Raw genomic sequence first — 107,523 nt, 5'->3', positions numbered from 1 at the left:
CGATGGTACTGCATGGGGGACTGTGTGGGAGAGTAGGACGCCGCCGGACTTACACAAAGTGTGGGGTTGCCTTTTTAAGGCAACCCCACACTTGTATTTGGGGACCTTGTAGCCGCTGCCTGCCTCCCCCGCCCGACTGCCGCGGTTCACTCGCCCGGGCGGGAGCCCCGTACATCCCCCGCGCGGCCCGCCCGTCCTCCGTCGACCCTGGCCGCAGTGGCACCTGTCGGATGGACGTCCTACTATCGGAAGTCAGAAGGCTGTCGGGCTGGGTGCGCCGGCCCGTCCGTTCTCCCCGGGGAGCCGCTCGATGTCATCCGACGCCCAGCAGGACGACGCCCAGCAGGACACGGCAGACCTCCACGTCCCCGTCCATCCGGTCCGCATCGTCACGGCGGCCGCGTTGTTCGACGGGCATGACGCGGCGATCAACATCATGCGGCGGCTGCTGCAGGCCCAGGGGGCGGAGGTCATCCACCTCGGCCACGACCGTGGCGTCGAGGAGGTGGTGACCGCGGCGATCCAGGAGGACGCCCAGGGCATCGCCCTGTCCTCCTACCAGGGCGGGCATGTCGAGTACTTCAGCTACCTCGTGGAGCGGTTGCGGGAACGCGGCGCGGGTGACATCCGTGTCTTCGGCGGGGGCGGTGGGGTGATCGTGCCGGCGGAGATCGAGCTGTTGCAGTCCCGCGGCGTCGCCCGGATCTTCTCCCCGCAGGACGGTCAGGCGATGGGCCTGGCCCGGATGATCAACACGATCATCGCCGGTTGCGACGTCGACCTCGCCGCGGACGGTCCGAAGCTCGAGGAGATCATCGCCGGCGAGCAGGGTGCGCTCGCTCGGGCGATCACGGTTCTCGAGGCCGATCGGGACGGCGAGCTTGCGGCGGCGCTGCGGGAGGAGGCCGGTCGGCGGCCGGCCGTGCCGGTGCTGGGCATCACGGGCACCGGTGGCTCCGGGAAGTCCTCGCTGACCGATGAACTGCTGCGCCGCTTCCGCCTCGACCAGGGCGACGCGCTGCGCATCGCGGTGCTGGCCGTCGACCCGAGCCGCCGGCGCGGCGGTGGGGCGCTGCTCGGTGACCGGATCCGGATGAACGCCCTGGGCGATTCCGGCGCCGGCGAGGTCTTCTTCCGGTCCCTGGCCACCCGGGCGGCGGGCAGCGAGGTCCCACCCTCGGTGCCGGGGGCGATCGCGGCCTGCAAGGCGGCCGGCTACGACCTGGTCATCGTCGAGACCCCCGGCATCGGGCAGGGCGACGCGGCGATCGTGCCCTACTGCGATGTCTCCCTGTACGTGATGACGCCGGAGTACGGCGCGGCCTCGCAGCTGGAGAAGATCGACATGCTCGACTTCGCCGACGTGGTCGCGGTGAACAAGTTCGAACGCCGCGGCGCCGAGGACGCCCGCCGCGACGTCGCCCGCCAGCTCGTGCGCAACCGGGAGGCGTTCGATCGGTCCTGGGAGGACATGCCGGTCTTCGGCACCTCCGCCGCACGCTTCCAGGACGACGGGGTTACCGCCCTCTACCAGCACCTTCTCGGCCTGCTCTGCGAGGTCGGCCTGGCGGCAAGGCCCGGCGTGCTGCCCGCCGTCGAGGTGCGGGCAGCCACCGGGCTGACGACCATCGTCCCGGCGGCCAGAGTGCGTTATCTGGCCGAGATCGCCGAGACGGTGCGCGACTACCACGCCGAGACTGAACGGCAGGCCCAGCTTGCCCGCCGCCGCGAGCACCTGACCACCGCACTCGACGCGGTGGGCGCCGCCTCGGCGGAGGCCGGCGCCCTGGCCGCCCTGCGCGACGAGGCGGACGCGGCCCTCGCGCCATGGGCGAGGGAGCTGCTCGAGCGGTGGCCGGCGATCGTGGCCGAGCGGCAGGGCGATCAGCTCTCCTACACGGTGCGCGGCACGGAGATCCGCACACCGCTGCGTCGTACGACCCTCGCCGGCACCCAGGTCTCCCGCGTCGCGGTGCCGGCCATCGACGACGACGCCCGACTGGTGCGGTTCCTGCGCCGGGAGAACCTGCCGGGGTACTTCCCGTTCACCGCGGGGGTGTTCCCGTTCAAGCGCGCGGGGGAGGCGCCGGCGCGGATGTTCGCCGGGGAGGGGGACGCGTTCCGGACGAACCGGCGCTTCCACTTCCTGTCCGCCGGGTCGCCGGCGACGCGGCTGTCCACGGCCTTCGACTCGGTCACCCTCTACGGTCGCGACCCGGCCCCCCGACCCGACGTCTACGGCAAGGTCGGCACCTCGGGTGTGTCGATCGCGACCCTCGACGACATGGCGGCCCTGTTCGACGGGTTCGATCTCGGCGCCCCGGCGACCAGCGTCTCCATGACGATCAACGGCCCGGCGCCGGCCATCCTCGCGATGTTCCTGACCACGGCGATCGACCAGCGGCTGGCCGCCTTCATCGACGAGCAGGGCCGCGAGCCGAGCGACGACGAAGCCGCCGAGATCACCGCCGGGGCGCTGGCCACCGTGCGGGGCACGGTTCAGGCGGACATCCTCAAGGAGGACCAGGGGCAGAACACCTGCATCTTCTCCACCGAGTTCGCGCTGCGGGCGATGGCCGACGTGCAGGAATGGTTCATCGAGCACAATGTCCGCAACTTCTACTCCGTCTCGATCTCCGGCTACCACATCGCCGAGGCCGGCGCGAACCCCATCACCCAGCTCGCCTTCACGCTGGCCAACGGATTCACCTACGTCGAGGCGTATCTCGCCCGAGGAATGCGGATCGACGACTTCGCGCCGAACCTGTCGTTCTTCTTCTCCAACGGGATGGACGCGGAGTACACGGTCATCGGGCGGGTGGCGCGGCGGATCTGGGCGGTCGCGATGCGCGAGCGGTACGGCGCCACGCCCCGTTCACAGATGCTCAAATACCACGTGCAGACCTCCGGCCGGTCACTGCATGCCCAGGAGATGGCGTTCAACGACATCCGCACCACCCTCCAGGCGCTGTGCGCGATCTACGACAACTGCAACAGCCTGCACACCAATGCCTACGACGAGGCTGTGACCACGCCCACCGAGAGCTCGGTGCGCCGCGCGCTCGCCATTCAGATGATCATTGATGGGGAATGGGGGCTCGCCGCCAACGAGAACCCCATGCAGGGATCGTTCATCGTCGATGAACTGACCGACCTGGTCGAGGAGGCCGTGCTCGCCGAGTTCGAGCGGATTAGCGATCGTGGTGGCGTGCTGGGCGCGATGGAGACCGGTTATCAGCGGGGCCGGATCCAGGACGAGTCGATGCTGTACGAGCGCCGCAAGCACGACGGCACGCTGCCGATCATAGGGGTCAACACCTTCCTCGCCCCCGACCGCGCCGTCGGCGCCCCGGATCGCGCCGCCGACGCCGCCGGCCCCCTGGAGCTGGCCCGAGCCACCGAGAACGAGAAGCGTTCCCAGCTCACCCGCCTGACCGAGTTCCAGCGCCGGCACGCCGCCGAGGCCGAGGCCGCCCTGACCGAGCTGCGCGCGGTCGCCGCCGGCACCGGAAACACCTTCGCGGCGTTGATGAAGGCGGTCCGGGTCTGCTCGCTTGGTCAGATCACCCAGGCGTTCTTCGACGTAGGTGGCCAGTATCGGCGCAATGTCTGACATTCCCCGACGGGGTGACGCCGCACGGTGCGCTGAGCGTGGCGACCCGTAATCTCCGCGTACGCATGAGTCTTTGCCTGCACGTGGCGTCCTGGGGTGCAATGGACGCCGGCCGTCATCTGGGCGGTCCCCGGCCCGCCGGTCGGGTGGGAGAGATCCCCTGAAGTGCAGGAGCGTCCAAGCCGTGGCCACCCCCAAACCGCTGCCCACCGATCCCATAGCGGAGGCTCACCGGCACTGGACCGCGCACGGCTGGGGCTCGGTGGCGGACGGGATGGCGGCGGTCACGTCGCTGATGCGCGCCCAGCAGATCATGCTGGCCAGGGTCGACGAGGTCCTGCGTCCGCTCGATCTGACCTTCGCCCGGTACGAGCTGCTCATGCTGCTGCTGTTCTCCCGCCGGGGCGCCCTCCCGCTGAACAAGATCGGGAGCCGGCTTCAGGTCCATCCGACCAGCATCACCAGCGCGGTCGACCGGCTGGAGGCCCGCGGCCAGGTCCGCCGCACCCCCCACCCCACCGATCGCCGGGCAATCCTCGCCGAGATCACCCAGGAGGGGCGGGCGACGGCGCTCGCCGCGACGGAGAAGCTCAACGACACCGTCTTCGCCGACCCCGGTCTGGGGGACGGGGGCGTGCGGACGCTCATCGACCTGCTCACCGACCTGCGCCGGGCGGCCGGTGACTTCTGAGCCGGCTCCGATCCCACTGCCGGCTCCGTTCCGGGTGCAGTGCGACCCCGGCCTCACGGTTCTGGCGCCGGCGTCCGCCGCCGCGGCCGCCGGTGGGATCGTGCTGCTCGGCGGGTCGCCGCTGCGGCTGATGGCGCTGTCCGCCCCCGGTGCGCGGGTGTTCGCGGCGCTGCGTGGGGGCGCCACGGTCGGTGCGGCCGGACCCGGCGCGGGGCTGTTGGCACGCCGGCTCGTCGACTCCGGTCTCGTTCATCCGCTGCCGCCGCGCCGCCCGGCGCCGGTGGGCACGGTCCCCGGGGTCCCCGAGGTCCCCGAGGTCACGGCTGTCATTCCGGTCCGAGACGGGGCCGGGCGCATCGGCGCGCTGGTCGGCGCGCTGCGCGGGCAGTGCGCCGAGGTCGTCGTCGTCGACGACGGCTCCCTCGATGAAACCTCGGCCGAGGCCGCCGCGGCCGGCGCCCGGGTGATCCGGCACGATCGGGCCCGCGGCCCCGCCGCGGCGCGCACCAGCGGCGCCCGGTCGGCGCGCACCGAGGTGATCGTCTTCTGCGACTGCGACGTCCGGCCCACCGCCGACTGGCTCGACCGCCTCGTCGCCCACCTCGCGGACCCGGCGGTTGTCGCCGTCGCGCCGCGGGTCGCCTCCCCGGCGCCGCCGGCGTCGCGCGGCAGCCTGCGGGAACGCTACGAGGCGGGCCGTTCCCCGCTCGATCTCGGGCCGTGGCCGGCGGCGGTGCGCCCCGGGGGGCGGGTGTCGTACGTGCCGTCGGCGGCGCTGCTCATCCGGCGGGCGCACGCCGCGTTCGACCCGGCGCTGCGCTTCGGTGAGGACGTCGACCTGGTGTGGCGGCTCGTCGGCGCCGGCCACACCGTCCGTTATGAGCCGGCGGCGGTGGTGCACCACGATCCGCGGCCGTCCTGGCGGGCCTGGGCGCGCCAGCGCCACGGCTACGGCTCGTCGGCGGCGGAGCTTGCCCGGCGGCATCCCGGACCGCTGCGACCGGCCCGCGGGGCGGCGAGCGCGGTGGCGGCGGTGGGCCTGCTGGCGCTGCGCCGGGACCGGGGCGGGGCCGCCGCGGTCGGCGCCCTGGCCGCGGGCTCGGTGGCGCTGACCACCGCCCGTCTCGCCCGCCGGCTGGGCCGCACCGACCGCCCGGGCCGCGCCGCGCTGGCCCTGACCGTCCGGGGGCGGCGCCACGCCCTGCTCGCCGCCGCCGAGACGTCGCGGCGCACCTGGCTGCCCCTGCTGGCCTGCGCCGGCACGCCAGGCCGGCTGGTCCTGGCCGCGGCGACGCTGCCGTTGGTGCACGAGTGGTGGGTGGCGCGCCCGGGGGTCGGCCTCGCACCGTATCTGCTCCTGCGCGTCGCCGACGACGCCGCCTACTGCGCCGGCGTCTGGTCCGGCTGCCTGCTGCGGGGTGACCTCGAACCGCTGATCCCGGCGCTGCCGTCCGTCCCGCGCCGCGGGCGGGCGGGCGGCCGCGGCGCGGGTGTGATCGGCGCGGCGACGCCGCCTGGCCGCGCGCGGCTACCCTCTACCGTGTGACCTATCTCGACCACGCGGCGACGACGCCGATGCGACCGGAAGCGCTCGCCGCGTACGCCGCGGTGCTCGCCGACACCGGCAATGCCTCGTCGTTGCACGCCAGCGGCCGCCGGGCCCGCCGCATCGTCGAGGAGTCGCGCGAGACGCTGGCCGACGTGCTGGGCGCCCGGCCGTCCGATGTGGTGTTCACCGGCGGCGGCACGGAGGGTGACAACCTCGCGCTCAAGGGCCTGTACTGGGCGCGGCGGCGGGCCGAGCCCGCCCGGCGCCGGGTGCTGGTCAGCGCGGTCGAGCACCGGGCGGTGCTGGACACCGTGCAGTGGCTGGGCGCCGAGCAGGGCGCCGAGGTGGAGCTGCTCGACGTCGACGCCGCCGGCATGGTGCACCCGGACACCCTCGCCGTCGCCCTCGAGCGCGATCCCGCCGCGGTGGCCCTGGTCTCGGTGATGTGGGCGAACAGCGAGGTCGGCACGGTCGAGCCGGTCGCGGAGCTCGCCGCCGTCGCGCATCGGCACGGGGTGCCGTTCCACACCGACGCGGTGCAGGCGTTCGGCCAGATCCCCGTCACGGTCGGCGAGGAGGGGCCCGACGCCATCACCGTCAGCGCCCACAAGATCGGCGGGCCGGTCGGGGNCGGCGCACTGGTGGTGCGCCGCGGCCTCGTGCTGGAGCCGTTGACCCATGGCGGCGGCCAGGAACGCGACATCCGCTCCGGGACGTTGAACACCGCCGGGGTGGCGGCGTTCGCGGCCGCGGCGGCGACCGCCTGCGCCCAGGCGCCGCGCGAGGGCGCCCGGCTGGCCGCGTTGCGCGACGACCTTGTCCGTCGGGTCCAGGAGAAGGTGCCGGGAGCGGTGCTCAACGGCGCCCCGCTGGGCGGTCCGCAGCGGCTGCCCGGCAACGCCCATCTCACGTTCCCCGGCTGCGAGGGGGATTCGCTGCTGATGCTGCTCGATGCGCGCGGCATCGAGTGTTCGACCGGTTCGGCCTGCTCGGCGGGAGTAGCCCGGCCCTCGCACGTGTTGCTGGCCATGGGGGCCGGCGAGGAGCATGCGCGGGGATCGCTGCGCTTCTCGCTGGGCCACTCGTCGCGCGCTGCCGACGTGGACGCGCTCGTCGAGGCGATCGGGCCGGTGGTGGAGCGGGCGAGCCGCGCGGGCGCGCTCGCGGGGATGACCGGCGCCTGATCCGCGCCGCGTGCGCGGCGCCGCCGGAGGGTTCTGGGAACCGGATGGTTCCGGGGAGGGGCAGGTCTGATGCGGGTGCTCGCCGCCATGTCCGGCGGGGTCGACTCCGCCGTCGCCGCCGCGCGGGCAGTCGACGCCGGGCACGACGTCACCGGCGTCCATCTCGCCCTGTCCCGTTCGCCCGAGTCGGACCGGACCGGCGCCCGGGGCTGCTGCACGTTGGAGGACGCCCGCGACGCGCGCCGCGCCGCGGACGTGCTGGGCATCCCGTTCTACGTGTGGGATCTGGCCGAGCGGTTCGAGACCGAGGTCATCGACCAGTTCGTGGAGTCCTACGCGGCGGGACGCACCCCCAACCCGTGCGTGCGCTGCAACGAGCGGATCAAGTTTGCCGCGGTGCTGGACCGGGCGCTCGCCCTCGGCTTCGACGCCGTGGTCACCGGCCACCACGCCCGCCTCGACCCGGACGGCACGCTGCGCCGATCCGTCGACCCCGCCAAGGACCAGTCCTACGTGCTCGGCACGCTGCGGCCCGAGCAGCTCGGCGCGGCGCGTTTCCCGCTGGGCGACTCCACCAAGGCGCAGGTGCGCCGCGAGGCGGCCGCGCGCGGGCTGGCCGTCGCCGACAAGCCGGACAGCCACGACATCTGCTTCATCTCCGGCGGGGACACCGGCGGCTGGCTGCGGGAGCGGATCGGCTCGCGGCCCGGGCCCATCGTCGACTCCAAGTCCGGGCAGACGCTCGGCGAGCATGATGGGACCTTCGCCTTCACCGTCGGTCAGCGCCGCGGGCTTCGCCTGGGGCACCCGGCGCCGGACGGGCGCCCCCGCTACGTCCTCGACATCTCCCCGGTGACCTCGACGGTCATCGTCGGCCCGGCGGAGGAGCTCGACATCCGCCGGCTGGTCGCCGACCGGGCGGCCTGGCCGCACGAGGGCGTGGTGACCTGTCAGGCCCAGGTTCGGGCGCACGGCGGGGTCGTGGCCGCCGAGGCCGAGGCGCGCGGCGACGATCTCGTCGTCACCCTCGCCGCCCCGGTGCGCGGGACGGCGGCGGGTCAGGCCGTCGTGCTCTACGACGGCGACCGGGTGCTCGGAGGGGGGCACATCCGCGTCACCGCCGCGTGAGCGGCCGGCGGGGCTGGGTGGGGCGCCGGGTGCCGTCGGCCACAATGGCGGGATGAGTTCCGATGAGCACTGAGGCCGGCCCCGCGCCGCTGTGGCCGGCCGGCGCGGCCACCGGGGTGGGTTCGCTGCCGGGCACCGACCCGGTCGAGGCTACGAAGTCGGTGTTCGACGAGCTGCCGGACCTGCCGCACCTGCCGGAGCTGCCGGCCCGTGGGCCCGGCGCCGCGATGATCGGCCGGTCGGCGGCGATCCTGCTCGACCTGCCCGTCGACCTGCAGCCGGCCGGCTGGCGGTTGGTGCCCCGGCCGGGCCTGGACCTGCGCCGTTCCCGGGATCTGCTCAGGTGGGACCTGGACGCGTTGACCGAGGTCGCCGCCGGTTACTCCGGGCCGCTCAAGGTCGCCGTGGCCGGGCCGTGGACGCTGGCCGCCGAGCTCGAACTGCCCCGCGGGCACAAGGCGCTGTCCGACGCCGGCGCCACCCGGGACCTCGCCGAGGCGCTCGCCGCCGGTCTGGCCGACCATCTCGGCGACATCGCCCGCCGGGTTCCGGACGCGCGGCTGGTCCTCCAGCTCGACGAGCCGTCGCTGCCGCTGGTGCTGGCCGGCCGGGTGCGCACGCCCAGCGGCTTCTCGGTGGTGCCGGCCGTCGAGGAGGGCCTGGTGGTCCAGCGGCTGCGCGCACTCGCCGACGCCACCCGGGCGCTGGCCGGCGTCGCCGGGGTCGGCGTGCACTGCTGTGCGGCGGACGTGCCGCTGGCCGCGCTGCGCGGCGCCGGGATGGACTTCGTCGGGCTCGACGCCGCCCTGCTGACCCGCGCCCAGGACGACGCCGTCGGCGAGCTCGTGGAGGCCGGGGTGCGGCTCATCGCGGGCCTGGTGGCCACCCGCGGCGGAGCGGCGAATCTGTCGGACGTCCGCCGTACCGTCGAACCCGTCACTGCACTGTGGAGCCGGCTCGGATTCCGGCCCGAACAGCTTGGGGAGGTGGTCGCCGTGGCACCCGCGTGCGGCCTTGCGGGATTCGGTGTCGACGAGGCCAGGGCGGTCATGCGGCACTGCCGCCGGGCGGGCCGCGTCCTGGTCGACGCGCCGGCATGAGCGCGCCACTGGGCTCCGGTGACGTGGCGGCCGTCGCGGCCGCGGCTGCGGCGAAACCGACCGTCGCCGCTTCCGTCGCGGACCGGTCCCGCGCCGCCGAGCTCGCCCGCGAGCTGGACGAGCACGCCTACCGGTACTACGTGCTGGACTCGCCGACCGTCTCCGACGCCGAGTACGACCGGCTGATGCGTGAGCTCACCGCGATCGAGGAGCGCCACCCCGATCTGCGCACCCCGGACTCGCCGACGCAGAAGGTGGCCGGGTCGTACTCGACCCTGTTCACCCCGGTCGAGCATCTCGAGCGGCTGCTGTCGCTGGACAACGTTTTCGACGACGACGAGTTCCACCTGTGGGCCGCGCGCGCGGCGCGGGAGACCGAGGTCGACGGCTGGCTGTGCGAGCTGAAGATCGACGGGCTCGCCGTCGATCTCGTCTACGCCGACGGCCGGCTCGTGCGCGCGGCGACCCGCGGCGACGGGCGCACGGGGGAGGACATCACCCCCAACATCCGCACGCTGGCGAGCGTGCCGACCCGGCTGCGCGGGGCGGGCGTGCCGGAGCTGCTGGAGGTCCGCGGCGAGGTCTTCTTCCCCACCGAGAAGTTCGCCGAGCTCAACGCGTCACTGGTGGCCGGCGGCGGCAAGCCGTTCGCCAACCCGCGCAACGCCGCCGCCGGGTCGCTGCGGCAGAAGGATCCCCGGGTCACCGCCACCCGCCCGCTCGACATCATCGTGCATGGGCTGGGGGCGCAGCGCGGGTTCGACGCCCCCTCCCAGTCCGCGGCCTACGCCCGGTTCGCCGAGTTCGGTCTGCCCGTCTCGACCCACTTCGAAGTACTGGCGTCGGTGGCCGACGTGCTGGCGTTCATCCACCGCTGGGGGCGGGGCCGCCACGACGTCGAGCACGAGATCGACGGGGTGGTCGTCAAGGTCGACGCGTTCGCGTTGCAACGGCGGCTGGGGTCGACGTCGAAGGCGCCGCGGTGGGCGGTGGCCTTCAAGTACCCGCCCGAGGAGGTCACGACGAAGCTGCGCGACATCCGGGTGAACGTCGGCCGCACGGGCCGGGTGACCCCGTTCGGCGAGCTCGAACCGGTGCTCGTCGCCGGCTCCACGGTGGGCCTGGCGACCCTGCACAACGTCGACGAGGTCGGCCGCAAGGGCGTCCTGATCGGCGACACGGTCGTGCTGCGCAAGGCCGGCGACGTGATTCCGGAGATCGTCGGCCCGGTCGTCGACCTGCGCGACGGCACCGAGCGTGCCTTCGTCATGCCCACCCACTGCCCCGAGTGCGGCACCGAGCTGGTGCGCCCCGAGGGCGAGGTGGACATCCGCTGCCCGAACACCGTCTCCTGCCCGGCGCAGCTCCGTGAGTCGATCTTCCACATCGCCTCGCGGGGCGCGCTGGACATCGACGGCCTGGGCTACGAGACGGCGATCGCCCTGCTCGAGGCCGACCGGGTCGGCGACATCGGCGACATCTTCCACCTGACGCCGGAGTCGTTCGAGGGGCTGCGCGGCTTCGGCCAGAAGAAGATCGACCAGATCCTGCGCGGCGTCGAGGCGGCCCGCCACCGGCCGCTGTGGCGGCTGCTGGTCGGCCTGTCCATCCGCCACGTCGGGCCGACCGCGGCGCGTGCGCTCGCGCGGGAGCTGCGCTCGCTCGACGCGATCGCCGCCGCCCCCGCCGAGCAGCTCGCCGCCGTCGAGGGCGTCGGTCCGAAGATCGCCAGTGCGGTGGTGGACTGGTTCGCCGACGCCCGCCACCGTGACATCGTCGCCCGCATCGCCGCCGGTGGCGCGTCGCTCGCCGACGCCGGGGCCGAGGAGGGCCCCCGCCCGCTCGACGGCGTCGCGGTGGTCATCACCGGGACGCTCGAGGGCTGGAGCCGGGACTCGGCGACCGAGGCGGTGCAGGGCCGCGGGGGTAAGGTCACCGGTTCGGTGAGCAAGAAGACGGCCTTCGTCGTCGTCGGCGCCGATCCGGGGGCGGCCAAGTACGACAAGGCGCGCAGCCTCGGCGTGCCGGTGCTGGACGAGGCCGGGTTCGCCGTGCTGCTCGAACGGGGCGCGGACGCCGCGCGCGAGCGGGCCGTGCCCACCGACGCACCGAATGCGCAGGATGCCCCGGATGACGTCGGCGCCCGCCAGACGGCGCAGGCGGCGGACGACGCCCTGCCGGGGTGACCCGGGGCGGGGTCGACCCGGGGCGGGGGATGGCGGGCGCGCGGGCCGTCCCGTCAGGGGCGGTCCGTCCTGCTCAGGCTCGCCGCGATGCCGGCGAGGTGAGCCAGCCGCTCGATCTCGGAGGGTCGGAAGACCGGGCCGCCCGGGCGGCCGATGAGAATGACCAGCCGATCGCAGCCGACGGGCGCCGCGGCGAGCTCCATGCTGACCGCCTCCCAGCGAGGCGGGAAGGTGCCCTCGTCCGGCCCGATCCGCCGCGCACGGTCCAGCGGCAGCCAGGGCAGCGGTAACCGGACCCGTTCGGGCACCCCGAGGTCGTCCCCGCCGAGGGTGGGCGCGCCGACCGAGGTCTCCCGCACCCGCACGTCGCCCGCACCGACGTGTTCGAGCAGCACCGCCCAGTCGGCGTTGAACACGCCCGGGGCCAGCTCCGTCAGGGTCGCCGCGGCGTCGATCGGCCGCTCGGTCAGCGCGTCGACGAGGTCGAGGTCGCTGGCCACGCCGCCGCCGTCCGCAAGGAACGGGCGCAGCGACTCGACGACCACCCCCGGCACCGAGTGGGCCGCGCTCATCGCCCGATCCGCGAGTCCGCCCGGCGGCANCATGACGAGCAGGTCGTCCACCGCGCCGGCGGCGGTGCGCTCCACGACGGTGACGCTGACGATGTCGATGNCGGCGGCGCCCAGGGCGGTGGCGACGGCGCCGAGGGTGCCCGGGCGGTCCGGCAACACGACACGCAGCAGGTACGACATGTAGTTGAGCATGCACAAAGAGTGTGTCGTCGGCATGGCCGACCGGTCACGCCGAGATGACGCGCCGCGCCGATGCCTGCCTGGTCAGGGGCCCGGCGGGCGGTGCCGGCCGAGCGGCCGCCGCCACCGCGGGGTCGGCTCGGCCGGCAGGTCGGCGGGCGGGGTCCGTCCCGGTCGTGCCGCGGCCCGTACCATGACATGACGTCGACGCGGCGAAGCGTCCGGTCCGGTTCTCCCCCCGCGGCCAGCCTCCGGGCGGCCCGGAGTCCCCGGCTTTCCCGGCTGCCGCCCGCGGCACGCACGACCAGTCACGGGCCTCGCGCCCACCGCCCACGAAGGGGCCACACGCCATGGGGATCACGCGGGACGAGGTAGCCCACCTCGCCCGGCTGTCGCGGATGTCGGTGACCGACGACGAGCTGGACGCGCTGGCACCGCAGCTCGAGGCGATCCTGTCGGCGGTCGCCCGGGTCTCCGAGGTCGCCGCGGCGGACATCCCGCCGACCAGTCACGCCGTGCCGCTGACGAACGTCTTCCGCCCGGACGTCGCCCGCCCGTCGCTGACCGCCGCCGAGGCCCTGGCCGGCGCCCCCGCCACCGAGGACGGCCGCTTCCGGGTGCCCCGCATCCTTGATCCGGACGAGTGAGGTCGCCGCCCGCATGACGGACCACCCAACACCTTCCCCCACGACCACTCCGGCCGCCGCGGCCGACGTCGTGCACCTGACCGCCGCGGCCACGGCGGCGGCGATCGCCGCCGGCGAGCTGAGCGCCGTCGAGGCGACCCAGGCCGCGCTCGACCGCATCGCCAAGGTCGACGACACCATCCACGCCTTCCTCCACGTCGACCCCGAGGGCGCGCTCGCCGCGGCCCGCTCCGTCGACGAGCGCCGGGCCGCCGGGGAGCGGCTCGGCCCGCTCGCCGGGGTGCCGCTGGCGCTCAAGGATGTCCTGACCGCCCGCGGGATGCCGACCACCTGCGGCAGCCGGATCCTCGAGGGCTGGCACGCGCCCTACGACGCGACCGTGGTCAGCCGGCTGCGCGCGGCGGACGTCGTCCTGCTCGGCAAGGTCAACATGGACGAGTTCGCGATGGGTTCCTCCACGGAGAACTCGGCCTACGGGCCGACGCGCAACCCGTGGGACACCACCCGCATCCCCGGCGGCAGCAGTGGCGGCAGCGCGGCGGCGGTCGCCGCCTTCGAGGCGCCGCTGGCGATCGGCACCGACACCGGCGGCTCCATCCGCCAGCCGGCCGCGGTCTGCGGGCTGGTCGGGGTGAAGCCCACCTACGGCGGCGTGAGCCGCTACGGCCTGGTCGCCTTCTCCAGCTCGCTGGACCAGGCCGGTCCGCTGGCCCGCACCGTCACCGACGCGGCGCTGCTGCACGCCGCGATCGCCGGCCACGACCCGCTCGACTCCACCAGCGTGGATGTGCCGGTGCCCGCGGTGGTCGAGGCGGCGGGCCGGCGCGACATCCGCGGCCTGCGGGTCGGCGTCGTGCGGGAGCTCGCCGGCGAGGGCTACGACCCGGGGGTGCAGGCCGCCTTCGCCGCCGCCGTCGAGACGCTCACCGACCTCGGCGCCGAGGTCGTCGAGGTGAGCTGCCCGCACTTCACCTACGCGCTGGCGGCCTACTACCTGATCGCGCCGAGCGAGTGTTCGTCCAACCTGGCCCGCTTCGACGCGATGCGGTTCGGGCTGCGAGTCGGCGACGACGGCCAGGCCGGCGCCGAGGAGGTCATGAGCCGCACCCGCGAAGCCGGCTTCGGCCCGGAGGTGAAACGGCGGATCATCCTCGGCACCTACGCACTGTCCTCGGGCTACTACGACGCCTACTACGGCCAGGCGCAGAAGGTCCGCACGTTGATCAGCCGGGACTTCGCCGCCGCGTTCGAGCAGGTCGACGTGCTGGTCTCGCCCACCACCCCGACCCCGGCGTTCCCGCTCGGGGCGAAGGTCGACGATCCGGTCGCCATGTACCTGTCGGACCTGTGCACCATCCCGTCGAACCTGGCCGGCGGCCCGGCGATGAGCCTGCCGGCGGGCCTGGCGGACGGGCTGCCCGTGGGCATCCAGATCATGGCGCCGCCGTTCGCCGACGACCGGCTCTACCTGGTCGGTGGGGCGCTGGAGGAGGCGCTGGACGCCCGGCGCGGCCATGCGCTGCTCGACGAGGCCCCGGCACTGTGACCGGCCAGGAGGTGCGGACCGGCCAGGAGGTGCGGACCGGCCAGCAGGTGCGGACCGGGCCGGGGACGGGGCAGCACGGCGGGGGTCTGCGATGGTGAGTCTGCGCAGCGGGCGGCAGGACCGTCTGCTGGTCGTCGTGGTCTGGCTGCTGACCGTCGTGGTGCTGGGCCTCGGCATCGCGACGGTGAACCCGATCCTGCTCGTCTGGGGCGTGCTGGGCCTGCCGGCCGCGGTGTTCCTCAGCTACGTGCACCTGCGCGACACCCGCCCGCCAGCCGGACCCGGTGGATCCGGTGGACCCGGTGGCGCCGAGACCACCTCCGCCGAGCCCGGCTCCGCCGACGATTCGTCGTCATGACCGGCCGACCCGCGCATCCAGCGACCCACGAGGAGTACCCCCGGTGAGCACTGCGGCTCCCGCCAGCGCGCTGCCCTCCTACGCCGACGCGCTCGCCCGTTACGAGCCGGTGATCGGGTTGGAGACGCACGTCGAGCTCGGCACCGTCTCCAAGATGTTCTGCGGCTGCCCCACGGCGTTCGGCGCCGAGCCCAACACCCAGGTCTGCCCGGTCTGCCTCGGCCTGCCCGGCGCCCTGCCGGTGGTCAACGAGGCGGCGGTGCGTTTCGCCGTCATGATCGGCCTCGCGCTGCACTGCGACATCGCGTCCTGGTGCCGGTTCGCCCGCAAGAACTACTTCTACCCGGACATGCCGAAGAACTTCCAGATCAGCCAGTACGACGAGCCGCTGTGCACGGACGGCTGGCTCGACGTCGAGATCGACGGCGAGGTGCACCGGGTCGGGATCACCCGCGTGCACATGGAGGAGGACACCGGCAAGTCACTGCACGTCGGCGGCGCCACCGGGCGCATCCACGGGGCGACCCACTCGCTGGTCGACTACAACCGGGCCGGGATCCCGCTCGTCGAGATCGTCACCGAGCCCGACGTCCGCTCGCCGGAGGTGGCCCGCGCCTACGTCGACGAGCTGCGCGAGCTGATCCGCGCTCTCGACGTGTCCGACGTGCGGATGGAGCAGGGCTCGCTGCGCTGCGACGCGAACGTCTCGCTGCGCCGCCGCCCCGCCCCCGGTGAGCCCGACGCCCCGTTCGGCACCCGCACCGAGACGAAGAACCTCAACTCGTTGCGGTCGGTGGAGCGGGCCGTGCGCTACGAGATCACCCGCCAGGCCGGCCTGCTCGACGACGGCGAGCGGATCCTCCAGGAGACCCGCCACTTCGACGAGGCCTCCGGGCGGACGTCGCCGGGCCGGTCCAAGGAGGAGGCGACCGACTACCGGTACTTCCCGGAGCCGGACCTGACCCCGCTGGCGCTGCCCGCGCAGTACATCGACGAGCTGCGCGTCGGCCTGCCGGAGCTGCCCGCGGCGCGCCGCACCCGGCTCATCGCCGAGCACGGCTACACCGCGCGGGACCTGACCGACATGCGCAACGCCGGGGTGCTGGACCTGGTGGAGCAGACCGTGGCCGCCGGGGCGACCCCGGCGGCGGCGCGCAAGTGGTGGCTCAACGAGCTGGCGCGTCGCGCCGCCGATGCCGGTAGCCAGCCGAGCGACCTCGCGATCAGCGCGGCCGACGTCGCGCGGATCACCGTGCTCGTCGCCGGCGGCGAACTCACCGACGCGCTCGCCCGCAAGGTCATCGACGGCGTGCTGGCGGGGGAGGGCACCCCGGACGAGGTCGTCGCCGGGCGCGGCCTCGCCGTCGTCGCGGACGACGGGGCGCTCACGGCGGCGGTCGACGCCGCCATCGCCGCAGCACCGGACATCGCGGAGAAGGTCCGCGGCGGCAAGGTCAACGCCGTCGGCCCGCTGGTCGGCGCGGTGATGAAGGCGATGAGGGGCCAGGCGGACGCGGCGAGCGTGCGCGGCCTGCTGCTGGAGCGCCTCGGCGCGTCCTGATCGGCGGGGCGTTTCCGGCAGAGCTGGCGGGCACGCATCCCGGGCGGATGGAGCGGCACCGGCGCCCGCCGCGCCTGCACCGGCGCGCCGCCACGCCAGGTCCTGCCCCTCGTCGGCTGACCGCGGTCCGTCCGCCGGGCCGCCTGCGCGCCGATACCCCGGGCTCCGGGGACGCGGTCCAGGGCCGCCCCGGACCGGATCGGGCGCCGGATATGATCGCCATCGCGGTGTTTGCGGAAAACCTGGCCGCTAATCCTCATGCGGGGGATACGGCCTGGTTGGGCGTAGTCATCCGGGTTCGGGGTGTCAGCCGGGGTGCCGAAGGTTGCCCCGGCGTGACCTGGGCCCGGGAAGACCACGTTTTCCTTCCGTGTCGGACCCGCGTGTCGAGTTGCCGACGCCGACCGGCGCGTCGGGTGCGCAGTGCCGGGGGCCTTCGTAGGGTGGGTCTCCGATCGGGCAGTCGTCTGCGAGGGGAGGCGTCTCGTCATGCCCCTCACTCCGTCCGGATTCACCGCGTCGACCTCGCGCCGTCGTGGCCGCGGCCGGCGGCGGGCGATCATCGCCGCCGTGGTGGTCGTCGTCCTGGCCGCCGGCAGCGGGGTCGGCTACGTGCTGAAGAACCGGTCCGACGCGCGGGCGGCCGACCACCGGGCCCAGGCCGCGGCGGCGGCCTACCTCGCCGCCTGGCGAACCCTGACCACCACTGGCGGGACGGCGACCAGCACCCCGGCCGGCGCGGCGCCCCCGGCCAGCGCCGCCCCGGCCAGCGCCGCCCCGGCCAGCGCCGCCCCGGGTGGCGGGAGCGGTGCGGCGGCGACACCGGCCGCGGCCGGGGCGGGGGCCACCGGGTCGGCCGCGGCCAGCGGCCGTGACGGAGCCGGTCGGGCCGCGGTGAGCGCGGTGACCGTGCCCGGCAGCATCGACGTCGCGGCCCTGCTGACCACGATGGCCGACGTGCGGGACCGGCTGCTGGTCACCGGGGCCACCTTCACCCCGGGATCGATCGACCGCAACGGCAAGGCGGCGAGGGCGCCCTACGCGGCCCGGCTCGACCTGTCCGGCCTGCCGGCGCCGCTGGAGTACGCGGGCGTGCTGAACCTCGTCGACACCGGCCGGGGGTGGAAGGTCCGGGCGGAGCCGGCGTCCGTGCATCCCGCCCTGCGCCCCGGGCTGCACCTGGACCGGACCGCCTCGACCGGCCACCGCGGCGACCTGCTCGCCGCCGGCGGCCAGCCGCTGCGCGACTCCGGGGACCTCGCCGGCAACCTCGTCGGCCGGACCGACCCGCTGTCCGGGCTGCAACGCGTCTACGACGACCGGCTGCGCGCCCAGGGCGGTGCCGTCGTCGTGCGCGACGCGCGGGGCGCCACCGTCCAGACGCTGCACACCTACCCGATGACCGACGGCGAGTCGGTCCGGACGACCCTCGACCTGCGGGTCCAGCAGGCCGCCGAGACGGCGCTCGCGACCGCCGCCCGACCCACCGCGGCGATGGTCGCCATCGACACCCGCACCGGCGGCGTGCTGGCGCTGGCGAACCACCCGCCGAGCGGGGCGAGCCGCGCCGTGCGCGGCAAGTACCCGCCGGGCTCCACCTTCAAGATCGTGACGGCCACCGCCGCACTGATGAACGGCAAGGCGGCGAACACCCCGCTGGACTGCACCCAGACGGTCAGCGTGGGCGGGCGGACCTTCCAGAACGCCGAGTCCGAGCAGTTCGGGCCCATCCCGCTGCGGACCGCCTTCGCCAAGAGCTGCAACACCGCCTTCATTCGGCTGGAGGAGTCGCTGCCGTCCGACGCCCTGGAGAAGGCCGCCCAGCTCTACGGCTTCGACGGCCAGGCGCCGCTGGACATCGCCAGCGTCGGGGGGAGCTTCCCGACCCCGCGCGACTCGGTCGAGTCCGCCTCGGCGTCGATCGGACAGGCCCGCATCGAGGTCTCGCCCCTGCAGATGGCGAGCGTGGCGGCGGCCGTCGCCAGCGGCACCTGGCGCCAGCCGTTCGTCGCCGGCCAGCCGGCGCGCAGCAACGCCATCCCGCCCGCGGTGCTCCCGCCGTTGCGGGACTTCATGCGGGCTGTCGTCACCGAGGGCACCGCCGCGAGCGTGCCGATGCCCGGCGAGGTCTACGGCAAGACCGGCACGGCCGAATACGCCGACGGCGACCCGCCGCCCACCCACGCCTGGTTCGTCGGTTACCGGGGTGACGTGGCCTTCGCCGTCGTCGTCGAGGACGGCGGCTTCGGCGCCGAGACGGCGGCCCCGGTCGCGGCCCGCTTCCTGACCGCCCTCGACGGGGGCGCGGTGGCCGCGCCCGGCTCCGGCGGTCGCTGATCCCGCTCCGCCCGCCGGGCGGCCTGGCCGACTCTGCCCGCCCGCCGGGCGGCCTCGCAGACCCCCTGCCGGCATCCCCCGTGATCCGCCGGCAGGGTCGCCGGGTCGGCCACCTGCGGTCGCTGCTTGACGTACGGCCCGATCTCCGGCACGGTATGTCTGTGCACAGTCAGATTCTCGTACGTTCAGAGCGCGCGTAGTCGACGACCTCGACCCCGTGCGCCGCCCCTCAGTGCCCTAGGCACGAGGGGCTTTTTCGTGCCCAGCCCCGCGTTCGTGATCCACCCCCGTGTTCGTGATCCAGCCCCGTCACGTGACCGAGCCCCAGCGCGCGCCCCCGCGTTCCGCCCGCCGAGACCACCCGCTGTCGCAGATTCCCGGCCTGTCAAGGAAGACGCCCAGATGACACGAGAGATCACCGGAGCCCAGTCGCTCGTCCACTCCCTCGAGGCGGTCGGAGCGGATGTGGTCTTCGGCATCCCCGGCGGCGCGATCCTGCCCGCCTACGACCCGTTGTACGACTCCACGCGGGTGCGCCACATCCTCGTCCGGCACGAGCAGGGTGCCGGCCACGCGGCCGAGGGGTACGCGCAGGCCACCGGGCGGGTGGGGGTGTGCATGGCGACGTCCGGTCCGGGGGCGACGAACCTGGTCACCCCGATCGCGGACGCCTACATGGACTCGGTGCCGATGGTCGCGATCACCGGGCAGGTGGCCAGCGCCGCGATCGGGACGGACGCCTTCCAGGAGGCGGACATCTGCGGTATCACCCTGCCCATCACCAAGCACAACTTCCTCGTCCAGTCCGTCGACGACATCCCGCGGACGATCGCCGAGGCGTTCCACCTGGCGGGCACGGGGCGTCCCGGCCCCGTCCTGGTCGACCTGCCCAAGGACATCCTGCAGTCGGTCACGTCGGTGCTGCCGCACGAGATCTGGCCGCCCACACTCGACCTGCCCGGCTACCGCCCGATCACCCGCCCGCACAGCAAGCAGGTGCGGGAGGCGGCGAAGCTGATCAGCGCCTCCCGGCGTCCGGTGCTGTACATCGGCGGCGGTGTGCTCAAGGCGCGCGCCGCCGCGGAGCTGCGCACGCTGGCGGAGATGACCGGCATCCCGGTGGTCACCACGCTGATGGCCCGCGGCGCCTTCCCCGACTCGCACCCCCAGCACCTGGGCATGCCCGGCATGCACGGCTCGGTCGCCGCGGTGACCGCGTTGCAGAAGGCGGACCTGCTCATCACCCTCGGCGCCCGCTTCGACGACCGGGTCACCGGCCGGCTGGCCTCGTTCGCGCCGAAGGCCGCGATCATCCACGCCGACATCGATCCCGCCGAGATCGGCAAGAACCGGACCGCCGACGTGCCCATCGTCGGCGACTGCCGAGAGGTGATCAACGAGCTGATCGCCGCGCTGGCCGCCGAGCCCCGTCCGGAACTCGAGGGCTGGTGGCACACCCTGGACGGCTGGCGGCGCACCTACCCGCTGGGCTACGACACCCCGGCCGACGGGTCGCTGGCGCCGCAGCACGTCATCGAGCGGCTCGGCCGCATCTCGGGCCCGGAGACGATCTTTGCGGCCGGGGTCGGCCAGCATCAGATGTGGGCCGCCCAGTTCATCTCGTACGAGAACCCCTACACCTGGCTGAACTCCGGCGGCGCCGGGACGATGGGCTTCGCCGTGCCGGCGGCGATGGGCGCCAAGGTCGGCCGCCCGGATGCGACCGTGTGGGCGATCGACGGCGACGGCTGCTTCCAGATGACCAACCAGGAGCTCGCCACCTGCGCGCTCGAGGGCATCCCGATCAAGGTCGCGATCATCAACAACGGCTCGCTCGGCATGGTCCGGCAGTGGCAGACCCTGTTCTACGACAAGCGCTACTCGAACACCGAGCTCGGCACGCACCCGGCGTCGCCGCGGACCGGTGTCAAGCGGGTGCCCGACTTCGTCCGCCTCGCCGAGGCGCTGGGCTGCGTCGGCCTGCGCTGCGACTCGGCCGCCGAGGTCGACGCGACGATCGAGAAGGCGATGGCGATCGACGACGCCCCCGTGGTCGTGGACTTCGTCGTCCACCCCGACGCCATGGTCTGGCCGATGGTCGCCGCCGGCGCGAGCAACGACGACATCCGGGTCGCCCGCGACCTCGCGCCCGACTTCGACTACTCCGGGGACGCCGAGGTGAACCTGTGACGGCCCCCGACCCGATCCCCGACCTCAGGAGCGCGAGATCATGACCCGGCACACCCTGTCCGTGCTGGTGGAGAACAAGCCGGGGGTGCTCGCCCGGGTCTCCGGGCTGTTCTCCCGGCGCGGGTTCAACATCGAGTCGCTCGCCGTCGGCCCGACCGAGCACCCGGACGTCTCCCGGATGACCATCGTCGTCGCGGTCGAGGACCTGCCGCTGGAGCAAGTGACCAAGCAGCTCAACAAGCTGGTCAACGTTCTGAAGATCGTCGAGATGGATACGTCCGTCTCGGTGCAGCGCGAGCTGATGCTGCTGAAGGTGCGCGCCGACCTGTCCGTCCGGTCGCAGGTGCTGGAGACCGTCACCCTGTTCCGTGCGAAGGTGGTCGACGTCGCCCCGGACGCCGTCACGATCGAGGCGACCGGCACCCGCGACAAGCTGGACGCCCTCATCCGGATGCTGGAGCCGTTCGGGATCCGGGAGCTCGTCCAGTCCGGCATGGTGGCGCTTGGCCGCGGCTCGCGGTCGATCACCGATCGCAGCCTGCGCGCCGTCGACCGGTCGGCCTGACCGGTCGACCCGTTCCACCCGCTTCACCCGGCCCGGCCGGCCGGGGCGTCCCGGCGCGTCCCGCGGCGATCCCGGTCGGGCCGCGCCCGCACCTCCCTTCACTCAACGAGGAGACACCCCCACGATGGTCGAGATCTACTACGACGACGACGCCTCGCTCGACGTCCTGGCCGGCCGCAAGGTCGCCGTCATCGGTTACGGCAGCCAGGGCCACGCGCACGCGCTGAACCTGCGCGACAGCGGCGTCGACGTGCGGGTCGGCCTGCCCGCGGACAGCCGCAGCCGGGCGAAGGCCGCCGAGGAGGGCCTGCGCGTGCTCACCCCGGCGGAGGCGTCCGCCGAGGCCGACATCATCATGCTGCTCACCCCGGACACCACCCACCGCAAGATCTACGCCGACTCCATCGCCCCGCACCTGAGCGAGGGCAAGGCGCTGGCGTTCGGGCACGGGTTCAACATCCGCTACGGGCTCATCGAGCCGCCGGCGGGCGTCGACGTGTTCATGGTGGCGCCGAAGGGCCCCGGTCACCTGGTGCGCCGGGTGTTCGAGGAGGGCAAGGGCGTGCCCGTCCTCGTCGCCGTCGAGAACGACGCCTCCGGCAACGCGCTCGCCGTCGCGCTGGCCTACGCCAAGGGCATCGGCGGCACCCGCGCCGGGGCGCTGCGCACCACCTTCACCGAGGAGACCGAGACCGACCTGTTCGGTGAGCAGGCCGTGCTCTGCGGCGGCACCAGCGCGCTGGTCCAGGCCGGGTTCGAGACGCTGGTCGAGGCGGGTTACACCCCCGAGGTCGCCTACTTCGAGTGCCTGCACGAGCTCAAGCTCATCGTCGACCTGATGTACGAGGGCGGCATCTCGCAGATGCGTTACTCGATCTCCGACACGGCCGAGTACGGCGACGTCACCCGCGGCCCGCGGGTGGTCACCCCGGCCGTCAAGGCCGAGATGCGCAAGATCCTCGACGAGATCCGGGACGGCACGTTCGCGCGCGAGTGGGTCGCCGAGGACGACAACGGCCGGCCGAACTTCACCAAGCTCGTGGAGGAGGGCAAGCAGCACCCGATCGAGCAGGTCGGCGCCAAGCTGCGGCCGCTGATGTCCTGGATCGCCAAGTAGACGCCGGGATCGCCAAGTAGACGCCGGGATCGCCGCGTAACGCCGGGATCGCCGAGCGGCAGGGTCGTCTGCCACCGCCGGACGTCGATGCCGGGCTCCGCCGCCGGATGGTGGCGGCGCCCGGCCGCCGAACGGCGAGGACAGCCGGACCACATCGCCGGGATCGCGCATTTCCGGGGGGACCGGTGCGCAAAGCGTTCGGCGGGCGCAGTCCGCGTCGGTAGGCTGGGCCCGCCGCGCCACCCGGCGCGCAGTCAGCACGCTCACCACCGCCAGGCCGACGGCCACGTGATCACACCTCGTTCCGCGCGTCGCCTCCGGCCTGACCAGAGGTTGCTAGGAGAGGTCCAGTGCCCGTCGTACTCGTTGCCGAGGAGCTGTCGCCGGCCGGGCTGGAGGTGCTGTCCGGGGACTTCGAGCTTCGTCACGTCGACGGCGCCGACCGGTCGGCCCTCCTGCCCGCGATCGCCGACGTCGACGCCGTGATCGTCCGTTCCGCCACCAAGATCGACGCGGAGGCGCTCGCGGCGGCGAGCCGGCTCAAGGTCGTCGCCCGGGCCGGCATCGGCCTGGACAACGTCGACGTCGCCGCCGCCACCCAGCGCGGCGTCATGGTCGTCAACGCGCCGACGTCGAACATCGTCAGCGCGGCCGAGCACGCGATCGCGCTGCTGCTCGCCGTCGCCCGCCGGGTCCCGGCGGCCAACCAGTCGCTGCGTGGCGGGGAGTGGAAGCGGTCGAAGTTCACCGGCGTCGAGCTGGTCGAGAAGACGCTCGGCGTCGTCGGCCTCGGCCGTATCGGGGTCCTCGTGGCGCAGCGGCTCGCCGGCTTCGGCATGAAGGTCATCGCCTATGACCCGTACGTGTCGGTGGCCCGCGCCTCCCAGCTCGGCGTCACCCTCGTCGACCTCGCCGAACTGCTGCGGCGCAGCGACGTGATCACGATCCACCTGCCCAAGACGCCGGAGACGCTCGGCCTGATCGGCGCCGAGGAGCTTGCCGGGACCAAGCCCGGCGTCATCATCGTCAACGCCGCCCGCGGCGGGCTCGTCGACGAGGCGGCGCTTGCCGAGGCGATCAGCTCCGGCCAGGTCGGTGGCGCCGGCATCGACGTCTTCGTCACCGAGCCGACGACCGCGTCGCCGCTGTTCGGTCTCGACAACGTGGTGGTCACCCCGCACCTCGGCGCCTCCACCCAGGAGGCCCAGGACAAGGCCGGGCTCGCCGTCGCCCGCTCGGTGCGCCTGGCGCTGCAGGGCGAGTTCGTGCCGGACGCGGTCAATGTGCAGGCCGGTGGGATCGTCGCCGAGGACGTCCGGCCGGGCCTGCCGCTCGCCGAGAAGCTGGGGCAGCTGTTCTCCGGGCTCGCCGGCGGGCTCGCCGCCGCCATCACCGTCGAGGTCCGAGGGGAGATCGCGGTCCACGACGTCTCGGTGCTCCAGCTCGCCGTACTCAAGGGCGTCTTCACCGACGTCATCGAGGAGCAGGTCACCTACGTCAACGCCCCGCTGCTGGCGAAGGAGCGCGGCGTCGATGTCACCCTGGAGACCTCCGAGGAGGGCTCCAGGGACTACCGCAACCTGGTGACCGTGCGCGGCGTGCTCGCCGACGGCACCCCGGTGTCGGTCAGCGGGACCCTCGTCGGTTCCCGGCAGGTCGAGAAGATCACCGCGATCGATGGCTTCGAGGTCGACATCCGACCCGAGGCGCACCTGGCGTTCTTCCGCTACGAGGACCGGCCCGGAATCGTCGGTGCGGTCGGCGCGCTGCTGGGCGAGGCGAACATCAACATCGCCAGTGCCCAGGTGAGCCGGCTCCAGGCGGGTGGGGAGGCGCTGATGTCGCTGTCGCTGGACGACGCGGTCGCCGCCGACATCCTGGCCGACATCGCGAAGATAATCGGCGCTTCCTACGCGCGCGCGGTCAGCATCCAGACCGAGTAGTGATCCAGGCGGAGTAGCGCCGGACCGGGCGGTCGGCAGCTCGCGCCCGACCCCCGGTATCGGGTGGCCGGTCGGTGCCGGACTGCGCAGTCGCGGCGGTGGCACCCCGGTGGGGGCGCGCCGCGGCGACCGGCGGGCGGGCCGGCCGACGGTACGGCGGCGGCGCGGCGGTCGGCTGCCGTCGGGGCGCTGCGACACCGCAGGTGGGCCGTCGGCGGCGGCCGGTCGGGGCCGCCCGCCAGGCCGGCGCGGCGGTGCCGGCCGCGCCGCTCTCGCCCGGAAGTGCCCGGAGTGATCTTTACGCCGAACATGCGGCTTTGGCTGGGTGTCGGGTTTACCGTGGCTAGCATGGCGTCGCGGCATCAGGACCCGTTCGAGGGGCTTCGCCTGGATGAGCGATTCGTCCGCGGAGCCCGCTTCCTCGAGCCGTCCGCGGCCGAACGCAGCCGGCAGCACGGCCGGACCGCATCCGGTCGTTGCCAGGTCGTTCCCGCTCCCCGCGGGCTGCCCGGGTTCTTTCACCGGCTCGTGGCGCCGCCGAAGCCGCCGGGACGCCCCCGGCAGATCGCCCAGATGGTCACCTTCATCGCCATCATCGTCGGGATGATCACTATCACGGTGGTGGCCCTGCGGCAGACGGCTACCCGGGGCGGGGCGGGCAGCGCCACCCGCCTGGCCGCACCGAGCGCGTCGCAGGACGGCGTGGCGAGCGCCGCGAGTGCCAGGCCCGCGGTCAGCGGCTCCCTGACCGGCCCTCCCGCCGGCTACGCGGTCGCCCCGGCACTGCTGGCCGCCCTGCACCGCGGCGACTGTCTGAACTGGACGCCCTACCCGGCAGGCGCACCCGTGCCGATGGTGCCGGTGGTCGCGGTCCGGGTGAGCTGCGACCGTCCGCACATCGACGAGGTCACCCGGCTGGTGAACCTCGCGCCGCTGTTCGGCCGCTGGCCCGGCGCGTCGGCGGTGACCCAGGTGGCGGACGCGCGCTGTGCCGGGGCGCTGCGCGACTTCGCCGGGGCCATCGACGCCACCCCGCACTACATCGTCGGCACGATCTACCCGTCCGAGCCGAGCTGGCAGGACGGCGCGCGCTCGGTTGCCTGTACGGTGCGCACGGACGACCTGCGGGCCCGCACCGGCCCGTTCCGGGCCATCGGCTCGATCGGCGCCTGAGGGCGCGGGCGGCCGATTCGCAGCGGGCGACCGAGGCGAGGCGCGACCGAGCCGCGGCGGCCCACCACCGACCGATCGGGCCGACATCGGGTACTGTTTATTCGCGATGCGTGCGCTGCTCCTCCTTAGCCGCCGCGGCGGGGCCTGATCCAGCTGGCTTCCCCGTCGCGGTGTTCTCGTGCGCCAGCGTCGGGATCCCCGCGGTCATGGTGGCCCGGCGGTCATGCCCAGCCCGGGCGGCCGCCCGTCCGACGCCGTGGAGGGATCTGCCGGCCCCCAAGTCCCCTGTGCGGTCGTGAGATCCGGTCGACGTGGGGCTCTTCCGAGGAAGCAGGAGCACGATGACCACGCAGCAGCCGTCCGGCATGCCGATCGAGAAGTACCAGGCGTTCACCCCCGTCCCGCTGCCGGACCGGACCTGGCCCGAGAAGTCGATCGTCCGCGCCCCGCAGTGGTGCAGCGTCGACCTGCGCGACGGCAACCAGGCACTGATCGACCCGATGACCCCCGCGCGCAAGATGCAGATGTTCGAGCTGCTGGTCGCGATGGGCTACAAGGAGATCGAGGTCGGGTTCCCCGCCGCGAGCCAGACCGACTTCGACTTCATCCGCCAGCTCATCGAGGAAGACCGCATCCCGGATGACGTCGTCATCCAGGTGCTGACCCAGGCGCGCGAGGAGCTGATCGAGCGGACGGCCGCGTCGCTGGTGGGCGCCGACCGGGCGCTGATCCACCTGTACAACTCGACGTCGACGCTGCAGCGGCGGGTCGTGTTCGGCCTGGACCGGGCCGGCGTCACCGAGATTGCCGTACAGGGCGCGCGCTGGTGCGTCCAGTACGCCGAGAAGCTGCTCGAGGGCACCGATGTGCGCTGGCAGTACAGCCCGGAGTCGTTCACCGGTACCGAGCTGGACTACGCCGTCGAGGTGTGCGAGGCGGTCATGGACGTGTGGTCGCCGACGCCGCAGCGGCCAGTCGTGCTGAACCTGCCGGCGACGGTCGAGATGTCGACGCCGAACGTCTACGCCGACCAGATCGAGTGGGTCGGGCGGAACCTGACGCGGCGCGATGCCGTGATCCTGTCGCTGCACCCGCACAACGACCGGGGCTGCGCGGTCGCCGCGGCGGAGCTCGGCGTGCTGGCCGGCGCGGACCGGGTCGAGGGCTGCCTGTTCGGCAACGGCGAGCGCACCGGCAACGTCTGCCTGGTCACCCTCGGTCTGAACCTGTTCTCGCAGGGCGTCGATCCGATGATCGATTTCTCGGACATCGACGGGGTCCGCCGGGCGGTCGAGTACTGCAACCAGCTACCCGTGCACCCCCGCCACCCCTACGGTGGCGACCTCGTCTACACCGCCTTCTCCGGCTCCCACCAGGACGCCATCAAGAAGGGCCTGGAGGCGATGGAACGGACCGGCCAGACCCGGTGGGAGGTGCCCTACCTGCCGATCGACCCCAAGGACGTGGGCCGCACCTACGAGGCCGTCATCCGGGTGAACAGCCAGTCCGGCAAGGGCGGCGTCGCCTACCTGCTGAAGTCGGAGCATTCGCTGGAACTGCCGCGACGGCTGCAGATCGAGTTCTCCGGAGTCGTGCAGCGCCACACCGACGCCGAGGGCGGCGAGGTCACCGCCGCGGAGCTGTGGCGGATCTTCCGTAGCGAGTACTTCCTCGACGGCGCCGAGACGGCGGGCCCGCTGGAGCTGCTGGGGTCGCGGACGAACGCCGCTTCGGGGGAGCGCGACGAGGTCTCGGTCTCGGTTCGGTTCGACGGCGCGGATTCGGTGCTCACCGGGGTCGGCAACGGCCCCATCGACGCCTTCGTGGCCGCCCTGGCGACCCGCGGCCTGAGCGTGCGCATCCTTGACTACAACGAGCACGCGCTGGGTTCGGGCGCCGACGCCCGGGCGGCGGCCTACCTCGAGGTCTCCGTCGACGACCGGGTGTACTGGGGGGTCGGCATCGATCCCAACATCGTCACCGCGTCGTTGCGGGCCGTCGTGAGCGCCGTCAACCGTGCCTCCCGTGACCGGGCGGCGGCGCCGGTCCCCGGGCCGGCCGTCGCGGCGCCGAGGGACGGCGGCCGGCCCGCCGCCGCACCGGTGGCCTGAGCCGGGCTCTCCGCGGGCATGACCGGCGGCCTGTGGCGGCCTTGCGGCTGCCGCAGGCCGCCGGCCGTGCCGCTGGGTCGACACGGCGGCGATCAGTCGCGGAGATCCGCCGGTTCCACGTCCCGGACGCTGCGGCGGACCTGATCCAGCATCGCCTCCGGGACGTCGGTCATGCCGTGATCCACGCGGGCGTGGGTGTCCACGGCACGGAGCAGATCCTCCTCGGCAGACGCGACGATGCGTGTCTCGCACCCGTGAATGATCGCGCCACAGTAGAATTCCTTCATGGCCGGCCGCCGAACGGTGATCTCCGCGGGCAGGGAATGACCCCCGGCCGCCGGGCTCGGTGACATCAGCGCCTGGGCGGTCCAGTATCGGTTCCGTCTCATGTGGACATTTCCGCGAGACGCAGCATCAGACGCTCCATCCGTACCAGACCGAGGGGTCGACCCATCTCGGTCACGATTATCACCGGGTCGAACCGGCTGGCCCTGGCGCGGGTCATGGCGCGGCGCGCCACCTCCGTCACCGGTTCCTCCGGGCGGGCGAACAGGGTGGTGGGTACCCGGCGGGGTTCGGTGCCGCCGCCGGGACCGCTGGACAGGTGCAGCGCGACCGGGCGGCACCGGTTGGACACGATGATCGTCGCTCTGGGAGCCTGCTCGTCGTCGGGGCCGGCGGTGGTCGGATCACCGCGGTTCGCGGCCGTCCGCATGGGGCAGCTCGGGCAGTCCGGCGACATGGCGCACGAGCCCGAGTCGCCCACGCGGACGGTGACCTGTTCCATGAGGCTCTCGATGCTCGCCGCGCGGTTGCTGCGTTCGGAGAGCTGCCGGATGCGCCGGGCCACCCCCGGATCGAGCTGCTGCCAGCCCTCGGACGGGCGCCCGAGCAGGAATCCCTGCCCGAGGGGAACGCCGAGCGCGACCAGCATGGCCAGCTCGTCGCCCCGCTCGATGCCCNCCGCGATCACCCAGCCATTCAGCCGGCTGGCGAAGTTGCCGACCAGCTCGGTCAGAGCGATCTTGACCTGGTCGTCATCGACGTTGACCACCAGCGAGCGGTCCAGCTTGACGAAGTCGGGTCGGATCCGGGCGAGCTGGCGTAGCCCGGCGTAGCCGGAGCCGACATCGTCCATGGCGACGAAGGCGCCGCGGTTGCGCAGAGCGCTTGCGGTGGCGGTCAGCCCGGTCGTGGCGTCGAGGTCGACCGCCTCGTTGAGTTCCAGCACGAGCCGGCGCAGGTCCGCGTCCCGCCAGACCTCGGCGACCGCGGGCTCGTCCAGCAGGTGGGGCAGAACGTTGACGGCCAGGAAGNAGCGGTCGGGAAGCCGATCGCGGGCCGCGAGCGCGGCAGCGAGAACCCGGGCCTCGAGTTCGGCCGCGTGCCCGAGCCGGTCCGCCGCGGCGAAAATGCGGTCGGGGGAGTGCGTCGGATGGCTGTGGAAGCGGGCGAGCGCCTCATATCCGGCGATAACCCCACGCTGCAGATCTACGATCGGCTGGAAGTACAGCACAGGTTCGGCGGGATCGGCGAGAACCCGGGCCAGGTCGGGATGGTCGGCCTCGTAGGCGTCCTGCTCCCCGCCGGCGAGTCTCGGCGGACTCGACGCGCCCGACGTTTCGGCTCCCGCGGACGCGACCGCGCGCCGGGCGTCGGCCACCTCGCCGGATGTCTCGCCGGATGTCTCTGCGGAGTCGCCGACATCGGAGCGGCCGCGGGGTGGAGATCCCGCGGGAGTCCGCTGTCGAGTAATCATGCGCCGTGCACCCCCTCGCCTCGAAGCACGTCGCACCTGTCCTGTAAGTGAGTTTCTTACCATCTGGCCTCGATGCCGGTCGCGAGTACCGTCCGGAGTTGTGAATCCTGCGGTCTTTTGTGTGACCGGCGGGTGGCGGTCGGATTGCTGGTTGTCGTCTTTCTTGCGACCGCCCGGCGGGGGCGGCGTGTTCTATACGGCTGGGCCGTCGATCGTCACCGATCTGTTGTCGAGCACGACAATGCGCCTCACTTTCTGAGGTATCGGTGCCGTGCGGTCGGAGTCGGTGCTCCGGCGGGCGCACATCAATTCGGGAACAACGAACGTGATACCCCGCGCGGCCCGGCCGGACGGTGGTCACTGGTGGTAATCGTTAGGCCGCAGTGTGGTGGTCTCGCTGGTCGTCCGGTGATGCCCTGTGGTAGCGGGGGGCGTAGCGGCTCATCCCACCGTGTCCGTCCGTCGCCGTGTCTCCACACCCGGTGCCGTCCGAGGGCGCCCTGCCCGCGCCACCCCGCCGCCACGGCCGGGAGGTTCGCCGCGCAGGTTCGAGGGTCCCCCGCGGAGCCCCCGGCGCCGGATCGAGTCGAGCCGCTGCGATCCGCGGGTTCCGGCTACAGTCGGGCACATGAGGCTTGCGGTGATCGGCGGTGACGGGATCGGCCCCGAAGTGGTGGCGGAGGGGCTGCGGGTACTGCGGGCCGTACACCCCAAGGTCGACACGACCGAGTACGACCTGGGCGCCCGGCGTTGGCATCAGACCGGGGAGACGCTGCCCGACTCGGTGCTCGAGGAACTGCGCGGTCACGACGCGATCCTGCTCGGCGCGGTCGGCGATCCGGGGGTGCCGAGCGGCGTGCTCGAGCGCGGCCTGCTTCTGCGTCTGCGCTTCGAGCTCGACCACCATGTCAACCTGCGGCCGGTGCGGCTGTATCCCGGGGTCGCCTCGCCGCTGGCCGGAGAGCCCACGATCGACATGATCGTGGTGCGTGAGGGCACCGAGGGTCCGTACGCGGGTGCCGGCGGCGTGCTGCGGCGGGGGACTCCGCACGAGGTTGCCACCGAGGAGAGCCTCAACACCCGCTACGGCGTCGAGCGGGTCGTGCGGGACGCCTTCCGCCGCGCCGCTCGCCGCGAGCGCCGCCATCTCACCCTCGTGCACAAGAACAACGTCCTGACCAAGGCCGGCGACCTGTGGTCGCGCACGGTCGCCGAGGTGGCGCCGGAGTTCCCCGACGTGCGGGTCGACTACCAGCACGTGGACGCGGCCTCGATGTTCTTCGTGACCGATCCGGGACGGTTCGACGTCGTCGTCACAGACAACATGTTCGGCGACATCATCACCGATATCGGCGCGGCGATCACCGGCGGCATCGGGCTGGCCGCCAGCGGCAATCTCGACCCGTCCGGCGCCCACCCGAGCATGTTCGAGCCGGTCCACGGCAGCGCGCCCGACATCGCCGGCAAGCAGCTCGCCGACCCGACGGCGACGGTCGCCTCCGTCGCGATGCTGCTCGACCACCTGGGACACGCCGAGGAGGCAGCGAGGGTCGAGGCCGCGGTTGCAGCATCGCTCGCGGGCCGGGTGGGCGCGGGCGCCGCGGCCCTGTCGACCCGGGAGCGCGGCGAGGACCTGGCCGCGCGCGCGGTCGGCTAGCTCGCGACTCGGTCGCCGCGGACTTCGCTGCTCCGTCCCACTCCGGCGCTCCGTCCCACTCCGGCGCTCCGTCCCACTCCGGCGCTCCGTCCCACTCCGGCGCGTCGGCCGTCGGGACCGCGTCGGCCGTCGTCGCCGGTCGTCTGCCGTTCTCGCGGAGTTCCCCGCCGCGCGGCGAGGTGGTTATCCTCGAAGCGGGAGCCGTAGATCCGGTAGACGGCAGCCGACGGGGCCCACCACGGCGATGATCGGCGAATTCGTCATCCCTGTTCGCTTCGTCGATCCTGGCCTGGAGTCCGCTGTGCCCATCACCCCCACCTCGAAGATCTGGATGAGTGGCAAGCTCGTCGATTGGGACGACGCCCGCATCCACGTGCTCAACCCGACCCTGCACTACGGCTGGGGCGTGTTCGAGGGCATCCGCTGTTACGAGACGGCCGACGGCCCCGCCGTCTTTCGGCTGTCGGATCACATCGCCCGCCTCTACCGCAGCGCGAAGATCTACGTGATGGAGCCCTCCTTCACTCAGGAGCAGGTGGTGGCGGCCACCAAGGAGACCATCGCGGTCAACGACATCTCCTCCTGCTACATCCGGCCCCTGGTCTACCTCGGCTACGGGGAGATGGGNCTCAACCCGCTGCCCTCACCGGTCGAGGTGATGATCGCGGTCTGGCCGTGGGGTGCCTACCTCGGCGAGGAGGCCGAGGCGAACGGTGTGCGAGCGCAGATCTCCTCCTGGAAGCGGAACGACCCCAACATCACCCCGCCGGCGGCGAAGGCGTCCGGGCAGTACCTGAACTCGTCGCTGGCGAAGGTCGCGGCGGTGAAGGCGGGNTACGACGAGGCGATCCTGACCAGCCCGAACGGCCATATAGCAGACGGCACCGGTGAGAACGTCTTCATCGTCTCCGGCCGTCAGGTCATCACTCCGCTGCTGACCGACGGGCCGTTGGGCGGCATCACCCGCGCCTCGATCATGCAGATCGCCGCCGACCAGGGGTACGAGGTGATCGAGCAGCACGTCGTGCGCACCGACCTCTACCTGGCCGACGAGGCCTTCTTCACCGGGACGGCGGCCGAGATCGTGCCGATCGTCTCGGTTGACGACCGGCAGGTCGGGGCGGGCAAGCCGGGTCCGGTGACCCGCGAGCTGCTGGAGATCTTCCACCAGGCCACGCGAGGTGAGCTGGACCGCTACCGCTCCTGGAACGAGCTGGTCCGGAGCTAGGCAGCCGCGACTCGTCGATCCGCCGAGGCACACCGGTCCGCGCGTCCGCGACATGCCTCGGCGGATTCCATGTGCGCGAGCTACCCGGGCAGCGGGTGGACGCGGTCTTTCCCGTGTCCCCGCGCATCCCCTTGGCGGGTCGGCGGGTCGGCGGGTCGGCGGGTCGGCGGTGCCATCGTTGACCTGACATCCGCTTCGGCCACATTCTTCGCTTTTGTGGCGTGGTCGAGGTCACAATGTGGCCACGGCAATCCCCGTTTCGCCCTGGCCAATCGGCTTCACGGCGCCTACCGTCGCGAGTAGCAGGCTTCACGAATGCACAAGCGCCGTGCGGGCATCGCGGAGCCTGTGGACGGCATTACCGCTGCGCACGNCATTACCGGTGTCGGAGGGTACTGCCAGGGTTTCGGACGGTATAGCGGGGTTCGGAGGGCGTCGTGCGCGTTTCGGAGGGGATGAGCTCCCTTGTTCTCATGATCGGCCCAGGCCACACGCTCCGCCAGGCGGCCCGGCTGATGGCCGCGCGCAAGGTGGGCGCGGCGGTCGTCCACGATGCGGACAGTCAGGGCTACGGAATTCTCACCGAGCGGGACATTCTCCGCTCGATCGCGGCGGAACAGGATCCGGATGTCGAGATCGCCGGCGATCACCTCACCCGCGATGTCGTCTTCGCGGATCCAGGCTGGTCGCTCGACGACGCGGCAGCCGCGATGCTGCGCGGAGGATTTCGTCATCTCATCGTCACGTCGGGTGGTGGAGTGGCCGGAATTCTTTCCATGCGCGACGTGGTGCGGTGCTGGAGTGACCAACATATAACGGTATGATGCCTGCGTGACGTACGCCAAGGATGTTCCCGATGCGCCGTCCGCTCCGGAGCGGCATACCCCGGTGGCTGCGGAACATCAGGCGGAGCAATGGCGCTACGGTCACCGCATGCACGACAATGAGGCGGTCGCCCTGCTTCGAGCGACCACGCTGCTGAAGGAGCTGGACGAGGAGGACCTGCTGCGACTCGCCTCACGGGCGGTCACGCGGCGATTCCGCCGCGGGCAGGTTGTCTTCACCGAGGGTGAGCCGGGAGATACTCTTCTCGTGGTCGCCACGGGGCGGCTCAAGGTGCTCACCAAGGCGGACGACGGGCGCGATCACGTGCTGAACATCGCCGGCCCTCGGGAGACGCTGGGCGAACTCAACATCGTCGAAGCCGGGACGAGATCCGCCAGCGTCGAGGCCCTGGAATCCAGCACTGCGTTGGTCCTCGACCGAGCCGCCGTATGGGAGCTCGTCCGGGAACGCCCGGCCGTCGCCGAGCAGCTCATCCGGGCGCTGGTCGCCCACGTCCGGCGGCTCACCGGAGCCAACGCCGACCTCGTCTTTCTCGACCTGCCGCGCCGGGTGGCGAAGCTGCTGCTGTTGCGGATGCGAGAAGCGGGCCGGCCGGTGATCGAGCTCGGCCTCACCCAGACGGAGATCGCCTCGCTGCTTGGCGGTTCCCGCCAGTCCGTCAACCAGGCGTTGCGCGAATTCGAACGGCGCACCTGGATTCTGTCGGAAGGGCAGACGATCACGATCCTCCAGGTCGACCGCCTGCGCCGCTTCGCCGGAGACTGAGCAGCCCCGCAGATCCGCTTCGCGAATCTGCGGGGACCCCTGCTGGTGGTTGTGACCGTGGGTGGTCTCCGGGAATCGCCTTCGGCGATCCCCGTGGGTGATCAGGGTTGGGGCTTCGCGAATCTGCGGGGACCCCTGCTGGTGGTTGTGACCGTGGGTGGTCTCCGGGAATCGCCTTCGACGATCCCCGCGAGCAGCCGAACCGGATTGACTGTGGTGCGCACCACACTCGCCACATGTCGGGTCTGTTACATCGTAGGCTTGTCACCCGGCGGCGAACCCGTCTCCGTCGCGCGCTCCGGTCACTGACCCATGGGACCGGGCGCGTGGCGGTCCCATGGTCCCCGAACCCTGCCGGACGTCGGTGCCGGAGCACGGTCCGTGCGTGACTCGGTGGGACGCGGGGCGGCCGTGCCGGACGCGGTCCCACGGCCCCCGATCCACCGGAGAGGCGCCCCCGTGCGGCCATACGATCCCGATTCCCTGCACATCTACGACACCACCCTGCGCGACGGTACGCAGCAGGAGGGGTTGTCGCTCTCGGTCGGTGACAAGCTCTCGGTGGCCCGCCACCTCGACGACCTCGGCGTCGGCTTCATCGAGGGCGGCTGGCCGGGATCCAATCCGAAGGACGCGGAGTTCTTCGCCCGGGCCCGCACCGAGCTGACGCTGTCGACCGCGGTGCTGACCGCCTTCGGGGCGACCCGGCGCGCCGGCCGCGCGGCCGCGGACGATCCCCAGGTGGCAGCCCTGCGGGAGGCCGGCACGCCGGTGGTCTGCCTCGTCGCGAAGTCGGATCTGCGGCACGTGGAGCGCGCGCTGCGCACCAGCCCCGCCGAGAACCTGGCGATGATCCGGGACACCGTCGCCCACCTGCGGGCCGAGGGCAAGCGGGTCTTCCTCGACGCCGAGCATTTCTTCGACGGCTACCGCGTGCATCCCGAGTACGCGCTCGAGGTCGTCTCCGCCGCCGCCGAGGCCGGCGCCGAGGTCGTCGTGCTCTGCGACACGAACGGCGGAATGCTTCCCACCCGCATCGGCGCCGTCGTCACCGAGGTGCTCGCCAGGACCGGTGCCCGACTGGGCATCCACTGCCACGACGACGCCGACTGCGCGGTGGCGAACACCCTGGTCGCCGTCGAGGCCGGGGTGACCCACGTGCAGGGCACGGCGAACGGCTACGGCGAGCGGTGCGGTAACGCGAACCTGCTCAGCGTCATCGCCGGCCTGGAGACCAAGCTCGGCCGCGCGGCGCTGCCACCGGGGCGGCTGCAGGAACTCGTCCGGGTCTCCCACGCCATCGACGAGGTCACCAACTCGGTTCCCGACCCCCACCGGCCTTATGTCGGCGCAAGCGCGTTCGCGCACAAGGCCGGGCTGCACGCCAGCGCAGTCAAGATCGACCCGGACATGTACCAGCACATCGACCCGGCAGCGGTCGGCAGTGACATGCGGATGCTGGTCTCCGAACTGGCCGGCCGCGCGACCATCGAGCTCAAGGGCCGCGAGCTCGGGCTCGATCTGTCCAACGAGCGTGAGGCCCTCGGCCGGGTCGTGGACCTGGTCAAGGAGCGCGAGGCCACCGGATTCGCCTATGAGGCGGCCGAGGCGTCGTTCGAGTTGCTGCTGCGCGACGAGGTGACGGGCCGCAAGCGCTTCTACACCCTGGAGTCCTGGCGGGTGATCGTCGAACAGCGCTCCGACGGCCAGGTGGTGAGCGAGGCGACCGTCAAGCTCACCTCGCACGGGGTGCGGCACGTCGCGACGGCCGAGGGTAACGGGCCCGTCAACGCGCTCGACACCGCCCTGCGCGACGCCTTGGAGAAGGCCTACCCCGGCCTGGCCGACCTGGAGCTCGTCGACTACAAGGTCCGCATCCTCGACGGCAAGCAGGGCACCGGCGCGGTCACCCGGGTCCTGGTCGGTACCAGCGACGGGCGGTCACGCTGGGACACCATCGGCGTCGACGAGAACATCATCGCCGCCTCCTGGTCGGCTCTCGAGGACGCGGTGAACTTCGGGCTGCGGCGGCAGGGCGAGCGCGCTGATCCGAACGCGACCTGAACAGCCGCGGACCGGCTGACGGCCGCGGACCGGCTGGCGACGTCCAGGGCCGGGGCGGCGGAAACACAGAGTGACCGGCACCCCCTGACAGGCCCGTAGCGGCCCGTTCAGGGGGTGCCGCGGCACATGTGCGCGATCGGACCGACCGGCCGCGTCTGACGGTCCGTCAGTCCTCCGGGATCTCCTCCCACCACTGGCACCACCAGTCACCGCCGACGAGGATCCGCAGCTTCGGGTGCCAGCAGTAGGTGACGTCCTTGTCGGTGTCGAGGTAGTACAGGCAGTTGTCGCACCGCTCGTCCCCGTTGGGCTTGCCGCGCAGGATCGCGTCCTCGGCAAGGTGGCCCAGCTTGACGCTCAGCTCCTCGTCGATCGGCTTGGGCTCCGGCGCCCCGACGTCGTAGACGGGGGTGGTATCGGTCTCGCTCACCATTCTCCTTCCAATCCGGGCGTGACACGCCCGATGCAGGCTCACCGCTGCCGGCGCCGGAGCACCGGGCGGGCGGGACGCTGGGCCGCAACGGGTGCCGCCCGGTGCCTGGACCTGTCACTCGATCTGGCCCGATTCTCTGGCACACCCGGCGTTCTGGCGAACCCGATCACGCCGGCCGCTGTCGCGTGGTGGGCCCGTCGGACGGCCGCCAGGTTCCGTCGCCGGGCTGGATACGGTCAGGGCGTGCGTATCGCGAGGTTCACCGATGGTTCGGAGCCCGGATTCGGGGTCGTCGAGGGGTCGGTAGAGGAGGGCAATGCCGTGATCTCGGTCATCGCCCCGCATCCTTTCGGCCCCTTCTCCTTCACCGNCGCCCGGCGGCCGCTCGGCGACGTCCGGCTGCTCGCTCCGGTCCTGCCCAGCAAGGTGCTCTGCGTCGGCAAGAACTATGCCGACCATGTCCGGGAGATGGGTGGTGACACCCCGCCGGAGCGCCCGATCCTGTTCCTCAAACCGTCGACGAGTGTCGCCGGTCCGGGCGACCCGATCACGCTTCCGCCGGACAGCGACCGGGTCGACTTCGAGGGGGAGCTGGCGGTCGTCATCGGGCGGCTGTGCCGTGACGTCCCAGTGGAGCGGGCCTTCGACGTGGTACTTGGCTACACCTGCGCCAACGACGTGACGGCTCGGGATCAGCAGCAGACCGACGGTCAGTGGACGCGGGCCAAGGGACACGACTCGTTCTGCCCGATCGGTCCCTGGATCGAGACCGAGCTCGATCCCACCGACCTTCCGATCCGCACCACCCTCGACGGTGAGCTGCGGCAGAACTCCCGCACGAAGCTGCTGCTGCGCGACGTGCCCGCCCTCATCGCCTACATGTCCGCCGCCATGACCNTGCTGCCCGGCGACGTGCTCCTGACGGGCACACCGGCGGGGGTCGGGCCGATGCGACCGGGCCAGACCGTGGCGGTGACCGTGGAGGGCATCGGCACGTTGACCAACCCCGTGACGGCCCGCTGAGCTCCCTCGCCCGGGGGCGGCGGCGTAGCTGCCGGTCTTCCGCCGGCTGGACAACCGACACCGCCCTCCGGGCCGCGGGGGCTCACGCGAATTCTCCACCTGCTTCGCAGGTGTGGTCTGCTTCGCATGCCCGGTCTGCTTCGTCTGCGCGTGTCCTCCACCCGGCGACGCGCCGACGGGCGGGCGCACTGTGGACGAGCCGGGCGGCGGGATCAGGCGGTCACGCGGTTGCATGGGCGGGTGGTGTGTTGGCGGTGCGGGAGCGCTGCGGCATCGGGGATGACGAGTGTGCATCGGGCCCCGGTGCGCAGACACCCCCGCGCCATGAGGTACAGTGGGCAACGCCCGATCAGGGCCCCATGGGGTATGGGGTAATTGGCAGCCCAACGGATTCTGGCTCCGTTAGTCTAGGTTCGAGTCCTGGTACCCCAGCTGCACCAAAGGCCGGAGTTGCACCGCTTCGCCGGACTGCTTCGGCATCGTGTACAGTACGACGTGCACCGCAGCGCACGATAGGAAAAGTCTTGGCCCCGTCGTCTAGCGGCCCAGGACGCCGCCCTCTCAAGGCGGTAGCGCCGGTTCGAATCCGGTCGGGGCTACAACGGGTTTATCTTCCTTCTTCGTAGAGGATCAGAGATATGCCCACCCTGCAGAACTCACGATGGCCCCCGGATTTCCATCCGGGGGCCATCGTCATGTCAGGGGCCGGGTGCCGCCTACCGCACGACGGTGAGGCGCGGCATGGCGGCCGGGTGGCGGGCCATCGCGCACTCCCGGCAGCCGCAGGAGGCGGGACCCCCCCAGCCGTGAATCTCGGCCTCGGGAGCGCCCACGCCCCCCTGTGTCGACGCGACGAGCCGGAGCTGTGGACGGGCCGAGTGGGTCAGGACGGCGGGCCCGGCGGGCTCGTCGGTGGCGCCGGCCGTCGACGGGCCGCAGCGTCCCGCGGTCGGCGGAACGATCGCGGACGCGGTCGAGGCTGTCAGGGCCACTGGGGGCACGGTGTCCTCCTCCATGGGCGGCCGTCCTGGGGCCACCTCGCGGACCACAGCCTGGCGGCGCAACCAAGGTTCGCGCCATGCTCCGTTGAGCCCGGTGCCGAGTGGTGCGGATGGCCTAGTCAAACCTGGGCACTGTCGCCATGCGACACCACCCTTGACAACCATGGTGCTCCCGGGTTGGAACGGTAGAAACTTGCGCGGATGTCCACCGTCAGTCCATCGACGCCCGAACGGGCCCGGCGCCGGCACGGCAGCGCCCACGCGGGACGCGCTGCGCGCCGCGCCGGACGGCTGCGCTCGGCCGGGGCATCGGCGCCGGAGGGGGAGGGCGGGGGATCGCAGCCGGGGATGGCCCGGCGACTCACCGCGCTGCTCCCGCAGGGCCGCGGGCTGCCGATCGAGGACTGGACGGCCCGGCACACCCTCATGTGCCTGGTGCTGGCGATGCACCTGCCAGTCATCGTCGGCTACGCGATCTGGCAGAACCTGAGCCTCGCGCACGGGTTCCTGGCGGCCAGCCCGCCTGCCCTGCTGTTCGCTGCCGCGGTCGTGCCCGGCCGGCGCCGGGTCCGTGCCCTTGCCGCGAGCCTCGGCCTCCTGTGCTGTTCGGTCGTGCTCGTGCACATCTCCGACGGCCTCACCCCGATGTACTTCCACTTCTTCGTGGTCGTGGCGCTGATCGCGCTGTATGAGGAGTGGACGGTCTACCTGCTGGCCATCGCGTTCGTGTTCGTCGCGAACCTGGCGATGGGAAACATCGTCAGCGCCGGCGCGGCGGTGCTGGACAATGCCTGGCTGCTGGCCGGTCTGCACGCGGGTTTCATCTTCGCCCTCGCCTGCGCGCAGATGGTCTTCTGGCACTACAACGAGCAGTCCCGGCGGCGGGTGGAGCATTACCGTCAGCAGCTCTACGAGGGCCAGCAGAGCCTGATGGCCCGGCTGGAGGAGACCGACCGCATCCGCAGCGACCTCGTCGCGACCGTCTCGCACGAGTTCCGCACGCCGCTGACCGGAATCCGAGGGAACTTGCTCACCATCAAGCGGCGCCGCAGCCGGCTCTCCGACGCCCAGCTCGACGATCTGCTCGATGCTGCGGTGAACTACTCCGACCGGCTCTCCCGGCTGCTGGAGAACATGCTGACGGCCGCCACGGCCACCGGCACGGACGAGACGACCATCGCCGATCTACCCGAGGTCGTCCGGCATGTGATCGCCAACCTGTCGTACACCAGCTCGCCCAGCAGCATCACGGTGGATCTTCCGCCCGAACTGCCCGTGCGGATGGCGCGGCAGGCCCTCATCCAGGTGGTGGCGAACCTGGTCGACAACGCCCTGGTGCACTCCTGGCCGGGCGCGCCCGTTCGGCTGATCGCGGGCCGGGTCGGCGACGAGGTTGTTCTCCGCGTCCGCAACCCCGGGCCCGACCTCGACCCCGGCACGATCCGCCAGCTCTTCGAACCGTTCACGCAGCGAGACGGCACCGCCACCCGGCCCACCGATGGCGCCGGCATGGGCCTCTACGTCGTCCGGCGGCTCGTCGAGGTACACGGCGGCCGGCTGCGGATGTCGTCGGAGAACGGCGAGATCATCGTCGAGGTCGATCTGTGGGCGGCCACCGCCCACGCGGCCCTCGCGCCGGAGCCGGAGGCGGCGCTGCCGGTGCCCATGCCGCTGCCCCGCAGCATCCGGACGGACGACGAGGAGCCTCGTGTGCCGCGGCTGGGCGGCGGTCCGCTGGCCCGGGACGACATCCGGTCGCTGCCTCTGGACAAGCTCGGCTGAGCGGCGGCCGGGCGCCCGCTTGGTGGCGGCTGGACGGCGCGGTCGCCGCATCGCGCCGGACATCATGCATCATCGCGTCCGAGTGATCGCCCCCGCCGACCGGCTGACGGCCGGTCTCGTCGGCGTCGGTCTCCCACCGGCTTCGCCCTGGCGGGCGGCATGACTGTCCCGGCCGGCAGGAGAACGGGCGGCGGCCGCGTGTCTGCCGGGATCTGGTGGGGATGAGAGGCGAGAGCCGGAATCCGTCCGGCGTATCTGACTACGCCGCGCGGGGCGGCACCGCGGCAGCGACTCCCCGCCGCACGCGGGGCGGGAGTCGCTGCCGCGACGGGAATCGGGCGGGGCCCGGCCGAGACGGGGCGGGGCCCCGCCCGACCGCGTCAGGCCTTCGTGCCGCGTCAGGCCTTCGTGGCCGTCGTGGGAGCTGTCGACGGGGTAGGTGCGGGCGCGGGCGTCGTCGGGGCCGGTGCCGGCTTGGTGCAGGTCACCGTCAGCGTCACAGTGGTGGAGTGCCGCGGGCGCTGCCCCGTGGGCGAGTACCCGGAGATCTTGCTCGTCTCACCGTTGGCGCACGCCCCGTTGACCGCAGTGGAGGTGAAGCCGGCCCAGTAGAGCTGCCACTTGCCGTCCGACTCCGACATCCCGTTGACGTTCGGGACCTGGGCGCAGTCCTCGACCTGCAGGCTGATGGCCGTGGTCCGGGCGACCTTGCCGGTCTTCGGGGACTGGTGGGCGACGTTGTCGGCCTTGCCGGTGTTGTAGCAGCCGAAGGTCTTGTTGACGTTCGTGAAACCGGCGGACTTCAGCGTGTTCACCGCCGTGTCGGCCGCGCTGCCCTCGGTGTTGGGGACCGTCACCGTGCCGTCGTCGGTCGGCGAGGGCGAGGGGCTGCTGCCCGCGGTCGGGCTGCTGGCCGGGGTCGTGGCCGCGGCGGAGGCGCCGGCTGACGGGTGCGCGCCGGGCGCGGGGGAGCCCTTCGCCCCGGGCCGGCCGGCGACCGCCCCGGGGGCACTTCCATCGACGCCGATCGCGATGCCGGGTGCCCCGGCACCGGGAGAGCCGGCGGCCGGGTTGCCCGCGCTCGGATCGGCCGAGGACTCGGCGGCGCGGTCGGCGGACAGCGCCGTGTTGGTGCTGCCGCCGGAGGCGAGCGCCCAGCCCCCGGCCCCGGCGACGAGGGCGACGACGAGACCGGCACCGGCCGCGATCCGGGTGCGCCGGCGGCGGTCGGCCGCCGCCCGCGACCCGCCCCCGGCGTTGCCACCGGCCGCGCCGGGCTGCTTGCTGGCCGGGATTGCCGACATGACCGTGTTCGTGTCGGCGGCCGGGCCACCGGAGCGGGCGGGGACACGCACCGCGGGGCTCATCCCGGTCGGCGCGTCGCTGTCCCAACCGCCGCGACCGCCGCTCTGGGCGCTGGTCACCGGGGCGATACGAGTGTGCTCGGGATCGCCGCCGTCCCAGCCGTTGACCTTCGTCGCGGCGGCGGTCAGGCTGCCCGCGATCTGGGTATGTTCGAGGTCGTTCCAGCCACCGGTGCCCGCCGCGGCCCCGACGGCCGCCGCGGCGGCTGCGGGCCGGACCACCCGCTGGGTGCCGGCCGGCGCTGCCGGCCGTTCGCCGACCCGCCGGTGATAGGCGCCGGTCGGGGCCGCTTCGTCGGGGAGCTCGCCGGGTCCCGAGCTCTTCGCGCCGCCGCGCCGGTCGCGCTCCTCGGCGGCGCCGGCGGCGCCGCGCAGGCCTACCTCGAGCGCGTCGCTGAGGTCGTCGGCCGCGTCGGCAGCGCTCGCCGGCCGTCGCCGCGGGGACTTGGCGAGCATGCCGACGAGCACGTCCCACACCGGCGCCGGCACGCCGGCGATGGGCTGCGGGTCGTCCTCCCGGTGCGCCCTCAGCAGTTCCGCGGGATTCGTCGAGTCGAATGGCGGCGATCCGGCGAGGAGCTCGTAGAGCACCACCCCCGCCGAGTAGACGTCGGCGGCGGGGGTCGGGGGGGCGCCGGTGCCGAGCTCGGGCGCCATGTAGAGGGGGGTGCCGATCGGCCCGGTCGCGCTGACGCGGGACGGCGTGCTGATCATGCGGGCAATGCCGAAGTCGGTGAGGCGGACGATCGGGCGGTCGGGCTGGGACGTGTCGATGAGAATGTTCTCGGGCTTGACGTCCCGGTGGACGATCCCGGCGGCGTGCACGCTGTCGAGCGCCCAGAGGGTACCGATCGCCAGCCGGACCGCCTCCTGGGCGGGCCGTGGGCCGAACTCACGCAGGTGCGCCCGCAGGTCATGGCCTTCGACGAGATCCATCACGATGGCCAGCGCGTCCGGCTCGTTGACGAGGTCGCGGACGGCGACCAGATCGGGGCTGTCGAGATCCACGAGGAGATCCCACTCCCGCAGGAACCGCTCGACGATCTCCGGATCGCTCGCGAGCTCGGGACGCAGCACCTTGATCGCCACCGCGGCGTCGTCCTGGACCCGGACACCTCGCCAGACCTGGCCGGTCGTACCCTGCCCGAGCAGCTCGTGCAGCACGTACCGCGAACCCAGTTTGCGCACCGCGCCCTGTCCCTCCTTGGCGCCGCACGAGGCGGCCGAACCTACGGCGGCGCCGCCGCGGGCGACGACCGCCCGGCCATGCGGAACCCGAAGAGTCCTCCGGACGGGCGCCCCCAGTGCGCGGGCGACCTATATCGCTTGCTCGCTGGATGGCAATGACCCCACTGGGTCATCCGGCCTACGTCTCCGATCATCCGAGACGGACGACTCGAACAGGCTACGACGGCGGAAGGACACTCCCTGCGGCGGGGGAGACCCGCGCCACCGGGACGCCGGAACGGACCCGGCGGGCGTAGTCCGTGCTCCGTTCAGTTGTGGGGCCCGATCGGGGCATCCGCAATCTCGAGAAAGCCGGGACAAGCGGGGAAAACGTGTCTGCGTGGTCACGCCGGCCGCACGCAGGGCCCGACCGGACCGGCAAGCCGGCCGATCTCCGGTGGCCTGGGGTTGACGGCAAGTGGATCCTTCAGTCGACGGCCGATGTCGACAGCCGCGCCGCCGCGGCGAGTACGGCCAACCCGTGCCGGCGCCCGGGTGATCGGGTCAGGCGCTCCAGCGGGCCGGACAGCGACACCGCCGCGATCACCGTTCCGGATTCCCCGCGCACGGGGGCGGACACCGAGGCCAGACCGGTCTCCCGCTCGCCGATGCTCTCGGCCCAGCCGCGCTCGCGCACCAGGGCGAGCGTGCCGCTGTCGAACGGTGCGGCGGCGAGTAGCTCGGGGTCGGGATGATCCGCGAACGCGAGGAGGACCTGGGCCCCGGACCCCGCCGTCATCGGCAGCGCGGCGCCGACCGGAACCGTGTCGCGCAGGCCGCTCGCCCGCTCGGAGGCGGCCACACACAGCCGCAGGGCGCCGCGTCGGACGTAGAGCTGGGTGCTCTCCCCGGTGACATCGCGCAGTTCGGTCAGGATCCTGTCGGCCCGGTCGAGCACATCCCAGGGCAGCGGGGTGGCCACCCCGGCCGCCAGCCGCGGGCCGGGGACGAACCGGCCGGCGCCGTCCCGCCCGACGAGGCGGTGAATCTCGAGCGCACTGGCCAGACGGTGCGCGGTCGCCCGGGTGAGCCCGGTCCGAGCCACCAGGTCGGCGAGGGAGGCTGGCCCCTGCTCCACGGCGGCCAGGACGAGGGCAGCTTTGTCCAGGACCCCGACTCCGCTAAGCTGTTTCATAAGCTGATACTGCCATCCCACATAATGGGATCATAGTGAGATGGTGGCGGGATGGCAAGATCGGGCAAATGGCGCGGCACCGAGTCGTGGNACGACCCCGAACTCAGGACTGTCGGATGACCGCGCGGGCTGCTCGCCCGGCGCAGGAGGGGAGTGGGGCCATGGGGCGCACACTCGCGGAGAAGGTCTGGGACGCCCACGTGGTGCGGCGCGCCGACGGTGAACCGGATCTGCTCTATATCGATCTGCACCTCGTGCACGAGGTCACCTCGCCGCAGGCGTTCGAGGCGCTGCGGCTGGCCGGCCGGNCGGTGCGTCGCCCCGACCTGACCCTCGCCACCGAGGACCACAACGTGCCGACCACGAACACGCTGGCGCCGATTGCGGATCCGATCTCCGCANCCCAGGTCGAGGCGCTGCGCAAGAACTGCGCGGAGTTCGGGGTGCGGCTGTACCCGATGAACGACCCCGGTCAGGGCATCGTCCACGTCGTCGGCCCGCAGCTCGGGCTGTCCCAGCCGGGCATGACGATCGTGTGCGGCGACAGCCACACCTCCACCCACGGCGCGTTCGGGGCGCTGGCCTTCGGCATCGGCACCAGCCAGGTCGAGCATGTGCTCGCGACCCAGACGCTGCCGCAGCGCCGGCCGAAGACGATGGCGGTCACGGTCGACGGCGACCTGCCGGCCGGCGTCACCGCGAAGGACCTCATCCTGGCGATCATCGCCCGGATCGGCACCGGCGGCGGCGCCGGGCACGTCATCGAGTACCGCGGTGCGGCGGTCCGGGGCCTGTCGATGGAGGGCCGGATGACCGTCTGCAACATGTCCATCGAGGCCGGGGCGCGGGCGGGGATGATCGCTCCCGACGACACGACGTTCGAGTACCTCGCCGGTCGGGCGCACGCCGCCACCGGACCGGACTGGGACGAGGCCGTGGCCTACTGGCGCACGCTGGCCTCGGACGACGACGCCGTGTTCGACCGAGAGGTCGTCATCGACGCCGCGAGCCTCACCCCGTACGTGACCTGGGGGACCAACCCGGGCCAGGCAGCGCCGCTGGATTCGCTGATCCCCACGCCCGGCGACTACGCGGACCCGGCCGCGCGGGCCTCCGCCGAGCGCGCGCTGACCTACATGGGACTCACGGCGGGCACACCGTTGTCCGAGGTGACCGTCGACACGGTGTTCATCGGCTCCTGCACCAACGGTCGACTCAGTGACCTGCGGGCCGCGGCCGACGTGCTGCGGGGCCGGCGGGTGGCCGACGGCGTCCGGGCCCTGGTCGTCCCGGGGTCGATGCAGGTCAAGGCGGAGGCCGAGGCGGAGGGGCTGGACGAGGTCTTCCGGGCCGCCGGAGCGGAGTGGCGCAGCGCCGGCTGCTCGATGTGCCTCGGGATGAACCCGGACACGCTGCGCCCGGGGGAGCGCAGCGCCTCCACGTCGAACCGGAACTTCGAGGGACGCCAGGGCCCCGGCGGGCGGACCCACCTCGTCTCTCCGGCAGTCGCCGCCGCCACCGCGGTCACCGGTCAGCTCACCGCCCCGGCGCAGTTGTAGGCCGGGCCCATGCGGTCGCCGCTCGGCGTCGAACCGGCGGGTGCCCGCGACCGCGACCGCCATCCTGATCACGACATCGTCCAGAGGGGAGCGTTTCCGGCGATGGAGGCGTTCACGATTCACACCGGTCGGGCCGTGCCGCTGCGGCACAGCGACGTCGACACCGACCAGATCATTCCGAGCGAGTGGCTCAAGCGCATCGAGCGCACCGGGTTCGGCGCCGGCCTGTTCTCCGAGTGGCGGGCCGACGAGGGCTTCGTGCTCAACAACCCGGCCTACGCCGAGGCGTCGATCCTGGTCGCGGGCCCCGACTTCGGCACCGGCTCGTCGCGTGAGCATGCCGTCTGGGCGCTGCAGGACTATGGCTTCCGGGCGGTGATCTCGCCCCGGTTCGCCGACATCTTCCGGGGCAACGCGCTCGGTAACGGGCTGTTGCCGGTGCAGCTGCCGGCGGGGACGGTCGAGGCCCTGCAGACGGCCGTGGAGCAGGACCCGACCGTCGAGATCACCGTCGATCTGGCCGCTCGCGAGGTTCGGGGAGCCGGCCTGGTGGCCCCGTTCGAGCTCGACGACTTCACCCGCTGGCGGCTGATGGAGGGGCTCGACGACGTGGGCCTGACCCTGCGGCACGAGGAGCTGATCACCGGCTTCGAGGCGACCCGGCCGGGCTGGCTGCCCTCAGCGGTGTAGCGCCCGCGCGCGGGCGTCCCAACGTCGGCGGTGGCTCCGGCCGCGGATCCCGCTCCGACCGGGTGGAGGCCTGCGGCACAGACGATTCGGCCTCTCCACTCGACCGTCGGCCCCGATGTGACGAAATTAACATCGGGGCCGATGTGTGGGCAGGTCTGCTCTAGTGGTCGGTCGACTACCGACCGGCGCCGACCCGTTCGCCATCGCCTGCGGCGTTTGGTTGATTACGTAGCAGAGCTGATCCCGCGCTCGCGGAGGCGGCCGGCCACCAAAGCGTGACATTGCGCCCAAAAAAACAGACGCCTCTCGCTACTCAACGTGATGAATCTACCGGATGCTGCGCGCTGGCCGTACAGCACGCATCCCGTCGCCCACCGGCTCGAACCCGTTGACGTGCGGGTTTGTGTGACGCGACACGGTCGCGGGAATTGCCCTCGACAGTGGAGATGCCTACGGTGCAGCGCAGTGTGATGCCCGATCTGCTCCCCACCCCGCGCCTGCGGGGGGCGTCCGGAGGTTGTTGTGAACAAGTCCCAGTTGGTTGACCGCATCGCCCAGCAGATCGAAGGCGGACGGTCGAATGCCACCAAAGCCGTCGACGCCGTGTTCGACGCCATTCAGGAGGCCGTCGCCAGCGGCGAGAAGGTGACCATCACCGGATTCGGCGTGTTCGAGCGGGTCGAGCGGGCCGCGCGCACCGGGCGCAACCCGGCGACGGGCGAGCCCGTGCACGTCGCGGCCTCGGTGGTGCCGAAGTTCCGGCCCGGCTCCGAGTTCAAGTCGAGCGTCTCGGCGAGCGGCGACTGATCCACGGTGCGGGCGCCGGGTTACCGGTGCCCGCGCCGCATGGCCTCGGCCATGAGGTCGTGTTGGTAGTCCGACAGCCGGACGTCGTCCGGTCCGGCCGTCCGCCGTTCCCACCGGCCGTCGGACTGCAACACCCACCCGGACACCTCGTCGGAGAAGGCGTGATCGAGGATGCGGCGCACGGTGTCGCGGCGCTCCGGATGCGGCACCCGGACGAGTGCCTCGATCCGCCGGTCCAGGTTGCGATGCATCATGTCGGCACTTCCGATCCAGAACTCGTCCGAGGACGCGAACTCCAGGACCCGGCTGTGCTCGAGGAAGCGGCCGAGGATCGACCGGACGTGCACCGTCTCCGACAGACCCGGTACGCCGGGCCGTAGGGCGCAGATTCCCCGCACCAGGCAGTGCACGGGAACTCCCACCATGGACGCGCGGTAGAGCGCGTCGATCACCTGCTCGTCGACCAGGCTGTTGACCTTGAGACGGATGCCGCACGGACGGCCCTCCTGGGCCGCCCGCGCCTCCGCGGAGATGCGCTGCAGGATCCCGTCACGCATGTGCTGCGGAGCGACCAGCAGCGAGCGGTACTCGGTCTGCCGGCTGTACCCGGTGAGCACGTTGAACAGATCGGTGAGGTCGGCGCCCACCTCCGGATCGGCGGTGAGCAGCCCGAGGTCCTCGTAGAGCCGCGCGGTCTTGGGGTTGTAGTTGCCGGTGCCCACATGGCAGTACCGGCGCAGCCCGCCGCGCTCCTGCCGGACGACGAGGCAGGTCTTGCAGTGGGTCTTCAATCCGATCAGGCCGTAGACGACGTGGCAACCGGCCCGCTCCAGCTCGCGCGCCCAGCGGATGTTGGCGCTCTCGTCGAACCGCGCCTTGATCTCGACCAGCACGACGACCTGCTTGCCCGCCTCGGCCGCCGAGACGAGAGCGTCCACGATCGGGGAGTCGCCGGACGTGCGATAGAGCGTCTGCTTGATGGCGAGGACGTGCGGATCGGCGGCAGCCTGTTCGATGAACCGTTGCACCGAGGTCGTGAACGAGTCGTACGGATGGTGGACGAGGACGTCACCCTCGCGCAGCANGCTGAAGAAGTCGGGCGTCTCCCCCTCTTCGGTGATCAGTCGAGGATGGGTGATCGGAACCCGCGGCGCGTCCTTCAGTTCCGGCCGGTCGAGGTCGTACAGGGCCCACAGGGCCGACAGGTCCAGCATCCCCGCGACCCGGTGCACCTCCCGCTCGGTGACCTCGAGCTCGCGCATGAGGAGCGCCAACAGGTCGGAATCGATGTCGTCGTCGACCTCCAGCCGGACGGCGGGACCGAAGCGTCGGCGGGCCAGCTCCCGTTCCAGGGCCTGCAGCAGATCCTCCGCCTCGTCCTCCTCGACCTCGAGGTCGGCGTTGCGGGTGACCCGGAACAGGTGGGAGTTGATCACCTCCATGCCCGGGAAAAGCTGGTCGAGGTGCGCGGCGATCACCTCTTCGAGTGGCACGAAGCAGGCGCTCTCCGCCTGCGTCGGGCCGTCCGCGGGGAAGTCCCCGGCCGGATCCACTGCGACGGGGACCAGCCGCGGCACGTTCTGCGGCACCTTCACCCGGGCGAAGTGGTCGATCTCCCCGCCCGGCTCGCGGACCTGCACGGCGAGGTTGAGCGAAAGGCCGCTGATGTAGGGGAACGGATGCGCCGGGTCGACCGCGAGCGGGGTGAGCACCGGGAAGATCTGCTCGTGGAAGTAGTCATGCAGGTGTTCCCGCTGGGCCTCGCTGAGCTGGGACCAGAACCGGATACTGATCCCTGCGTGCGCCAGCGACGGCACGACCTCGTCGGTGAAGCAGCGCGAGTGCCGCTCCGTCAGCTGCGCGGTGGCCCGGCTGACGAGGTCGAGCTGCTCCCGTGCACTCAGGCCGTCGGCCGAGCGGACCGCGAGTCCGGTGGCCTCACGCCGCATCAGACCGGCGACCCGGACCATGTAGAACTCGTCGAGGTTGCTGGCGAAGATCGCCAGGAACTTGGCACGCTCCAACAACGGCGTGGAGACGTCCTCCGCGAGCGCCAGCACCCGGGCGTTGAAATCGAGCCAGGAGGTCTCGCGGTTGATGAACCGATCGGCCGGCAGATCTGACGGCGCGGGCGGACGGGGCGCCTCCAGAGGTTCGAGCAGGCCGCTGCGGGCCTTGCGCTGAGGCTGTTCGGGACGGGTCGCCACCAGCTCGCTCATGCCTGTAGATGGTGCCAGCCGACGGTGAACTCGGCAGCGCGGGACGATGTCCGGATACGGCGGTGCCGATGACGCATCGGCGGCATCATGGCGGGCCACCGGTTCGATCCGTGCCCGTTGTAGTGGGTTGGTCGCCCCCAGATGATCGCTTGCCGGGTCCGGGACCCGCAGTTAACGGCATGGAAACAGGCAAAGGCGACGATCGGCAGTGTGATGGAAACATCCGTCGTCGACCGGTCGTTCTTCCTAGGATCGGTCCTTATGGCTGTTCCCCGGTCAAGTGGGCACTGTGTGTCTGATATCACACTATTTGGCGGGCCGGTGCTGGGGCGGGGAGACCTCCGGTGAGGATGTCGGATCCGCTCGAACCCGGCGGGGCAGCGACGCTGCCGCAACCCTCGACGGTGTCCGGGGGTGATCTGCCCGGGGGGGACCAGTCGGGGGTGGCTGCCGTCAACCTGACCGACCTGCCGGCCGGCACACGGGTGACGTATCGGGTTGCGCAGCGCTTCCGGTACACCTACGACGGCGACGCCACCGACCTGGTGCACCGACTCGTCGTGGTCCCGCCCAATCGGCATGGCGACCAGACCGTCCGTGACGCCCGGCTGGTGGTCTCCTCCGACGCGGCCCGCACCACCTGGCGACGTGGCGCCGACGGGACGCGAAGTGCGGTGGTGCGCCTCGACCGGGTGCCGCCCCGGCTTGACTTCGATGTGACCGTGACGATCGACCGGATCGTCGGGGGTGCCCGGCCATGGCTGCGAGCCACGGCGTTGGCCGGCCGTCGGCTCCTCGACGCCACCCCGCTGACTGTGCCGGACGCGGCGCTCACCGCGGCTGCCCGCGCCCTGGCCACCGACGATCCAGTGGCGACGGCACGCCGGTTCTGCGGCTGGGTGCACAGCCGAATTCGGTATGTCCCCGGCAGCACGGATGTGACGACCACCGCGGCCCAGGCCCTCGCCGGCGGTTCGGGGGTCTGCCAGGACCAGGCGCACGTGATGCTCGCCCTGTGTCGCGCGGCGGGGCTGCCCGCCCGCTACGTGTCCGGGCATCTCGTCGGGGACGGCCCGTCACACGCCTGGGTGGAGGTCGTCATGAGCGGTGGGGTGGCCGATGGCGTTCCCCGGACCGGCACGGGAGCAGGGGTAGGGGCGGCGGCCGGCGCGGCCGGCTGGGAACCCGGCGCCCTCGCCGTCGCCTACGATCCCTGCCACGACCGGCTCGCGGATCTCCGCTACGTGACGGTCGCGGTCGGCCGCGACTACTCCGACGTCGCGCCGACGTCCGGCTGGTACACCGGAGCGGGGCGGGGGACCCTGACCGCCAGTCAGCGGGTCACCGTCGTCGACGTTCAGTCCACGCCGTGATCTCCCCGTCGGGGTGCGACCCTTCCATGGGGTGAGCGTCCTCGCGGGTTGCCGCCCCCGAGTGGGGTCGGGCCGTAACGGTCGACATGGTGGACGCCCGAGAAGACCGCGCGGCACGCGAGGCATCTATCTACTCTTTGTGATAGGGCGATCACGCGCTACGTTGACGATGGGCGCCCACGCGCTTGTCAATGACATGCGGTGATTTGATCGGCCGTTTCCGTCGCTCCATCAGGATCCTTTGTCCCAGGCGGCCGGCGCACGGGGAGGAGGGCGGGACGGGGGATGCTCGTCGACGCCGCCGCAATCGCTTCCGGCCTGACCGCGACGCTGAGCTGCGCGTGGGCCGGACGCCGGCTCGGCCGGCCCCGTGGCCGCTGGCTGGTCTGGCTGTCGTTCGCGCTGACCGCCTGGACCGTGGGGCAGACGGCCTGGACGCTGCACCGCTGGGATCGGCTCGCCACCGACCGCCCGACGGTCGCGGACGTCGGGTACCTCGCCGACGCCGGGCAGCTCGCCATGCCCGTCCTGGCCCTCGCCGCTCTCGCCGCGGTACCGGCGAGCCGGGTGCGGCGTTCCCGGGCCCGATGCACGCTGCTCGGCTCCTCGAACTCGATCTCGATCTCGGCCTCGGCCTCGGCCTCGACCTCGGCCGGAGGACTGGGCGAGGTGGGCTGGCCCGTCGGCGGAGGCTCGCGGCTGGGCCGCCTCGACGACGGCCTGCGGACTGCGGGCGTGCCCAGCGGTGCGGGTGGCGGTGCTGGCGGGGGGTCCCGGTTGACCGGCGGGCTCGTCGGCGTGCCGGCCACGGCTCTGGACGAGATCATCCTTGGCGGTTCGCTGTTCCTGCTCACCTGGTCGGGCATCCTGGCCGGCCTCGGCGAGGCCGATGTCGCCGATGTTGGCGGGGGTGAAAGCGGCGTCGGGGTGGTGCGACACCTGATAACGGTCGCGCACCCGATCGTCGTCCTCGTCCTGGCGCTCGCGGTCCTGCACGTCGCGGGCTTCCGCCAGCCGGTCGACCTGCCGGCCGTCGCCGCGGCCGGGACCGGCCTGGTGTGCCTGGCAGTGGTCGGAGACTGGTGCACGCAGGTCGGCGGCGATGCCGGCCGGCTGGGTAGATCGTGGGCGGGTCTTGGTGCGGTGGTCGGCGCCTTGCTCGTCGTCCTGGCGGCGTGGCGAGCGGGTTGGGTGGCCGACGGGAATCGGGCGGCCCGGGATGGGCCACGCGGCGACCTCGTCGGCTGGCTGCGGCTCGCGGTGCCCTATGTTCCCGCCGCCGGCGTCGCCGCGCTGATGCTCGACCGATCGCGGGCAGGCGTCGTGCTCGATCCGGTCGAGATCGTGGTCGGCTCGACTCTGATCGCCGCGGTCCTCGTCCGGCAGATGGTCACCCTGCGAGCGAGCCAGCGGCTGGTGGCGCTGGTCGGGAACGCCGAGCGCGAGGTGCGGTACTGGACGTCACACGATCCGCTCACCGAGCTCGCCAACCGCACGCTGTTCCACCAGCGGCTGACCGATGCCCTCGCCGCCAGCCGCCGCGACGGTCGGGACGTCGCCGTCCTGTACTGCGACCTCGACGACTTCCGCATCATCAACGACAGCCTCGGCCATGCCGCCGGGGACCATCTGCTGCGTACCGTCGGCCAGCGTCTGCGACACTGCGTGCGCGCCACGGACACCGTCGCGCGGCTGGGTTCCGACGAGTTCGCCGTGCTGCTCGACGGGGGGCGGGAGCTGCCCGAGACGGTCGCCGAACGGGTGCTCGCGGCCCTGCGCCAACCCGTGTCGGTGGGCGGCCATCACTGGCCCGTGCGGGGCAGCGTGGGGCTGGTTGTGGCCGGCCGTACCCAGGAGACGACGGAGGCCCTGCTGCGCCGGGCCGACACGGCCGTGCACGCGGCGAAGCGGACGGGCAAGAACCGCCTGGTCGTCTATCGGCCCGGGTCGTGCGCCACTCCCGGCACCCATCTCGTCGCCGGCACCCATCTCGCCGACGCACTGGCCACCGCGCTGCGTCGGGGCGGCCGATCGGCCGGATTCGACGTCCACTACCAGCCCATCGTGCGCCTGCGCGACCGCAGACCCGTCGCCTTGGAGGCGCTCGCCCGGTGGACGGCACCGGGCCGCGGGCCGGTGCCGCCCGGCACCTTCGTCGCCGCCGCGGAGAACGGCGGCATCGTCGGCGCGCTGGACGACATGATCCTCACCCAGGCCTGCGCGGAGATAGCGGTGGCCTACCCGGACTCCACGTTGCGCCTGCACGTGAACGTCTCGGCCAGCAGGGTCGCCGACACGACCCTGCTCGACAGCGTCGCCCGCGCGCTCGCCGCCAGTCGCTTCGATCCCCGGCGCCTGGTCGTCGAGATCACCGAGACGAGCCGGATCGACGACCTGCATGGTGCGCGCGAGGTGCTCGACGAGGTGCGTGCGCTGGGCGTCGCCGTCGCTCTGGACGACGTCGGCGCGGGCAACAGCACGCTCGCCGCGATGCACCTGCTTCCTGTGGACGTCGTGAAGCTGGATCGGACTCTGCTGGAACCGCCGCAGGACGGGGGCCGGGCTGCGGCGATGCGCCGTTCCATGATTGTTCTTGCGCATGCGCTCGGCGCCGTCGTCGTCGCCGAGGGCATCGAGCATGAGGGGCAGATCGCCGAGCTGGAGGAACTTGGGTGCGAGCTGGGTCAGGGATACCTCTTCGCGCGGCCGGGTCCGCTGCCGCTTCCGCAGATCCGGCCGTGGCCCCCCTCCGGCGGCCGGCTGCCGGCCGCCGAGCCGGCTCGAGGGGCGGACCCCGCCGCCTGACGACGCCGCCTGGGCGGCGGTCCCTGCCGGCGTGCGGCGGCCCTGGTCAGGGCACCGGCGCCCGGCCAGCCAGGAGCGCCGCCGCTGTTGCGTCACCCACCCCCAGATGACGTGCCTGCGCGAGATCGTCGACGGTGTCGACGTCGCGCCGTAGCCCGGGTACCGAGGACCCGAGGGTGTCGGTCAGGTCGACGGCGCCCGAGCGACGATGCGCATCGTGGCTGAGCGGTCCGAACGACGGACCCAGCGGCGACCCGGTCGCGGCGGTGAGCAACACGGTGCCCGTGCCCGCGGCGTCGGCGAGGACCGCGCGGCGATGGTCGCCGGCGGCCGCCAGGGCCTGGTGCAGCTCCGCGGTCCGCAGCGCCGGCAGATCCCCGGACAGGGCCGCCAGCGGACGCCCGGGCCAGCGGCCCGCGGCAAGCTCTGCGCCGTGCGCCAGGGCCGGGTTGAGGCCCTGGCCGGGGGTGTCCGGAACAATGACGAGGCGGGCCCGCTCCTGCGTCGACAGTGCGAGGGCCGGCGCCCGACCCGCTTCGTGCCCGGCGCTGATGTCACCCTGGTCCCGCAACCGCGACAGCGCCCGACGGACCGTCTGATCATTGGTCACGATCACCACGGCGCCGACGAGGTCGGTTGCCGAGGCGAGCACGGCCGTCACCGTGTCAAGGGCCATTGCGAGCGCCAGCAGGCTACGGTCCGGCCGGTCCAGCCGGCTCTTCGCCCGCGCCAGGTTCTTGAGCGGCAGAAGGACCGTCCAGGACGCCCCGCCTCGTGGGAGCCACACGAAGGTGACCATAGGCCATGACGCCGTGTGGCGTCGCGAGCCGGATGCCCCGATCCGGTCGATGGCCAGCGGTGGCAGGGGCGCATTGCGCGAGAGTCGGCCAACGCCGCACCTTGGTCGTGGGGTGAGCGTCGTCCGCGCGCGTATCCCCAGTGTCTGCCTCCGGTCGCTGCCCGCGTTGATCGTGCGGGTGGCGGGCGCGACTGTTCGCGCAGCGTGCCCTCTCGGCGATGGAGTCGTGGGAATCTCCCTGGTGGGTGGCAACGTCGCTGGTGAGCGCCGCATCCTGCGTGATGCCCGCCAGAGCGGCGTCTACGGTCGAGTGTGAGGACGCGGTGGGCACGCCATCGCGCAGCGTCGGGGTGCTCGCCGCACCGGACGTCGACGCCGGTCCCGTGACCCATCCGGAGGGAACCATTACCGCCGATTCCAACAGCCGGTCCGAGGATGCCGCGAGCGGTGTCGCAGCCCCGCCCCTGACCCCGGCCCGACCCGGCGGGGCCCGCGTCGGCGCGACCGAGGGCGGTCGTCGCGCTGCTCCCGGGAGGACGAGGTGAGGCGGGTGGCGGTGCTGACCGCCGGATCGTGGGGGACCGTCTTCGCGAAGGTCCTCGCGGACGCGGGCGCCCGGGTCGACCTCGTCGCCCGGGACCCGGAAGTCATCCGCTCGATCAACAACCGGCATGTCAACCCCCGTTACCTGCCCTCGGTCCAGCTCCCCGACCGGATCCGGGCGACGTCCGATCCGGGCGGCGCGTTGGCGGGCGCTGAGCTCGTGGTGCTGGCCGTTCCCTCCCAGGCGCTGCGTTCGGTGCTCGCCCGCTGGGTGCCGCGGATCGCACCCGACGCTATCTACGTCAGTCTGATGAAAGGGGTCGAGGCGGGTAGCCGGCTGCGCATGAGCCAGGTCATCGCCGAGGTCGCCGGAGTGACGCCCGACCGGATAGCGGTCGTCAGCGGCCCGAACCTGGCCCATGAGATCGCCGCCGAACATCCGGCGGCGACCGTGGTCGCCAGCACCTCGACCCGGACGGCGCAAGTCGTCCAGGCTGCCTGCTGGACCCCCTACTTCCGGCCCTACACCAACCATGATGTGACGGGATGCGAGCTTGGCGGCGCGGTGAAGAACGTCATCGCCCTTGCCGCGGGAATGCTCGAGGGCATGGGCTTCGGTACCAACAGCCTCGCCTCCCTGATCACCCGGGGTCTGGCCGAGACTGCGCGGCTCGGTATCGCGCTGGGCGCGGAACCGATGACCTTCGCCGGACTGGCGGGGCTCGGCGATCTCGTGGCGACCTGTGGCTCGCCGCTGTCGCGCAACCGGACCTTCGGCGAGAAGCTGGGGCGCGGACTCAGCCTGGAGCAGGTGGAGGCGGAGCAGCGGCAGGTCGCGGAGGGGGTGCGGTCCTGCCGACCGTTGCTGGCCATGGCCGATCAGCTCGGCGTCTCGATGCCCATCACGCAACAGGTCGAGCGGGTCCTCTACGAGGGTCTGCCGCCGCTGGAGGCGGTCAAGGATCTGATGAGCCGGGAGCCGGGGCCGGAGTACCGACCACTTCGGTGACGTCGGCGCCAGACCGGAGGGGCCGGCAGCGGATGACACTCCTGCCGGCTCTGGCGTGGCTCCTGGCTCGTGGGTCTGGCGTGGCTCGTGGGTCTGGCGTGGCTCGTGGGTCGGCGTGGACTTGGTCAGGCGGGGGGCTCGGGTGACGGGCCGGCAGCGCGGGGGGCGGGTACCGGATCGGCGTCGACGCGGGCCCCGATCGAGCGGAGCTTGCCGACCGGGTCCTCGTACCCGCGCTCGAGGAATCTGGTCCCGCGGATGATGCTCGTTCCGTCCGCGACCAACGCGGCGAGCACGTAGGCGAAGCCCGCCCGCAGGTCGGGAATCGTAAGATCACCGCCGGTGAGGGGGGTCGGGCCGCTCACGACCGCCGAGTGCTCGAAGTCGCGGGCGGCGAACCTGCACGACTTGCCGCCGAGACACAGCGTCGACAGCGCGATGTCGGCGCCCATCTCCGCGAGCTGACGAGTGTAACCGAACCGGTCCTCGTAGATCGTCTCATGGATCACCGAGGCTCCCCTGGCCTGGGTCAACAGCACCACCAGCGGCTGCTGCCAGTCAGTCATGAACCCGGGGTGCACGTCGGTCTGCACATGCGCGGCGGTGAGCGGTCGGGCTCGGAAGAACGTCATGCCACGCGGGGTCACCTCGAACTCGCCGCCGAGCCGGCGCAGGTGGTTCAGGAACGTCATCAGATGCTCCTGCCGGGCGCCGATCACCTCCACCCGTCCCCCGGTGGCCACCGCGGCGGCGGCGAACGACGCCACCTCGATCCGGTCGTGGATGGGCGCGTGCGTGGCGCCGCGCAGCGTCGCGACGCCCTGGACGACGATCGTCCGGTCGGCCTCCACGTCGACCAGGGCGCCCATCTGCTGCAGGAACAGGATGAGGTCGACGACCTCCGGTTCCACCGCGGCATTGGAAATCACCGTGGTGCCCTGCGCGCGCACCGCCGCGAGCAGCAGGTTCTCGGTCGCGCCGACGCTCGGGAACGGCAGGGCGACGTGGGTGCCGTGTAGGCCGAGGGTCTTGACCTGCACGGAACGCACCTGCTCGACGATCTCCGCACCCATCGCCCGCAGCCCGGCGAGATGGAAGTCGACAGGTCGCTTCCCGATGCGGCACCCGCCGGGGAGCGGGATCACCGCCTCGCCGACGCGGTGCAGCAGCGGACCCATCATGAGGATCGGGATGCGGTTCACCCCGGAATAGGCCTCCGACAGCGAGGCGTCGACGATCCGTTCGGTGGTGAGCCGCACCGTGTGCTCGTCGAGCCATTCCACCTGGGTGCCGAGCTCCGTGAGCATGCCCAGAACGACCTCGACCTCGGCGATCCGCGGGACCCGGGTCAGCGTGCACGGTTGAGGGGTGAGCAGGGTGGCCACGAGCAGTTTGGTGACCGAGTTCTTGGCGCCGGACGCCTCGACCGAACCCTGCAGTGGAGCGCCGCCGCTGATGCGGTACCACCGGTGGTCCACGCCTGCCTGGGTGGCGCCTGCCTGCGTGGCCACTGCAGCACTGTTCGCCCCCACGGGCTACCTCCCACGGCGATGATGCGGATGCGTCAGGTCACATGCGGCGGGGCGATTGAACCAGACATCGCACGGGCCGGCTCGGCCCGGACCACCGCCGGCTACCTGCGGTGACGATAACCGTGATCTACCGGGCCGATCCCCGCCCCGAGGGGGAAACCGGCCGCGAGCGCGCCACTGACGTACTCCTTCGCGGCCCGAACTGCCTGCGTCGGTGAGTCTCCTCCCGCCAGCCTCGAGGCGATCGCGGAGGCCAGTGTGCAGCCGGTGCCGTGGGTGTGTCGCCGGTCCATCCGACGGCTGCGCAAGAGGATCTCCGTAGAGCCGTCGGTCAGCAGATCGACCGCGTCACCGGATAGATGACCACCCTTGATCAGCACCCAACGCGGCCCCAGCGCGAGCATCGCCGCGGCGGCCCGGGGCAGGTCGGCCTCGTCCCGCACGGCCACACCGGTCAACAGGCGGACCTCGTCCAGGTTCGGAGTCGCGATCGTCGCGCGCGGCATGAGCTCCCGGCGGACGACGTCGACCGCGTCCGGTGCGAGCAGCGGGTCGCCGTGCTTCGACACGCCCACCGGATCGACCACGACCGGTGCGGCGACGCGCTTCAGCTCCGTGGCGACCAGGGCGACGAGGGCGGCCGAGGACAGCATGNCGGTCTTGACCGCGTCGACCCCGATGTCNTCCACCACCGCCCTGATCTGGGCGCGGACCGCCTCGGGCGGTAGATCCCAGACACCATGGACGCCCAGCGAGTTCTGCGCCGTCACGGCGACGATGGCGCTCATCCCATGGACGCCGAACGCGAGCATCGTCTTGAGATCGGCCTGAATCCCCGCTCCGCCGCCCGAATCGGAGCCCGCGATGGTCAGCACCCGTGGTGGCGCCGTGGCCGGGGACGCGGCGCCGGGAGCGGGTCTGATCACGGGACGCTCCGAACCCTCATGTGTCTCCTCGGGCTTCACTATCAGTAGCGAGAATCGTGGTTGCCATCACAATCGGGTACGAGATCGGGCCGTCGCACCCCAGGATTGGGGCCGGATGAGCGTGCGGAGGGCGTCGACCGGCGCCCGTCGGTCGAGTCGAAGAAATTCCTCGGCCTCAGAGGCTCTCATCCGGCCCGTTTGCCTGTTACCTTCTGTCGGCCCGTAGTTCTGCTCGACGGGCTGTTGACGTCCGACGAGGGAGCGTCTGTGGTCCACGCGTACATCCTTATCCAGACCGAGGTCGGCAAGTCCGCGTCGGTTGCCAAGGAGATCGAGCAGATCCCTGGGGTCACCCAGGCAGAGGACGTGACCGGTCCTTACGACGTCATCGTGCGCGCTGAAGCGCCCACGGTGGACGATCTGGGCAAGATGGTCATGTCGAGGGTGCAGTCGGTCGATGGCATCACCCGCACGCTGACCTGCCCGGTCGTCCACTTCTGAAGGCCGCCCGCCCGCGCCTCGGTTGGGGCGGCGGGCATGCTGGCGCTTCGTCCGCCGATCGTCCGTCCGGGGATCCGGGCAGGAACACGGGCAGGCCCTGCACGGGCAGACCCTGACCGTCAGTCGGCAACGGCCGCTGTCGGTGGGGTCGACGGACGCCCGGCGGGCGGTCCCTGCGATGGCCACAATCGGGACATGACAGCAGTGGGTCGTGACAAGCAGGGTCGACGTCTGCCAGCCGCCCGGCGGGCGGGTCGGTCGGCGGCAGCCTGGCGGGTGGACTCCGGGCGAGTCGATCTGAGCCGGGTCGACTCGCGGAGCGCCAGTTGGCGGCCATGGACCCGGCCTTCGGCCCTGGCGCCGCGCCGGATGGCCGCCGGACTCACCGCCTGCGGCACCGTGGGATGCCTGCTGGTGGCGGGTTGCAGCGGGCCGGGACCGGTCCGACTGACCAATGTCCCGGTGCCGGCGCCGGCCGACCGTGCGTCCTGCGCGGCCCTCATCGGGGTGTTGCCGTCCTCACTCGGTCACGGCCTCGACCGGCGTCGACTTGATCCGCCGCGGGACACCGCGGCGGCCTACGGCGGGGGACCGATCGTCCTCACCTGCGGGGTCTCGGGGGTGCCGGCGAGCTACCGGCCGGACTCGATGTTGTCGGAGGTCGATGGTGTCGGGTGGTTCGCGGAGAAGCTCGGTGAGACCGTGCGGTACTCGACTCCGACCCGATCGCCCCACGTCGTTCTCACCCTGCCGGGTTCCGGGTCGACCGAGGTGCAACCTTTCGACATCCTCGTCTCCGTCGGCCCGGCCGTGCGGGCGCACAGCGTTTCGACGACGCCGTGAGGCCGGACGACTGCTCGGACGGGGTCCACCCAGAGGTCGGCCGGATGGTCACCGCAACCCGGCGCCGTCACGTAGGGCGAGCCGCACGAGCCGGTCGACCAGATCCGGATAGGTAATCCCGCTCGCCGCCCACATCCTGGGGAACATCGACGTCGGAGTGAAGCCCGGCATCGTGTTGACCTCGTTGACGACCACCTGATCGTCCGGGGTGACGAACACGTCGACCCGCGCGAGTCCGGCGCAGTCGAGCGCCTCGAACGCCGCCACCGCCACCTGCCGCACTCGGGCCAGCGCCGACGAGGACAGCCGCGCGGGGATGTCGAAGCGGGTCTGGTCCGAGACGTACTTCGCCTCGAAGTCGTAGAAGCCCGTCGACGAGGTGACGGTGATCTCGGCCGGGACGCTGGCCTGCGCGCCGGGCTCGTCCAGCCGGCCGAGCACCCCGCATTCGATCTCACGTCCCGCAATCGCCGCCTCGACGAGGACCTTGGGGTCGTTCGCCCGGGCCGTCTTGACCGCCGTGTCCAGATCGGCCCAGGCGTCCACTCGGCTGATGCCGATGCTGGAGCCACCACGGGCCGGCTTGACGAAGACCGGCAGGCCCAGACGGTCCTGGTCGGCTTCGGACAGGGTCTGGCCGGCTCGCACCACGGCGTACGGGCCGACGGGCAGGCCCGCGGCCCGCAGCATGGACTTCATGTGCTGCTTGTCCATGGCGGCCGCGCTCGCGAAGACACCTGAGCCGACGTACGGCACCCCGGCCATCTCGAGGAGGCCCTGCACGGTCCCGTCCTCGCCGAAAGGACCATGCAGGAGCGGGAAGACCACATCGACGTCCCCGAGCGGGCCCTGGATGGACTCCGCACCATCGCGCGGGAACCAACGTGACGCGGTCGGGTCCGGAGCAAGCACGACACTCGTCCCCCGAGACGCCGTGACCCGGGGAAGTTCTCCGTCCGCCGGTGCGAGGGCATGCACGTCGGGCAGGAGGACCCAGCGCCCCGACGGGTCGATGCCGACCAGGACGACGTCGTAGACGTCGGGGTCGAGCGCGCGCAGCACGCCGCCGGCAGACACGCAGGAGATCGCGTGCTCCGTGCTGCGGCCGCCGAACAGGAGGGCGAGTCGAATCCGACGCCTGGTACCTGCCATGCCGGGACACTAACGGATCGGCGCCGGGGTCCGGGGCCGCACCCGGTGACGGCGTCCGGGGCCGTCACCGTTCGGCCGACTGGCTGGCGCCGGACGGCCCGATGGCCAGCCCCGACCGGTCGATCGCGGGCGTCGGGGCGAAGGCGTCGTGGCGGTGATGCATAATCGAATACATGTTCGATTTGACTTCAGGGGNCGGCGAGACCCCTCAGGACGGCGTGGCCCGGTCCACCGAAGGTGAGTGCGCAGGCCGGTCCGCATCGGCGGACGCGGACCGGGCGAGTCCGTCACCCGGTCCGGCGACCGTGTTCGGGCGGTCCGTGGATGACCTGAGCGACGACGAGTGCCTCCATATGGACGGCCGGATCGCCCGGGAACTGGCGAGGCTCGAGGCGTGGCGGCTGCGCGTGCGGGCCAGGTTCGCCAGGCTCCGTCCTCCGCTTGCGGGCGACCGGGAGGGCGCGGAACGGGGATTCAGCGAGTTCGCCGGGGATGAGATCGCCGCCGTGGCGCGTTCCGCGCCCGCCGCCGCCGGACGCCAGCTTGAGCTGGCAGTGGCGGTGGTCGACCGGCTGCCCGAGACGCTTGCGGCGTTGGAGTCCGGCGAGATCGATCTTGACCGGGTGAGGGCGATGGCCGACGTCACGAAAAGCCTCGACGTCAGCCAGGCCCGTACGGTCGAGAACAGGGTGCTGGCGCGCGGAGCACGGGCGAGCTGCCCCAGCTTCCGGGCCGCGGTGACCAGGTCGGTTCTCGCCGTCGATCCGGACGGGGCTGACCAGCGTCGGCGCCGGCGGGAGCGCGACCGTCACGTTCGGACCCGCGCCAAGGAGGACGGGATGGGGGAGCTGTCGGCGTTGTTGCCCGCGGATCGGATGGTTGCCGTCTATCGGCGCATCGATGCGCTGGCCCGAGACGCCGGGGGGCCGGACGACGAGCGCAGTATCGGTGAGCGTCGGGCCGACGTGTTGGTCGATCTGGTGATGGGCGAGCGACACGGCCCAGTCGCCACCGAGGTCTCGGTCGTGGTGTCCCTGGCAACGTTGATGGGGCTCTCGACCGCGCCCGGCGAGCTCGAAGGGTACGGTCCGATCCCGGCCGAGCTGGCCCGCGAGCTCGCCCACGGCTCACGTTCGAGCTGGCGGCGCATCGTCACCGATCCCATTGACGGTTCGGTGCTCGACGTGGGAGACAGACGCCATCCTTCGCCAGCGATGGCCCGGTTCGTCCGCGCACGGGACAGGACCTGCGTCTTCCCGGGATGCCTCAAGCCGGCACGAGACTGCGATCTTGATCATACGACGTCGCGCGCGGAGGGTGGGAAGACTCGGGTCGACAACACGGATCCGCTGTGCCGTCATCACCACCGGTTGAAGCATGCCGGGATCTGGATCCTGAGCCAACCCGTGCCGGGTCACCACGTCTGGACGAGCCAGACCGGGCATCAGTTCGTCAGCGAGCCCGAACCCTACCTCGACGAAGTGGTGTAGAGCGCGTCAGGCGCGCGCGACCTTGCCCGCCTTGATGCAGGAGGTGCAGACGTTCAGTCGCCGACGGGTGCCACCCACGACGGCACGGACTGTCTGGATGTTCGGGTTCCAGCGACGGCGAGTGCGTCGGTGGGAGTGGGAGACCGACATACCGAAGCCCGGTCCCTTGCCGCAGACGTCGCACACCGAAGACACGAAAAACACTCCGTCGAAGTAGTAATGGTCCCGGTGCATGCCCGGGACGTCGGGCGGTCAGGACCGCGATCGTACTCATCCCGTGAGCCTGATGGCCTGGTCGGGAGAACTCGCGCAGCAGAGACCAGGTTGAGGTTACCTCAGGCGCTGTGGTCTCGGCCGTGGGGCACAAGGCGAGGGAGCTCGGCGTCGTCGGCGGTTCGGGCAGTATCTGGGTGTGGTCGACCTCGACACGCCCCTGAAGTCACTCCTCGGTCCGCGGGCCGCCACCCTGTTGGCGGAGGGCCTCGAGCTGTATGTGGTCGGTGACCTCCTCGCACACCTGCCCCGCCGGTATCACGAGCGGGGCGAACTGACGGATCTCGCCGACCTGGTCGTCGGTGACACAGTCACGGTCCAGGCGCGGGTGGAGAAGATCGAGCGCCGACCGATGCGGGGCAGCCGCCGATCCATGCTGCGAGTCACCGTGACAGACGGCACCCATGCGCTGGCTCTGACCTTCTTCAACCAGAGCTGGCGCGAACGCGACCTCCGCCCCGGGACGACAGCGCTGTTCGCCGGGAAGATCGACGAGTACCGCGGCCGCCGGCAGCTGACCAACCCCGAGGTCCAGCTGCTGGAGTCGGAGGTCGAGGGCGACGTCACCGGCCCGCTGTTCGCAAACGCGCTGGTGCCGATCTATCCCGCCGCCGCCAAAGTACCGAGCTGGACCTTGGCCAGATGCATCCGCCTGGCCTTGGACTCCCTCGGTCCTCTCGAGGACCCGTTGCCGGAGGAGCTGCGTCGGCGGCATCGACTGTCCACGCTCGCTGAGGCTTACCGGCTGGTGCATCAACCTTCCAACCGCGGCGACGTCGCTACGGGGCGCAAGCGTCTGACCTGGGACGAGGCTCTGGTCCTCCAGGTAGCGCTGGCGCGCCGTCGCCGCGAGGTGGAAGCGTTGGCGACGACCGCCCGCAGCGCCAGGCCGGACGGACTGCTGGCCGCGTTCGATGCCGCGCTGCCCTTCCCCCTCACAGCGGGCCAGCGTGAGGTGGGTGCCACCATCGCGGGGGATATCGGGCGCCCGGTGCCGATGCACCGCCTCCTGCAGGGCGAGGTCGGGTCGGGCAAGACGGTCGTGGCGCTCCGGTCGATGCTTATCGTGGTCGATGCGGGCGGCCAGGCTGTCCTTCTCGCACCGACCGAGACGCTCGCAGCCCAGCATTGCCGGAGCCTGCGGGAGATGCTCGGCGATCTGGCGCGATCCGGCGAGCTCGGTGCCGACGAACAAGCGACTCGGGTGACCCTGGTCACTGGTTCGATGGGCGCCCGCGCTCGGCGGGAGGCGTTGGCGGACATCGCGGAGGGCTCAGCCGGTCTCATCGTGGGGACCCATGCTCTGCTGCACGAAGAGGTCATCTTCGCGGATCTCGGGCTGATCATCGTCGACGAGCAGCATCGGTTCGGCGTCGAACAGCGTGACGCGCTGCGGGCACGGGGCCGGCGCCCACCGCATCTGCTTGTCATGACAGCGACCCCGATCCCACGGACCGTGGCCATGACGGTCTTCGGGGATCTCGAGGTATCCGAGCTCACCGAGTTGCCGAGCGGCCGTTCTCCGATCGCCACGTTCGTCGTTCCTGCGGCCATCCGCTCGTGGGCCGATCGGATGTGGGGTCGGATCCGTGATGAGGTTGCGGCCGGCCGCCAGGCCTACGTTGTCTGCCCCCGAATCGGGGGGGACAGCGTGGACGACGATCCCGGTGCGCTCTCGGACGAGGCGGCGGGGCGGGTGGGACGTCCGGCGGCGACGGTGACGGACGTGCTGCCACAGTTGGTGGACGGTGAACTTGCGGGCCTGCGGGTGGAATCGCTGCATGGCCGCCTCCCGGCAGCACAGCGGGAGGCCACGATGACCCGCTTCGCCGAGGGGCAGATCGATGTGCTGGTGGCGACCACGGTCATCGAGGTCGGGGTGAACGTGCCCAACGCGACGGTGATGGTGGTTCTCGACGCGGATCGGTTCGGTGTGTCGCAGCTGCACCAGCTGCGCGGACGGGTGGGGCGCGGCACCGCACCCGGGTGGTGCCTGTTGCATACGGCGGCGGACCAGGGCACGCCAGCCTGGGAAAGGCTGGGAGCGGTCGCCGCGACCAACGACGGCGCGGAGCTCGCCCGACTCGATCTTGCTCAACGCCGGGAGGGGGATGTACTCGGCGCGGCCCAGTCAGGGGGACGCCGATCCCTGAAGCTGCTGGCGCTGCTGAGGGACGAGGAGCTGATCCGGGAGGCGCGCATCGAGGCAACCCGATTGGTTGATGCCGATCCCGAACTGGATCAGCATCCCGCCCTGCGGCGGCTGCTTGACGCAGCGCTCGATGATGCCAGCGCGGCCTTTCTCGAGAAGGGATGACCAGCGCCTCGATGACGCGAATTATCGGTGGGACCGCAGGTGGTCGACAACTCGTCGTTCCCGCGGGTCGATCCACCCGACCGACGTCGGATCGTGCCCGCGAGGGTCTGTTCAACACGTTGTCGACGTGTGTCGACCTGCCGGGTGCCCGGGTTGCGGATCTCTACGCGGGTTCGGGTGCGGTGGGCCTGGAGGCGCTGTCCCGCGGCGCGTCACATGCTCTTCTTGTCGATCATGATCCGGTAGCGGTCCGAGCCCTGCGGCGGAACGTGACTGCCCTGGGGCTTTCGGGCGCCGAGATCGTGCAGGCCCCGGTGTCACGTGTGGTGCAGAACACTTCGGGGGATCCCTACGACGTGATGTTTCTCGATCCGCCATATGCGATGAGCGACGTCGAGCTCGGCGAAGTGCTGGCAAAGCTCTGTTGTGGCGCATGGCTGGCTGCGGACGGTGTCTGTGTAGTCGAGAGGTCTCACCGGTCGGGTCCGGTTGCGTGGCCGGATGGCTTGTTCGCGCTGCGTGACCGGAGGTACGGAGAGGGTGTTCTCTGGTACGGTATTCGATCATGAGGAGGGCAGTCTGTCCCGGTTCATTTGATCCGATCACTAACGGCCATCTCGACATCGTCATCAGGGCGAGCAAGCTCTTCGACGAGGTCGTGGTCGCCGTTTCGATCAACAAGAACAAGGCCACCCTGTTCACCATCGATGAGCGCATGGAGCTCATTCGTGAGGCGGTGCGCAATCATCCGATGGCGCCGTCCAACGTAGTGGTGGATGCGTCACACGGCCTGGTGGTCGACTTCTGTCGTGCGCGTGGTATCCAGTCGATCGTCAAAGGTCTGCGCGCGGTCAGCGACTTTGACTACGAACTTCAGATGGCGCAGATGAACAATTCGCTCGCAGGTGTGGAAACGCTCTTCATGAGCACGAACCCGCAGTATGCGTTTCTGTCTTCAAGCCTGGTGAAGGAGGTCGCTCGCTACGGTGGAGACGTCTCGCACCTCGTGCCCGATGTGGTGCTCAAGCAGCTCCGCGAGCGCGCGGTCGAGTAGTCGCTACCGCAGCCGCTGGGGTGCGCCCGAGGCCGCTCGCCCTGCAGCCCGCTTCACACCGGGGCTGGATGAGTGGCCATGGGGGGCCGGATGTCCCCCGGCGGGTGCCGACAGCGTGCGGGCCGTGTCGTGACCCGATCGGATACGCTGGATCCGTAGTCGTCGACTGGCTGGGGTGCGTCCGGCGGTCCTCCGGGATGCCCTGAGGGGCCATCGGAGGCCGGCTTCTCGGTCGTCAGCCGGCGCTGCAACAGCCCCACCCCCATGTAAGGTCCGCCACCGCGGGCTTTCCCGAGCCGAACCTAGACGTGAATTCGACTGCCGCCATGACTGGATCCCCCCCCCGCCGTAGGACGCCCAAGGGCCCTCTGGTGCTTGACACCCGCGAGCTCGGCCGGCGGCCGGGGTCGATGCGCCGTGTCCGGGCCCAGGCGGTGCTCCCCGCCGATCTCGGGACCGAGATGATGTGGGTCCCCGCGGGGGCCACCGCCACGTTGGATCTCCGGCTGGAGTCGGTGATCGAGGGGGTGCTGGTCAGCGGCACGGTCGTGGCCCCGCTACAGGGCGAGTGCGGCCGCTGTCTCGACGAGGTGTCCGACGTCGGCACCGTCGAGATCCGGGAGCTTTTCTACTACGCTGACCGAGCTGCGGACGTGGCGGATGACGACGACGCCCGGGTCCTCGTAGACGATCATGCTGACCTGGAGCCCGTGGTCCGGGACACGCTGGTACTGGATCTACCGTTGTCGCCCACCTGCAGGCCGGACTGCGCGGGACTGTGCGTGGACTGCGGGGCACGGCTCGACGAGGTCGGGCCGAATCACTCCCACGACCGCCTCGACGCGCGGTGGGCTGCGTTGTCCGCTATGGCGGAAGGCGGCGCTCCGACGGGAACTGATCAGGGTCGGTCCGACCCTGACGAGAGCAAGGAGAAGGAATAGTGGCCGTCCCGAAGCGGCGCACCTCGCGCAGCAACACCCGGTCTCGCCGTTCGCAGTGGAAGGCCAAGGTGCCGACCCTCGCGAAGTGCTCCCGGGGGCACGTGATCCGGCCGCACACCGTGTGCACGACGTGCGGCCGGTACAACGATCGTCAGGTGCTTGACGTCTGACCGGTGTGACCCGCATCGCCGTTGATCTGCTTGGGGAGGGGCTCCCTGTGGGGCCCCTCCTTGAGGCGTTGCCCAGCGCGTTGGACGCGGACCCGCGTCTCGTACTGATCCTGGTTTCGCCCGCGGAAGGTGTACGTGAGGAGCTTGCACGGCTCGGCATCTCGGCTGGCGAAAGAGTGCTGCTGAGATCCGCTACCCGCACGGTGGCGGGGGGACCCGCCGCCCTTCGCGATGTCCNCTCGCGCAGGGACGCCGGCGTCAGGGTGGCCGCCCGGCTGGCGCGTGAGGGCGACGCCGATGCGATGGTCTCGGTAGCGCCCATCGAATCGGTCGTCGCCGCTGCCCAGTTCACCTACGGACTGCTTCCCGGTGCCACACGAGCGGTACTAGCTGCGATCATCGGGCGGCAGGAGGCGGGCGTCGTGTTGTGTGACGCCGGGTCGACCGTCGGGGTGACGGCCGACGAGCTTGCCCAGTCCGCGCTGCTGGGCAGCGCATACGCGACCCTGCGGTTCGCGGTGGACACACCCCGGATCGGGCTGCTGGGACCCCGGGAGGCGTTGTCGGATCCGCCGCGGCGCCTCGCCGACGAGCTGCTTCGGTCGCTCGATCTGAACTATGTCGGTCCGTGCACGGTGGAAAGTGTTCTCGCCCGATCTGAGCCGGCCGGTCAGGATCGGGCGGCCGTTGGTTGGTCTTCAGCAGCAGGCTCAGACCGGCGGCTGGAGGTCGCGGTGACCGACGGTTACACCGGTGATGTCGTGCTGTCGACCATTCGAGGTGTATCGAGCTGGGAACGTCGAGATTGGGAACGTCGAGATATTGCCGGCGGCACGGACGCCGGCCTGGATCCGGCATGGGGAACATTGGAAGATCCTGATGTGCGAGGGGGAACGATCGTGCTGGGGGTCGACGGTGTCGCGGTCCATGCGGAGCACACCCAAGGAGGATCCGTGGATGCCGGGGCCGGCGGGCTGCTCGCGGCGCTGAGGGTGGCGTCCTTGGCGGTGCGCGGGGATCTCGTCCCGCGGACACGGGCTGCGATGGCGATCCTGGTGGCGCGGCGGCGGGCGCTGGCTGGGTTGGCCGGATGACGCGCCATCTTCCGCCTCCCCCGCCACGGGACGGCCTGATCGAGGTCCTCGAGGCTGCCATCGATCCGGAGCTGCTGGACCGGGCGCTCACGCACCGTTCCTACGCCTACGAGAAGGGTGGTCTTCCCACCAACGAGCGGTTGGAGTTTCTGGGTGACGCCGTGCTCGGTCTCGTCGTGACCGCCGCACTCTTCCTCCGTCATCCTGATCTTCCCGAGGGGCAGCTGGCCAAGCAGCGGGCCTCGGTNGTGAACATGCGGGCACTCGCCGACGTTGCTCGTGGCCTCGGTCCGAACGGACTGGGACCCTACCTGCTGCTCGGCCGAGGGGAGGAGACGACCGGGGGCCGCGACAAGGCGAGCATTCTGGCCGATACCCTCGAGGCCATCATCGGGGCGGTCTATCTCTCGGCTGGCCTCGACGCGGCCTCCATCTTCGTGCATCGCCTGTTCGATCCGTTGTTGGACGAGGCTGCGGGTCGCGGCGCCGGGCTGGACTGGAAGACATCGTTGCAGGAACAGACGGCTCTGCTCGCTCTCGGACCGCCTGAATATGTGGTCGAGGAGGCCGGCCCCGATCACGCCAAGAGATTCACAGCGCACGCGCGCATCGCCGGCGAGCCGCTGGGCGAGGGCGAGGGCGGCAGCAAGAAGGAAGCGGAGCAGCGGGCTGCGGCAGCGGCCTTCGCCGTGCTGGAGAGTCGAGCGGCCGCAGCGGAGCAGCAGGATGCAGACGGCAGTCCGACCGGTCCCGCCGTGCTCGGTGATCCTTCCGTGGCAGGTCAACTGGACCGGGGGCACGTCTCGGGTCACTGAGGNCCACGACCACCGACTGCCATGCCCTGACGTTCCGTTTCGCACGGATGGCTCGTGCCGGTTCCGCCCCTGACACCGCCCCCGACGGTCGGAGATCATGCCAGAGCTACCAGAGGTGGAGGTCGTACGCCGCGGGCTGCAGCGCGGCGTCGTCGGCCGGGTCATCGCCTCGGTTGCGGTGTGTCACCCGCGTGCGGTTCGCCGTCATGCGGCCGGCGCGGGTGAATTCTCCGCCCTGCTCGTCGGGCGGCGGGTGACCGCCGCGAGACGTCGTGGCAAGTACCTCTGGCTCGCACTGAGGACGGAACCCGCGGCGGCGATCCCGGCCGAGGCGCCGGTGTCGGCGCTGGCGGTCGAGTCGGAGACGGAAAGCGCGCCGACGGGCCTGCCCTCGTCGGCGTCGTGCCCGTCATCCGCCCCCGACGACGCTCTGATCGCGCATCTCGGCATGAGCGGTCAACTCCTTGTGGTGCCGCCGGCGACTCCGGATCAGAAGCACCTGCGAATCCGCTTCACCTTCCTTGATGGAGGTCGGGAACTGCGGTTCGTCGACCAGCGAACCTTCGGCGGCCTGGCGGTCGCCGTCGGTGGTGGGGAGCTGCCCGAGCCGGTCGCTCACATCGCCCGGGACCCGCTTGATCCCGACTTCGACGAGGACCTCGTCGTCCGACGGCTGCGTGGACGCCGCACCGGCGTCAAGCGGGCGCTGCTCGACCAGACGCTGGTCAGCGGTGTGGGCAACATCTACGCGGACGAGGCGCTGTGGGCGGCCAGGCTGCACTACGCCCGTCCGACGGAGACATTGACCCGTCCCGAGATCCGTCGGCTGCTGGACTGCGTCCGTACGGTCATGATTGCGGCCCTCGACGCGGGCGGGACGTCCTTCGACAGGCTGTATGTCTCGACCGAGGGGGTCAGCGGACTGTTCGAGCGGTCACTGGAGGTCTACGGTCGCGCAGGTCTGCTCTGCAGCCGGTGTGGGGACACGATCCGCCGGGACGCCTTCATGAACAGGTCCAGTTTCACCTGTCCCACCTGCCAGCGCCCACCCCGCCGACCCAGGTGGTAGGCTTCGATCAAACGTTCGAAGGCAGTGACCTCCTCGCGAGGTGATCTCGGACGTCGCAGCGTGAGGGCGGTGAGGGCCCGCTCGCGTGCTGGACCACACTGTCGCCTCATCCGGGGCCGAGCCGGGGATGCTCCCGGCTCGGTGAGGCACCACCGACGGCGTCGGGTCGTGCTTGAGCCGCCCGAGGCGAGAGGGACGGAGATGCCATGAATCCGGATGCGCTGCTTGGTCGGGTGCGAAAACTCCTGGCCATGGCGGAGGCCGAGGGGCTCACTGAGGCCGCCAGGGAGACCTACAACGTCAAGGCAGCCGAGCTCATCGCGCAGTATGGGATCGATCGCGCGCTCATCGAGGAGGCCGCGCCGCGTCGGGCCGCCGCCGCAGATCTTGTGGTTACCGTCGACTCGCCCTACGCCCGAGACAAGGTCTCGCTGTTGGCGAGCATCGCAGCCCCGCTGGGATGCCGGCTCGTGCATCGCACGGTTCGCCGTGATCACGGGACGGAGCATTCCGCGCACCTTTTCGGCATGGATGCGGACATCCGCCGCGTGCAGTTGTTGTTCACCTCGCTGCTTGTGCAGCAGGCACACGGATTGGCCGTCACGCGCCCGCCGCGGTATGAGGACCCGAGAGCGTTTCGCCGGTCGTGGATGGCCGGGTTCGCCTTGGCCGTCGCGCAGCGGTTGGCCCGTACGGAACGGACGGCCCGCGAGCGGGCCCAGGCTCAGCAGCGGGCGGAGGAGGGCGACGGCTTGGAGAGTCGCCCCTCGGTCGCGGTGGTCCTGGCGGACCGGAGTCAGCGGGTGGACGCGCATCTCGCCGCCGTCTACCCGCGCCTGCGGACGCCGCGGGCGCGTCAGCTTTCCGGTAGCGGCGGTCGGGCGGGTTACCTGGCCGGCGAGCGAGCCGACCTCGGGCTCGGCAACCGGGTGTCCGGTCGGGTCTCGCCAGCGATCGGCTCGCGTGGATAGATGACGGATCTTCCTGGCTAGAGCTTGCCGCCTGGAAGATTGGGAACTGCGGTCTGTGTGGGGCCGGAGGTCCGTGGCGGAGCGTAGCCGGGTCCGATGATCTTGTCTGCGCCGTCGACCGGTTCTGGCGTCACATGGCGATCACCATCGGTGCTTGCGTGCGGGACGGGTAGCGCTCCGCCGTCCTGGGAGAAGTTCTGCCCGCAACCGCTTATCAGCAGAGCGGACCCGAGGGCTCCGCAGACGAGTGCCACGGCGGTGGACCTGCGGCGGGAACGCGGCCCCAGCGGCCGCGCCCGTTGAGGGTCCACCGGCCGTCGCGCCTCGCTCGAACAGCCTGCCATGTCTGAGAAAGATGAGGTGTCCACGATGGGCTGTACCCTACCGTGCTGATGAGCGAGGTATCCATGAAGCAGGCGGCGCCTGGCCCGACCGTGGTCCGCTTCACGGCTCGTGTCGTCGGCCGTGTCCAGGGCGTCGGTTTTCGTGACTACGTGCGCACCCGTGGCCGCCGGCTCGGCCTGGTGGGAACGGCCACCAATATGCCCGATGGCGCCGTCGTGGTGATTGCGGAGGGCGCGGCGTCCGCATGTCAGAACCTGGCCCGCCTGCTCGTGACGGGTCACACTCCCGGTTGGACGGATCGGGTCGAGGTGGTGTGGCAGAGGGCACAGGGCGATCTGGTCGACTTTCGCCGGAAGTGACTGCCTGTGGACACTGCGCTGGCCCAACTGTCGTCAGGATGACCGTCAAGTTTTTGNGTGTTCACCGGATCAGTCGGGGGGCATGTGGCATGCTCTTGACTTTCGGTCACTCGGCGTGGGACTCTAGAGCCATTGTTTGGGGCGCACTCTGATCTGTTCGGATCTTGTGTTGTCCGACACCCACTAGGTCACTCATCGTGGAGGACCATCACTATGGCGAAGGCCCTTTTCGGCCACGTCGGTTCCGGCAGCGACCTGCGTCTCTCCTACGAGGTGCGCCGGCTCCGTGCTCGAGTTGCGGAACTTGAGGCTGAACTGACTCGAGTACGCGAGGTCAACGAGGCACTGGTCGGAGGTGTCGACGTACCGGAGGATGTCCGGGCACTCGACGCCGAGCCGGCGTACACCTGAACCGCAAGGTCGGCTATCGGGGCGTTTCCTGTGAGGAACGCCCCTTCGTACTGACTCCGCCCAGCTTAAGCGATTTTCGGGCCTTAAGTGTGTGCGTAATTGGCTACATACTGTAATTGAGGCGTCGCTTGGTCGGGGGCGGCCGTCGCGACATCAGGGTCGTCGTTCGGGAGTGTACTCCTAGCGTGACCCGGAGTGCTGCGATGTTCCGTCCCCGTTCGGGGCTGGGATTGCAGTGTCGGTCTTGCCGGAATCCTGGCGAGACAGGTTACTTCTCCGACTCCGCAGGCCCTATTTCGGAGCGCGACTGCGGAGTGTAGCTGCATGCGTGCTTTGTGTCGCTCGATAGGATGGGTCTATCCCACCGTCGGCTGCTCCCGGCTATCCGTCACCAGTCCGGCGAGCCCTCCTCACCGCTCCGGAGACCGGTGCACCTCAAGAGCCTGACCCTGCGGGGCTTCAAGTCCTTTGCGAGCTCGACCTCCTTGCATCTCGAGCCCGGAATTACCTGTGTGGTAGGCCCGAATGGGTCCGGTAAGAGCAATGTGGTCGATGCCATCGCCTGGGTGCTTGGGGAGCAGGGCGCCAAGGCGTTGCGGGGCGGCACCATGTCGGACGTCATCTTTGCGGGCACACCCGCGCGCCCGGCGCTTGGTCGGGCCGAGGTGCTGCTCACGATCGACAACTCCGACGGCGCGTTGCCGATTGAGTACACCGAGGTGACCGTCGGCCGTCTCATGTTTCGCAGCGGGGAGAGCGAATACACGATCAACGGCACGGGATGCCGGCTCCTCGACATCCAGGAGCTCATGAGCGACTCGGGGATCGGCCGCGAGTTGCACGTGATCGTGGGCCAGGGCCAGCTCGACGCCGTGCTGCACGCGCGCCCCGAAGATCGCCGTGCGTTCATCGAGGAGGCCGCCGGCGTTCTCAAGCACCGCAAGCGCAAGGAGAAGGCGCTGCGCAAGCTTGAGGCGATGTCGGCGAACCTCACCCGACTCAGCGACCTGTCCGCGGAGCTACGTCGGCAGCTAGGTCCGCTCGGCCGGCAGGCGGAGATCGCGCGAAAGGCCGGAGTCATCCAGGCCTCGCTCAGGGACGCCCGACTTCGGCTGCTTGCGGACGATCTGCACTCTGCGCGGACCGCGATCGCCTCAGACGTCGTGGACGAGGAGGCGCTGCGGCGACGTCTCACCGACTCGGAGACGGCGCAACGCGCCACGGCGCAGCGTGAAGCGCAGCTCCAGGCGGNGCTTGCCGCCGTCGTCCCTCGTGCGGCCGCGGCGCAGGAGACCTGGTACGCGATGGCCTCCCTGCGGGAGCGGTTGCTGGGAACCCGCTCGCTGGCGACTGAGCGAGCCCGGCTGCTGCGGATCGGATCCGATGAGCTACGGGGTCGCCGTGATCCAGAGGAGCTCGAGCAGGAGGCGATCGCGGTCCGGGAGCAGGAGATCGCGCTCACCGAGCGGTTGGAACGCGATCGCGAGCTGCTCGAGGAGGTGGTCATCAGGCGGGCGGACCTCGAGGCAGCGCTGGCACACGAGGAACGAGAGCTGATCGCCGCGGCCCGCGCCGCGTCCTCCCGGCGCGAGGAGATCGCTCGGCTCGCCGGCCAGGTCGAGGCCGCGCGGTCGNGGGCGAGCGGCGCGGAAGAGGAGATCGCGCGGACGACGGAGGCGCTGACGGCCGCACGGGAGCGCGATGCGGAGGCCGCCCAATCCCGGACCGCGCTGGAGACGGAACTCACCCAGATGGAGGGCGCTCGAGAGGAACTCGCCGAACGGCACCGCACCGCGGTGGCGGTGCATGCCAGTGCGACCGACCGCCTGGAGACGCTGCGGGCACAGGAGCGTGCGGCCGAGCGGGACCGGGCGTCCTGGACGGCGCGCCGTGATGCTCTCCAGCTTTCGCTCGTGCCAGCCGACGGCGTGGCGGCTCTGCTCGAGGCCGTCGCGCGGGCGCGGGTTCCTCAGGGCGAGCCGCCGGGCAACGCGGGCGGCCCGCGAGACGGCGCCGAGCGGGCTCACGATGGCGTGTCATCGGGTGATGGGTCGCCCGCGAGGTCGTCCGGCGGGAAAAGGGGCGGACCCGGTAGCCGTCGGCACCGATCAGGTGCGATGAAGGACTCCGCCTCGGCCGACAGGGGCCGGCCCGAACTCCCGCCCCTGGACCCCTCTTTTGCGCCCCTGGGCCGGCTGTCCGACGTTGTGACCGTGCGGCCGGGAGCCGAGGTAGCGGTGGCTGCGGCGCTGGGGCCGGCGGNCGACGCGCTGTTGGTCGCCACGCCGACCGAGGTACTGACCGCGTTCGCCTGGCTGCGGCAGGCCGATGCCGGCCGAGCTGCGGTGGTGATCGCCGGGACCATGGGAGATGGGAGCGGAACCGCAGGCGATGCCGAGGGCGCCGGCGGATGGCAGCGCACCGGCCGGGGCCGCGGTGAGGCGGACGAGCCGGTCGGCGACGTGGCCGGCCCGCTCCCCGAGGGCTGCGTCCCCGCCCTGGCCCTGGTGGAGATTGTCGACGACCGTTTCCGTTTCGCGCTGGTGTCGCTGCTCGAACGCACCATCGTCGTCGACGATCTGGCCGCCGCCGAGCTCGCCGTCCGGTCTCGGCCTGATCTGCGGACTGTCACGAGGTCCGGCGATGTCCTCGGTCCCGCAGCGTCGATCGGGGGCAGCGCACATCCGCCATCGGCGATCGAGCTGCGCGCGGCGGCCGACGAGGCGCAGGCCGGAGTGGTGGAGGCGGCCCGACGGGCCGAGTCGGCCCACGAGTCCTTCGAGCCGGCCAGAGCCGAGGTGGCGCGGACCCGTTCGGCCATCGACGCGGCGCTGGCCGCCCTGCACGGGGCCGACGCCCGGTATCGAGCGTTGTCCGAGCAGGTCGCACAGCTTGAGCGGGCGAAGGGCGGTGCGGGCTCGGAGGTGGCCCGGCTCGAGGCCGTTCGCGGCCGCGCGGAGACGGCCAGGGACCGGGCCTACGGCGCGCTGACCGAGCTGGAGACCGCCCTCGCCGCAACCTCGGCGCAGCCGGAGATCGATGAGCCGACGCCGGCCGAGCGGGATCGGCTGGTCACCGCTACCTCGGCCGTGCGTGCCGCCGAGGTAGAGGCCCGGCTGGCCGTGCGGACCAGCGAGGAACGGGTGCGCGGCCTGCAGGGTCGAGCGGACGGGCTGATCCGGGCCGCGGCGAGCGAACGAGCGGCCCGGGCCGCCGCCGCCCGCCGGAGGGAGGTGCGCGAGCGGCAGGCTGTGGTCGCGGCGGCACTCGGGGACGCCACCCAGGTGACCCTGGATCGGTTGGACCGTTCGTTGGCCCGTGCTGCGGCCGAGCGTGCGGAGGCCGAAGCCCTGCGCCGCGCGACCGAGTCGGACCTGACCGCCGTGCGTGAGCAGACGCGGGCACTTGCCACCGAGGTTGCGGCGCTTCGGGATGCGGCGCACCGCGACGAACTGGCCCGCGCGGAGAAGCGGCTGCGGGCGGAGACGCTCGAGACCAAGGCGATGGAGGAGTTCGGGATCGGCGCCGAGGACCTCGTGGCCGAGTTCGGGCCACAGGTGCCGGTCCCGCCCGACGACCCGGACGGTACGCCGGCGCCGTTCGACCGGGCCGAGCAGAACGCCAGGGCCGCCACCGCGGAGAAGCAGCTGGCCCGCCTCGGCCGGATCAACCCGCTTGCGCTGGAGGAGTTCGCTGCCCTGCAGGAGCGGGCGGCGTTCCTGTCGGCGCAGCTCGACGACATCAAGAGCACACGGCGGGACCTGCTGCTCGTGGTCGAGGAGGTCGACGTCCGGGTGCGTGAGGTGTTCGCCGCAGCCTTCGCCGACACCGCCCGGGAGTTCGAGGTGGTCTTCGCCACCCTCTTCCCCGGTGGCGAGGGCCGCCTGGTGCTCACCGACCCCGACGACATGCTGACCACCGGGATCGAGGTCGAGGCACGCCCGCCGGGCAAGAAGGTCAAGCGGCTGTCACTGCTGTCGGGTGGGGAGCGATCGCTGACCGCACTCGCGCTACTGCTGGCGATCTTCCGGGCCCGTCCGTCACCGTTCTACGTTCTCGATGAGGTCGAGGCGGCCCTGGACGATCGCAACCTCGGCCGGTTGCTGAACGCCATCGAGGGGCTGCGGCAGAAGTCCCAACTGATCATCATTACCCACCAGAAGCGGACTATGGAGATCGCCGACGCCCTGTACGGCGTGGCGATGCGTGGTGACGGAGTCACGACCGTGATCAGCCAGCGGTTGCGGGAACGGGCGGCTGTCTGACCCGGCCCGGGTGGGTGCCGGGGGTGGGTGAGCACCCCGGGCACCCCCGGCCATCTGTCAGGATCGGGGGGTGGAGCTCCTCATCCTGATCGTCGTCATCGCCGTCGTCGCACTGGCCACCATGGGACTCGTGGTGGGCAGCGCCGTGCGGCGGCGCCCCCGCAGGGCCGTCGGAAGGGGCGGCCGGTCCGACACCGACCTGTCTCCCGGCGTCGGTGACGATGCCGAGGCGCCTCGCGATTCGGCGACCCGGACGATCGACGACGTCGGCCTGCCCGCCGCGTCCAGGACCGCGCCGCCCCTGGGGGACACGACCGGCGTGCCGGTGGTCGGGGACGCCGCAACCGCGGGACCGGCGGACACGAACCTCGCGCCCTCGGTTCCGCCGCAGCAGCGGCCCCCGGNGGAGACGCCGGCCCCGGCGGCCGGCCGGTTGGTGCGACTGCGCCTACGCCTGTCCCGCTCGCAGAATGCACTCGGCCGCGGCCTGCTCTCCCTGCTGTCGGGCGACAATCTCGACGAGGAGACGTGGGAGGACGTGGAGGCGACCCTGCTCGTCGCCGACGTCGGCGTGGCGGCTACTGGTGAGCTGGTAGCAGCGCTGCGTGAACGCACCAAGGTGCTCGGCGCCAGTACCCCGACCCAGGCGCGGGCGATGCTGCGCGACGAACTACTCGCCCAGGTCGGCACGGCGACCGATCGTTCGCTGCGGACGTCGGTGCCGGATCGTCCGGCCGTCGTCCTCGTCGTCGGGGTCAATGGCACCGGAAAGACCACGACCTGCGGCAAGATCGCGCGGCTGCTGGTGGCCGAGGGCCGAACGGTGGTGCTTGGCGCGGCCGACACGTTCCGGGCGGCGGCTGCGGATCAGCTGCAGACCTGGGGCGAGCGGGTCGGTGCCGTGACCGTCCGTGGGGCCGAGGGCGGTGACCCGGCCTCGGTCGCCTTCGACGCGGTGAAGCAGGGCATCGATTCGGCCGCCGACACCGTGCTGATCGACACCGCCGGCCGCCTGCATACGAAGACCGGCCTGATGGACGAGTTGGCGAAGATCAAGCGGGTGATCGGCAAGCACGGTCCCGTCGACGAGGTCCTGCTGGTGCTGGACGCCACCACCGGGCAGAACGCGCTGGTCCAGGCCCGGGTGTTCACCGAGGCGGTGGAGTTGTCCGGCGTCGTGCTGACGAAGCTCGACGGCACGGCGAAGGGCGGGATCGTCATCGCTGTGCAGCGCGAGCTCGGCGTGCCGGTCAAGCTGATCGGCCTGGGCGAGGGACCAGACGACCTTGCTCCCTTCGAGCCCGAGGCCTTCGTCGACGCCCTGCTCGGCGAGCCGGTCTGACGGACCGAGCACCCCTCGGCTCCTGCGGTGCACGGAGACCACGGAGTGTCACACGTCAAGGTCTTCCCGTCGCTCCGAATGTGATCTAGGCTTCATCGCTGAGTGGAGCCGGGAGGCTCCTCGGTAAGCCGCGACGATCGTCCTCGGCGAGTTTCCGGCTGGGGGGTGAGCGTCCGGCGAGGCGTCTCGCCGTCCTCAGCGCAGAGGGCGGATCCGGCCGGTACGAGACCAGGTCGGCGTCCGTGCGGGTATGCCTCGCCGGGCCGCGCATGGTTGCGGGGTGATCGGCAGCGCCGGCCTGTCCGCCTGTGCGCCCAGCCGGACCAGAGCCCGCGTAGGGCGAGTGGCCATCNATCACCGGGTGATCGGGTGATCGGGCACCGGACGATCGGGCACCGGACGATCGGGCGTGGGGTGTTCGGACGTGGGGTGTTCGGACGCGGGGTGTTCGGACGCGGGGTGTGTTGTCCTCGTCGTCGGGTGCGTACGCTGGTGCCTGCGGTCCGCCTGCGATCTCGGAGTGTGTGCGCGTGTTCGACACCCTTTCCAGCCGCCTCGACAAGGTCTTCACGTCGCTGCGTGGTCGGGGGCGCCTGACCGATGCGGACATCGACGCCACGGCACGGGAGATCCGGGTGGCGCTGCTGGAGGCGGACGTCGCGCTTCCCGTGGTCCGCAGTTTCGTCGCGGCGATCAAGAGCCGGGCGCGGGGGGCCGAGGTCGGCGCCTCGCTGAATCCGGCCCAGCAGGTCATCAAGATCGTCAATGAGGAGCTCGTCGCCATCCTCGGTGGCGGCACGACGACTCTGCGGTTCGCCAAGACGCCGCCTACCGTGATCCTCCTTGCCGGCCTGCAGGGCACGGGCAAGACCACCCTCGCAGGCAAGCTGGGGCGGTGGCTGAAGGCGCAGGGGCACACCCCACTGCTGGTCGCGGCCGACCTGCAGCGCCCCAATGCGGTCAACCAGCTCCAGGTGGTGGGGGCGCGCGCCGGCGTCGAGGTCTTCGCCCCCGAACCCGGCAACGGGGTCGGGGATCCGGTCCGAGTGGCTCGCGACGCGCTGGCCCACGCCCGCCGCCAGGTCTTCGACGTCGTCGTCGTCGACACGGCTGGCCGGCTCGGCGTCGACGAGGAGTTGATGCGTCAGGCCGCGGATATCCGTGACGCCGTCTCGCCGGACGAGATTCTCTTCGTCCTCGACGCCATGATCGGTCAGGACGCCGTAGCCACGGCCAACGCCTTTGCCGACGGGGTCGGGTTCAGCGGCGTCGTGCTGACCAAGCTCGACGGTGACGCCCGCGGCGGCGCGGCGCTGTCGGTCGCCCAGGTGACCGGGCGCCCGATCATGTTCGCCTCCACCGGCGAGGCCCTCGACGACTTCGACGTCTTTCATCCGGAGCGGATGGCGTCGCGGATCCTCGGGATGGGTGACGTTCTCACCCTGATCGAGCAGGCTGAGAAGGCGTTCGAGGCCGAGCAGGCCGAGGCGATGGCCGCGAAGATGGCGGCCTCGGAGTTCACGCTCGAGGACTTCCTCGACCAGATGCTCACGGTCCGCAAGATGGGTCCGATCGGCAACCTGCTCGGCATGCTGCCCGGCATGGGGCAGATGAAGGAGCAGCTCGCCCAGGTCGATGACCGCGACGTCGACCGGGTGGTCGCCATCATCCGGTCGATGACGCCGGGGGAGCGGCGTGATCCCAGGATCCTTCAGGCCTCTCGTAAGGCGCGCGTGGCCCGCGGGTCCGGTGTCACGGTTACCGAGGTCAACCAGCTGCTCGACCGCTTCGCCGAGGCCCGCAAGGTGATGCGGCAGATGGCGGGTGGAATGGGGCTGCCCGGCGGGATGGCCCGGGCGAAGGCCGCCTCCGCCCGTAAGGCCGCCAAGAAGGGGAAGGGCGCGAACCGCAAGGGAAACCCGGCGGCGCGGGCGGCGCAGGCCAAGGCGCAGAAGTCCGCGGCGCAGGAGCGTCTCGGCAAGGGGCCTGGGTTCCCGGACGGTATGCCGGATCTGGCGGCTCTCATGCGCCAGCAGGAGGGCCTTGGCGGGATGCCGCCCGGAGGTCCGCGCGGCGGTCGCTGACAGGCGTGGTCCCGCCTGACGAGTCCGCGCTCTCCCGGGTGCGCGGCTGACGGCCGCGGTCTGGCAGACTGTAAGCTCTAGTGCAGGCCCTGCCTGCCAGCGTCGGTGTGGCTGCCCTCCGATCTCGTGCTGTACGAGAGTGATTCGAGTGGTTGTTCCGGCGCTGGTGCTTTCCCACCGTCGGACCTCCCGTACCTCCGGGGTCCGGCGGTCACCGACACGTCTGGAGCCGTTCGACCACCGTGGCAACCAAGATTAAATTGCAGCGTCTCGGCAAGATGCGCGAGCCGCATTACCGCATCGTCGTGGCCGACGCCCGCACCAAGCGGGACGNCCGGGTCATCGAGGCCATCGGGCAGTACCACCCGAAGTCCGACCCGAGCATCATCAAGGTCGATGCCGAGCGGGCTCAGCACTGGCTGTCGGTCGGGGCTCAGCCCACCGAGCCGGTCCTCGCGATCCTCAAGGTCACCGGTGACTGGCAGAAGTTCAAGAACCTGCCGGCCCCGCCGCCCATGAAGGTCGCCGAGCCGAAGGCCGACAAGCGGGAGATCTTCCAGGCGGCGGCGCGGGCCGCTGCGGGCGCCGAGGACCGTCCGGCGACCACTCCGAAGAAGGCCAAGAAGGCCGCGTCGGCGGATGGTGCGGACGCACCGGCCGCGGACGCGCCGACCGCCGCGGGGCAGTAGGTGCTGGAAGCGGCCCTCGAGCATCTCGTGCGGGGCATCGTTGACCATCCTGACGACGTCCGCGTGGATCTCAACAACGGTCGGCGCGGCCGGACCCTGGAAGTGCGGGTGCATCCCGACGACCTCGGGAAGGTCATCGGTCGGCGGGGCCGCACAGCCCGTGCTCTGCGCACGGTCATGGGCGGCGTTGGCGGCCGTGGACTGCGGATCGATGTCGTCGATGTGGACCGCTGACACTCGTCGGCCTGGCGATGCCACCGGTCCACCCGCCGCCCACCTCCGTGACTGAGCCGATCGTCGTCGGCCGGATCGGCCGACCGCATGGTGTTCGAGGCGACGTCACGATCGAGGTACGGACGGATGTGCCGCAGCGTCGGTTTGCGCTGGGTGCGGTGCTCGGGCGTGAGGGCGGCGGTGCCCCCCTCACGGTCGCCGTGGCCCGCTGGCATTCGGGCCGTCTCCTGCTCCGCTTTGAGGGAGTCGAGGATCGGGGTGCCGCGGAGGCCCTTCGCGACGTCCTGCTGACCATCGNCCCCGCCGAGGCCGGACCACCGGTGGACGACGACGAGGACGCCGAGGGCGAAGCCGGCGACACGTGGTGGGACCGTGACCTCGTCGGCCTGGAAGCGGTCACGACGGCCGGTGCCCCGCTGGGGCGGGTGACGGACGTCATCCATGCGCCGGCGGGCGACCTGCTCGCCGTCGGGCGTCCGGGCGGGGGCGAGCATCTCGTTCCGTTCGTGCGGGAGATCGTCCCGACTGTGGATCCGGCTGCGGGTCGGATCGTCGTCGATCCACCGCCTGGTCTGCTTGATCTCGACTGATTCCGCTCCGGCCCGGTCGGCGATGATCCACCATTGCGGGCGACTCCTGGTTCGGGGCCGATCCCGATGCTCCGGGAGCTGCCGATGCGCGCCGACGTCGTGACCATCTTTCCCGCGTACCTGGAGCCGTTGCGCCTGTCCTTGGTGGGCCGGGCCCAGGAGCGTGGGACCCTCGACGTCCGCACCCATGACCTGCGGGCGTGGACCAGCGACGTGCACAGGACGGTCGACGACGCTCCCTACGGCGGTGGTCCCGGAATGGTGATGCGTCCCGAACCATGGGACGCGGCGCTGTTGGAGATCGCGGCATCGGACCCGGCACGCCGCCCGCGGGTCGTCGTGCCGACCCCGGCGGGCCGGCCGTTCTCGCAGCGTCACGCGGAGGAGCTCGCACGGGAGCCGTGGCTGGTGTTCTGCTGCGGTCGTTACGAGGGCATCGACTCCAGGGTGATCGATACCTGGGCGGATGACGAGATCTCGATCGGTGACTACGTGCTGGCCGGCGGCGAGGTCGCCACGTTGGTCATCCTCGAGGCGGTCGCCCGTCTCCTGCCGGGAGTGCTCGGTAACAGCGCGTCGGCGGCTGACGATTCGTTTTCCGACGGTCTGCTCGAGGCACCGGTGTACACGCGTCCGCAGGTCTGGCGGGGCGCCGAGGTACCGGCGGTCCTGCGATCCGGGGATCACGCGGCCGTGGCCCGGTGGCGGCGGGCGCAGGCGCTTCGCCGCACCCTGCTGCGGAGGCCGGATCTGGTGGAGCACGCCGAGTTGTCCGACGCTGACCGTGCCGTCCTCGAAGCCGTGGCGGCCGAAGTACAGCAGCACGCCGCGACCGCATCCGGGGCGGCCCCGGAGGGCGAGTCCGCGGCTGGGCGCGGTTCGGCCATGGATTCGCCGGACCAGCTGTGATCTTCAGGGTCGGTGGGGCGTGTGCCACGTGGAGCCTGGGTTCGGTCCCGACGGCCACGCCTGGCGGTCATCGCGGGCCGTCGTCGTGTTGTGTCCTCTGCGCCGACGGGCGTGCGGCTGCCTGACGGGGCGTGTGGCGGCCCTGGGGTGCACGGTCGGAGTCGCCCGCTCGTGTGGCACAGTACAATGCAGTGTCCGCCGGTTCGTGACCGGCTCGGGTGGCCTCAGGTCGAATGATCCCTGCGGGACGTCTCCGCGGTGGAGCCTGCCGATGCACGGGTCCGGGTCGGGCTCGGCCATGGGTTGTTCGCCGCGGTCGTGGGCCGAGGGCGCGGACGATCCACTCTCAACCTCTTCAGGAAGCGACTGCCATGCACACCCTGGACAGCCTCGACGCCGAGTCGCTGAGGACCGACGTGCCCGAGTTCTGGCCGGGCGACACCCTCAAGGTCCACGTGCGGGTCGTCGAAGGAAACCGTCAGCGCATCCAGGTTTTCCAGGGTGCCGTCATCCGTCGGCAGGGTGGCGGAGTGCGGGAGACCTTCACCGTCCGGAAGGTGAGCTTCGGCGTCGGCGTCGAGCGCACCTTCCCGCTGCACAGCCCGATCGTGTCCAAGATCGAGATCGTGACCCGCGGTGACGTTCGCCGGGCGAAGCTGTACTACTTGCGGGAGCTCCGCGGCAAGGCCGCGAAGATCAAGGAGAAGCGGGAGCCGATCTCGCGCTGACGTCCTCGTCGCCCAGTGCCCCGCCCGGACCAATCGTCGGCGACTTGCCGGTACTCCGTGCGCGTGTTGGCCCCGTTCGTGGACGAAGATGGGCGGCACGGTCCGCAACGACGTCGCACGGGGCGGCTGGTGGCACGTCGACCGGTCCGATGAGGTCAGACGGTCGATCCAGCGAGGTGNCGGAGTGAACGCATCCAGTCCGGGTGGGCATCGTCCGCCGCCGGGAGACGCAGGAGGCAGCCGGCCTGTCGGCGAACCGCGATGGGTCGGTCCCACATCCGAGGGGCCGCCGCGGGTTTCACCTCCGCGGAGTGATAACGATTCCGCCGACGAACGGTCCGACTGGACTGCTGACTCCGCGGAGGCCCGTGGCGATGTCGGCGGCCCGGCCGCACTCGACGGCGCGGGCGGGGCGCCGGCTGCGGGACCGGACGAGCGAGGCAGTGGTCGCCGAGTCGGTCGACCCGGATCGGGAGTCCGGGGTCGGGGCTCGTTCCTGCGCGAGCTGCCCGTGCTCGTTCTGGTCGCTTTTCTGCTGGCGCTGCTGATCAAGGCGCTGCTGGTCCAGGCTTTCTGGATCCCGTCAGAGTCGATGGAACGCACCCTGCTGGTCGACGACCGTGTGCTGGTCAACAAGGTCGTCTACCATTTTCGTGACGTGCATCGGGGCGAGATCGTCGTGTTCAACGGCAAGGGGACGGGTTTCGACCATCAGGAGTCGATCGTTCCCAAGCCCACCAATGTCTTCAGCAAGTTCGTCCGGGGTGCGCAGAACCTGCTCGGCCTCGGGGCCCCGAGTGAAACCGATTTCATCAAGCGGGTCATCGGGGTCGGCGGCGACACGGTCGCGTGTTGCGACGCGGAGGGCCGGGTGACGGTCAACGGCCATCCGCTGGACGAGCCGTATGTGTATCAGAACGACTACCAGCGTTTCGGTCCGCTGAAGGTGCCCGCGGGCTATCTGTGGGTGATGGGCGATCACCGGGGGGCGTCGTCCGATGCCCGTCAGAACGGACCGATCCCGAAGGACAAGGTGGTGGGGCGTGCCTTCGTCCGGGTCTGGCCGCTGAGTCGGTTCGGTTTCCTGGGCGTGCCGGACACCTTCAGTGGGATACCCGCCGCGTCGGTCGCTCCTCGCGCGACGCCGACGCGCACGATACCTGCGGCGTCGGACACATCGGGCGTGGGGGCGGCCCAACCCGGGGCGGGCCTGCCGGCGACGGACGACACCTCTCTGGTGGCGATCGTCGCACTGGCCCCGCCGGCCTGGCGGGCGCGGCGCCGTCATGGACCGCCCGTCATCGCGGGGAGTTCGGTCCCGCCGCGACGCGGATCCCCATGAGGCCGCGCGGGGTCGTGATCCGGCGCGACGCCGGTCTGTTCGGTTATGAGCGGGCGTTGGTGCGTTGTGGGCTGGGTCCGGTCGCCGGAGTCGACGAGGCGGGTCGTGGCGCCTGCGCCGGTCCTCTGGTCGTGGCCGCGGTGGTGCTGGGCCCTGATGGCAGGCGCCGGCTATCGCCTCGGCTGGCGGACTCCAAGCTGCTGACCGAGCAGGTCCGGGAGGGCCTCTTCGACGAGGTCATGCGATCGGCCGCGGCCTGGTCCACGGTGGTGATCCCCGCGGCGGAGATCGACCGGACCGGAGTACACGTGGCCAACATCACCGGCATGCGACGTGCCGTCGCGCGGCTGGGGCGTCGGCCGGGCTACGTACTCACGGACGGGTTTGCGGTCGCCGGCTTCGGTACGGAATCGTTGGCGGTCGTGAAGGGGGATCGGGTAGCCGCGTGCATCGCGGCGGCCTCGATCGTGGCGAAGGTGACGAGGGACCGGATCATGCGTGCGTTGCACACGCGCTATGCCGAGTACGATTTCGCGCAGCACAAGGGATACGTCACCGCGGCCCACGCGGCGGCGCTGGCGCGGTACGGACCGTGTGACGAGCACCGGAAGTCGTACGTCAACGTGGCTGCGCACGCGATGCCGACGAGGGAAGCCCGATCATTGCGGCTGGAGGACAGAGTGCTTGCGACCAGCCTGCACGGCGTCACGGAGACCGCATGAGCGCGGAAGATCTCGAGAAGTACGAGACCGAGATGGAGCTCCAGCTCTACCGCGAGTACCGCGACGTGGTGGGGCTGTTCTCGTACGTCATCGAGACCGAACGCCGGTTCTACCTCGCCAACGAATATCAGATCGAGGTCAGGAACAGCACGGACGGTGAGGTCTTCTTCGAGTTGACCCTGCGGGATGCCTGGGTGTGGGACATGTTCCGGCCCGCGCGCTTTGTGAAGAATGTCCGGGTCGTGACGTTCAAGGACATCAATGTGGAGGAGCTGACCAAGGCCGAGCTCTGACGCTCCGCCCTTGGTCGCAGGCCCTCGCCGGCGCTACCAGCGCTCTGCCTCGACTCCGCTCTAGCCTTGGCGGCCATGGAAGCGGCGCTCCGGCCGAGGCGCTTCGTTCACCGGCCGCCCACCTCCGCCAGGGCCCGCTGACCCGTACCCGACGGTACCGTCTGCCTGCGGCCCACCTGTGGATAAAGTCCGTCATCCACATCTTGATCAAGGCTCCTGGTTGTTTTCGCCCGCAACGCCGACGCTGAAACAGGCCGGCGGGCGCACGTCCCCCGGCGGACGGGAGCGTGGCGATGCGCGCGAAGGACGCACTGGGTCGGTTCGGAGAGGAGGTCGCGTCCCGGCATCTGGCTGCGGGGGGCGCGGCGATCCTCGACCGCAACTGGCGCTGCCGGGAGGGCGAACTCGATCTCGTGCTCCGGGACGGGGCTGATCTGGTGTTCTGCGAGGTCAAGACCCGATCCGGGACGCGCTTTGGGTCTGCCGCGGAAGCGGTGGTCGGTCGGAAGGCGGCCCGGATCCGCCGGTTGGCCGCCCGCTGGCTCGCGGAGCACCCGCACGAACCCTCTCCTGTGCGTTTCGACGTGGTGCTGGTGTCGCGTCCGCCGATCGGCCCGGTCCGCGTCGAGCATCTTCGGGGTGCGTTCTGATGGCGCTCGCCCGGGCCCGAGCGGTCGCGGTCCTCGGGGTCGAGGGACATCTGGTCGAGGTCGAGGCGGATCTTGCCGACGGCCTGCCGCGTCTGACTCTCATCGGCCTGCCCGACGCTGCCCTGCACGAGTCGCGCGACCGGATCCGTGCCGCGGTGGTCAACTCCGGCCAGAAATGGCCGGCCCGTCGGATCACCCTTGGCCTGTTTCCCGCCACCCTGCCGAAGGCGGGCAGCGGCTTCGATCTGGCGATGGCGGTTGCCGTGCTCAGCGCCGCCGCGGTGGTTCCGCCCGAGTCCCTGCTGCGTCGGGTGTTCATCGGCGAGCTGGCTCTGGACGGTCGTGTGCGCGCGGTGAGAGGAGTGTTGCCAGCAGTGCTCAAGGCGGCCGCTGTGGGCGTCGAGTGCGTGGTGGTCCCGGCGGCCAACGCGGCCGAGGCGGCGCTGGTGCCCGGCGCCCGTGTCGAACCGGCGATAGATCTGGCCGGCGTGCTGGCAGTCCTGCGCGGGGATGCCGCCGCGCCGGAAGTGGCGGCGCCGCCGCTCGCTGCACCCGCCCCGGCCGAGGCGTCGAGCCTGGACCTGGCGGACGTGGCCGGCCAGACCCGGGGTCGGCTCGCCGTCGAGGTCGCCGCGGCGGGCGGCCACCACCTGTTCATGCAGGGGCCGCCCGGCAGCGGGAAGACGATGCTGGCCGACCGGCTGCCCGGCCTGCTGCCCATGCTCGACATCGACGCCTCGCTGGAGGTGACGGCAGTGCACTCGGTGGCCGGCCTGCTACCGTCGAACGCTCCCCTCGTCACCCGCCCGCCCTACCGCAGCCCGCATCACAGCGCGACCCCGGCGGCGTTGGTCGGGTCGGGCTCGGCGGTCATTCGCCCGGGGTTGGCCAGCCAGGCCCATCGCGGGATTCTTTTCCTGGACGAAGCCCCCGAGTTCAATCGGCAGAGTCTCGACGCCCTGCGCCAGCCGCTGGAGAGCGGCACGATCGAGGTGGCCAGAGCCCGGGCGACAGCCCGGTTTCCGGCGCGGTTCCAGCTCGTCCTCGCCGCCAACCCGTGCCCCTGCGCGAGGGCGCGTGGGCCGCGGGCGACGGGCTGTGAGTGTCCGAGCCTGGTGCGTCGGCGCTACCTCGCCCGCCTCTCCGGCCCACTGCTGGACCGGATCGACATCCAGGTGGCCCTGAGCGCTCCCAGCCGGGCCGAGCTCAAGGCAGATCTGGGACGCTCGGCCACCTCGACGCAGGTTGCCGCCCGGGTGGCGGCAGCCAGGGAACTTGCCCGCAGCCGGCTGGCGGGCACCCCATGGCGGGTCAACGCGGAGGTGCCCGGTCCGGCGCTGCGCAGGCTCTGGCCGCTGCCCACGAAGGTCACCGCGGTGGCCGAGCGGGCCTTCGACGCGGGCCTGCTCACTGCCCGTGGCCTTGACCGTGTCCACCGTCTGGCCTGGACCTTCGCCGACCTCGCCGGGCGGGCATCGCCCGGACCGGAACAGTTCGGCGCCGCGCTGGACCTGAGGTTGCCCGGATGGGCGGCATGAGCGTGCCCGTTGCGCCTTCTGAGCCGCCCGAGCCCGGGACCGGCCTGCCCGCACCGGGGGTGGCCCCCCTGCGGTCGGCGGCGAGTGGGGCCGATCTCGGATCTGTGTTGCCCGAGCCGGGCGGCGGGGAGCCGACCGAGGGCGTCATCCCGGTGACAGCGATGCCCGCCGGCGTGGTGGAGACGGACCCGGAGCGACTCGCCCGGATCGCGCTGACCCGGGTGTTCGGACCCGAACATCAGCGCGTGGCCGTCGAGGTGGGGCGGCGTGGTGCCGCTCGGGTGTGGGCCGAGGTGCGGTCGGCGCACCCCGGGGTGGATCCCCTGCGCGACCTGGACGCTGCGTCGCGGGTCGGTGCCCGGCTGGTGTGCCCGCAGGATCCCGAATGGCCGATCGAGCTCGACGCGCTGGATCGCCTGCGTGACGAGGGCGACGGTTCCGCGATCGGCGCACCCCTGTGCCTGTGGGTGCGGGGGCCCGGTGACCTGCGAGAGCTCGCGTCGCGGGCGGTCGCCCTGGTGGGTTGCCGCGCCGCGACGAGCTACGGTCTGCATCTCGCCGGCGAGATCGCCTTCACGATGGCGGAGCAGGGCTGGGCGATCGTGTCGGGGGCGGCGTTCGGGATCGACGCGGCGGCGCACCGCGGCGCGCTGGCCGCGGCCGGACCGACCGTCGCCGTCCTCGCCGGCGGCGTCGACGTGCCGTATCCGGCCGCTCATGTGGAGCTGCTGGCCGAGATCGGTCGCACGGGCGCCGTCGTCAGCGAGGTCTCGCCCGGTACCCCACCCTTCCGTCGGCGCTTCCTGACCCGGAATCGGGTGATCGCCGCGTTGTGCCGCGGGACCGTGCTGGTTGAGGCGGGCCTTCGCAGCGGCGCGCTCAACACGGTCGCCCACGCCCGTCGCCTCGGCCGCCAGGTGATGGCCGTACCCGGGCCTGTCACCAGCGCGATGAGCGCCGGGTGCCACCGGTTGCTCCGCGACTTCCGGGAACAGACCGTGCTGGTCACCGGGGCCGAGGACATCAGTGAGGAGATCGCGGCCGTGGGCCGGTTCGCTGCGCGCCCACCGACGGCCGTCGGGCCTCGCGACGAACTGTCCGCGATGGTGCGTGATCTGCTCGATGCCATGCCTTCCCGCGCGGCGGTCGGCGTGTCGGTGTTGTCCCAGCGGACCGGGCTGCGCCCGGAGGAGGTGCTGGCCATGCTGGGGCCGCTGACCGTGGAGGGGCTGGTCGAGAGCGTCCCCAACGGTTACCGGCTGACCCCGCTCGGCCGGGCGCCGTCCAACGCCCGGTCCCGGTCTCGCCGAAGCTGAGCGGAGACCCCGTCCGGACGTGGTCCGATCCGGCGGGGTCTCCCTTCGGGGATCGCCCGGGTAGCCGAGGCAGTCGAGCCGAGGCAGTCGAGCCGAATCCGTCGCCTGCCCGCGACGCCACGCAGCACAACGTCCGCCGTCGACGGGGTCTTGACGCGGCGACCAGGTCCGGAGACGGTCCTCGCATGGCATCGCACCGCGATCGTGGTCCTGAGCGTGGCCGGGTGGATCCGGCCCCCGGGGGAGCCCGGACGGCGAGCGCGTGCCCTGCTCCGAGGCCGGCGGTGGTCGAAGGCGCCGAAGTGGGCTGGGCCGCGGCGATCGCCGGCTTCCGGCGCCACCTCGTCGCGGAGCTTGACCGGTCGCCGGAGACGGTTCGTGCCTACGTCGCCGATCTGGCGAGTCTGCGGGCGCACGCGGAGCGGGAGGGGCGCCCGGAGCTCGCCGACCTGGATCTGACGGTTCTGCGCAGTTGGTTGGCCGCCATGCGCGCCGCCGGTGCGGCTCCGGCGACACGTGCGCGGCGTGCCTCGCTTGCCCGAGTGTTCTCGGCCTATGCGGTCCGCCGCGGATTCCTGGCGACCGACGTGGCCGCCCGGCTGGTCGGTGCGCGCGCGATCCGGCAGGTGCCGCAGGTTCTGACTGCTGCCGCTGCGCGCCAGCTCCTTGATGCGGTGTCCGGGCCGGGCCAGGCGCCGGGCGATCAGTCCGCCGAACAGGTACGGCACTTCACCGGTGCACGACCGGGTCGCGATGACGACGCAGCCGTGCGAAGGGCTCTCGGCCTGCGTGACGCGCTGATGTTCGAACTGCTCTATGGCAGCGGGGTCCGGGTGTCCGAGCTGTGCGGACTGGACCTCGGGGACATCGACGACGAGCGGCGGCTGCTGCGGGTACGAGGCAAGGGCGGCCGAGAGCGCAGCGTTCCGTTCGGTGTGCCCGCGGCCAGGGCGCTGCGGGCGTGGCGGACCTCGGGCCGCCCGCTCCTGGCCGTACCCCGCAGCGGGTCGGCTCTGATGCTGGGGCAGCTCGGGGGCCGGCTCGATCCACGCACGGTGCGGCGAGTCCTGGCGCGTTGTGTGGAGTTGGGCATCGTTCCCACGGGGCTGACGCCGCACGGACTGCGCCACTCGGCGGCGACGCACATGCTCGAAGGAGGCGCGGATCTCCGCTCTGTCCAGGAGTTTCTCGGCCACGCCAATCTGGCCACCACACAGATCTACACGCATGTGACCCCGGAGCGACTCCGTGCGGCCTTCGACCAGGCGCACCCGCGGGCGTGACTCGCCCCGGACTGTCGTCGGTCATCCGGGGCGAAGGGGTAGGAGCCGAGGCGGAACACGCCGGAACGAACTCAGGGGATCGAGGTACTCCACGCCGCGCAACAGCCCCCAGTGCAGGCATGTCGTCGTGGGGCAGCCGGGGTGGCCGTCGGTGAGCCAGCCGAGCAGGTCGCCCGCGCGGACGACGGCGCCCGCGTGGACGGCGGGCCGCAGGGGTTCGTAGGTCGTCCGGACCATCCCATGATCGATGGTGACCACTCCCCGTCCCGCCACGGGACCTGCGAAGCTCACAGTTCCGGCGGCTGCCGCGAGCACGGATCCGGCCGGCGAACCCCGCAGATCGACGCCACGGTGGCCGGGGCCGAAGGGCGTCGCCGGGCGTTGGAAAGCTCGGCTCACCGCCACCGGACCCGGCAGCGGCCATCGCAGCGGCGGAACGCCTTCTGTGGTGGCGGGCTCCGCCGCGGCGGCGAGTCGGTCGGAAGCGCCGGGCGGTGGTGCGCGGCGTGGCGCCCGCGCGCCACCGCCCGGCGGGTCGGCGACCGGCGGGGACAGGGCCGGTCGCCGAGGATCCCCGGGCCGGGTCGAACCCGGCTCGGGGGGTCGGTGGATGGAGGACGGATCTCCCGGGCCCGGCCCGGAGGCGGCGTCGCGGGTGGGCAGGGACGCGCTGGGTGCCGGTGTCGTTGTGCCCGGCACGGCGGGGACCGCTCGGGCGGAGGACGCGCCAGGCGACGTGGTCGGACGTGGGGGTGCGACGGTGACCCCCGCGCCTGGGACGGGCGCTCGGGTCGTGGCGGCGACGGGTTCTGGTGCCGCCGCCAGAGCCTGGCCGATCGTGTCGTTCGGGACCGCCCCGTCTCGCGGACCGGTCCCGAGGCCGTCATCCAGCTCCGTGCCTGGCAGCGGGTCGGCCGGGTCGGCGGTGCGCGCGGTGATGGTGGCGGGCGGCCCGCTCCCACGCGGGTTGATCGGAACTCTGGTGGGCCAGCCGACGGCGATCAGCAGCGCGATCGCCGGGATGACGAGCCAGAGCGGATCGAAGCGGGGCAGTCTGGGCATGGCGGTCCCAACCTCCGGGGTCGAGGGAGGCGCGGCGGCCGGGTGGCGTCCGGGGCGACGGTCCGGCCGCCGCTTGGCCGGTCCGCGAGAGCGGCGGATCGGCCGGTTCCACGGTGCGGTGTTTTGCTCTCGTTGGGTAGTCCAAAGTTTCCGACTGTGGATAACTTGCTTCGGCGTTGATCTCGGGTGAGTTGTCGACCTGCGGATCGGCCTGCTGCGCGGTCGTCGCGGTCCGTCCGCCTGCCGCGGCGGAGATCGGCGAAGGATGATCCCGCCGGCGGGCATGCTGCAGTAGCACACGATCTTGATGGGGCGGGGNGGGCGGGNTTTCCGCTGGGCCGCAGCGTGGGTCCGGGTATCATCGTCCGCAGGGCCCGCATCGCGGGCTCAGTTCGCACGCCCGCTTCCGAGGGTCTCCACGAGGCCGTCGGAAGGGTCTCCTCGGTCCGCCGCATCGCGACGGCCACGACCACTCCGGGCGTCAGGGGCAGCCGTCGTCAGACGGCGCCGTCACAACCGAGGCGTCCGGCCGCGGCCGGACGGAGAGGAGCGACGCGCCATGGCCGTCGTCACCATGAAGCAGCTGCTCGAGAGCGGCGTGCATTTCGGGCACCAGACCAAGCGCTGGAACCCGAAGATGAAGCGGTACATCTTCACTGAGCGTAACGGCATCTACATCATCGACCTGCAGCAGACTCTTTCGTACATCGACCGCGCCTACGACTTCGTCAAGGAGACGGTGGCGCACGGTGGCACGGTGCTGTTCATCGGGACGAAGAAGCAGGCCCAGGAGGCCATCGAAGAGCAGNCCGCCCGGGTGGGCATGCCCTACGTCAAGGAGCGCTGGCTCGGCGGCATGCTGACCAACTTCTCGACCGTCTACAAGCGTCTCCAGCGGCTCAAGGAGCTCGAGGAGATCGAGGTGACCGGCGGTACCGAGGTCCGCACGAAGAAGGAGCAGCTCGTGCTGACCCGGGAGAAGGCGAAGCTGGAGCGCACCCTCGGCGNCATCCGGGACATGAGCCGGGTGCCGAGCGCGGTGTGGGTGGTGGATACGAAGAAGGAGCACATCGCGGTCGGCGAGGCGCGCAAGCTGGGCATCCCGGTCGTGGCGATCCTCGACACGAACTGCGACCCCGACGAGGTCGACTACCCGATTCCCGGCAACGACGATGCGATCCGCAGCGCGGCGCTGCTGACCCGCGTGGTCGCCGACGCCGTCGCGGATGGCCTCATGGCCCGGGCCGGTGCCTCGAAGGCCGCCGACGCCAAGCCCGAGCAGTCCGCCGGTGAAGAGCCGCTGGCCGAGTGGGAGCAGGCGCTGCTGCGCGGCGAGGGCACCGCGCCCGCGCCCGCGGCGAGCGAGGAGCAGCCCGCCGAGGAGCCGGCACCGGCCGCCGCCGCCGAGACCCAGCCCGACGCAGCGGTCGGCACGGCGGTCTGACGACCTCGCGTCGCCCCGCGCACCGGGCCTCCGTGGCGCCCGGTGCGCGCCGCCCGGCGGCCGGCATCGGTTGCGGCCACCCCGCAGCGGGCGCTCGTGGCGGTCAGGGCAGGCGGCGCAGGACCGCTGACGCGGGGAGCCTGCCGACCTGAGGGCCCGTGGTGCCCCGGTCGGCGGGTCCGAGGGCGCGGGGTACCGACGGCGACGCCCGGCTCGCCGGTAGCCCTCGTGCCGCGCCACGCCTCTAGGACAACGACAGCATTCCGACGGACACCGACGAGAAGAGCACCATGGCAGACATCACAGCCGCCGACATTCGCAAGCTTCGGGAGCTCACCGGAGCTGGGATGAGCGACGTCAAGAAGGCGCTGGTCGACAACGACGGCGACGTCGAGAAGGCGAAGTCCTGGCTGCGGGAGAAGGGCAAGGCACAGGTCGCCAAGCGCGCGACGCGCAGCGCCGCCAACGGCCTGGTCGAGTCCTACCTGCACCGGACGGACCCGCAGTTGCCCCCGACCCTCGGGGTGCTCGTCGAGCTGCGCTGCGAGACGGACTTCGTGGCGAAGACCGACGATTTCAAGCAGCTCGCCCGTGACCTCGCCCAGCACATCGCGGCCGCGGACCCGCTGTACGTCACCGCGGACCAGATCCCCAACGAGGTGCTCGAGGCCGAGCGCAAGATCTACGAGGCTGCCGCCCGCGAGGAGGGCAAGCCCGAGCAGGCGATTGCGAAGATCGTCGACGGTCGGGTCAACGGCTACGTCAAGAGCAGCGTGCTGCTGGACCAGCCGTGGGTGAAGGATGGCAAGGTGACCATTCGAGCCCTGCTCGACCAGGCGGGCGCCTCGCTTGGCGAGAAGATCGAGGTCGGCCGGTTCTCCCGGTTCAACATCCGGCAGGCCTGAGCGCAGGTTCACGGGACGGCGGGCGGACAGTGGCCGCCCGCCTGTTTCGTGTTCGCCGGGGGTCGCCGCGACGATGCCCCGGTGTCACGTATCGGGGCGGCACCACGACGGTTCGACATGTTCGGCGTGGCGCGTCCCCCCGGGCTCCGTGGGGGCGACTTCGTGCGGGACACTGCTTGCCACGGCTGTGCGATCATCGACGGGGCCGGGGCCCTGGCGCCCACGGGCAGCACGTGTCATTCCGCGGGTCGGAAGGCGGCCGTGTCCGGAGAGCGGCCGGCAGGGAGGCTGCTGTTGGAGCCGGACGGATGCCGGCGAGTCAGAGTGGACGGAAGGAAACGCGGTGATCGACGACACACTTCTCGATGCCGAGGAGAAGATGGAGAAGGCCGTCTCGGTCGCCAAGGAGGACTTCGCGAACATCCGCACCGGCCGCATCACGCCCGCGGTCTTCTCCAAGATCCTCGTGGACTACTACGGCGCGCCGACGCCGGTGCAGCAGCTCGCGTCCTTTCACATCCCCGAGCCGCGCATGGTGATCATCACCCCGTACGACAAGTCGTCGCTGCCCTCGATCGAGAAGGCGGTGCGCGACTCCGACCTCGGGGTCAACCCGAGCAACGACGGCACGATCATCCGCATCGTCTTCCCGGAGCTGTCCGAGCAGCGGCGGCGTGACTTGGTCAAGGTCGCCCGCTCCAAGGCGGAGGAGGCCCGGGTCAGCATCCGCAACGTCCGGCGTCACGCCAAGGACGGGATCGACCGCATCGTCCGGGACGGAGACGCCGGCGAGGACGAGGGCCGGCGCGCCGAAAAGGACCTCGACGAGGCGACCCACCGTTACGTCGGGCAGGTGGACGAGCTCCTCCGCCTCAAAGAAGCGGACCTGCTGTCGGTCTGATCATCGTCGCCCCCGGAGCCGATGCGGCCCGCCCACCCTGCAATGCGAGCCAGATGATCGCGGTGGCGTGGGAAGGGCGACGGCGGGGCATGCGTGCCGCTCCTGTCCGCCTCTGTCGAGATAGTCGAGATACAGGCATCCATGACGGCAGTCGACGGCCGCGCCGTGGTTGACGGCGGGCCATCCGGAAGCGCCGAAGCGACCGGGGCCGCTGCCGGCGGTCCCGGGCCCGCTGTGGCCCCACCGCGCCGTTCCCGCGCCGGCCGCAACCTGCCGGCCGCGATCGCGGTCGGCGTCCTGCTCGGCGCGATCATTCTCATCCCGCTGTTCACCGTGCGGGCGGCGTTCGTCGGCGTCATCAGCGTTGCCGTCGCCCTGGGCACCTGGGAGGTGATCCGAGCGGTCTGGCTCACCGGAGTGCGGGTGCCACCCGTGCCGCTGGTCGCCGGGGCGCTCGCGATGCCGGCGGTGGCCTATGTCGAGGGGACGACCGGCCTGCTGTTGACGCTCGCCGCCACCGTCGGCGCCGGCGTTGCGGTGCGAGCCGCCGGGCCAGCCGAGGGGCTGGTCCGGGATGTGGGCGGCATCGCCTTCGTCGCCGGATACGTCGGTTTCCCGGCGGGGTTCGCGGCGTTGCTGACCGAACCATCCGACGGTAGCTGGCGGGTCCTCGCCTTCCTGGCCACAGTCGTGGCCAGCGACGTCGGCGGCTACACCGCGGGGGTCCTCTCCGGGGGGCGCCACAAGATGGCCCCGAGCGTGTCCCCCGGTAAGTCGTGGGAGGGGTTCGCGGGCTCCGCGGTGGGCTGCGTGCTGGTGGCGGGGATCCTGCTGGCCTGGCCGCTGGGAGCACATGCGTGGCAGGGGATCCTGATCGGCCTCGCGACCGCCTGCACGGCGACGATCGGAGACCTGGGCGAGTCGCTGCTCAAGCGGGACATCGGCATCAAGGACATGAGTAATCTGCTGCCTGGTCACGGCGGCGTGATGGACCGCCTGGACTCGTTGCTGTGCACCGCCCCCGTCGCCTGGCTGCTGCTCACCGCCTTCCTCGACTGAGCGGCCGCCGGCACGAGTGAGCCGCTGCCGCGAGACCTGAGCCCCCTTTCTCGACCGGGCCGGTGGCACCGGCCCGTACCGGCGGTGGTACCGGCCCGGTCGGGGGCGCCGGGCGGTGCGCGCCGCCCGCGCGGGCGATCGCCGCATTCGTCTAGGCGGCGGCCTCCTGGCACACTGGAGCCGCGATGACTCCCATGACCGCCGAATCCGAATCCCCGGACGGCCCGGTGTCCGCCGGGACCGGCCGGNCGGTCCGCCTGTCCCTGACCCGGCGTGCCGCGCGGCCTGCGCGGCACCTGGCAGATCTTTCCCGGGACGAACGCCGCCAGGTCGCGGTCTCGTTGGGCCAGCCCGCCTTCCGCGCCGATCAGGTGTCGCGCCACTACTTCGCCCGGCTGGTCGATGCCGACGAGACCGACGCGATGACCGACCTGCCCGAGGACGCCCGCGGACCGCTCCTCGAGGCGCTGCTCCCGCGGTTGCTCGTGCCTGCCCGAACGCTGAGCTGCGACGACGGCCTGACCCGCAAGACGGCATGGCGGACCGCGGACGGCGCGCTGCTCGAATCTGTGATCATGAGGTATCCGGATCGGGCGACGGTCTGCGTGTCCAGCCAGGCGGGCTGCGGCATGGGCTGCCCGTTCTGTGCTACCGGTCAGGGGGGCCTGACCCGTAATCTGTCGACGGCGGAGATCGTCGAACAGGTCGTGCACGCCGCTCGCGTGCTGCGCCGCCGGGAGTTGGCCGGCGGCGAGGGCCGCCTGTCCAATGTGGTCTTCATGGGCATGGGCGAGCCGCTGGCCAACTACACCGCGGTGACCGCTGCGCTGCGCCGCCTGATCGCGCCGCCGCCGGAGGGGCTGGGGCTGTCCGCGCGTGGGCTGACGGTCAGCACCGTCGGACTCGTGCCGGCGATGCGTCGGCTGGCCGGCGAGGGCCTGCCGGTGACCCTGGCGGTGTCGCTGCATGCCCCGGACGACGAGCTGCGCGACGAGCTGGTGCCGATCAACACGCGGTGGCCGGTGGCCGAGGTGCTCGCCGCCGCCTGGGAATATGCCGAGGTCACCGGCCGGCGGGTGAGCATCGAGTACGCGCTGATCGACGGGGTCAACGACGACGTGGCCCGCGCCGACGCGCTCGCGACCCTGCTCTCCGGTCGCCTGGCGCATGTCAATCTCATTCCGTTGAACCCGACGGAGGGCTCGTCCTGGCAGGCCAGTGCACCCGCCGGCCAGCGCGCGTTCGTCCGCCGGCTGCGGGAGCGGGGGATCGCCACCACCGTGCGCGACACCCGCGGTCGGGAGATAGCGGCGGCCTGCGGTCAGCTCGCCGCCGAGCCCGCCGGACGTGCCAGGCGCCTCGAGGCCGCGAAGCCTGTCGAGTCCGCGAAGCCTGTCGAGGCCGCCGGCGCGGCGAGCGGCTCGTCTGCGCACGGCAGCCGTGTCCTTCGGTAGTCCGGCGAGCCGACGGCGCGGTTCTCTTCGGCATCGCGCGCGGACGACGAACACGGTCTGGTTGCCGATCACGGCCGCAGTCGGCGTGCTTCTGCTTCTGTTGTGGTACGCCATCTCGCGGGATCCCGGCTCGGAGCACGCCTCGGGGCCATCCTCTGCGATAGGTCCCGCCGGCGGGCGCGAGCCGCGCGCGGCGGCCGTGTCGGCGTCGCCGACGCCCACCGTCCCCGCCCCGCCACCCAGCGGGTGCGTCACCGGGAAGACCCTGCCGTCCGGGGTGAGTACCCGCACCTTGCGGGTCGGCGGCATCGACCGCACGTACGTCCTGGCCGTTCCCACCGCGGGATCGCAGGCNCGGGCGCTCCCGCTGATCCTCAACTTCCACGATCTCGGGCAGAGCACCGACGATCTGGAGGCCTACACCCGGCTCGCCGACCAGGGCACCAAGGCCGGTTTCGCGGTCGCGGCGCCGATCGGGGCACAGGATCGGTGGAACTTTCCGCGTTCCGCCGCCATCGGCCCCGACGACGTGCTGTTCGCGGGAACGCTGCTCAACGAGCTCACGGGCCGGATGTGCCTCGACGCGAAGCGCATCTTCGCCGTAGGTTACGCGGACGGCGCGAACATGGTGTTCACCGTGGCCTGCGCGTTGCCGGGCAGGATCGCGGCGGCGGTCACGGTCGGCTCGAGCGTGCTGCCCACCTCCTGCGCGGCGCCTACCACGAACGTGCTCGAGATCCACGGGACGGCCGACCAGATCGCGCCGCTCGACGGCGGGGGCGCTCCCCGTCCGGCGCCGTTCGCCGGCGTGGTCGCGCAGTCGACGCCCGACCGGCTCGCCCGCTATGCCTCCGCACTCCGGTGCAGCGGCGCCAGCCAGGCCTCCCGGGACACCGCGGCCTGGCAGCGCACCGTGTGGACGGGCTGCCCGAACGGGCGCGACGTCGGGTTGCTGGCCATGCAGGGCGCCGGACACACCTGGCCCGGCGCGCAGGCCCGTCCGGCGCTCGGGCCGACCTCGGACGCCTTCAGCGCCACCGTCGTGGCGCTGACCTATTTTGGTTACACCCCCACCTCCGGGGACGTCGCCGGCGGCGGCGCGGGGACGCCGGGTTCGGGCGGGGCGCTCCCGCTGCCGGGCCCGCTCGCTCCGAGCGGATCGCCCGCCGCCTCGGCCACGCCGGCCACGCCGGCCGCACCGTCGTCGGCGGCGAACGCATCGCCTTCGGCGGGTGCAAGCCCGGGCGCCGGCACGGGCGGGTCGGGGACTCCCGTGCCGTCGACATCACCCTCGGCGACCGGGACCCCCTCGTCGGCGGCTGCGGACGGATGAGCTCCCCCGGTTGGGTGCGAGACCGGCGACCCCGCCGGGTTGGGGTCGACGTCGCTTCGACGGGGAGAGGATGAGGTCACAAAAGGTAGTGGCCGTCAGACCCATTGCACATCTACGGGTGGCACCTGTCATGAACCGAACAGGGCGGCGCCGAGGCGTCGACGGGCCTGAGAGAATGGAGGTGTGGTGGAGGCTTCGAACCTGCGTGAAGTTGTTCTGCTCGGGTCCACGGGCTCGATCGGAACCCAGGCCATAGACGTCGTACGCCGCAATCCGCAGCGCTTCCGGGTGGTTGCGCTGATGGGCGGCGGGTCCCGGGTGGACCTGCTCGCAGCCCAGGCACTCGATCTCGGTGTCCAGGCGGTCGGCGTGGCGGCGGCATCGGCGGCCCAGGACCTGCAGCTCGCCTTCTTTGCGGAGGCGACGCGGCGGGGCTACCGCCGGGGCGAGTTCGCCGTGCCGAAGATCCTGGCCGGGCCCGATGCGGCGAGCGAGATCGCCGAGTGGCCCTGTGACATTGTTCTCAACGGCATCACCGGATCGGTCGGTCTCGCGCCGACGCTCGCCGCGCTGGCCGCCGGCCGGACGGTGGCGCTGGCGAACAAGGAGTCGCTGGTCGCCGGGGGACCCCTGGTCCTGGACGCGCTCGGCGGCGACCCGGACCGGCTCGTCCCGGTGGACTCCGAACACTCCGCGTTGGCGCAGTGCCTGCGCGGCGGCCGCCGGGACGAGGTACGCAAACTGGTCCTCACGGCCAGCGGCGGCCCGTTCCGTGGGCGTCGCCGCGACGAACTCGCCGCCGTCACCCCGCAGCAGGCGCTGGCTCATCCCACCTGGGACATGGGCCCGTTTGTCACGATCAACTCCGCCACCCTGATGAACAAGGGTCTGGAGCTGATCGAGGCGCACCTGTTCTTCGGGGTGCCCTACGACGACATCGACGTCGTCGTGCACCCCCAGTCGCTGGTGCACTCGATGGTCGAGTTCACCGACGGGTCCACCCTGGCCCAGGTCTCGCCGCCCGACATGCGCCTGCCCATCGCGCTGGCCCTGGGCTGGCCGGAGCGGGTGGCCGAGGCGCAGCCGCCGATGGACTGGACCCGCGCCCAGGCGCTCACCTTCGAGCCGCTCGACGAGGTGGCCTTCCCGGCCGTGGAGCTCGCGCGCACGGCCGGTCGCCGGGGTGGCACCGCTCCGGCGGTGTTCAATGCGGCCAACGAGGAGGCGGTGGCCGCCTTCCTGGCCGGACGCCTGCCCTTCGTCCGTATCGTCGATCTGGTGGCCGAGGTCATCGCCGAACACGAGGTCGTCGATCACCCTTCGCTCGACGAGGTGTTCGCCACCGAGCGGGCCGCGCGCGACGCGGCGCAGCGGTTGATCCGGCGCGAGAGCGAACGGGAATCGGTGTGAACCACGCGCTGCCCGGGGTGGGCGGTGGATCCCACCCGGCCGGCTTCCGTTCCGGGGTCGGTGTGATCCGCCTGGGCCGGGCCGGGCGCGGCGGTTCGTGGGGTGCCTGGGTCCATCCGGGCGCCCCCGGCCGGTGTCCCGTCGGGCGGAGGCCGGCCTGATGGCGATTCTCGGCATCGTGGCGTTCGCCGCGGCGCTGCTCGTGTCCGTGGTGCTGCACGAGGGCGGTCACTTCGTGACCGCCCGGCACTACGGCATGAAGGCCTCGAAGTTCTTCGTGGGCTTCGGCCCGACGATCTGGTCCCGCCAACGCGGCGAGACCGAGTACGGCATCAAGGCCATCCCCGCCGGCGGCTTCGTCAAGATCGAGGGGATGACGCCGCTGGAGGAGATCGATCCGGCCGACGAGCCTCGGGCGTTCTACAACGCCCGGGCCCGGGCCCGGCTGGTGGTCATGTCCGCCGGTTCCTTCGTGCATTTCGTCATCGCCATTGTGTTGATCTATGGGGTGCTGGTCGCGCTCGGCACCACGCAGGTCAGCGAGTCGAAGATCGGTTCGACGAGCTGCGTGGCGACAACCGCGAGCTGCTCTGGGCCCGGCCCCGCCGCCGCGGCGGGGCTGCGACCCGGCGACCGGGTCGTCAGCTTCGACGGGGTCGCGGTGCACACCTGGAAGGACTTCACCCGCCGGGTGCGCGAGCACGGCGCCGGCCCCGCCTCGCTCGTGGTGGAGCGGGACGGACGCTCGCTGACCCTCAGCCCGGACCTCGTCGAGGTCCGCCGCAACCGCTCCACCGGCGAGGCGGGCAACGACCGGGTCGGCGCGCTGGGCGTCCGGCCGGGGCTCGAGACGGTGCACTACAACCCGATCGAGGCCGTTCCGCACACCTTCGTGGTGATCGGCTCCGGCTTCACCGGCATGTACGACACGTTGACCCACCGGATCGGCGACGTCGGTAAGATCTTCAGTAACGATCGCGATCCCGAGGGCTTCATCAGCGTCGTGGGTGCGGCGCGCATCGGTGGTGACGTCGTCTCGGCCCCGGACAGCTCGGTGCTCGACCGGGTCGGCCAGTTCCTCATCCTGGTGGCCGCGATCAATCTCGCGGTCGGCATCTTCAACCTGTTGCCCCTGCTCCCGTTGGATGGCGGCCACATCGCCGTGCTGGGCTTTGAACAGGCCAGACACGGTCTGCGCAGGCTTCGGGGCTACCGTGGTCCGGTACAGAAGGTGGATTTCGCCAAGCTCTTACCGGCCACGTACGCCACGGTTGTCGTCCTGCTCGGGTTCAGCCTGCTCCTCCTGTCCGCCGACATCTTCAATCCGATCCGCCTGAACCAGTGATTCCGCACGGTTGCGCGAGACCGTGCGCCCTACTGCCCTGCGTCCCGCAGCCGACAGGCCGAANCAGTCGCACATCGATCAATTTTTCCGATTCGCCAGTGAGGACAACGTGACCGTTACTCTGGGCATGCCAGCCGCTCCGGCCCGACCGCTCGGCACTCGGCGGCACAGCCGGCAGATCAACGTGGGCAACGTCCCGGTCGGGGGTGACGCTCCGGTCTCCGTGCAGTCGATGTGCACCACGTTGACCTCGGACGTCAACGCGACACTGCAGCAGATCGCCCAGCTCACCGCGTCTGGATGCCAGATCGTCCGGGTGGCCGTCCCCAGTCAGGACGACGCCGACGCGCTTGCGGCCATCGCCCGCAAGTCGCCGATTCCGGTGATCGCGGACATCCACTTCCAGCCCAAGTACGTCTTCGCCGCGATCGACGCCGGCTGCGCGGCGGTCCGCGTCAACCCCGGCAACATCAAGGCGTTCGACGACAAGGTCGGCGAGATCGCCCGCGCGGCGAAGGGCGCCGGTATCCCGATCCGGATCGGGGTGAACGCCGGCTCCCTCGACAAGCGGCTGCTCGCCAAGTACGGCAAGGCCACGCCGGAGGCGCTCACCGAGTCGGCGCTGTGGGAGTGCTCGCTGTTCGAGGAGCACGACTTCCGCGACATCAAGATCTCGGTCAAGCACCACGACCCGGTCGTCATGATCCAGGCCTACCGATTGCTCGCCCAGTCCTGCGACTACCCCCTGCACCTCGGCGTGACCGAGGCGGGCCCCGCCTTCCAGGGCACCGTGAAGTCCTCGGTCGCCTTCGGCGCGCTGCTCGCCGAGGGCATCGGCGACACCATCCGGGTCTCGCTGTCCGCGCCGCCGGTCGAGGAGGTCAAGGTCGGCACCGCGATCCTGGAGTCCCTGGGACTCCGGCAGCGTAAGCTCGAGATCGTGTCCTGCCCTTCCTGTGGTCGGGCCCAGGTCGATGTCTACACCCTCGCCAACCAGGTCAGCGCCGGTCTCGAAGGCATGGAGGTCCCGTTGCGCGTCGCCGTGATGGGCTGCGTGGTCAACGGGCCGGGTGAGGCGCGGGAGGCCGACCTCGGCGTCGCGTCCGGTAACGGCAAGGGCCAGATCTTCGTCAAGGGCGAGGTCGTGAAGACCGTGCCCGAGGCGCAGATCGTGGAGACCCTCATCGAGGAAGCCATGCGGCTGGCCGAGGAGATGACGGCGGGCGGTACCCCGTCCGGCGAGCCTTCGGTCACCGTCAGCTAGGCGGCGCGACCGGATGGGCCTGCCGCTGCGCTCCGCGCCGACGCGACTGCTCGACGATCGGGATCTCCCCGCCGTGCGCGAGCTGCTGGCCCGTAATCCGGTCGCCGACGTGTTCGTCGCGTCCCGCGTCGAGGCCGCCGGGCTTGATCCGTGGCGGCTCGGCGCGGAGATGTGGGGTCACACGGTCGACGGCCGCCTGGCCGCGGTGTGTTACTCCGGCGCCAATCTCTGGCCCGTGGCGGCGGGTCCCGCCTCGGCGAAGCTGTTCGCCGAGCGGGCCCGCCGGCAGGGCCGCCGCTGCTCCTCCGTCGTCGGTGTCTCCTCGTCGGTCATGGCGATGTGGCGGCACCTCGAGCCGACCTGGGGACGGGCCCGCGAGGTCCGGTCCGACCAGCCGTTGCTCGTGATCGACCGGCCGCCACTCATCGCGCCCGACCCGGCCGTCCGTCCCGTCCGGCCCGATGAACTCGACGTCCTGCTGCCGGCCTGCATCGCCATGTTCACCGAGGAGATCGGGGTGTCCCCGGTCCTCGCTGACGGCGGGGCCCTTTACCGGGCCCGCGTCGCGGAGTTCATCGGGCAGCGGCGCTCGTTCGCGCACATCGTCGACGGCCGCGTGCTGTTCAAGGCCGAGATCGGCGCGGTGGCCGGGGACGTCTGCCAGATCCAGGGCGTCTGGGTGGACCCGGCGCTGCGTGGGCGCGGGCTGGGTGCGGCCGGCACTGCCAGCGTCGTCGCGCTGGCGCGGGCGGCGTTCGCCCCGCGGGTGAGCCTGTACGTCAACGACTTCAACCACGCCGCCCGCCGAGCCTACGAGCGGGTCGGATTCCAGCGCGTGGACACCTTCGCTTCGATCCTCTTCTAGCTCGCTTCCTCTCCGCCGCAGGCCAGGTGTGGTCGCCGCAGGCCAGGCGCGGTCGCCTCGGGCCAGGCGCGGCGCGGAGGGCCGGGCTGGCCGGGGGTCCGGTCGGTTGGCGTTTGTTCGTCCTTGGTGGCGCGTGGGGGCGCCGCGCCGCCGCGCGCTGAGCTTGGACGCTGAGCCCGCCGCGCCGTCCGCGCCGCCGCGCCGTCCGCGCCGCGCCGTCCGCGCCGCGCCTGCCGAACAGGCCTGTGACCTGGTCCGCAGCCTGTTCCTGGATGGTCCGCGGGGATCAGTCCTTCATGATCGGATCCTGTCCGTCTTGCCGAATTGCTCCCAAATCGACCGTATTTGTTACCGAACGATGTCCGGACGATGAAGGCACATGGCCAGGATGCGGGGCATCTGGCATGCTTACCATCCCGATGACGTCGATTGACTTGCATGGCGCGGGCGTCAGCCTGCGCGAAGGGGGTTTTCATGAGGCCGAGCAGACTGTGGCGGGCCATGACGCCACTGATCACCGCTGGGGCGCTGGCGCTGGCGGTGGTGGGCTGCTCGAGCTCGGGCGATGACGCCAAGGCCTCGGCGAGCGCGACGCCCGGCCAGGTGAGCGGGACGCTCCGCCTCGGGTACTTCCCGAACCTCACCCACGCGCCCGCGCTCTACGGCGTCGAGAAGGGGATCTTCGCCAAGGAGCTCGGCACCGGCGTCACGCTGAAGACCTCGACGTTCAACTCCGGGGTGCAGGAAGCCGAGGCCGTGCTGTCCGGGGCGCTCGACGCCGGGTACATCGGGCCGAACCCCGCGGTGAACAGCTTCATCAAGTCGAACGGCGAGGCGGTACGGATCGTCTCCGGCGCGACGTCGGGTGGCGCGGCGCTCGTGGTCCGGCCGGACATCACCTCGGTGGCGCAGCTCAAGGGCACCACGCTCGCGACGCCGAGCCTCGGCAACACCCAGGACGTGGCGCTGCGCTACTACCTGAAGAAGAACGGCCTGAAGACGGACACCCAGGGCGGCGGCGACGTCTCGATCAAGCCGCAGGACAACTCCGTCACGGTCGACGCCTTCACCAACAAGGCGATCGACGGCGCGTGGGTGCCCGAGCCGACGGCGTCCCGGCTGGTCGCCGCGGGCGGCAAGGTGCTCGTGAACGAGGCCGACGAGTGGCCCGAGACCAAGGGCCAGTTCGTCACGACGGTGCTGCTGGTGCGTACCGCCTACCTGAAGAAGAACCCGGAGATCGTCCGCCGGCTCGTCAGCGCCAACGTGGCGTCGATCAACGGTCTCAACGCCGACCGGGACGCCGGCGCGACGGTCACCAACACGGCCCTGGGCAAGCTTGCCGGCAAGCCGCTGTCGGACAAGGTCCTGACCTCGGCGTGGAAGTCGCTGACGTTCACGCCNGACCCGATCGCCGCCTCCCTGCTTACCTCGGCCAAGCATCAGGAGGAGCTCGGGTTGATCAAGAATCCGAAGCTCGACGGCATCTTCGACCTGACGATCCTCAACGACATCCTGGCGAAGCAGGGTAAGCCGACCGTCTCCGACTCCTGATCCACCCGCAGGTCGCCTGGCCGGGCGTGCGTCTCCACCGCAACGGGGGAATGATCCGTGACCGCTGTCCGCTCCGACACCGCTGTGCGCATCGACGGCGTCAGCCGCTTCTTCGGCTCCGGCGCCGCACGTGTGCAGGCGTTGGACAACGTCTCCCTGGACGTCCGGTCCGGCGAGTTCCTCTGTCTGCTCGGGGCGTCGGGCTGCGGTAAATCGACCCTGCTCGGGTTGATCACCGGGCTCGACGCGCCGACCACCGGCACCGTGGACACGACCAATCGCCGCGCCGGGATGATGTTCCAGGACTCGGCGTTGCTGCCGTGGCTCACCGCGGGCGGCAACATCGAGGTGCCGCTGCGGCTGCGGGGTATCCGCCGCGGCGAGCGACGGGAGCGGGTGGAGCGCCTGCTCGCGATGGTTCGCCTCGCCNGGCTGGCCGACAAGCGTCCCCACGAGCTGTCCGGAGGCATGCGCCAGCGGGTGAGTCTCGCCCGGGCGTTCGCGCAGGAGGCCGACATCCTCTGCATGGACGAGCCCTTCGGTGCCCTCGACGCGATGACCAGAGACCTGCTCCACGACGAGCTGGAGCGGATCTGGCGGGAGACCGGCGTCACGGTCATCTTCGTCACGCATGACGTCCGCGAGGCCGTGCGGCTCGGCGACCGCATCGTGCTGCTGTCCTCGCGGCCCGGCCGGGTCGCGGAGGTCTTCGACGTCGACATCGAGCGGCCGCGGCGGATCGACTCCGCCCGGGTCGCGGAACTGGCCACCGTCGTGACCACGCGACTACGCGAGGAGGTCGGCCGGCATGGCCACTGAAAGCGGCACCTCGACCCGGTTCCGTAGCCAGACGGCGGACTTCGACGCCGAGACCGGGCTCGCGGTGGACGCCGCGCTCGCCGGCCTGGATGCGCTCGACATCCCGACCACGCAGCGGCGGCCGCTCGCATCCCGGGCGTGGGCCGCTACCTGGCCGAAGATCGGCGCTCTCGCCCTGTTCCTGCTGCTGTGGCAGCTCGTCGTCTGGAGTGGCTGGAAGCCCTCCTATGTGCTGCCCGGACCGGGTAAGGCCCTGTCCGAGTTCGGCAGCCGCCTCGGCACCAGTCACTTCTGGGACGCCTTGGCACGCACCCTGGTCCGGGCGGTGGAGGGTTACGCCCTCGCGGTCGTGATCGGGGTCGTGGTGGGGGTCGCGGTCTCCCGCTCCACGATCCTGCGTACCGCGGTGGGCTCCTTCATCACCGCGCTGCAGACGATGCCGTCCATCGTCTGGTTCCCCCTGGCGATCCTGCTGTTCAAGCTCAGCGAGTCGGCGATCATGTTTGTCGTGGTGCTCGGGGCCGCGCCCTCGGTCGCCAACGGGGTGATCTACGGCGTCGACTACGTGCCGCCGCTACTCGTGCGCGTGGGTCGCAGTATGGGTGCGAGCGGCTTCTCCCTGTACCGGTACGTCGTCGCGCCCGCGGCCCTGCCCTCGGTACTCGCTGGGCTCAAGCAGGGCTGGGCGTTCGCCTGGCGCAGCCTGATGGCCGGTGAGCTGCTGGTCATCGTTCCCGGCCATCCCTCGGTCGGGGCCGACCTACAGAACTCCCGGGAACTGCTCGACACGGTCGGGGTGATGGCGTCGATGATCACAATCTTCGTCGTCGGAGTCGTTGTCGACGCTGCGTTCAACACCGCCGACCAGCGGATGCGCGTCCGCCGCGGTCTCGTCGCCGAGGGGACGTCCGCGGTGCGGGCGGCCCGCGGTAGCCGGGGACTCGGNGTGGCCGGCGGCGCGGTCGACCCGGTGGGAAGCTCCGGGGACGGCACGATGCCGCCGCCGGCGGACCCGGGCGCCGGCGGCGGGGACGGTGGGCATTCCGGCGGTGCGGGGTGAGCGAGCGGCGGCCCGTTTTCCTTGGGTGGGCGGGGCGCCAGCGCGGACGGTGAGTGCCGGCACGTGCACCCGCGGCACGCCAGGCCAACCCGTCGGGCGCGCTCGGCGCTGCCGGGCGGCAATATGGGTGCATGCAGATCTCCGCTCGCGCCGACTATGCGCTGCGCGCACTCCTGACGTTGGCGGCGAGTGACGGTCAGCTCGTCAAGGGCGAGTCGCTGGCTCTGGCGCAGGATCTGCCGCTGCGCTTCCTCGAGAACATCCTGACCGATCTGCGCCGGGCCGGACTGGTCCAGAGCCGCCGGGGTGCCGACGGGGGTTACCAGTTGGGCCGCCCCGCCGACCAGATCACGGTCGCCACGGTGATCCGGGTGACCGACGGCCCGCTCGCGAGCGTGCGCGGGCGCCGCCCCGAGGACGCCTGCTACGAGGGTGCGGCCAAGAATCTGCAGGACGTCTGGATCGCCGTGCGGGTCAACCTGCGCCGTGTCCTGGAGAACGTGACCCTTGCCGACGTCGCCGGCGGCCGCCTTCCGGAGATCGTCACCACTCTTGGCAATGATCCCGACGCCTGGACCACTCGCTAGCCCCGTGTTTCGCACTTCGGATTCTGCTGCGCCGACCGGCCCCTGTGATCTTGTTTTCGGGTCATGGGGGTTAGGTGGGGTCGATGCCGAGGAGGTCGAGCAGGTGCTGTTGGAGTGGTCCGGGTCTGGGGATGTAGGCGGGCTGGCCGGCGGCGGTGGGGACCAGGCGCAGGGGGGCGAGGGCTTCGAGGATGAGTCGGCCGGTGGGCCGGGCGGGGCGGCCGGCGTAGAGGCCGGGCAGCTTCTCGGCGGGGGCGATCGCCTGGCGGACGGCGCGTTCGATCAGGGTGAACACGAGCAGGGCCAGGCAGATGACGTGGATGAGGCCGTCGATGCGCTGGTTGGTGCGCAGGAACAGCGGGGCGACCGCGAGT

The 107,523-nt window shown here is 71.6% G+C and carries 84 protein-coding genes, 2 tRNA genes and 29 pseudogenes; 94 read left to right on the top strand and 21 right to left on the bottom strand.

What is annotated here, in order from left to right; genetic code table 11:
* Positions 1 to 310: 310 nt before the first annotated feature.
* The 8 genes and pseudogenes from icmF (at position 311) to ligA (ending at position 11,451) form a co-directional block, all read left to right on the top strand.
* Entirely contained in the window at positions 311 to 3,613 is a 3,303-nt protein-coding gene (gene icmF, locus UK82_RS22825; RefSeq protein ID WP_055409180.1) for a fused isobutyryl-CoA mutase/GTPase IcmF, read from the top strand.
* Between the two features lie 184 nt (positions 3,614 to 3,797).
* Positions 3,798 to 4,304, top strand: a complete 507-nt coding sequence (locus UK82_RS22820) for a MarR family winged helix-turn-helix transcriptional regulator (protein WP_044886242.1) — start codon at positions 3,798 to 3,800, stop codon at positions 4,302 to 4,304.
* On the top strand, positions 4,294 to 5,850 hold the full coding sequence (gene mftF, locus UK82_RS22815) for a mycofactocin biosynthesis glycosyltransferase MftF (protein WP_055409178.1): 1,557 nt from the start codon (positions 4,294 to 4,296) through the stop codon (positions 5,848 to 5,850). Before UK82_RS22820 ends, mftF begins: the two co-directional genes overlap by 11 nt.
* Positions 5,847 to 6,483 (top strand): annotated as a pseudogene (locus tag UK82_RS39660) (cysteine desulfurase family protein); the annotation flags it as partial. The gene mftF and the pseudogene UK82_RS39660, both read left to right, overlap by 4 nt.
* 1 nt (position 6,484) lies before the next feature.
* Positions 6,485 to 7,037, top strand: a 553-nt coding sequence (locus UK82_RS39655; RefSeq protein ID WP_236706314.1) for an aminotransferase class V-fold PLP-dependent enzyme, incomplete at its 5' end; no start/stop codon positions are given.
* 69 nt (positions 7,038 to 7,106) lie between these two features.
* Positions 7,107 to 8,165 carry a tRNA 2-thiouridine(34) synthase MnmA gene (gene mnmA, locus UK82_RS22805; protein ID WP_055409174.1) on the top strand — a complete coding sequence of 353 codons (1,059 nt, stop codon included), beginning with the start codon at positions 7,107 to 7,109 and terminating at the stop codon, positions 8,163 to 8,165.
* A 62-nt stretch (positions 8,166 to 8,227) separates the two neighbouring features.
* Complete coding sequence (locus UK82_RS22800; protein WP_044886238.1) at positions 8,228 to 9,265, top strand: methionine synthase; 1,038 nt, start codon at positions 8,228 to 8,230, stop codon at positions 9,263 to 9,265.
* The gene (gene ligA / locus UK82_RS22795) at positions 9,262 to 11,451 is read left to right on the top strand and encodes an NAD-dependent DNA ligase LigA (protein WP_063870510.1); all 2,190 of its coding nucleotides are present in this window, start codon (positions 9,262 to 9,264) and stop codon (positions 11,449 to 11,451) included. Before UK82_RS22800 ends, ligA begins: the two co-directional genes overlap by 4 nt.
* A 53-nt stretch (positions 11,452 to 11,504) precedes the next feature.
* Here ligA and UK82_RS43095 read toward each other — a convergent pair.
* From UK82_RS43095 to UK82_RS39650, 3 pseudogenes are all read right to left on the bottom strand, one after another.
* Positions 11,505 to 12,052 (bottom strand): annotated as a pseudogene (locus UK82_RS43095) (amino acid-binding protein); the annotation flags it as partial.
* 1 nt (position 12,053) lies between these two features.
* A pseudogene (locus UK82_RS41645) lies at positions 12,054 to 12,123 on the bottom strand (hypothetical protein); the annotation flags it as partial.
* 1 nt (position 12,124) lies between these two features.
* Positions 12,125 to 12,203 (bottom strand): annotated as a pseudogene (locus tag UK82_RS39650) (amino acid-binding protein); the annotation flags it as partial.
* A gap of 350 nt (positions 12,204 to 12,553) precedes the next feature.
* Between UK82_RS39650 and gatC the strand changes: the two are divergent.
* The 11 genes from gatC to leuA all read left to right on the top strand — a co-directional run bounded on the left by gatC (position 12,554) and on the right by leuA (position 27,751).
* Positions 12,554 to 12,850 (top strand): Asp-tRNA(Asn)/Glu-tRNA(Gln) amidotransferase subunit GatC, encoded by a 297-nt coding sequence (gene gatC, locus UK82_RS22785; protein ID WP_044886236.1) that lies wholly within the window; start codon positions 12,554 to 12,556, stop codon positions 12,848 to 12,850.
* A gap of 13 nt (positions 12,851 to 12,863) precedes the next feature.
* Positions 12,864 to 14,396 carry an Asp-tRNA(Asn)/Glu-tRNA(Gln) amidotransferase subunit GatA gene (gatA, locus tag UK82_RS22780; protein ID WP_044886235.1) on the top strand — a complete coding sequence of 511 codons (1,533 nt, stop codon included), beginning with the start codon at positions 12,864 to 12,866 and terminating at the stop codon, positions 14,394 to 14,396.
* Between the two features lie 91 nt (positions 14,397 to 14,487).
* Entirely contained in the window at positions 14,488 to 14,754 is a 267-nt protein-coding gene (locus UK82_RS22775) for a hypothetical protein (RefSeq protein ID WP_044886234.1), read from the top strand.
* Between the two features lie 43 nt (positions 14,755 to 14,797).
* A complete protein-coding gene (gatB, locus tag UK82_RS22770; protein ID WP_044886233.1) occupies positions 14,798 to 16,315 on the top strand; it encodes an Asp-tRNA(Asn)/Glu-tRNA(Gln) amidotransferase subunit GatB in 1,518 nt (505 codons plus the stop codon).
* Between the two features lie 489 nt (positions 16,316 to 16,804).
* A complete protein-coding gene (locus tag UK82_RS22765; RefSeq protein WP_055409170.1) occupies positions 16,805 to 18,652 on the top strand; it encodes a penicillin-binding transpeptidase domain-containing protein in 1,848 nt (615 codons plus the stop codon).
* Between the two features lie 258 nt (positions 18,653 to 18,910).
* A complete protein-coding gene (locus UK82_RS22760) occupies positions 18,911 to 20,842 on the top strand; it encodes an acetolactate synthase large subunit (RefSeq protein ID WP_313949827.1) in 1,932 nt (643 codons plus the stop codon).
* A 40-nt stretch (positions 20,843 to 20,882) separates the two neighbouring features.
* Positions 20,883 to 21,407: an acetolactate synthase small subunit gene (gene ilvN / locus UK82_RS22755; RefSeq protein WP_044886230.1), complete on the top strand. Its 525-nt coding sequence runs from the start codon at positions 20,883 to 20,885 to the stop codon at positions 21,405 to 21,407.
* A gap of 124 nt (positions 21,408 to 21,531) precedes the next feature.
* The gene (gene ilvC, locus UK82_RS22750; RefSeq protein WP_044886229.1) at positions 21,532 to 22,524 is read left to right on the top strand and encodes a ketol-acid reductoisomerase; all 993 of its coding nucleotides are present in this window, start codon (positions 21,532 to 21,534) and stop codon (positions 22,522 to 22,524) included.
* A gap of 350 nt (positions 22,525 to 22,874) precedes the next feature.
* The gene (gene serA, locus UK82_RS22745; protein WP_044886228.1) at positions 22,875 to 24,467 is read left to right on the top strand and encodes a phosphoglycerate dehydrogenase; all 1,593 of its coding nucleotides are present in this window, start codon (positions 22,875 to 22,877) and stop codon (positions 24,465 to 24,467) included.
* A gap of 348 nt (positions 24,468 to 24,815) precedes the next feature.
* Complete coding sequence (locus tag UK82_RS22740; RefSeq protein WP_055409167.1) at positions 24,816 to 25,640, top strand: septum formation family protein; 825 nt, start codon at positions 24,816 to 24,818, stop codon at positions 25,638 to 25,640.
* Between the two features lie 341 nt (positions 25,641 to 25,981).
* Complete coding sequence (gene leuA, locus UK82_RS22735; RefSeq protein WP_044886226.1) at positions 25,982 to 27,751, top strand: 2-isopropylmalate synthase; 1,770 nt, start codon at positions 25,982 to 25,984, stop codon at positions 27,749 to 27,751.
* A 92-nt stretch (positions 27,752 to 27,843) separates the two neighbouring features.
* Here the strand turns inward: leuA and UK82_RS22730 are convergent, their stop codons facing one another.
* The 4 genes and pseudogenes from UK82_RS22730 to UK82_RS39635 form a co-directional block, all read right to left on the bottom strand.
* Complete coding sequence (locus tag UK82_RS22730; protein ID WP_082122007.1) at positions 27,844 to 28,140, bottom strand: DUF1059 domain-containing protein; 297 nt, start codon at positions 28,138 to 28,140, stop codon at positions 27,844 to 27,846.
* Positions 28,137 to 28,713: pseudogene (locus tag UK82_RS39645) on the bottom strand (EAL domain-containing protein); the annotation flags it as partial. The gene UK82_RS22730 and the pseudogene UK82_RS39645, both read right to left, overlap by 4 nt.
* A gap of 1 nt (position 28,714) precedes the next feature.
* Positions 28,715 to 29,067, bottom strand: a pseudogene (locus UK82_RS39640) (EAL domain-containing protein); the annotation flags it as partial.
* A gap of 1 nt (position 29,068) precedes the next feature.
* The coding region (locus UK82_RS39635) for an EAL domain-containing protein (RefSeq protein ID WP_236706313.1) at positions 29,069 to 29,510 on the bottom strand (442 nt) is incomplete at its 3' end.
* 628 nt (positions 29,511 to 30,138) lie between these two features.
* Here UK82_RS39635 and UK82_RS22720 point away from each other — a divergent pair.
* From UK82_RS22720 to cimA, 7 genes and pseudogenes are all read left to right on the top strand, one after another.
* A complete protein-coding gene (locus tag UK82_RS22720; RefSeq protein WP_044886224.1) occupies positions 30,139 to 31,167 on the top strand; it encodes a 3-isopropylmalate dehydrogenase in 1,029 nt (342 codons plus the stop codon).
* Between the two features lie 301 nt (positions 31,168 to 31,468).
* Positions 31,469 to 31,794, top strand: a pseudogene (locus UK82_RS39630) (aminotransferase class IV); the annotation flags it as partial.
* A gap of 1 nt (position 31,795) precedes the next feature.
* Positions 31,796 to 32,001, top strand: a pseudogene (locus UK82_RS39625) (branched chain amino acid aminotransferase); the annotation flags it as partial.
* 1 nt (position 32,002) lies between these two features.
* Positions 32,003 to 32,395: aminotransferase class IV (locus tag UK82_RS39620; RefSeq protein ID WP_236706312.1), on the top strand; the 393-nt coding region annotated here is incomplete at its 5' end.
* A gap of 437 nt (positions 32,396 to 32,832) precedes the next feature.
* Complete coding sequence (locus UK82_RS22710; protein ID WP_044886223.1) at positions 32,833 to 33,219, top strand: cyclic nucleotide-binding/CBS domain-containing protein; 387 nt, start codon at positions 32,833 to 32,835, stop codon at positions 33,217 to 33,219.
* Positions 33,220 to 33,328: 109 nt separating this feature from the next.
* Complete coding sequence (locus UK82_RS22705) at positions 33,329 to 34,006, top strand: Crp/Fnr family transcriptional regulator (protein WP_044886222.1); 678 nt, start codon at positions 33,329 to 33,331, stop codon at positions 34,004 to 34,006.
* 459 nt (positions 34,007 to 34,465) lie between these two features.
* Positions 34,466 to 36,070: a citramalate synthase gene (gene cimA, locus UK82_RS22700; RefSeq protein ID WP_044886257.1), complete on the top strand. Its 1,605-nt coding sequence runs from the start codon at positions 34,466 to 34,468 to the stop codon at positions 36,068 to 36,070.
* Positions 36,071 to 36,236: 166 nt separating this feature from the next.
* On the opposite strand, the gene UK82_RS22695 is transcribed toward cimA, so the two are convergent.
* Positions 36,237 to 36,500 carry a hypothetical protein gene (locus UK82_RS22695; RefSeq protein ID WP_044886256.1) on the bottom strand — a complete coding sequence of 88 codons (264 nt, stop codon included), beginning with the start codon at positions 36,498 to 36,500 and terminating at the stop codon, positions 36,237 to 36,239.
* A gap of 246 nt (positions 36,501 to 36,746) precedes the next feature.
* Here UK82_RS22695 and UK82_RS41870 point away from each other — a divergent pair.
* From UK82_RS41870 to UK82_RS22680, 5 genes and pseudogenes are all read left to right on the top strand, one after another.
* Positions 36,747 to 36,873 (top strand): annotated as a pseudogene (locus UK82_RS41870) (DUF2437 domain-containing protein); the annotation flags it as partial.
* Position 36,874: 1 nt separating this feature from the next.
* Positions 36,875 to 37,400, top strand: a pseudogene (locus UK82_RS39610) (fumarylacetoacetate hydrolase family protein); the annotation flags it as partial.
* A 1-nt stretch (position 37,401) separates the two neighbouring features.
* A partial coding sequence (locus UK82_RS39605) for a fumarylacetoacetate hydrolase family protein (RefSeq protein WP_236706317.1) occupies positions 37,402 to 37,526 on the top strand: 125 nt, incomplete at its 5' end.
* A 360-nt stretch (positions 37,527 to 37,886) separates the two neighbouring features.
* Positions 37,887 to 37,958 (top strand) — tRNA-Gln (locus tag UK82_RS22685).
* A gap of 94 nt (positions 37,959 to 38,052) precedes the next feature.
* Positions 38,053 to 38,125 (top strand) — tRNA-Glu (locus UK82_RS22680).
* 117 nt (positions 38,126 to 38,242) lie between these two features.
* Here UK82_RS22680 and UK82_RS22675 read toward each other — a convergent pair.
* Positions 38,243 to 38,527: a hypothetical protein gene (locus UK82_RS22675; RefSeq protein ID WP_044886255.1), complete on the bottom strand. Its 285-nt coding sequence runs from the start codon at positions 38,525 to 38,527 to the stop codon at positions 38,243 to 38,245.
* Positions 38,528 to 38,728: 201 nt separating this feature from the next.
* On the opposite strand from UK82_RS22675, the gene UK82_RS22670 reads away from it, so the two are divergent.
* The gene (locus UK82_RS22670; protein WP_044886220.1) at positions 38,729 to 40,309 is read left to right on the top strand and encodes a sensor histidine kinase KdpD; all 1,581 of its coding nucleotides are present in this window, start codon (positions 38,729 to 38,731) and stop codon (positions 40,307 to 40,309) included.
* Between the two features lie 398 nt (positions 40,310 to 40,707).
* On the opposite strand, the gene UK82_RS22665 is transcribed toward UK82_RS22670, so the two are convergent.
* Positions 40,708 to 42,861, bottom strand: coding sequence for a serine/threonine-protein kinase (locus UK82_RS22665; protein WP_044886219.1), 2,154 nt, complete (start codon positions 42,859 to 42,861; stop codon positions 40,708 to 40,710).
* A 466-nt stretch (positions 42,862 to 43,327) separates the two neighbouring features.
* A complete protein-coding gene (locus tag UK82_RS22660; protein WP_044886218.1) occupies positions 43,328 to 44,035 on the bottom strand; it encodes an IclR family transcriptional regulator in 708 nt (235 codons plus the stop codon).
* 161 nt (positions 44,036 to 44,196) lie between these two features.
* On the opposite strand from UK82_RS22660, the pseudogene UK82_RS39600 reads away from it, so the two are divergent.
* The 5 genes and pseudogenes from UK82_RS39600 to UK82_RS22645 form a co-directional block, all read left to right on the top strand.
* Positions 44,197 to 44,343, top strand: a pseudogene (locus UK82_RS39600) (aconitase family protein); the annotation flags it as partial.
* 1 nt (position 44,344) lies between these two features.
* Positions 44,345 to 44,436 (top strand): annotated as a pseudogene (locus UK82_RS39595) (hypothetical protein); the annotation flags it as partial.
* Between the two features lies 1 nt (position 44,437).
* The coding region (gene leuC, locus UK82_RS22655; protein ID WP_236706311.1) for a 3-isopropylmalate dehydratase large subunit at positions 44,438 to 45,594 on the top strand (1,157 nt) is incomplete at its 5' end.
* Between the two features lie 102 nt (positions 45,595 to 45,696).
* Complete coding sequence (leuD, locus tag UK82_RS22650) at positions 45,697 to 46,284, top strand: 3-isopropylmalate dehydratase small subunit (protein WP_055409190.1); 588 nt, start codon at positions 45,697 to 45,699, stop codon at positions 46,282 to 46,284.
* A 522-nt stretch (positions 46,285 to 46,806) separates the two neighbouring features.
* Entirely contained in the window at positions 46,807 to 47,091 is a 285-nt protein-coding gene (locus tag UK82_RS22645) for an HU family DNA-binding protein (RefSeq protein ID WP_009742300.1), read from the top strand.
* Between the two features lie 20 nt (positions 47,092 to 47,111).
* On the opposite strand, the pseudogene ppk1 reads toward UK82_RS22645, so the two are convergent.
* Positions 47,112 to 48,175: pseudogene (ppk1, locus tag UK82_RS39590) on the bottom strand (polyphosphate kinase 1); the annotation flags it as partial.
* A 1-nt stretch (position 48,176) separates the two neighbouring features.
* Positions 48,177 to 49,310 (bottom strand): annotated as a pseudogene (locus UK82_RS39585) (RNA degradosome polyphosphate kinase); the annotation flags it as partial.
* A 350-nt stretch (positions 49,311 to 49,660) separates the two neighbouring features.
* Here UK82_RS39585 and UK82_RS22635 point away from each other — a divergent pair.
* The gene (locus UK82_RS22635) at positions 49,661 to 50,683 is read left to right on the top strand and encodes a transglutaminase family protein (RefSeq protein WP_055409156.1); all 1,023 of its coding nucleotides are present in this window, start codon (positions 49,661 to 49,663) and stop codon (positions 50,681 to 50,683) included.
* A gap of 285 nt (positions 50,684 to 50,968) precedes the next feature.
* Positions 50,969 to 53,488: a bifunctional diguanylate cyclase/phosphodiesterase gene (locus tag UK82_RS22630; RefSeq protein WP_055409154.1), complete on the top strand. Its 2,520-nt coding sequence runs from the start codon at positions 50,969 to 50,971 to the stop codon at positions 53,486 to 53,488.
* A 46-nt stretch (positions 53,489 to 53,534) separates the two neighbouring features.
* Here UK82_RS22630 and cofC read toward each other — a convergent pair whose 3' ends face one another.
* Positions 53,535 to 54,287 carry a 2-phospho-L-lactate guanylyltransferase gene (cofC, locus tag UK82_RS22625; RefSeq protein WP_044886214.1) on the bottom strand — a complete coding sequence of 251 codons (753 nt, stop codon included), beginning with the start codon at positions 54,285 to 54,287 and terminating at the stop codon, positions 53,535 to 53,537.
* A gap of 541 nt (positions 54,288 to 54,828) precedes the next feature.
* On the opposite strand from cofC, the gene UK82_RS22620 reads away from it, so the two are divergent.
* Positions 54,829 to 55,839, top strand: coding sequence for an NAD(P)H-dependent glycerol-3-phosphate dehydrogenase (locus UK82_RS22620; protein ID WP_173667343.1), 1,011 nt, complete (start codon positions 54,829 to 54,831; stop codon positions 55,837 to 55,839).
* Positions 55,840 to 55,964: 125 nt separating this feature from the next.
* On the opposite strand, the gene murA is transcribed toward UK82_RS22620, so the two are convergent.
* The 3 genes and pseudogenes from murA to UK82_RS39575 form a co-directional block, all read right to left on the bottom strand.
* Entirely contained in the window at positions 55,965 to 57,350 is a 1,386-nt protein-coding gene (murA, locus tag UK82_RS22615; protein ID WP_095211954.1) for a UDP-N-acetylglucosamine 1-carboxyvinyltransferase, read from the bottom strand.
* A gap of 122 nt (positions 57,351 to 57,472) precedes the next feature.
* Positions 57,473 to 58,025, bottom strand: a pseudogene (locus tag UK82_RS22610) (hydroxymethylpyrimidine/phosphomethylpyrimidine kinase); the annotation flags it as partial.
* A 30-nt stretch (positions 58,026 to 58,055) separates the two neighbouring features.
* Positions 58,056 to 58,294 (bottom strand): bifunctional hydroxymethylpyrimidine kinase/phosphomethylpyrimidine kinase (locus UK82_RS39575; RefSeq protein ID WP_396230617.1); only part of this gene is annotated, 239 nt, incomplete at its 3' end.
* A gap of 270 nt (positions 58,295 to 58,564) precedes the next feature.
* Between UK82_RS39575 and UK82_RS22605 the strand changes: the two genes are divergently transcribed.
* Complete coding sequence (locus tag UK82_RS22605) at positions 58,565 to 58,798, top strand: Lrp/AsnC family transcriptional regulator (RefSeq protein ID WP_009742309.1); 234 nt, start codon at positions 58,565 to 58,567, stop codon at positions 58,796 to 58,798.
* A 369-nt stretch (positions 58,799 to 59,167) separates the two neighbouring features.
* Positions 59,168 to 59,641, top strand: a complete 474-nt coding sequence (locus UK82_RS22600) for a DUF3515 domain-containing protein (RefSeq protein ID WP_044886212.1) — start codon at positions 59,168 to 59,170, stop codon at positions 59,639 to 59,641.
* A 48-nt stretch (positions 59,642 to 59,689) separates the two neighbouring features.
* Here the strand turns inward: UK82_RS22600 and UK82_RS22595 are convergent, their stop codons facing one another.
* Positions 59,690 to 60,793 carry a D-alanine--D-alanine ligase family protein gene (locus tag UK82_RS22595; protein ID WP_044886211.1) on the bottom strand — a complete coding sequence of 368 codons (1,104 nt, stop codon included), beginning with the start codon at positions 60,791 to 60,793 and terminating at the stop codon, positions 59,690 to 59,692.
* Positions 60,794 to 61,146: 353 nt separating this feature from the next.
* Here UK82_RS22595 and UK82_RS43090 point away from each other — a divergent pair, with 353 nt between their 5' ends.
* Complete coding sequence (locus UK82_RS43090; protein WP_055409186.1) at positions 61,147 to 62,283, top strand: HNH endonuclease signature motif containing protein; 1,137 nt, start codon at positions 61,147 to 61,149, stop codon at positions 62,281 to 62,283.
* A 6-nt stretch (positions 62,284 to 62,289) separates the two neighbouring features.
* On the opposite strand, the gene rpmB is transcribed toward UK82_RS43090, so the two are convergent.
* Complete coding sequence (gene rpmB, locus UK82_RS22585) at positions 62,290 to 62,478, bottom strand: 50S ribosomal protein L28 (RefSeq protein WP_055409184.1); 189 nt, start codon at positions 62,476 to 62,478, stop codon at positions 62,290 to 62,292.
* Positions 62,479 to 62,695: 217 nt separating this feature from the next.
* Here rpmB and recG point away from each other — a divergent pair, with 217 nt between their 5' ends.
* The 33 genes and pseudogenes from recG (at position 62,696) to UK82_RS22460 (ending at position 90,087) form a co-directional block, all read left to right on the top strand.
* A complete protein-coding gene (gene recG, locus UK82_RS22580) occupies positions 62,696 to 64,873 on the top strand; it encodes an ATP-dependent DNA helicase RecG (protein WP_044886210.1) in 2,178 nt (725 codons plus the stop codon).
* A gap of 11 nt (positions 64,874 to 64,884) precedes the next feature.
* Entirely contained in the window at positions 64,885 to 65,442 is a 558-nt protein-coding gene (gene rsmD / locus UK82_RS31810; protein ID WP_082122009.1) for a 16S rRNA (guanine(966)-N(2))-methyltransferase RsmD, read from the top strand.
* The gene (coaD, locus tag UK82_RS22575; protein WP_011606879.1) at positions 65,439 to 65,927 is read left to right on the top strand and encodes a pantetheine-phosphate adenylyltransferase; all 489 of its coding nucleotides are present in this window, start codon (positions 65,439 to 65,441) and stop codon (positions 65,925 to 65,927) included. Before rsmD ends, coaD begins: the two co-directional genes overlap by 4 nt.
* A gap of 326 nt (positions 65,928 to 66,253) precedes the next feature.
* Positions 66,254 to 66,868, top strand: a complete 615-nt coding sequence (locus UK82_RS22570) for a DUF177 domain-containing protein (RefSeq protein ID WP_055409152.1) — start codon at positions 66,254 to 66,256, stop codon at positions 66,866 to 66,868.
* A complete protein-coding gene (gene rpmF, locus UK82_RS22565) occupies positions 66,868 to 67,038 on the top strand; it encodes a 50S ribosomal protein L32 (RefSeq protein ID WP_009742317.1) in 171 nt (56 codons plus the stop codon). The genes UK82_RS22570 and rpmF overlap by 1 nt, the downstream gene beginning before the upstream one ends.
* Positions 67,039 to 67,043: 5 nt before the next feature.
* Positions 67,044 to 67,275, top strand: a pseudogene (locus UK82_RS39570) (phosphate starvation-inducible protein PhoH); the annotation flags it as partial.
* A gap of 1 nt (position 67,276) precedes the next feature.
* The coding region (locus UK82_RS22560) for a phosphate starvation-inducible protein PhoH (protein ID WP_236706309.1) at positions 67,277 to 68,132 on the top strand (856 nt) is incomplete at its 5' end.
* Positions 68,129 to 68,379 (top strand): annotated as a pseudogene (locus UK82_RS39565) (ribonuclease III domain-containing protein); the annotation flags it as partial. The gene UK82_RS22560 and the pseudogene UK82_RS39565, both read left to right, overlap by 4 nt.
* Position 68,380: 1 nt before the next feature.
* Positions 68,381 to 68,947: ribonuclease III family protein (locus UK82_RS22555; protein ID WP_236706308.1), on the top strand; the 567-nt coding region annotated here is incomplete at its 5' end.
* Between the two features lie 97 nt (positions 68,948 to 69,044).
* A complete protein-coding gene (mutM, locus tag UK82_RS22550) occupies positions 69,045 to 70,016 on the top strand; it encodes a bifunctional DNA-formamidopyrimidine glycosylase/DNA-(apurinic or apyrimidinic site) lyase (RefSeq protein WP_044886206.1) in 972 nt (323 codons plus the stop codon).
* 206 nt (positions 70,017 to 70,222) lie between these two features.
* Complete coding sequence (locus UK82_RS22545) at positions 70,223 to 70,987, top strand: DUF2786 domain-containing protein (RefSeq protein ID WP_044886205.1); 765 nt, start codon at positions 70,223 to 70,225, stop codon at positions 70,985 to 70,987.
* A 392-nt stretch (positions 70,988 to 71,379) separates the two neighbouring features.
* The gene (locus UK82_RS22540) at positions 71,380 to 71,691 is read left to right on the top strand and encodes an acylphosphatase (protein WP_044886249.1); all 312 of its coding nucleotides are present in this window, start codon (positions 71,380 to 71,382) and stop codon (positions 71,689 to 71,691) included.
* A gap of 213 nt (positions 71,692 to 71,904) precedes the next feature.
* Positions 71,905 to 72,102, top strand: a complete 198-nt coding sequence (locus UK82_RS22535; protein WP_044886204.1) for a hypothetical protein — start codon at positions 71,905 to 71,907, stop codon at positions 72,100 to 72,102.
* 428 nt (positions 72,103 to 72,530) lie between these two features.
* Positions 72,531 to 73,353, top strand: a pseudogene (locus tag UK82_RS39560) (chromosome segregation SMC family protein); the annotation flags it as partial.
* 1 nt (position 73,354) lies between these two features.
* Positions 73,355 to 73,736, top strand: a pseudogene (locus UK82_RS39555) (chromosome segregation protein SMC); the annotation flags it as partial.
* 117 nt (positions 73,737 to 73,853) lie between these two features.
* A pseudogene (locus tag UK82_RS39550) lies at positions 73,854 to 74,364 on the top strand (chromosome segregation protein SMC); the annotation flags it as partial.
* A 1-nt stretch (position 74,365) separates the two neighbouring features.
* Positions 74,366 to 76,367, top strand: a 2,002-nt coding sequence (locus UK82_RS39545; RefSeq protein ID WP_236706307.1) for an AAA family ATPase, incomplete at its 5' end; no start/stop codon positions are given.
* Between the two features lie 405 nt (positions 76,368 to 76,772).
* Positions 76,773 to 77,709 (top strand): signal recognition particle-docking protein FtsY (gene ftsY, locus UK82_RS22525; RefSeq protein WP_236706306.1); only part of this gene is annotated, 937 nt, incomplete at its 5' end.
* 530 nt (positions 77,710 to 78,239) lie between these two features.
* The gene (gene ffh, locus UK82_RS22520; protein WP_044886248.1) at positions 78,240 to 79,793 is read left to right on the top strand and encodes a signal recognition particle protein; all 1,554 of its coding nucleotides are present in this window, start codon (positions 78,240 to 78,242) and stop codon (positions 79,791 to 79,793) included.
* A gap of 242 nt (positions 79,794 to 80,035) precedes the next feature.
* Positions 80,036 to 80,126, top strand: a pseudogene (locus UK82_RS39535) (30S ribosomal protein S16); the annotation flags it as partial.
* A 1-nt stretch (position 80,127) separates the two neighbouring features.
* On the top strand, positions 80,128 to 80,482 hold a 355-nt coding region (rpsP, locus tag UK82_RS22515; protein ID WP_236706305.1), incomplete at its 5' end, for a 30S ribosomal protein S16.
* Positions 80,483 to 80,716, top strand: a complete 234-nt coding sequence (locus UK82_RS22510) for an RNA-binding protein (protein ID WP_009742328.1) — start codon at positions 80,483 to 80,485, stop codon at positions 80,714 to 80,716. It abuts the gene before it with no gap.
* Positions 80,717 to 80,763: 47 nt separating this feature from the next.
* Positions 80,764 to 81,013, top strand: a pseudogene (locus UK82_RS39530) (ribosome maturation factor RimM); the annotation flags it as partial.
* 1 nt (position 81,014) lies between these two features.
* Positions 81,015 to 81,306, top strand: a 292-nt coding sequence (locus UK82_RS39525; protein WP_236706304.1) for a ribosome maturation factor RimM, incomplete at its 5' end; no start/stop codon positions are given.
* 84 nt (positions 81,307 to 81,390) lie between these two features.
* On the top strand, positions 81,391 to 82,215 hold the full coding sequence (gene trmD / locus UK82_RS22500) for a tRNA (guanosine(37)-N1)-methyltransferase TrmD (protein WP_044886246.1): 825 nt from the start codon (positions 81,391 to 81,393) through the stop codon (positions 82,213 to 82,215).
* Positions 82,216 to 82,586: 371 nt separating this feature from the next.
* Entirely contained in the window at positions 82,587 to 82,943 is a 357-nt protein-coding gene (gene rplS / locus UK82_RS22495) for a 50S ribosomal protein L19 (RefSeq protein ID WP_044886201.1), read from the top strand.
* Positions 82,944 to 83,454: 511 nt separating this feature from the next.
* The gene (gene lepB / locus UK82_RS22490; protein ID WP_370657106.1) at positions 83,455 to 84,285 is read left to right on the top strand and encodes a signal peptidase I; all 831 of its coding nucleotides are present in this window, start codon (positions 83,455 to 83,457) and stop codon (positions 84,283 to 84,285) included.
* Entirely contained in the window at positions 84,282 to 85,007 is a 726-nt protein-coding gene (locus UK82_RS22485) for a ribonuclease HII (RefSeq protein ID WP_044886199.1), read from the top strand. The genes lepB and UK82_RS22485 overlap by 4 nt, the downstream gene beginning before the upstream one ends.
* Positions 85,004 to 85,300, top strand: a complete 297-nt coding sequence (locus UK82_RS22480; RefSeq protein WP_009742334.1) for a DUF2469 domain-containing protein — start codon at positions 85,004 to 85,006, stop codon at positions 85,298 to 85,300. Before UK82_RS22485 ends, UK82_RS22480 begins: the two co-directional genes overlap by 4 nt.
* A 293-nt stretch (positions 85,301 to 85,593) precedes the next feature.
* Positions 85,594 to 85,950 (top strand): YraN family protein, encoded by a 357-nt coding sequence (locus tag UK82_RS22475; protein ID WP_044886245.1) that lies wholly within the window; start codon positions 85,594 to 85,596, stop codon positions 85,948 to 85,950.
* Positions 85,950 to 87,488, top strand: a complete 1,539-nt coding sequence (locus tag UK82_RS22470; protein WP_044886198.1) for a YifB family Mg chelatase-like AAA ATPase — start codon at positions 85,950 to 85,952, stop codon at positions 87,486 to 87,488. The genes UK82_RS22475 and UK82_RS22470 overlap by 1 nt, the downstream gene beginning before the upstream one ends.
* The gene (gene dprA / locus UK82_RS22465; RefSeq protein ID WP_055409139.1) at positions 87,476 to 88,804 is read left to right on the top strand and encodes a DNA-processing protein DprA; all 1,329 of its coding nucleotides are present in this window, start codon (positions 87,476 to 87,478) and stop codon (positions 88,802 to 88,804) included. The genes UK82_RS22470 and dprA overlap by 13 nt, the downstream gene beginning before the upstream one ends.
* Before the next feature lie 185 nt (positions 88,805 to 88,989).
* Positions 88,990 to 90,087 carry a tyrosine recombinase XerC gene (locus tag UK82_RS22460; protein ID WP_052681199.1) on the top strand — a complete coding sequence of 366 codons (1,098 nt, stop codon included), beginning with the start codon at positions 88,990 to 88,992 and terminating at the stop codon, positions 90,085 to 90,087.
* A gap of 21 nt (positions 90,088 to 90,108) precedes the next feature.
* Here UK82_RS22460 and UK82_RS22455 read toward each other — a convergent pair whose 3' ends face one another.
* The gene (locus UK82_RS22455) at positions 90,109 to 91,149 is read right to left on the bottom strand and encodes a murein hydrolase activator EnvC (RefSeq protein ID WP_044886196.1); all 1,041 of its coding nucleotides are present in this window, start codon (positions 91,147 to 91,149) and stop codon (positions 90,109 to 90,111) included.
* Between the two features lie 559 nt (positions 91,150 to 91,708).
* Here UK82_RS22455 and rpsB (UK82_RS39520) point away from each other — a divergent pair.
* The 18 genes and pseudogenes from rpsB (UK82_RS39520) to UK82_RS22385 form a co-directional block, all read left to right on the top strand.
* Positions 91,709 to 91,957 (top strand): annotated as a pseudogene (rpsB, locus tag UK82_RS39520) (30S ribosomal protein S2); the annotation flags it as partial.
* A 1-nt stretch (position 91,958) separates the two neighbouring features.
* Positions 91,959 to 92,156, top strand: a pseudogene (rpsB, locus tag UK82_RS39515) (30S ribosomal protein S2); the annotation flags it as partial.
* Position 92,157: 1 nt separating this feature from the next.
* Positions 92,158 to 92,593: 30S ribosomal protein S2 (gene rpsB / locus UK82_RS39510; protein ID WP_236706303.1), on the top strand; the 436-nt coding region annotated here is incomplete at its 5' end.
* 290 nt (positions 92,594 to 92,883) lie between these two features.
* Positions 92,884 to 93,498, top strand: coding sequence for a translation elongation factor Ts (locus tag UK82_RS22445; RefSeq protein ID WP_044886194.1), 615 nt, complete (start codon positions 92,884 to 92,886; stop codon positions 93,496 to 93,498).
* A gap of 343 nt (positions 93,499 to 93,841) precedes the next feature.
* Positions 93,842 to 94,399 (top strand): ribosome recycling factor, encoded by a 558-nt coding sequence (frr, locus tag UK82_RS22440; protein WP_044886193.1) that lies wholly within the window; start codon positions 93,842 to 93,844, stop codon positions 94,397 to 94,399.
* Positions 94,400 to 94,633: 234 nt separating this feature from the next.
* Complete coding sequence (locus UK82_RS22435) at positions 94,634 to 95,458, top strand: phosphatidate cytidylyltransferase (protein ID WP_370657107.1); 825 nt, start codon at positions 94,634 to 94,636, stop codon at positions 95,456 to 95,458.
* Positions 95,459 to 95,707: 249 nt separating this feature from the next.
* The coding region (gene rlmN / locus UK82_RS22430; protein WP_255354337.1) for a 23S rRNA (adenine(2503)-C(2))-methyltransferase RlmN at positions 95,708 to 96,912 on the top strand (1,205 nt) is incomplete at its 5' end.
* Positions 96,913 to 97,267: 355 nt separating this feature from the next.
* On the top strand, positions 97,268 to 98,245 hold a 978-nt coding region (locus UK82_RS22425), incomplete at its 5' end, for a PHB depolymerase family esterase (protein WP_236706302.1).
* Between the two features lie 186 nt (positions 98,246 to 98,431).
* Complete coding sequence (gene dxr, locus UK82_RS22420; RefSeq protein ID WP_044883872.1) at positions 98,432 to 99,655, top strand: 1-deoxy-D-xylulose-5-phosphate reductoisomerase; 1,224 nt, start codon at positions 98,432 to 98,434, stop codon at positions 99,653 to 99,655.
* Between the two features lie 160 nt (positions 99,656 to 99,815).
* The gene (locus UK82_RS22415; protein WP_044883871.1) at positions 99,816 to 101,000 is read left to right on the top strand and encodes an RIP metalloprotease; all 1,185 of its coding nucleotides are present in this window, start codon (positions 99,816 to 99,818) and stop codon (positions 100,998 to 101,000) included.
* A 109-nt stretch (positions 101,001 to 101,109) separates the two neighbouring features.
* On the top strand, positions 101,110 to 102,264 hold the full coding sequence (gene ispG, locus UK82_RS22410; RefSeq protein WP_044883817.1) for a flavodoxin-dependent (E)-4-hydroxy-3-methylbut-2-enyl-diphosphate synthase: 1,155 nt from the start codon (positions 101,110 to 101,112) through the stop codon (positions 102,262 to 102,264).
* 13 nt (positions 102,265 to 102,277) lie between these two features.
* Positions 102,278 to 103,129: a DUF4081 domain-containing GNAT family N-acetyltransferase gene (locus UK82_RS22405; protein ID WP_055409132.1), complete on the top strand. Its 852-nt coding sequence runs from the start codon at positions 102,278 to 102,280 to the stop codon at positions 103,127 to 103,129.
* Between the two features lie 474 nt (positions 103,130 to 103,603).
* Positions 103,604 to 104,532: pseudogene (locus UK82_RS22400) on the top strand (ABC transporter substrate-binding protein); the annotation flags it as partial.
* 1 nt (position 104,533) lies between these two features.
* Positions 104,534 to 104,683 (top strand): annotated as a pseudogene (locus tag UK82_RS39505) (sulfonate ABC transporter substrate-binding protein); the annotation flags it as partial.
* A 57-nt stretch (positions 104,684 to 104,740) separates the two neighbouring features.
* Positions 104,741 to 105,112, top strand: a pseudogene (locus UK82_RS39500) (ATP-binding cassette domain-containing protein); the annotation flags it as partial.
* 1 nt (position 105,113) lies between these two features.
* A partial coding sequence (locus UK82_RS39495) for an ABC transporter ATP-binding protein (RefSeq protein ID WP_236706301.1) occupies positions 105,114 to 105,502 on the top strand: 389 nt, incomplete at its 5' end.
* Positions 105,492 to 106,447: pseudogene (locus tag UK82_RS22390) on the top strand (ABC transporter permease); the annotation flags it as partial. The gene UK82_RS39495 and the pseudogene UK82_RS22390, both read left to right, overlap by 11 nt.
* A 246-nt stretch (positions 106,448 to 106,693) precedes the next feature.
* On the top strand, positions 106,694 to 107,149 hold the full coding sequence (locus UK82_RS22385) for an Rrf2 family transcriptional regulator (protein ID WP_044883813.1): 456 nt from the start codon (positions 106,694 to 106,696) through the stop codon (positions 107,147 to 107,149).
* 70 nt (positions 107,150 to 107,219) lie between these two features.
* Here UK82_RS22385 and UK82_RS22380 read toward each other — a convergent pair.
* Positions 107,220 to 107,523, bottom strand: a pseudogene (locus tag UK82_RS22380) (transposase); the annotation flags it as partial.

This window comes from Frankia sp. ACN1ag (assembly GCF_001414035.1).
GTDB lineage: Bacteria > Actinomycetota > Actinomycetes > Frankiales > Frankiaceae > Frankia > Frankia torreyi.
This window is presented reverse-complemented; position numbering and strand designations above follow the sequence as displayed.

Bases quoted from the DNA above. Each gene is read 5' to 3' on its own strand.
- UK82_RS22545 (WP_044886205.1), top strand. From the start codon at position 70,223: ATGAATCCGGATGCGCTGCTTGGTCGGGTGCGAAAACTCCTGGCCATG.
- cofC (WP_044886214.1), bottom strand. From the start codon at position 54,287: ATGGTCACCTTCGTGTGGCTCCCACGAGGCGGGGCGTCCTGGACGGTC.
- UK82_RS22800 (WP_044886238.1), top strand. From the start codon at position 8,228: ATGAGCACTGAGGCCGGCCCCGCGCCGCTGTGGCCGGCCGGCGCGGCC.
- ilvC (WP_044886229.1), top strand. From the start codon at position 21,532: ATGGTCGAGATCTACTACGACGACGACGCCTCGCTCGACGTCCTGGCC.
- UK82_RS22480 (WP_009742334.1), top strand. From the start codon at position 85,004: ATGAGCGCGGAAGATCTCGAGAAGTACGAGACCGAGATGGAGCTCCAG.
- UK82_RS43090 (WP_055409186.1), top strand. From the start codon at position 61,147: ATGGACGGCCGGATCGCCCGGGAACTGGCGAGGCTCGAGGCGTGGCGG.
- mnmA (WP_055409174.1), top strand. From the start codon at position 7,107: ATGCGGGTGCTCGCCGCCATGTCCGGCGGGGTCGACTCCGCCGTCGCC.
- ligA (WP_063870510.1), top strand. From the start codon at position 9,262: ATGAGCGCGCCACTGGGCTCCGGTGACGTGGCGGCCGTCGCGGCCGCG.
- UK82_RS22740 (WP_055409167.1), top strand. From the start codon at position 24,816: ATGGCGTCGCGGCATCAGGACCCGTTCGAGGGGCTTCGCCTGGATGAG.
- leuA (WP_044886226.1), top strand. From the start codon at position 25,982: ATGACCACGCAGCAGCCGTCCGGCATGCCGATCGAGAAGTACCAGGCG.
- UK82_RS22540 (WP_044886249.1), top strand. From the start codon at position 71,380: ATGAGCGAGGTATCCATGAAGCAGGCGGCGCCTGGCCCGACCGTGGTC.
- UK82_RS22455 (WP_044886196.1), bottom strand. From the start codon at position 91,149: ATGCCCAGACTGCCCCGCTTCGATCCGCTCTGGCTCGTCATCCCGGCG.
- UK82_RS22475 (WP_044886245.1), top strand. From the start codon at position 85,594: ATGCGCGCGAAGGACGCACTGGGTCGGTTCGGAGAGGAGGTCGCGTCC.
- UK82_RS22775 (WP_044886234.1), top strand. From the start codon at position 14,488: ATGGTGAGTCTGCGCAGCGGGCGGCAGGACCGTCTGCTGGTCGTCGTG.
- mutM (WP_044886206.1), top strand. From the start codon at position 69,045: ATGCCAGAGCTACCAGAGGTGGAGGTCGTACGCCGCGGGCTGCAGCGC.
- UK82_RS22460 (WP_052681199.1), top strand. From the start codon at position 88,990: ATGGCATCGCACCGCGATCGTGGTCCTGAGCGTGGCCGGGTGGATCCG.
- UK82_RS22600 (WP_044886212.1), top strand. From the start codon at position 59,168: ATGGCCGCCGGACTCACCGCCTGCGGCACCGTGGGATGCCTGCTGGTG.
- UK82_RS22670 (WP_044886220.1), top strand. From the start codon at position 38,729: ATGTCCACCGTCAGTCCATCGACGCCCGAACGGGCCCGGCGCCGGCAC.
- UK82_RS22705 (WP_044886222.1), top strand. From the start codon at position 33,329: ATGCACGACAATGAGGCGGTCGCCCTGCTTCGAGCGACCACGCTGCTG.
- gatA (WP_044886235.1), top strand. From the start codon at position 12,864: ATGACGGACCACCCAACACCTTCCCCCACGACCACTCCGGCCGCCGCG.
- leuD (WP_055409190.1), top strand. From the start codon at position 45,697: ATGGAGGCGTTCACGATTCACACCGGTCGGGCCGTGCCGCTGCGGCAC.
- UK82_RS22470 (WP_044886198.1), top strand. From the start codon at position 85,950: ATGGCGCTCGCCCGGGCCCGAGCGGTCGCGGTCCTCGGGGTCGAGGGA.
- UK82_RS22415 (WP_044883871.1), top strand. From the start codon at position 99,816: ATGGCGATTCTCGGCATCGTGGCGTTCGCCGCGGCGCTGCTCGTGTCC.
- ilvN (WP_044886230.1), top strand. From the start codon at position 20,883: ATGACCCGGCACACCCTGTCCGTGCTGGTGGAGAACAAGCCGGGGGTG.
- UK82_RS22630 (WP_055409154.1), top strand. From the start codon at position 50,969: ATGCTCGTCGACGCCGCCGCAATCGCTTCCGGCCTGACCGCGACGCTG.
- UK82_RS22405 (WP_055409132.1), top strand. From the start codon at position 102,278: ATGGGCCTGCCGCTGCGCTCCGCGCCGACGCGACTGCTCGACGATCGG.
- UK82_RS22385 (WP_044883813.1), top strand. From the start codon at position 106,694: ATGCAGATCTCCGCTCGCGCCGACTATGCGCTGCGCGCACTCCTGACG.
- UK82_RS22445 (WP_044886194.1), top strand. From the start codon at position 92,884: ATGGCAGACATCACAGCCGCCGACATTCGCAAGCTTCGGGAGCTCACC.
- UK82_RS22595 (WP_044886211.1), bottom strand. From the start codon at position 60,793: ATGGCAGGTACCAGGCGTCGGATTCGACTCGCCCTCCTGTTCGGCGGC.
- UK82_RS22720 (WP_044886224.1), top strand. From the start codon at position 30,139: ATGAGGCTTGCGGTGATCGGCGGTGACGGGATCGGCCCCGAAGTGGTG.
- rplS (WP_044886201.1), top strand. From the start codon at position 82,587: ATGCACACCCTGGACAGCCTCGACGCCGAGTCGCTGAGGACCGACGTG.
- gatC (WP_044886236.1), top strand. From the start codon at position 12,554: ATGGGGATCACGCGGGACGAGGTAGCCCACCTCGCCCGGCTGTCGCGG.
- UK82_RS22765 (WP_055409170.1), top strand. From the start codon at position 16,805: ATGCCCCTCACTCCGTCCGGATTCACCGCGTCGACCTCGCGCCGTCGT.
- UK82_RS22660 (WP_044886218.1), bottom strand. From the start codon at position 44,035: ATGAAACAGCTTAGCGGAGTCGGGGTCCTGGACAAAGCTGCCCTCGTC.
- dprA (WP_055409139.1), top strand. From the start codon at position 87,476: ATGGGCGGCATGAGCGTGCCCGTTGCGCCTTCTGAGCCGCCCGAGCCC.
- UK82_RS22730 (WP_082122007.1), bottom strand. From the start codon at position 28,140: ATGAGACGGAACCGATACTGGACCGCCCAGGCGCTGATGTCACCGAGC.
- rsmD (WP_082122009.1), top strand. From the start codon at position 64,885: ATGACGCGAATTATCGGTGGGACCGCAGGTGGTCGACAACTCGTCGTT.
- UK82_RS22635 (WP_055409156.1), top strand. From the start codon at position 49,661: ATGTCGGATCCGCTCGAACCCGGCGGGGCAGCGACGCTGCCGCAACCC.
- trmD (WP_044886246.1), top strand. From the start codon at position 81,391: ATGCGCGCCGACGTCGTGACCATCTTTCCCGCGTACCTGGAGCCGTTG.
- coaD (WP_011606879.1), top strand. From the start codon at position 65,439: ATGAGGAGGGCAGTCTGTCCCGGTTCATTTGATCCGATCACTAACGGC.
- UK82_RS22535 (WP_044886204.1), top strand. From the start codon at position 71,905: ATGGCGAAGGCCCTTTTCGGCCACGTCGGTTCCGGCAGCGACCTGCGT.
- UK82_RS22570 (WP_055409152.1), top strand. From the start codon at position 66,254: ATGACTGGATCCCCCCCCCGCCGTAGGACGCCCAAGGGCCCTCTGGTG.
- icmF (WP_055409180.1), top strand. From the start codon at position 311: ATGTCATCCGACGCCCAGCAGGACGACGCCCAGCAGGACACGGCAGAC.
- UK82_RS22485 (WP_044886199.1), top strand. From the start codon at position 84,282: ATGAGGCCGCGCGGGGTCGTGATCCGGCGCGACGCCGGTCTGTTCGGT.